Annotated in this window: 116 protein-coding genes, 1 tRNA gene and 1 pseudogene (1 of these 118 only partly in view); 65 read left to right on the top strand and 53 right to left on the bottom strand. The window is 65.3% G+C overall.

Annotation, left to right across the window (positions count from 1 at the left end; translation table 11 throughout):
• A protein-coding gene (locus C489_RS10310; protein ID WP_006431186.1) for an MEDS domain-containing protein crosses the window boundary here: on the bottom strand, positions 1–160 show its 5' portion. Its footprint begins 2,243 nt before the window's first position; only the first 160 of its 2,403 coding nucleotides appear in the window; it begins with the start codon at positions 158–160; the stop codon falls past the left edge of the window.
• A 321-nt stretch (positions 161–481) separates the two neighbouring features.
• Between C489_RS10310 and C489_RS10305 the strand changes: the two genes are divergently transcribed.
• The gene (locus C489_RS10305) at positions 482–688 is read left to right on the top strand and encodes a DUF2196 domain-containing protein (protein WP_006431185.1); all 207 of its coding nucleotides are present in this window, start codon (positions 482–484) and stop codon (positions 686–688) included.
• Positions 689–924: 236 nt separating this feature from the next.
• Positions 925–1,098, top strand: a complete 174-nt coding sequence (locus C489_RS22155; RefSeq protein ID WP_169331185.1) for a DUF7556 family protein — start codon at positions 925–927, stop codon at positions 1,096–1,098.
• A 33-nt stretch (positions 1,099–1,131) separates the two neighbouring features.
• Here C489_RS22155 and C489_RS10300 read toward each other — a convergent pair whose 3' ends face one another.
• A complete protein-coding gene (locus tag C489_RS10300; protein ID WP_006431183.1) occupies positions 1,132–1,788 on the bottom strand; it encodes an ERCC4 domain-containing protein in 657 nt (218 codons plus the stop codon).
• A gap of 147 nt (positions 1,789–1,935) precedes the next feature.
• A complete protein-coding gene (locus tag C489_RS10295; protein ID WP_006431182.1) occupies positions 1,936–2,562 on the bottom strand; it encodes a phosphoribosyltransferase in 627 nt (208 codons plus the stop codon).
• 136 nt (positions 2,563–2,698) lie between these two features.
• On the opposite strand from C489_RS10295, the gene C489_RS10290 reads away from it, so the two are divergent.
• Positions 2,699–3,475, top strand: a complete 777-nt coding sequence (locus C489_RS10290) for an NAD(P)H-hydrate dehydratase (protein ID WP_049890781.1) — start codon at positions 2,699–2,701, stop codon at positions 3,473–3,475.
• A gap of 216 nt (positions 3,476–3,691) precedes the next feature.
• Here C489_RS10290 and C489_RS10285 read toward each other — a convergent pair whose 3' ends face one another.
• A complete protein-coding gene (locus C489_RS10285; protein ID WP_006431180.1) occupies positions 3,692–4,369 on the bottom strand; it encodes a class I SAM-dependent methyltransferase in 678 nt (225 codons plus the stop codon).
• A 117-nt stretch (positions 4,370–4,486) separates the two neighbouring features.
• On the opposite strand from C489_RS10285, the gene C489_RS10280 reads away from it, so the two are divergent.
• From C489_RS10280 to C489_RS10270, 3 genes are all read left to right on the top strand, one after another.
• Positions 4,487–5,554: a pyridoxal-phosphate-dependent aminotransferase family protein gene (locus C489_RS10280; RefSeq protein WP_049890780.1), complete on the top strand. Its 1,068-nt coding sequence runs from the start codon at positions 4,487–4,489 to the stop codon at positions 5,552–5,554.
• A gap of 135 nt (positions 5,555–5,689) precedes the next feature.
• Positions 5,690–5,779 (top strand): GTPase, encoded by a 90-nt coding sequence (locus tag C489_RS23040; RefSeq protein WP_449289382.1) that lies wholly within the window; start codon positions 5,690–5,692, stop codon positions 5,777–5,779.
• Between the two features lie 177 nt (positions 5,780–5,956).
• Positions 5,957–7,156 carry a redox-regulated ATPase YchF gene (locus C489_RS10270; RefSeq protein ID WP_006431178.1) on the top strand — a complete coding sequence of 400 codons (1,200 nt, stop codon included), beginning with the start codon at positions 5,957–5,959 and terminating at the stop codon, positions 7,154–7,156.
• Positions 7,157–7,234: 78 nt separating this feature from the next.
• Here C489_RS10270 and C489_RS10265 read toward each other — a convergent pair whose 3' ends face one another.
• Positions 7,235–7,459: a hypothetical protein gene (locus C489_RS10265; RefSeq protein WP_006431177.1), complete on the bottom strand. Its 225-nt coding sequence runs from the start codon at positions 7,457–7,459 to the stop codon at positions 7,235–7,237.
• A 189-nt stretch (positions 7,460–7,648) separates the two neighbouring features.
• Between C489_RS10265 and C489_RS10260 the strand changes: the two genes are divergently transcribed.
• On the top strand, positions 7,649–8,278 hold the full coding sequence (locus C489_RS10260) for a hypothetical protein (RefSeq protein WP_006431176.1): 630 nt from the start codon (positions 7,649–7,651) through the stop codon (positions 8,276–8,278).
• Here C489_RS10260 and C489_RS10255 read toward each other — a convergent pair.
• The 4 genes from C489_RS10255 to C489_RS10240 all read right to left on the bottom strand — a co-directional run bounded on the left by C489_RS10255 (position 8,275) and on the right by C489_RS10240 (position 13,673).
• Entirely contained in the window at positions 8,275–10,104 is a 1,830-nt protein-coding gene (locus C489_RS10255) for a carbon starvation CstA family protein (protein ID WP_006431175.1), read from the bottom strand. The genes C489_RS10260 and C489_RS10255 overlap by 4 nt on opposite strands.
• A 216-nt stretch (positions 10,105–10,320) precedes the next feature.
• Positions 10,321–11,298: an ArsA family ATPase gene (locus C489_RS10250; RefSeq protein WP_006431174.1), complete on the bottom strand. Its 978-nt coding sequence runs from the start codon at positions 11,296–11,298 to the stop codon at positions 10,321–10,323.
• The gene (locus tag C489_RS10245; protein ID WP_006431173.1) at positions 11,298–11,594 is read right to left on the bottom strand and encodes a hypothetical protein; all 297 of its coding nucleotides are present in this window, start codon (positions 11,592–11,594) and stop codon (positions 11,298–11,300) included. Before C489_RS10245 ends, C489_RS10250 begins: the two co-directional genes overlap by 1 nt.
• 129 nt (positions 11,595–11,723) lie before the next feature.
• Positions 11,724–13,673, bottom strand: coding sequence for a hypothetical protein (locus tag C489_RS10240; protein ID WP_006431172.1), 1,950 nt, complete (start codon positions 13,671–13,673; stop codon positions 11,724–11,726).
• 156 nt (positions 13,674–13,829) lie between these two features.
• Between C489_RS10240 and C489_RS10235 the strand changes: the two genes are divergently transcribed.
• Entirely contained in the window at positions 13,830–15,071 is a 1,242-nt protein-coding gene (locus C489_RS10235; RefSeq protein WP_006431171.1) for a CobW family GTP-binding protein, read from the top strand.
• Between the two features lie 67 nt (positions 15,072–15,138).
• On the opposite strand, the gene C489_RS10230 is transcribed toward C489_RS10235, so the two are convergent.
• Positions 15,139–15,549 carry a hypothetical protein gene (locus C489_RS10230; protein WP_006431170.1) on the bottom strand — a complete coding sequence of 137 codons (411 nt, stop codon included), beginning with the start codon at positions 15,547–15,549 and terminating at the stop codon, positions 15,139–15,141.
• 135 nt (positions 15,550–15,684) lie between these two features.
• Here C489_RS10230 and C489_RS10225 point away from each other — a divergent pair, with 135 nt between their 5' ends.
• Together C489_RS10225 and C489_RS10220 are read left to right on the top strand one after the other, a co-directional pair.
• Positions 15,685–15,912 carry a hypothetical protein gene (locus C489_RS10225; protein ID WP_006431169.1) on the top strand — a complete coding sequence of 76 codons (228 nt, stop codon included), beginning with the start codon at positions 15,685–15,687 and terminating at the stop codon, positions 15,910–15,912.
• 86 nt (positions 15,913–15,998) lie between these two features.
• Positions 15,999–17,699 carry a spermidine synthase gene (locus C489_RS10220; RefSeq protein ID WP_049890770.1) on the top strand — a complete coding sequence of 567 codons (1,701 nt, stop codon included), beginning with the start codon at positions 15,999–16,001 and terminating at the stop codon, positions 17,697–17,699.
• 68 nt (positions 17,700–17,767) lie between these two features.
• Here C489_RS10220 and C489_RS10215 read toward each other — a convergent pair whose 3' ends face one another.
• A complete protein-coding gene (locus C489_RS10215) occupies positions 17,768–18,562 on the bottom strand; it encodes a helix-turn-helix transcriptional regulator (RefSeq protein WP_006431167.1) in 795 nt (264 codons plus the stop codon).
• Between the two features lie 238 nt (positions 18,563–18,800).
• Here C489_RS10215 and C489_RS10210 point away from each other — a divergent pair, with 238 nt between their 5' ends.
• On the top strand, positions 18,801–19,781 hold the full coding sequence (locus tag C489_RS10210) for a DMT family transporter (RefSeq protein WP_006431166.1): 981 nt from the start codon (positions 18,801–18,803) through the stop codon (positions 19,779–19,781).
• A gap of 5 nt (positions 19,782–19,786) precedes the next feature.
• Here the strand turns inward: C489_RS10210 and pth2 are convergent, their stop codons facing one another.
• Both pth2 and C489_RS10200 read right to left on the bottom strand, forming a co-directional pair.
• Complete coding sequence (pth2, locus tag C489_RS10205; protein ID WP_006431165.1) at positions 19,787–20,125, bottom strand: peptidyl-tRNA hydrolase Pth2; 339 nt, start codon at positions 20,123–20,125, stop codon at positions 19,787–19,789.
• A gap of 163 nt (positions 20,126–20,288) precedes the next feature.
• Positions 20,289–21,104 (bottom strand): hypothetical protein, encoded by an 816-nt coding sequence (locus C489_RS10200; protein WP_006431164.1) that lies wholly within the window; start codon positions 21,102–21,104, stop codon positions 20,289–20,291.
• A gap of 158 nt (positions 21,105–21,262) precedes the next feature.
• On the opposite strand from C489_RS10200, the gene dcd reads away from it, so the two are divergent.
• The 3 genes from dcd to C489_RS10185 all read left to right on the top strand — a co-directional run bounded on the left by dcd (position 21,263) and on the right by C489_RS10185 (position 23,595).
• Positions 21,263–21,865: a dCTP deaminase gene (gene dcd / locus C489_RS10195; RefSeq protein ID WP_006431163.1), complete on the top strand. Its 603-nt coding sequence runs from the start codon at positions 21,263–21,265 to the stop codon at positions 21,863–21,865.
• Between the two features lie 91 nt (positions 21,866–21,956).
• Positions 21,957–22,700, top strand: coding sequence for a hypothetical protein (locus tag C489_RS20815; RefSeq protein ID WP_006431162.1), 744 nt, complete (start codon positions 21,957–21,959; stop codon positions 22,698–22,700).
• A 97-nt stretch (positions 22,701–22,797) separates the two neighbouring features.
• A complete protein-coding gene (locus tag C489_RS10185; RefSeq protein WP_006431161.1) occupies positions 22,798–23,595 on the top strand; it encodes an alpha/beta fold hydrolase in 798 nt (265 codons plus the stop codon).
• Positions 23,596–23,801: 206 nt separating this feature from the next.
• On the opposite strand, the gene C489_RS10180 is transcribed toward C489_RS10185, so the two are convergent.
• Positions 23,802–25,085, bottom strand: coding sequence for a YihY/virulence factor BrkB family protein (locus C489_RS10180; RefSeq protein WP_006431160.1), 1,284 nt, complete (start codon positions 25,083–25,085; stop codon positions 23,802–23,804).
• A 250-nt stretch (positions 25,086–25,335) separates the two neighbouring features.
• Here C489_RS10180 and C489_RS10175 point away from each other — a divergent pair, with 250 nt between their 5' ends.
• Positions 25,336–25,536 (top strand): hypothetical protein, encoded by a 201-nt coding sequence (locus C489_RS10175; protein WP_006431159.1) that lies wholly within the window; start codon positions 25,336–25,338, stop codon positions 25,534–25,536.
• A gap of 37 nt (positions 25,537–25,573) precedes the next feature.
• Here the strand turns inward: C489_RS10175 and C489_RS10170 are convergent, their stop codons facing one another.
• Positions 25,574–26,692, bottom strand: a complete 1,119-nt coding sequence (locus C489_RS10170) for a tRNA (guanine(26)-N(2))-dimethyltransferase (RefSeq protein ID WP_049890779.1) — start codon at positions 26,690–26,692, stop codon at positions 25,574–25,576.
• A 383-nt stretch (positions 26,693–27,075) separates the two neighbouring features.
• On the opposite strand from C489_RS10170, the gene C489_RS10165 reads away from it, so the two are divergent.
• Positions 27,076–27,432 carry a hypothetical protein gene (locus C489_RS10165; RefSeq protein WP_006431157.1) on the top strand — a complete coding sequence of 119 codons (357 nt, stop codon included), beginning with the start codon at positions 27,076–27,078 and terminating at the stop codon, positions 27,430–27,432.
• Positions 27,433–27,548: 116 nt separating this feature from the next.
• The gene (locus C489_RS10160) at positions 27,549–28,205 is read left to right on the top strand and encodes a hypothetical protein (protein WP_049890768.1); all 657 of its coding nucleotides are present in this window, start codon (positions 27,549–27,551) and stop codon (positions 28,203–28,205) included.
• A 183-nt stretch (positions 28,206–28,388) separates the two neighbouring features.
• Here C489_RS10160 and hisH read toward each other — a convergent pair whose 3' ends face one another.
• The 4 genes from hisH to C489_RS10140 all read right to left on the bottom strand — a co-directional run bounded on the left by hisH (position 28,389) and on the right by C489_RS10140 (position 30,598).
• On the bottom strand, positions 28,389–29,051 hold the full coding sequence (gene hisH / locus C489_RS10155; protein WP_006431155.1) for an imidazole glycerol phosphate synthase subunit HisH: 663 nt from the start codon (positions 29,049–29,051) through the stop codon (positions 28,389–28,391).
• Between the two features lie 85 nt (positions 29,052–29,136).
• Positions 29,137–29,733, bottom strand: a complete 597-nt coding sequence (locus C489_RS10150) for a uracil-DNA glycosylase (RefSeq protein ID WP_006431154.1) — start codon at positions 29,731–29,733, stop codon at positions 29,137–29,139.
• A gap of 106 nt (positions 29,734–29,839) precedes the next feature.
• Positions 29,840–30,418: an endonuclease dU gene (locus tag C489_RS10145; RefSeq protein ID WP_006431153.1), complete on the bottom strand. Its 579-nt coding sequence runs from the start codon at positions 30,416–30,418 to the stop codon at positions 29,840–29,842.
• Positions 30,419–30,421: 3 nt separating this feature from the next.
• On the bottom strand, positions 30,422–30,598 hold the full coding sequence (locus C489_RS10140) for a DUF5786 family protein (RefSeq protein WP_006431152.1): 177 nt from the start codon (positions 30,596–30,598) through the stop codon (positions 30,422–30,424).
• Positions 30,599–30,815: 217 nt separating this feature from the next.
• On the opposite strand from C489_RS10140, the gene C489_RS10135 reads away from it, so the two are divergent.
• Positions 30,816–31,433: an MBL fold metallo-hydrolase gene (locus tag C489_RS10135; RefSeq protein ID WP_006431151.1), complete on the top strand. Its 618-nt coding sequence runs from the start codon at positions 30,816–30,818 to the stop codon at positions 31,431–31,433.
• A 499-nt stretch (positions 31,434–31,932) separates the two neighbouring features.
• Here the strand turns inward: C489_RS10135 and C489_RS10125 are convergent, their stop codons facing one another.
• Together C489_RS10125 and C489_RS10120 are read right to left on the bottom strand one after the other, a co-directional pair.
• Positions 31,933–32,082: a 50S ribosomal protein L40e gene (locus C489_RS10125; protein WP_006185565.1), complete on the bottom strand. Its 150-nt coding sequence runs from the start codon at positions 32,080–32,082 to the stop codon at positions 31,933–31,935.
• Positions 32,083–32,196: 114 nt separating this feature from the next.
• Complete coding sequence (locus C489_RS10120) at positions 32,197–32,700, bottom strand: DUF367 family protein (RefSeq protein ID WP_006431149.1); 504 nt, start codon at positions 32,698–32,700, stop codon at positions 32,197–32,199.
• A gap of 398 nt (positions 32,701–33,098) precedes the next feature.
• Between C489_RS10120 and C489_RS10115 the strand changes: the two genes are divergently transcribed.
• The 3 genes from C489_RS10115 (at position 33,099) to C489_RS22150 (ending at position 33,898) form a co-directional block, all read left to right on the top strand.
• Complete coding sequence (locus C489_RS10115) at positions 33,099–33,422, top strand: nuclear transport factor 2 family protein (RefSeq protein WP_006431148.1); 324 nt, start codon at positions 33,099–33,101, stop codon at positions 33,420–33,422.
• Positions 33,423–33,495: 73 nt separating this feature from the next.
• Positions 33,496–33,690, top strand: coding sequence for a hypothetical protein (locus tag C489_RS10110; protein WP_006431147.1), 195 nt, complete (start codon positions 33,496–33,498; stop codon positions 33,688–33,690).
• 37 nt (positions 33,691–33,727) lie between these two features.
• A complete protein-coding gene (locus C489_RS22150; RefSeq protein ID WP_006431146.1) occupies positions 33,728–33,898 on the top strand; it encodes a hypothetical protein in 171 nt (56 codons plus the stop codon).
• Between the two features lie 44 nt (positions 33,899–33,942).
• Here C489_RS22150 and C489_RS10105 read toward each other — a convergent pair whose 3' ends face one another.
• The gene (locus C489_RS10105; protein WP_006431145.1) at positions 33,943–35,085 is read right to left on the bottom strand and encodes an MBL fold metallo-hydrolase; all 1,143 of its coding nucleotides are present in this window, start codon (positions 35,083–35,085) and stop codon (positions 33,943–33,945) included.
• Positions 35,086–35,214: 129 nt separating this feature from the next.
• Here C489_RS10105 and C489_RS10100 point away from each other — a divergent pair, with 129 nt between their 5' ends.
• The gene (locus tag C489_RS10100; RefSeq protein WP_006431144.1) at positions 35,215–36,747 is read left to right on the top strand and encodes a stage II sporulation protein M; all 1,533 of its coding nucleotides are present in this window, start codon (positions 35,215–35,217) and stop codon (positions 36,745–36,747) included.
• A 27-nt stretch (positions 36,748–36,774) separates the two neighbouring features.
• Here the strand turns inward: C489_RS10100 and C489_RS10095 are convergent, their stop codons facing one another.
• Positions 36,775–38,151 carry an MFS transporter gene (locus tag C489_RS10095; protein WP_006431143.1) on the bottom strand — a complete coding sequence of 459 codons (1,377 nt, stop codon included), beginning with the start codon at positions 38,149–38,151 and terminating at the stop codon, positions 36,775–36,777.
• Positions 38,152–38,295: 144 nt separating this feature from the next.
• Between C489_RS10095 and C489_RS10090 the strand changes: the two genes are divergently transcribed.
• The gene (locus C489_RS10090) at positions 38,296–38,985 is read left to right on the top strand and encodes a DUF502 domain-containing protein (RefSeq protein ID WP_006431142.1); all 690 of its coding nucleotides are present in this window, start codon (positions 38,296–38,298) and stop codon (positions 38,983–38,985) included.
• A gap of 403 nt (positions 38,986–39,388) precedes the next feature.
• Here the strand turns inward: C489_RS10090 and C489_RS10085 are convergent, their stop codons facing one another.
• The 3 genes from C489_RS10085 to C489_RS10075 all read right to left on the bottom strand — a co-directional run bounded on the left by C489_RS10085 (position 39,389) and on the right by C489_RS10075 (position 41,842).
• Positions 39,389–40,324 carry a branched-chain amino acid transaminase gene (locus tag C489_RS10085; RefSeq protein WP_006431141.1) on the bottom strand — a complete coding sequence of 312 codons (936 nt, stop codon included), beginning with the start codon at positions 40,322–40,324 and terminating at the stop codon, positions 39,389–39,391.
• 103 nt (positions 40,325–40,427) lie between these two features.
• The gene (gene ribB, locus C489_RS10080; protein WP_006431140.1) at positions 40,428–41,138 is read right to left on the bottom strand and encodes a 3,4-dihydroxy-2-butanone-4-phosphate synthase; all 711 of its coding nucleotides are present in this window, start codon (positions 41,136–41,138) and stop codon (positions 40,428–40,430) included.
• A complete protein-coding gene (locus C489_RS10075) occupies positions 41,135–41,842 on the bottom strand; it encodes a DUF120 domain-containing protein (RefSeq protein ID WP_006431139.1) in 708 nt (235 codons plus the stop codon). Before C489_RS10075 ends, ribB begins: the two co-directional genes overlap by 4 nt.
• A 297-nt stretch (positions 41,843–42,139) precedes the next feature.
• Here C489_RS10075 and C489_RS10070 point away from each other — a divergent pair, with 297 nt between their 5' ends.
• Genes C489_RS10070 through C489_RS10045 form a run of 6 tightly spaced genes read left to right on the top strand, consistent with a single transcriptional unit; the run spans position 42,140 to position 49,124 of the window.
• On the top strand, positions 42,140–43,303 hold the full coding sequence (locus C489_RS10070) for a glycosyltransferase (RefSeq protein ID WP_006431138.1): 1,164 nt from the start codon (positions 42,140–42,142) through the stop codon (positions 43,301–43,303).
• The gene (locus C489_RS10065; protein ID WP_006431137.1) at positions 43,300–44,517 is read left to right on the top strand and encodes a glycosyltransferase; all 1,218 of its coding nucleotides are present in this window, start codon (positions 43,300–43,302) and stop codon (positions 44,515–44,517) included. The genes C489_RS10070 and C489_RS10065 overlap by 4 nt, the downstream gene beginning before the upstream one ends.
• A complete protein-coding gene (locus C489_RS10060) occupies positions 44,514–45,608 on the top strand; it encodes a glycosyltransferase (protein ID WP_006431136.1) in 1,095 nt (364 codons plus the stop codon). The genes C489_RS10065 and C489_RS10060 overlap by 4 nt, the downstream gene beginning before the upstream one ends.
• Positions 45,605–47,095 carry a sulfatase-like hydrolase/transferase gene (locus tag C489_RS10055; protein ID WP_006431135.1) on the top strand — a complete coding sequence of 497 codons (1,491 nt, stop codon included), beginning with the start codon at positions 45,605–45,607 and terminating at the stop codon, positions 47,093–47,095. The genes C489_RS10060 and C489_RS10055 overlap by 4 nt, the downstream gene beginning before the upstream one ends.
• Positions 47,092–48,213: a sulfatase-like hydrolase/transferase gene (locus C489_RS10050; protein WP_006431134.1), complete on the top strand. Its 1,122-nt coding sequence runs from the start codon at positions 47,092–47,094 to the stop codon at positions 48,211–48,213. The genes C489_RS10055 and C489_RS10050 overlap by 4 nt, the downstream gene beginning before the upstream one ends.
• On the top strand, positions 48,210–49,124 hold the full coding sequence (locus tag C489_RS10045; protein ID WP_006431133.1) for an alkaline phosphatase family protein: 915 nt from the start codon (positions 48,210–48,212) through the stop codon (positions 49,122–49,124). Before C489_RS10050 ends, C489_RS10045 begins: the two co-directional genes overlap by 4 nt.
• Positions 49,125–49,690: 566 nt before the next feature.
• On the opposite strand, the gene C489_RS10040 is transcribed toward C489_RS10045, so the two are convergent.
• Positions 49,691–49,765 (bottom strand) — tRNA-Met (locus tag C489_RS10040).
• 269 nt (positions 49,766–50,034) lie between these two features.
• Between C489_RS10040 and C489_RS10035 the strand changes: the two genes are divergently transcribed.
• From C489_RS10035 to C489_RS10025, 3 genes are all read left to right on the top strand, one after another.
• Positions 50,035–51,048 (top strand): polysaccharide pyruvyl transferase family protein, encoded by a 1,014-nt coding sequence (locus C489_RS10035; protein ID WP_006431132.1) that lies wholly within the window; start codon positions 50,035–50,037, stop codon positions 51,046–51,048.
• Between the two features lie 82 nt (positions 51,049–51,130).
• Positions 51,131–52,525, top strand: coding sequence for a sulfatase-like hydrolase/transferase (locus C489_RS10030; RefSeq protein ID WP_006431131.1), 1,395 nt, complete (start codon positions 51,131–51,133; stop codon positions 52,523–52,525).
• Positions 52,526–52,546: 21 nt separating this feature from the next.
• A complete protein-coding gene (locus C489_RS10025; RefSeq protein ID WP_006431130.1) occupies positions 52,547–53,989 on the top strand; it encodes an oligosaccharide flippase family protein in 1,443 nt (480 codons plus the stop codon).
• Here C489_RS10025 and C489_RS10020 read toward each other — a convergent pair.
• From C489_RS10020 to C489_RS10010, 3 genes are all read right to left on the bottom strand, one after another.
• Entirely contained in the window at positions 53,986–54,807 is an 822-nt protein-coding gene (locus C489_RS10020) for a hypothetical protein (RefSeq protein ID WP_006431129.1), read from the bottom strand. The two genes, C489_RS10025 and C489_RS10020, sit on opposite strands and share 4 nt — an antisense overlap.
• A gap of 103 nt (positions 54,808–54,910) precedes the next feature.
• Entirely contained in the window at positions 54,911–55,948 is a 1,038-nt protein-coding gene (gene twy1 / locus C489_RS10015) for a 4-demethylwyosine synthase TYW1 (protein WP_006431128.1), read from the bottom strand.
• Between the two features lie 94 nt (positions 55,949–56,042).
• A complete protein-coding gene (locus C489_RS10010; RefSeq protein WP_006431127.1) occupies positions 56,043–56,378 on the bottom strand; it encodes a hypothetical protein in 336 nt (111 codons plus the stop codon).
• A 187-nt stretch (positions 56,379–56,565) separates the two neighbouring features.
• Between C489_RS10010 and C489_RS10005 the strand changes: the two genes are divergently transcribed.
• Positions 56,566–56,928, top strand: coding sequence for a hypothetical protein (locus tag C489_RS10005; RefSeq protein WP_006431126.1), 363 nt, complete (start codon positions 56,566–56,568; stop codon positions 56,926–56,928).
• 31 nt (positions 56,929–56,959) lie between these two features.
• Positions 56,960–57,937 carry a hypothetical protein gene (locus tag C489_RS10000; RefSeq protein ID WP_006431125.1) on the top strand — a complete coding sequence of 326 codons (978 nt, stop codon included), beginning with the start codon at positions 56,960–56,962 and terminating at the stop codon, positions 57,935–57,937.
• Positions 57,938–57,987: 50 nt separating this feature from the next.
• On the opposite strand, the gene C489_RS09995 is transcribed toward C489_RS10000, so the two are convergent.
• From C489_RS09995 to glpK, 4 genes are all read right to left on the bottom strand, one after another.
• Complete coding sequence (locus C489_RS09995; RefSeq protein WP_006431124.1) at positions 57,988–58,668, bottom strand: HAD-IIB family hydrolase; 681 nt, start codon at positions 58,666–58,668, stop codon at positions 57,988–57,990.
• 171 nt (positions 58,669–58,839) lie between these two features.
• Positions 58,840–59,433 (bottom strand): class I SAM-dependent methyltransferase, encoded by a 594-nt coding sequence (locus C489_RS09990; protein ID WP_006431123.1) that lies wholly within the window; start codon positions 59,431–59,433, stop codon positions 58,840–58,842.
• 170 nt (positions 59,434–59,603) lie between these two features.
• Positions 59,604–60,644, bottom strand: coding sequence for a hypothetical protein (locus C489_RS09985; RefSeq protein ID WP_006431122.1), 1,041 nt, complete (start codon positions 60,642–60,644; stop codon positions 59,604–59,606).
• Between the two features lie 3 nt (positions 60,645–60,647).
• On the bottom strand, positions 60,648–62,189 hold the full coding sequence (gene glpK / locus C489_RS09980; protein WP_006431121.1) for a glycerol kinase GlpK: 1,542 nt from the start codon (positions 62,187–62,189) through the stop codon (positions 60,648–60,650).
• A gap of 296 nt (positions 62,190–62,485) precedes the next feature.
• On the opposite strand from glpK, the gene glpA reads away from it, so the two are divergent.
• From glpA to C489_RS09955, 5 genes are all read left to right on the top strand, one after another.
• Positions 62,486–64,195 (top strand): anaerobic glycerol-3-phosphate dehydrogenase subunit GlpA, encoded by a 1,710-nt coding sequence (gene glpA / locus C489_RS09975; protein WP_006431120.1) that lies wholly within the window; start codon positions 62,486–62,488, stop codon positions 64,193–64,195.
• Positions 64,196–65,500: a glycerol-3-phosphate dehydrogenase subunit GlpB gene (glpB, locus tag C489_RS09970; RefSeq protein ID WP_006431119.1), complete on the top strand. Its 1,305-nt coding sequence runs from the start codon at positions 64,196–64,198 to the stop codon at positions 65,498–65,500.
• Positions 65,501–65,621: 121 nt separating this feature from the next.
• Positions 65,622–66,968, top strand: coding sequence for an anaerobic glycerol-3-phosphate dehydrogenase subunit C (locus tag C489_RS09965; RefSeq protein WP_006431118.1), 1,347 nt, complete (start codon positions 65,622–65,624; stop codon positions 66,966–66,968).
• Positions 66,968–68,134 carry a Cdc6/Cdc18 family protein gene (locus tag C489_RS09960; protein ID WP_006431117.1) on the top strand — a complete coding sequence of 389 codons (1,167 nt, stop codon included), beginning with the start codon at positions 66,968–66,970 and terminating at the stop codon, positions 68,132–68,134. The genes C489_RS09965 and C489_RS09960 overlap by 1 nt, the downstream gene beginning before the upstream one ends.
• Before the next feature lie 70 nt (positions 68,135–68,204).
• On the top strand, positions 68,205–70,286 hold the full coding sequence (locus C489_RS09955) for a hypothetical protein (protein ID WP_006431116.1): 2,082 nt from the start codon (positions 68,205–68,207) through the stop codon (positions 70,284–70,286).
• Between the two features lie 77 nt (positions 70,287–70,363).
• Here C489_RS09955 and C489_RS22875 read toward each other — a convergent pair whose 3' ends face one another.
• The 3 genes from C489_RS22875 to C489_RS09945 all read right to left on the bottom strand — a co-directional run bounded on the left by C489_RS22875 (position 70,364) and on the right by C489_RS09945 (position 74,596).
• The gene (locus C489_RS22875; RefSeq protein ID WP_006431115.1) at positions 70,364–70,498 is read right to left on the bottom strand and encodes a DUF7503 family protein; all 135 of its coding nucleotides are present in this window, start codon (positions 70,496–70,498) and stop codon (positions 70,364–70,366) included.
• Positions 70,499–70,635: 137 nt separating this feature from the next.
• Positions 70,636–71,562, bottom strand: coding sequence for a DUF368 domain-containing protein (locus C489_RS09950; RefSeq protein WP_006431114.1), 927 nt, complete (start codon positions 71,560–71,562; stop codon positions 70,636–70,638).
• Positions 71,563–71,668: 106 nt separating this feature from the next.
• Positions 71,669–74,596, bottom strand: coding sequence for an oligosaccharyl transferase, archaeosortase A system-associated (locus C489_RS09945; RefSeq protein ID WP_006431113.1), 2,928 nt, complete (start codon positions 74,594–74,596; stop codon positions 71,669–71,671).
• 172 nt (positions 74,597–74,768) lie between these two features.
• Here C489_RS09945 and aglG point away from each other — a divergent pair, with 172 nt between their 5' ends.
• Positions 74,769–75,728, top strand: coding sequence for a glucosyl-dolichyl phosphate glucuronosyltransferase (gene aglG / locus C489_RS09940; RefSeq protein ID WP_006431112.1), 960 nt, complete (start codon positions 74,769–74,771; stop codon positions 75,726–75,728).
• 15 nt (positions 75,729–75,743) lie between these two features.
• Here the strand turns inward: aglG and C489_RS09935 are convergent, their stop codons facing one another.
• Positions 75,744–76,910 carry a glycosyltransferase gene (locus C489_RS09935; RefSeq protein ID WP_006431111.1) on the bottom strand — a complete coding sequence of 389 codons (1,167 nt, stop codon included), beginning with the start codon at positions 76,908–76,910 and terminating at the stop codon, positions 75,744–75,746.
• Positions 76,911–76,985: 75 nt separating this feature from the next.
• Positions 76,986–78,101 carry a glycosyltransferase family 4 protein gene (locus C489_RS09930; RefSeq protein ID WP_006431110.1) on the bottom strand — a complete coding sequence of 372 codons (1,116 nt, stop codon included), beginning with the start codon at positions 78,099–78,101 and terminating at the stop codon, positions 76,986–76,988.
• Positions 78,102–78,592: 491 nt separating this feature from the next.
• Between C489_RS09930 and C489_RS20810 the strand changes: the two are divergent.
• Positions 78,593–79,142 (top strand): annotated as a pseudogene (locus tag C489_RS20810) (IS6 family transposase).
• Positions 79,143–79,188: 46 nt separating this feature from the next.
• On the opposite strand, the gene C489_RS20805 reads toward C489_RS20810, so the two are convergent.
• Complete coding sequence (locus tag C489_RS20805; protein WP_160163641.1) at positions 79,189–80,397, bottom strand: glycosyltransferase family 61 protein; 1,209 nt, start codon at positions 80,395–80,397, stop codon at positions 79,189–79,191.
• A gap of 528 nt (positions 80,398–80,925) precedes the next feature.
• On the opposite strand from C489_RS20805, the gene C489_RS09925 reads away from it, so the two are divergent.
• Both C489_RS09925 and aglF read left to right on the top strand, forming a co-directional pair.
• Positions 80,926–82,374 carry an oligosaccharide flippase family protein gene (locus C489_RS09925; RefSeq protein ID WP_049890767.1) on the top strand — a complete coding sequence of 483 codons (1,449 nt, stop codon included), beginning with the start codon at positions 80,926–80,928 and terminating at the stop codon, positions 82,372–82,374.
• Between the two features lie 86 nt (positions 82,375–82,460).
• Positions 82,461–83,195 carry a UTP--glucose-1-phosphate uridylyltransferase AglF gene (gene aglF / locus C489_RS09920; RefSeq protein ID WP_006431108.1) on the top strand — a complete coding sequence of 245 codons (735 nt, stop codon included), beginning with the start codon at positions 82,461–82,463 and terminating at the stop codon, positions 83,193–83,195.
• A gap of 68 nt (positions 83,196–83,263) precedes the next feature.
• Here aglF and C489_RS09915 read toward each other — a convergent pair whose 3' ends face one another.
• Positions 83,264–83,791, bottom strand: coding sequence for a metal-dependent hydrolase (locus tag C489_RS09915; protein WP_006431107.1), 528 nt, complete (start codon positions 83,789–83,791; stop codon positions 83,264–83,266).
• The gene (locus C489_RS09910; protein WP_006431106.1) at positions 83,775–84,338 is read right to left on the bottom strand and encodes a hypothetical protein; all 564 of its coding nucleotides are present in this window, start codon (positions 84,336–84,338) and stop codon (positions 83,775–83,777) included. Before C489_RS09910 ends, C489_RS09915 begins: the two co-directional genes overlap by 17 nt.
• Positions 84,339–84,524: 186 nt before the next feature.
• Here C489_RS09910 and aglM point away from each other — a divergent pair, with 186 nt between their 5' ends.
• Both aglM and aglJ read left to right on the top strand, forming a co-directional pair.
• Positions 84,525–85,814 (top strand): UDP-glucose 6-dehydrogenase AglM, encoded by a 1,290-nt coding sequence (gene aglM / locus C489_RS09905; protein WP_006431105.1) that lies wholly within the window; start codon positions 84,525–84,527, stop codon positions 85,812–85,814.
• Positions 85,815–85,947: 133 nt separating this feature from the next.
• The gene (gene aglJ / locus C489_RS09900; protein WP_006431104.1) at positions 85,948–86,955 is read left to right on the top strand and encodes an S-layer glycoprotein N-glycosyltransferase AglJ; all 1,008 of its coding nucleotides are present in this window, start codon (positions 85,948–85,950) and stop codon (positions 86,953–86,955) included.
• Between the two features lie 72 nt (positions 86,956–87,027).
• Here aglJ and C489_RS09895 read toward each other — a convergent pair whose 3' ends face one another.
• Complete coding sequence (locus C489_RS09895; RefSeq protein WP_006431103.1) at positions 87,028–87,357, bottom strand: DUF5789 family protein; 330 nt, start codon at positions 87,355–87,357, stop codon at positions 87,028–87,030.
• 122 nt (positions 87,358–87,479) lie between these two features.
• Here C489_RS09895 and C489_RS09890 point away from each other — a divergent pair, with 122 nt between their 5' ends.
• Positions 87,480–87,689: a ribbon-helix-helix domain-containing protein gene (locus C489_RS09890; protein ID WP_006179895.1), complete on the top strand. Its 210-nt coding sequence runs from the start codon at positions 87,480–87,482 to the stop codon at positions 87,687–87,689.
• Between the two features lie 53 nt (positions 87,690–87,742).
• Here the strand turns inward: C489_RS09890 and C489_RS09885 are convergent, their stop codons facing one another.
• Entirely contained in the window at positions 87,743–88,165 is a 423-nt protein-coding gene (locus C489_RS09885; RefSeq protein WP_006431102.1) for an MPN domain-containing protein, read from the bottom strand.
• Between the two features lie 71 nt (positions 88,166–88,236).
• The gene (locus C489_RS09880; protein WP_006431101.1) at positions 88,237–88,920 is read right to left on the bottom strand and encodes a hypothetical protein; all 684 of its coding nucleotides are present in this window, start codon (positions 88,918–88,920) and stop codon (positions 88,237–88,239) included.
• Between the two features lie 160 nt (positions 88,921–89,080).
• On the opposite strand from C489_RS09880, the gene C489_RS09875 reads away from it, so the two are divergent.
• Together C489_RS09875 and C489_RS09870 are read left to right on the top strand one after the other, a co-directional pair.
• Positions 89,081–89,410, top strand: coding sequence for a hypothetical protein (locus C489_RS09875; protein WP_006431100.1), 330 nt, complete (start codon positions 89,081–89,083; stop codon positions 89,408–89,410).
• A 2-nt stretch (positions 89,411–89,412) separates the two neighbouring features.
• Positions 89,413–89,952: a winged helix-turn-helix transcriptional regulator gene (locus tag C489_RS09870; protein WP_006431099.1), complete on the top strand. Its 540-nt coding sequence runs from the start codon at positions 89,413–89,415 to the stop codon at positions 89,950–89,952.
• Here C489_RS09870 and C489_RS09865 read toward each other — a convergent pair.
• The 4 genes from C489_RS09865 to C489_RS09850 are packed head-to-tail and all read right to left on the bottom strand — an operon-like array spanning position 89,946 to position 91,936.
• Positions 89,946–90,491, bottom strand: coding sequence for a hypothetical protein (locus C489_RS09865; protein WP_006431098.1), 546 nt, complete (start codon positions 90,489–90,491; stop codon positions 89,946–89,948). The two genes, C489_RS09870 and C489_RS09865, sit on opposite strands and share 7 nt — an antisense overlap.
• Positions 90,491–90,778, bottom strand: coding sequence for a hypothetical protein (locus C489_RS09860; RefSeq protein WP_006431097.1), 288 nt, complete (start codon positions 90,776–90,778; stop codon positions 90,491–90,493). The genes C489_RS09865 and C489_RS09860 overlap by 1 nt, the downstream gene beginning before the upstream one ends.
• Positions 90,762–91,631 (bottom strand): FAD:protein FMN transferase, encoded by an 870-nt coding sequence (locus C489_RS09855; RefSeq protein WP_006431096.1) that lies wholly within the window; start codon positions 91,629–91,631, stop codon positions 90,762–90,764. Before C489_RS09855 ends, C489_RS09860 begins: the two co-directional genes overlap by 17 nt.
• 2 nt (positions 91,632–91,633) lie before the next feature.
• A complete protein-coding gene (locus tag C489_RS09850; RefSeq protein WP_006431095.1) occupies positions 91,634–91,936 on the bottom strand; it encodes a hypothetical protein in 303 nt (100 codons plus the stop codon).
• Positions 91,937–92,062: 126 nt separating this feature from the next.
• Between C489_RS09850 and C489_RS09845 the strand changes: the two genes are divergently transcribed.
• Positions 92,063–92,749: a VOC family protein gene (locus C489_RS09845; protein WP_006431094.1), complete on the top strand. Its 687-nt coding sequence runs from the start codon at positions 92,063–92,065 to the stop codon at positions 92,747–92,749.
• A 61-nt stretch (positions 92,750–92,810) separates the two neighbouring features.
• Here C489_RS09845 and C489_RS09840 read toward each other — a convergent pair whose 3' ends face one another.
• Both C489_RS09840 and C489_RS09835 read right to left on the bottom strand, forming a co-directional pair.
• A complete protein-coding gene (locus tag C489_RS09840) occupies positions 92,811–93,101 on the bottom strand; it encodes a DUF5779 family protein (protein WP_006431093.1) in 291 nt (96 codons plus the stop codon).
• 237 nt (positions 93,102–93,338) lie between these two features.
• Positions 93,339–93,794: a ferritin-like domain-containing protein gene (locus tag C489_RS09835; protein WP_006431092.1), complete on the bottom strand. Its 456-nt coding sequence runs from the start codon at positions 93,792–93,794 to the stop codon at positions 93,339–93,341.
• Between the two features lie 490 nt (positions 93,795–94,284).
• Here C489_RS09835 and C489_RS09830 point away from each other — a divergent pair, with 490 nt between their 5' ends.
• From C489_RS09830 to C489_RS09755, 16 genes are all read left to right on the top strand, one after another.
• Positions 94,285–95,532: a LeuA family protein gene (locus tag C489_RS09830; protein ID WP_449289381.1), complete on the top strand. Its 1,248-nt coding sequence runs from the start codon at positions 94,285–94,287 to the stop codon at positions 95,530–95,532.
• Positions 95,533–95,858: 326 nt separating this feature from the next.
• Entirely contained in the window at positions 95,859–97,670 is a 1,812-nt protein-coding gene (ilvB, locus tag C489_RS09825; RefSeq protein WP_006431090.1) for a biosynthetic-type acetolactate synthase large subunit, read from the top strand.
• Positions 97,667–98,329 carry an acetolactate synthase small subunit gene (ilvN, locus tag C489_RS09820; RefSeq protein WP_006431089.1) on the top strand — a complete coding sequence of 221 codons (663 nt, stop codon included), beginning with the start codon at positions 97,667–97,669 and terminating at the stop codon, positions 98,327–98,329. The genes ilvB and ilvN overlap by 4 nt, the downstream gene beginning before the upstream one ends.
• Positions 98,322–99,377, top strand: coding sequence for a ketol-acid reductoisomerase (gene ilvC / locus C489_RS09815; RefSeq protein WP_006431088.1), 1,056 nt, complete (start codon positions 98,322–98,324; stop codon positions 99,375–99,377). Before ilvN ends, ilvC begins: the two co-directional genes overlap by 8 nt.
• A gap of 9 nt (positions 99,378–99,386) precedes the next feature.
• Complete coding sequence (locus tag C489_RS09810) at positions 99,387–99,674, top strand: hypothetical protein (protein WP_006431087.1); 288 nt, start codon at positions 99,387–99,389, stop codon at positions 99,672–99,674.
• The gene (gene leuC, locus C489_RS09805) at positions 99,671–101,092 is read left to right on the top strand and encodes a 3-isopropylmalate dehydratase large subunit (RefSeq protein ID WP_006431086.1); all 1,422 of its coding nucleotides are present in this window, start codon (positions 99,671–99,673) and stop codon (positions 101,090–101,092) included. Before C489_RS09810 ends, leuC begins: the two co-directional genes overlap by 4 nt.
• A complete protein-coding gene (leuD, locus tag C489_RS09800; protein WP_006431085.1) occupies positions 101,089–101,817 on the top strand; it encodes a 3-isopropylmalate dehydratase small subunit in 729 nt (242 codons plus the stop codon). Before leuC ends, leuD begins: the two co-directional genes overlap by 4 nt.
• A 150-nt stretch (positions 101,818–101,967) precedes the next feature.
• The gene (locus C489_RS09795; protein ID WP_049890766.1) at positions 101,968–102,882 is read left to right on the top strand and encodes a DMT family transporter; all 915 of its coding nucleotides are present in this window, start codon (positions 101,968–101,970) and stop codon (positions 102,880–102,882) included.
• A gap of 61 nt (positions 102,883–102,943) precedes the next feature.
• The gene (gene leuB, locus C489_RS09790; RefSeq protein ID WP_006431083.1) at positions 102,944–103,924 is read left to right on the top strand and encodes a 3-isopropylmalate dehydrogenase; all 981 of its coding nucleotides are present in this window, start codon (positions 102,944–102,946) and stop codon (positions 103,922–103,924) included.
• A gap of 246 nt (positions 103,925–104,170) precedes the next feature.
• On the top strand, positions 104,171–104,935 hold the full coding sequence (gene glpR, locus C489_RS09785) for an HTH-type transcriptional regulator GlpR (protein ID WP_006431082.1): 765 nt from the start codon (positions 104,171–104,173) through the stop codon (positions 104,933–104,935).
• A complete protein-coding gene (pfkB, locus tag C489_RS09780) occupies positions 104,932–105,840 on the top strand; it encodes a 1-phosphofructokinase (protein WP_006431081.1) in 909 nt (302 codons plus the stop codon). The genes glpR and pfkB overlap by 4 nt, the downstream gene beginning before the upstream one ends.
• 203 nt (positions 105,841–106,043) lie before the next feature.
• Positions 106,044–107,249, top strand: coding sequence for a PTS fructose transporter subunit IIC (locus C489_RS09775; RefSeq protein WP_049890765.1), 1,206 nt, complete (start codon positions 106,044–106,046; stop codon positions 107,247–107,249).
• Between the two features lie 36 nt (positions 107,250–107,285).
• The gene (locus C489_RS09770) at positions 107,286–107,756 is read left to right on the top strand and encodes a PTS sugar transporter subunit IIA (RefSeq protein WP_006431079.1); all 471 of its coding nucleotides are present in this window, start codon (positions 107,286–107,288) and stop codon (positions 107,754–107,756) included.
• The gene (gene ptsH1 / locus C489_RS09765) at positions 107,756–108,049 is read left to right on the top strand and encodes a phosphocarrier protein HPr (protein WP_006431078.1); all 294 of its coding nucleotides are present in this window, start codon (positions 107,756–107,758) and stop codon (positions 108,047–108,049) included. The genes C489_RS09770 and ptsH1 overlap by 1 nt, the downstream gene beginning before the upstream one ends.
• Before the next feature lie 4 nt (positions 108,050–108,053).
• A complete protein-coding gene (gene ptsP, locus C489_RS09760; RefSeq protein ID WP_006431077.1) occupies positions 108,054–109,808 on the top strand; it encodes a phosphoenolpyruvate--protein phosphotransferase in 1,755 nt (584 codons plus the stop codon).
• Positions 109,805–110,266: a PTS fructose transporter subunit IIB gene (locus C489_RS09755; RefSeq protein ID WP_006431076.1), complete on the top strand. Its 462-nt coding sequence runs from the start codon at positions 109,805–109,807 to the stop codon at positions 110,264–110,266. The genes ptsP and C489_RS09755 overlap by 4 nt, the downstream gene beginning before the upstream one ends.
• A 118-nt stretch (positions 110,267–110,384) precedes the next feature.
• Here C489_RS09755 and C489_RS09750 read toward each other — a convergent pair whose 3' ends face one another.
• Positions 110,385–111,359 (bottom strand): class 1 fructose-bisphosphatase, encoded by a 975-nt coding sequence (locus tag C489_RS09750; RefSeq protein ID WP_006431075.1) that lies wholly within the window; start codon positions 111,357–111,359, stop codon positions 110,385–110,387.
• The coding region (locus C489_RS09745) for a class I fructose-bisphosphate aldolase (RefSeq protein ID WP_006431074.1) at positions 111,356–111,873 on the bottom strand (518 nt) is incomplete at its 5' end. The genes C489_RS09745 and C489_RS09750, both read right to left, overlap by 4 nt.

Raw genomic sequence — 111,873 nt, 5'->3', positions numbered from 1 at the left:
GCTCGGCTTGCGTCTCGTAGAGCAGGGCGAGATGATCGTACGAGTCGTGTTCGTCGACCGGTTCGACGGGACCGCGAAACTCCGGACTCGCTTGCAGCGCCTCGAGGCCGGTCTCGAGTCCGAGAACGTCGTCCTCGGCGGGTTGTATCGGTTTACTCATGTGAGATTGTTGGGTCGCAGTCGATCGTTCGGCACCGCTGTCACCCAGTTGTCGCGCGACCGTCAGATGGCGGGTCGGACGGCAGGGAGAGCGTGAGATTGTCGCTCAGCCCACGTCGGTTGCTACCAACAGAGACTGGACACAGTCGGATAAGCCATCCGGTGGGATACGATTCAGACGCTCGGACAATGGCGATACGGCGACCGGTTCGACGGCCGAGAACTGCTCGCAAGCGACGGATCGCGGCCTCGAGAGGGGCCCCGAACTGAACGGTCGAATGCAGGCACTACGTTTTTCGAGATACCCGGCCCACCACCATCTATGTCGAACGACCGACCGACCGCCGAGGAACTCCGACAGGGCATCACCGTCGAAATCGTCCAGGACGACGCGGACCCTAAATCCGAGGACACGGAGCCGATCATCGGCGAGATCGGAACGATCCACGGCGACGACCCCGAGGGACCGCACGTCAAACTCAAGAGCGGTGCCGTCGGGCACGTCCGGTCGGTCGTTGCTGACGAGTAACGCTCCTTCGGAGCGCTCGAGCCGAGAACGAGTGGCTTCCGCTCCGAAACGTGTGGTCGAAGGTCGCCTGACGACCCGACGATTCGGACGGGCAGTTCGCTCCTGCCGCACCCCCGTCTAACTTCTCTCCGATTTGATTTGGGATATACAGAAGTATATCGAATTTTCTCGAGTATTCAACCACCTATCCGGCACGTATCGATACATTCATGATCGGTGGCGTGTTATTTCCGACTATGATGCCCGAAGTAGGGTCGATCGGGAGCCGATCGGACGAGGCAGGAGATGTCGTCGCAGCCGTCGACGAGATCGACGGAAACCCGCATCTCGTCGTCGCGAACATCGCTCGGGACGACAGCTGGATCGCCATGAGCGAGGCCGACGCCGTCTCGCTCGAGGACTGCCGGTAGACGCTTCGGGAGGTACCAACGCCCACTTTTCTCTCACGGGCCGTCGTCTCGGAACGCGGCGTGAATCGTCTCCGCCCGGGTCGGCCCGATCCCGTCGATTCCCGTGAGTTCGTCGATCCTCGCCTCGAGCAGCGCTTCGACGGTCGGATACCGGTCGTACAGCGTCGCCGCGAGTTCGGGGCCGATCCCCTCGATACAGCCGTACATCCGCTTGGTCGTCGGTTCGCGCCGGCTGGGAACGGAGCCAACCGGAAGCTGCTGATTCGTCGGGTTCTCCGCGTGCTTTCGCCCGAGGCGGATCGCGAAGTCGATCAGGTGCGTGCGGTCCGTACAGGGGATGACCGGCACTCCCTGCCGGGCGGTGATCGATGCCATCGACCCCCGGATCGACGCCGGTGACACGTTCGTTCGGAGCGACTCGAGGTCGGCGAAATCCCCCTCGAGCAAGACGTACGAGTGGTCGTAGGCGGCGGCCATCCGCTCGACCTGATCCGCGAGGTCCGAGCCGCCCCGACCCATGGCGCTGGTGACGTAGTCGCGGGGCGTTTTCCGTTCGATACCGACCGAGTCGATCGCGAGGTCGCCGGTCGCCAGCCGTTCGACGGTGACCTCGATCACGTCGGGGTGGGACCGAACCGCCTCGACGAGCCCGGCCGGCTCCCGGTCGTCGACGGTGACGGCAACGCGCATAGGTCCCGTAGGAACTCGAGCGGTGAACGGGTGTCGGTCGCAGCGGGCGCGACCGGAGCGGTCTTTCTACGCCCCTACCGGGAACGACTGGATTCGCCAGCAGCATTCGACGGCGCGCGGCACCCCGTCGGCACTCGAGGCGGCCCCCTACTCCCGATCGAGGTACTCGAGGGCCTCCTCGTCGGTCACCTGCCCGAAATCGCGGTAGTACCGGCCGACGGCGCGGAAGTCGGCGGGCGTCTCCAGCGCGATCACATCGTCGGCCTCCCGCTCGAGGGCGTCCATCGACCGCGGGGAGCCGACGGGGACGGCCAGCCCGACCCAGTCGGCCCCGCTCTCCTGGACCTGTCGGAGACAGGCAGTTGCGGTCGCGCCGGTCGCGACGCCGTCGTCAACGATCAAGACTCGCTGTCCCTCCAGATCGGGCAGACCGTCCGTGTCGCGGTACCGATCCACTTTCTCGCGTGCGTTTTTGGCCTCCTCAGCCCGGATCTCAGCGAGGTCCTCCTCGGAGGGGCTCACCCGCTCGAGCAGGTCGTCGTTGTACCAGACGCTGCCGTCGCTGGCGACCGCGCCCAGCGCCACCTCCGGGTTGTGGGGCGCGCCCAGCTTGCGCGCCACGACCACGTCGAGGTCGGCTCCGAGCGCGTCGGCGACCGGCCGCGCGACGGGCAGGGCACCGCGGGGAATCCCGAGGACGACGTCGGCCTCGAGCCCGCGGGCCTCGAGGGCCGCTGCGAGGCGGTCGCCGGCGTCGGTTCTGTCGTCGAACATGGTCCGTCGGAACTACGACGGCAACGCACTATGGGCTTGCGTCGCACACGCCGGGGTCGCAAGCCGGATCGAGCAGCGATGGCGGACCGGAATTCGCCTGCCGAACGCCTACACGGCGTCGTTCGGGACGGTGCGTATGGCACGGCTCCAGCAAACGCTCTCGAACGTCTCGGAGGAGTCCGGACACGACAACGGCCGGGTCGGGATCGTCGCCGGGAGCGTCGCGTATCCGAACCAGCCCGCACTCGTGGGGCGGGCGGCGCTCCGGACGGGCTCGGATCACGTCCGGGCGTTCGTCGCCGAACCGATCTACGAGATCGTCGCGGGTCACTCGCCGAACCTACTCGTCGACCACTACGGGGACGAGGCGTTTTCCGACGGTGCCGTCGAACGGACCGTCGAGGTCAGCGAGTGGGCCGACGCCGTCGTGATCGGTCCCGGCCTCGTCGACGCCGAACCAGAGGCGGTTCGCGAGGCGGTCGAGCGCATCGAGGTGCCGACCATCATCGACGCGCTGGCGATCGAACCCGCCCTCGAGGCCGACCTCTCGAACGCGATTCTGACGCCCAGTGGCTCCGAGGACGATCCGATCTACGAGGCCTACGGCTCGCTCGAGGCGTTCTCCGAGGAGACGGGAGCGGTCATCGCGCTCACGGGAGACGTCGACGAGATCGTCGCCGAGGGCGAACGGATCGAAAACGAGACCGGAACGTCGGCGATGACCGTCGCCGGGACCGGGGATACGCTGGCCGGGATCGTGGCGTCGCTGCTCGGTCAGGGGATGGTCCGCCGCGAGGCCGCCGAACTCGGCGCGTGGATCCTCGGCAAGAGCGGCGAACTCGCGACGGCCGAGTACGGCTCGGGTGTCGTCGCGACGGACGTCATCGAGCGGATTCCGGATACGGTTCGGTAACGGGGCGGATCACCCTCTTCTTCGACGACCACGGCGGAACTCGTCGGCCGCTCGAGCCCGAAGACGGACCCAGCGTCGCGATTGGCAACTGGCAGCCGCGAGCGGGTCGCAGGAAAATCGTCGATCGGCACTAGATCTCCTCGAGTATGTCCGACAGTCCCACTGGCAGCGGCTCATCGGCTCCCACGGGTCCGTGGCGGTCCGATCGGAGAACCGCTACCGGATCGAGAACTCCCCGTCCCGCCGTCGGAGCCGCCCGCGGACGACCGGCGTCACCGGGAAGATTCCGACGCCGGTCCGCTCGATCTCGAGCACGCCGAACGCGTCGTGGCCGACAAAGCGTGCGACCGTCTCGCGGTTCAACTGACAGCCGCCGGCGGCCCGTTCCCACAGCGGCGTCAGCCGGTCTTGGGCCCGCGCGCGCCAGCCGTCGTTGCGGACGTGCTCGAGGAAGCGCAGTTCCCCACCCGGCCGCAGGACGCGGGCGACTTCCTCGAGCGCGGCGTCGGGGTCGCCGATGGTACAGAAGACCAGCCCGGAGAGCACGACATCGAAGCTGTCGTCGGCGTAGGGCAGCGACTCGCCGCGAGCGTCGCGGAGGGTGACCGACAAGTCCGTGCGCTTTGCCTTGCGGGCGGCCCGGCGTCGCCTGTTCGGGTCCGGTTCGACCGCGTGGTATGCGAGGTCGTCTCCGCCCGCGTCGGCGGCGTAGGGAAACATCGGGCCGCTGCCCGCGCCCAGATCGAGGACGCGCCCGGAGAGGTCGGCCGCGAGGTACTCGCGGTGCGGGCCGATCAGGAATCGATCCGGCAGCAACCGATCGTACAGCGCGGCGAATGCGGGATGGGAGATCGTCCGGTCGCCCGCAGCGCACCGTGGGTCAGGGTCAGCCATGGCGGACTCGGTGTACCCGACGACGGCCGGGTTGATACCCGTTTTCCCGGGCCCGCTCGAACGGGACCGGCCGTCGTCTCGAGTGGTTTTATGGCCGAACGCGCCGGTGTCCCGCGTATGAGCGACGATCGACTGCGCATGACCCCCGGGCCGACGGAAGTGCCCGCAGCCGTCCGCGAACGGATGAGCGAGCCGACGCCCAATCCCGATGTCGAACCCGCGTTCTTCGAGTTCTACCGCGACCTGACGGCCAAACTCGAGGCGATCTACGGCGACGACGACATCGCGATCCTCGGCGGCGAGGGCATCCTCGGTCTCGAGGCCGCCGTCGCCTCGCTGGTCGAACCGGGCGATCGAGTGCTGTGCATCGCGAACGGCCTCTACGGCGAGGGGTTTGCGGACTTCGTCGACATGGCCGGCGGCGAGGCCGTGGTCTGTGACGCCCCGTGGCGGGACCCGCTCGATCGCGAGCGAGTCGAGGCCCTGCTCGCCGACGAGTCGTTCGACGTGGCAACGCTGGTCCACTGCGAGACGCCGACGGGCACGGTGAACGATATCGAGCCCATTCTCGACGCGCTCGAGGAACACGGCGTCATTAGCGTCGTCGACGCCGTCTCCTCGCTCGGCGGGACGCCGGTGCCGACCGACCGGATCGACGTCTGCCTCGGCGCGTCCCAGAAGTGTTTCAGCGCGCCGCCGGGACTGACGGTCTGTTCGATCAGCGACCGCGCGTGGGAGAAGATCGAGTCCTTCGAGACCGACAGTTTGTACACCGACCTCGAGCCGTGGCGCGACGCCGCCGCCGACGAGTGGTTCCCCTACACGCACCTCGCGTCGAACCTGTACGGGCTCGACGCGGCGACCGACCTGCTGTGCGAGGAGGGCCTCGAGTCGGTCTTCGAGCGCCACGAGGACGCCGCCGCGCGCTGTCGCGAGCGGGCCGCGGATCTCGGCCTGTCGCTGTACCCCGACGAGGCGACGCCGTCGCCGACCGTGACCGCGCTCGAGGTCGGCGAGAGCGCGACGGCCCTGCAGCGAACGCTCGCCGAGAATCACGATATCGTCCTCGCGACCGGACTCGGCGACCTCGAGGACGATATCCTCCGCATCGGTCACATGGGTCACAACGCGCGCGTCGACCGCGTCGATCGGACGATGGACGCGTTAGCTACTGTTCTCGAATAGGCTCGAGTCGCGGGCGACTGCGGGTCTGACCTGTTCGTCGGATCAGCGAGAGCGGCGACGACGCTGTGGCAGGGATGGATATACCACGCGGCTACCGGACAGAAACCCGTTTAGGCCCCCCGTCCAGAAGGGATACTGAGTACGAGTTACCGGATCGGACTCGTCGGCAACCCCTCCGTCGGCAAGTCCTCCTTCTTCAATGCCGCCGTCAGCGCTCCGCACTGACGGATCGCAGAATCGCACAACGATTCTGCGACGGCGACGATGAACGACGTGCCCGAGAGTTCGGGATGACGGGGTGTCGAACGATCGAACGGTTCGAACAACTGTGTGGCAGGAGTACCCGTAGCACCCTGGAATCGGAACAAAACCCGTTTAGTCTGGCCGCTCGAGGGACGGATAATGAGTACGAGTTACCGGATCGGACTCGTCGGCAAACCCTCCGTCGGCAAGTCCTCCTTCTTCAATGCGGCGACGATGAACGACGTTCCCGAAGGGGCCTACCCGTTCACGACCATCGACCCCAGCGTGGGCGAGGCCTATGTCCGCGTCGACTGTGCGGCACCCGAATTCGACGAGGAGTGTACCCCGAACGTGGGGTACTGCGACCACGGGACCCGCTTCGTCCCGACGAAACTCGTCGACGTGGCCGGGCTGATCCCCGGCGCACACGAGGGCAACGGGCTGGGCAACCAGTTCCTCTCCGATCTGAACGAGACCGACGTGCTCGTCCACGTCGTCGACTTCTCCGGGCAGACGGACGCCGAGGGCGAACCCACCGAGGGCCACGACCCGCGGGACGACATCGCGTTCCTGGAAGAGGAACTCGACCAGTGGTACCTCGGCGTCTTGGAGAAGGGGATCAATCGATACGAGACGGGCTACACCACCGAGGACGACGCCATCGAGGAGGAACTCGCCGAACAGATGAGCGCGTTCAAGACGACCGAAGACGAGATCAAACGCCTCATTCGGCGCGTCGACGTCGGCTTCGATCCCGACGAGTGGGACGAGGACGACCAACTCGAGTTGGCCCGCGAGATCCGCAAGGAGACCAAGCCGATGGTCATCGCGGCGAACAAGATGGACACCCCCGAGGCGCAGGCAAACTACGAGGAGATCACGAACGACCCCGACTACGATCACCTGACGATCGTTCCCTGCAGCGCCCACGCGGAGAAGGCCCTCAAATCCGCCGACGGAGCCGGCGTCGTCGACTACCGACCCGGCGACGACGACTTCGAGATCACGGGCGACATCTCCGGCGATCAGGAACAGGGACTCGAGCAGATCCGGGACTTCCTCTCCGAGTTCGGCGCGACGGGCGTCCAGGCGGCGCTGGAAACCGCGCTCTTCGACGTCCTCGGGGTCACCCCCGTCTTCCCCGGCGGCGCGAACGGACTGGGGAACGAACGCGGCGAGGTGCTGCCCGACTGCTACCTGATCCCGCCGAACTCGACCGCGGAGGACTTCGCCTACAGCCTCCACTCCGACATCGGCGACGGCTTCCTGCACGCGATCGACTGCCGGACGAACCGCCAACTGGGCAGCGATTACGAGGTCGAATCTCGAGACGTGATCGAGGTCATCACGACCAACTGAGGCGACGGCACCGACGCACTGATCGCGAGAATTTGCGAGCGAACCGGGATATTCGATCCGACCGCCCCGAAGGTACTGCTACTGTCCCCAGACGAACCGCTGAGCGGCGTCGTCGAGTCGTCCCGCGAGCCCGGAGAGCCACGCGCCGGGCGAGACGGTCCGCAGTTCGTCCTCCTCGACCTCGATCCGCGCCTCGCCGTAGGGCTCGCGGTCGTTCTGTCCCTCCTCGTCGGTGCCGGCGTTCGCGACGTCGACGGCGACCGACATCGAACAGCGCCCGCAGGCTTCGCGGTCTTTCCCCATGTGAATTTAGGGCATGATATGCCCCAGTCGCACTTAAATCTGCTCGCAACGGGCCGGCCCCGTGCCGACGGACTTTTGCCCGCGACGTGGCATCTACCCACATGGAGACGGTCACTACTGCGACTCGCTGTCCCCGACGAGCGGCCCCACGAACGGCACCCGCTCGAGACCACGGAGGACTCGCCACCTATGTCTGACCGGGAGCCCGCATCCGAAGAGTCCCGTGGGACGGACTCGAGTACGGGAACCGAAACAACGGCCGTTCCCGACTGGGACGACGAGTACGTCGATCGGGTGAGCGACCGGCTGCTGCACAACTACGACCTAGAGAAGGATCGGGCGGTCGACGGCGAGCGGTTCACGCTGTACGGGCAGATGGACCTCGCGAGTCAGAAGCACTTCCTCCATCCGTCGATCTCGATCGCCGAGCACGAGTCGACCGAACACCTATTCGTCGATCGGGTCGACAGCGTCGACGACCGGCTGCTCGATCGGTACGTCGATCTCGGCCATCGGCTGGCCGACGACTGGATCGAGCCCGACGAGGAACACTACAGTACCGAGTTCACGTTCGTCGCGGTCGCACCGTCGATCCCCGACGACGTCCGCAGTCACGTCGCGGGCTTTTCCGACCGGACGCTGTTGAAGTACGGCTACAACGGCCACTACGAGATCAATCTGGCCGTCGTCGCGCCCGAGCCGGAGGACCTGGTCGCCAGCGAGAACGCCGATATCGCGACGGCCTTCCGGCTCTGGGAGGAGATCGAGCGGAAAGAAGTCGGTCTGCTCGGGCTGATCGCCCGACGGCTACAGCTTTAGTCGTCTTCTGTCGGCTCGCCGCCGTCCGCGGCGACCGCGTCGCCGCCGAGGCCGCGACTGGACTTGATGTTTCCGTAGCCCATGCGCAGCAGCGACAGCGCCAATCCGATCAGTGTCAGGTTGATCAGGATTTGGCCGCCGCCGGCGATCCACGTCCAGATGGTCGGATCACCCATGAGGAGCCGGCTGTACAGGACCTGATAGAAGGCGACCCACAACAGCCCGATGATCGTCACGACCGACATCAGTGCCAGCGGGACGCCCGTGCTGATCAGTTGCTTGCTCCGGTCCCAGTTGGCGAGCCAGACCGTGCCCGTCAGCAGCGCCAGCCCGGCGAGCAACTGGTTTGCACCGCCGAACAGCAGCCAGAGGTCCTCCCAGCTGCCCGTTCCGAGGAGCAGGAAGGCGGCGATGACGACGACACTCGTGTTGACGTACCGATTCGCACCGTATTCCTCGATCGATGTCTGTGGCGTCCCGACGAGTTCCTCGACCATGTACCGACTGAGACGGACCGCGGTGTCCATGCTCGTCAGGAGGAAACTGGCGAGTACCAGCGCCATGAACGGCGCACCGTAGCTTTCCGGAAGACCGAACGCGGTGAGGATCACGCCGCCGCCGGTCGCGAAGTTCGGCAGCGCCGTGCCGATGCCGCCGGCACCGGCGATCCCCGCGACGCCGATCGTACAGAGCGCGACGGTGGCGAGGAGTCCTTCACCGAGCATCCCGCCGTAACCGATCAGCCGCGCGTCGGTCTCCTTATCGAGCTGTTTCGCCGTGGTACCCGAGGAGACCAGCGAGTGGAACCCGCTGATCGTCCCGCAGGCGATCGTAATGAACAGCAGCGGGAACAGCGGCATCAGTTCGTACGACGCGTTGTCGCTGCCGAGTATGCCGTACCACGCGTCGATCTGGAAGGTCAGCGGCTCGCTGGTGGACGTGATGAACGTCCCCACGATGACGGCGAGTAACGCCCCGCCGACACCGGTGTACAGCAGGAACGACGAGAGGTAGTCACGGGGTTGCAGCAGCATCCAGACCGGCAGGACGCTGGCGAGGCCCCCGTAGACGAGCATCACGAGGACCCACGCACCCACGTTCGCGTTGAATCCCAGTTCGGGCACGAACCCGGGTGCGGTCTCGCCGAAGAGAACGATCGTGTCCGGTGCATTCGGGAACTCCGAGCCGAACAGCGCGATCGGATACTGGATCCCGACCCAGACCGTCGCGAAGATTCCGGCGACGAAGATGACCGTCCCGACCGAAAACGGGAGGTTCAGTTGGTACAGCCAGAATCCGAAGACGAACGCGAGCCCGACGTACAGCAGGCTCGCGGTGGCGGCCTGCGGGTAGCCGTTGAAGACGATCCCGATGACCAGTGCGAACACGGCCACGACAAGGATCGTCAGCAGGAACGCGAACCACAGCAGCATGTTCTTGCCCCGTTCACCGACGTACTCCCCGATGATGTAACCGATGGACTTCCCCTCGTGTCGCAGGCTGCTCGACAGCGAGACGAAGTCGTGGACCGCGCCCAACAGCGGGTTGCCGATGGCGACCCACAGTACGGCCGGGACCCAACCCCAGACCAGTGCGGCCGTAATCGGGCCGACGATCGGCGCGCCGCCCGCGATACTCGAGTAGTGATGCCCCAATAGCACCGGCTTCTTCGCCGGGACGTATTCCTGACCGTCTTGATACTTGTGTGCTGGCGTCTCTCGGCTGTCGTCGAGATTGACGAACTGTTGGAGGTACCGGCCGTACCCCACGTACGCGACCGAGAACAACACGAGCACCAGTGCGACGATCCAAATTACACCTGCCATGTTACTAACTCCCTAGCAGGTGGTTGCACGGGAGGAATATAAATATAATTCATTGTATTTCGGACTAGCGCCAAGCGATTTTTTGGTTTACCCTTATTTATTTGAGAATATAAGAGACACAGCACGAACACCCGAAATCTACCGTCGGTTCCCAGCGACACCGGGTCGTGGCGAGACACCACGTTTCTCCGTAGCCGACCGCGACGACTGGCTCCGTTACGTCGTCGGTGCCCGATCGCCGTCTCCGACCTCGATCGCGAGGTCCGCGGCGACGTCCTCGAGAATGCTGCCGCGGACTTCCTCGACGCGGGTCTCAATCGTCGCGGCGATCGGCACGTCGAACTCGCGTTCGATCCGCTCGAGGCGGTCGCGTTCGGTTGCGACTCGTTGGCGGAGATAGCGCGCGCCCCGGCCGTTTTCGTCGGGATCGGGCTCGGGCGAGAGGCGGTTGACCACGAGCCCCCGGACCGGTAGGTCGGCCTCGGCGAGCGTTTCGACCGAGCGGCGCGTCTCGCGGATCGAGAGCTCGTCGGGGTTCAAGACGAGGTAGAACGCGGCGTCCTCGCGGAGCACCTCGCCGGCGAACTCGAATCGCTCCTTGCGCTCCTGTAAGCGCGCGAGGATCGGATCGCCCTCCATCACGCGGCGCGGTTCGTTGTTGCCGATCGCGGCCTTCTCGAAGAGGTCGATGCTGCGCTCGCGTTTGTCCATCAGCCGGTCGATCCAGCGCTCGAGCAGCTCCGGGAGCGCGAGCAATCGCAGTGTCGACCCGGTCGGCGAGGTGTCGAATATGACCCGATCGTAGTCGTCCGCGGTGCGCATCACTTCGACGAATCGGTCGAACAGGGCGGCCTCGTAGGCACCCGGCGTCTGATGGGCCATCTCGAGTTGGATGTCGACCTCGTTGACCATCGTCGCCGAGAGCTGCGAGCCGAACTGTTGTTTGAGCTCCGAGAGGTGGTCCTGTACCTCCCGGTCGGGGTCGATCTCCATCGCCGAGAGCCCGTCATAGCCCTCGACCGGCCGCGGCTCGTCGCCGAACTCCTGATCGAACACGTCGGCGGTGCTGTGGGCCGGGTCCGTCGAGACCACCAGCGTCTCGAGGCCCGCATCGACGCACTCGAGGGCGTAGGCGCTCGAGACGGTCGTCTTGCCGACGCCGCCCTTGCCGCCGAAGAAGGTAAATTCCGTCATCAGAAGTGGTACTGGTGGCCTTTGCGTTCGATAATCGACTGCCGGTCCCACATCCGGCGCTCCCACGCTTGATACTCGTCTTCGAGGAACGGGAGGAGTTCGGCCGTGTAGTACGAAACCGGCGACGGGATGCCGAAGGCGTCGGGGAAACACGCCAGCATGAACGCGTCCTCGAGGTCCTCCGCTTCGGCCTCGATCTTCTCGTAGGCTGGGTGGGCGATCATCCCGTGATAGAGCCCGCGGAGCCACTCCTCGAGTGTGGCCCGGAACGTCGCGATCCGATCGGCCAATGTCATCGTCAATCATGCTCAGGGCCGGAGACAAAAATATGTCGCGTCCCGGCGGTGGCCGACTCACCGTCGCTCGGAATATCGAACCCTAAGAGCCAAAAACCGCACTTCCGGTGACCGCTGTTTTCGACTCGGTTACCGCGGCGGATGCGCGTAGCCGACCGAATGCTCGCCGTCGTATCGGAGCATAATGCTGCGGGCTTCCTCAGTGTCGACGGTGAACGAATCGCCTTCCTCGAAGTCGCCGTCGACCTCGTCGGCGATATCGATCTTGGTGCGGCCGTCGGTCGTCCAGACGCGAGCCTCGAGTTTCGACGCGGGGAGGGCATCGCCGCCCTCGTGCGTGACCGTCTCCTCGTCGAACGCCAGCTGGATCGACGGCTGCGCTCGCGTGCCGCCGATGCGAATGTCCTCGTCGCCCCAAACGGCGGTGGCGTCGGTGCCGACCGCCACGTCCTCGAGTTCGATCGTCGTCCCCGAACTGACGGTGTCGTACTCGTCGGCCCACTGCGTGGCCGCCGGCTCGTCGTCGATCAGTAGTTCGTACTCCGCGGCCGACCGCTCGGTCTCGTCTTCGAACTCGATAGTCGCCGAGAGCGTCTCGTTCTCGTAGTCGTACTCGAAGCGTACGTGGCCCGGCGGTCGGATACGGCTGCGAGCGATGCTGTCCTGCTGTCCGGTTCCCTCCCAACAGACGAGGACGGTATCGCCGGGCTGGACGTCCTCGAGCGTCGCCTCGTCGCCCGTGCTCATCGTCCCGCTCCACGGCTGAGTCGTCGCTTTCGGCTCGATGGTGTCCTCCGATTCGCGGGGTCGGTACCGCGGCCGTTCGTCGTAGGCGACGAGCGAAACCTTATCGCCATCGAGCGGGAACTCGTCTTCGTACTCGACTGCGAGGGTCTCGGTGTCGATATCGTAGTCGAACGCGAACTCGAACCGGCTGAGAATCGTCGTTCCGCTCGAGCTCCCGCCGAGTTGGTGATCGTGCTTGAGCGTGACAGAGAGGTTCGGTTCGACGTCGTCCGTGTCGATGACGATCGTATCGCCCTCCTCGAGGGTGCCGTGGCCGTCGGCCCAGATGTCGCGGTCGTACTCCTCGCCGCCGACCTCGAGCGTGAGGTCCTCGATCGGGGTCGGGTCGCCGCGCCCGACTTCGATTTCGAGGTAGTCGTCCTCGAGATCGAAATCGCGTTCGGCCTGAAGGAACCCGGGGCTGTCGTGTTCCCTGACCGCCCGTTCGGCCGCGAGGTCGCGCTCGACGGAGATGGTGACGAGAGCGCCGTCGGTTTCGACCGTCGGCTCGCCCGTCGTCGCGGTGTAGGCCAGGTCGCCTTTGAGCGTCTCGATCAGTTCGTCGGTGACCGCAGAGGCGTCCTCGAGTTCGACCCCGATATTCATCTCGAGGGTGTCCGGACCGAGCACGGTCATCGCTCGGGCGATGTATTCGACCGTCACGTCGCCCATGGAATCGGGGAGTTGCGAGTTATCGGCCGTCTGGACGGTGTAGCCGGCGCGACCGCCGTCGAAGAGTTCGAACCCGTCCTCGAGGACGGGTTCGGCGGCCAGCAGGCGCTCGGTCTCGCCCGCCTTCGCCGCGAACGCGTCGTCGACCGTGTCGTCGGCGTCGGCGATGACGGCGAGGGTCTCGGTCGCGGCGGCGACCGTGTCCTCGTTTTCGTGATAGTCGTACTCGACGCCGCCGTCGGTCTCGCGAGACTCGGCCTCGCCCTCGAGGTCGAACTCACCGGCGAGGACGGTGATCGGCATCGAAAACCCGTCGTCTCCCGTGTCGTAGACGAGGGCCTGTTTCGAGACGGATTCGGGATCGATCTGGAAGCGGCCGGTGGCCGGGGTGGGCTCGTAGGGTTCGTTGGCTTCCCGACGGCGCTCGTAGTCGGTTGCCGTGACCATCATCGAGTCCGACGCGACCGACGCCGGAAGGTAGTCGAGGAGATTATCGACTGCCGGCGAATCGGCGTCGCTACCCGACTGTACAGTCGTCGCGCCGACGGCGCTGCCTGCCATCGCGGCGGTGATCGTCGTGCCGATGCCACCGAGGAGGGTGCGGCGGGGACACTGCTTCATGCGAGCCGTTTTTCTTCCCATCGACACAAGTAGGTTTTCATTACTTTCTCGTTCAGTAACTTCTCCGGCGAGAATGTGGCGACGATTTCCGTCCTGCAAGTCGACGGCCCCACCTCGAGGCGACGCTTCTTGCCCCTCGAGTCACAACGCATTCCTATGCAATCGCCGATTCCGGTGACCGTCCTCTCGGGGAGTCTCGGGGCGGGAAAGACGACGCTGCTCAATCATCTCTTGCGAACGGCCGACCGCGACCTCGCGGTACTGGTAAACGACATGGGCTCGGTCAACGTCGATGCCGAACTCGTCGCCGAGGGTTCCGATCTCGATGTCGAGGGCGGGGTCGCCGAACTCTCGAACGGCTGTATCTGCTGTGAACTGCAGGACGACCTCGAGACGGCGGTCGTCCGGTTGGCCCGCGAGCGGGAGTTCGATCACTTGCTCGTCGAGTCCTCCGGCATCTCGGAGCCCGCACCGGTCGCCCGGCTTTTTACCACGTCCTCGCGCGTGGCCGCCAGCTACGACCTCGACGCGCTGGTGACCGTCCTCGACACGCGGCTGTTTCTGGACGCCTTCGACGGCGACGAGGTCCCCGAGCGCCGCGGGGAGGACGGGGATACCGATCGCCCGCTCTCGGATCTGGTGATCGAGCAACTCGAGGTGGCGAATCTGGTCCTGCTCAACAAGACGGATCTCTGTACCGACGCGGAACTCGAGCGGGCGGAGGACCTCGTCCGCGCGCTCCAGCCGACGGCCGAGACGATCCGCACGACGTTCAGCGAGGTCGACCCGGACCCCATACTGGGCGTCGACCTGTTCGACCCCGGGCGGATGGGCGAGTTAGCGGGCTGGCAACGGGCGCTGGCCGACGACGGCGACGCTGCACACGGAGACGAACCGAACGACCACGACGACCATCACGACCACGGACACGACGACCATCGCCATCCGGACGAGGTCTATGGCGTCGACTCGTTCGTCGTCCGGGAGCGCCGCCCGTTCCATCCCGAGCGCTTCGCGTCGTTCCTCCGGGACCTCCCCGACGATATCGTCCGCTCGAAGGGGACGGCGTGGATCGCCGGCCGCGACGTGAAGATCGACATCGCTCAGGCCGGCCCCTCGGTTTGCGCGACCGTCCGCGGGCCGTGGATCGCCGCCCTCCCCGAGGTCCAGCGGGAGCTGTACCGCTCCAATCGACCCGACCTCGAGTGGCACGACGACCACGGCGACCGCCGGACGGAACTGGTCTTCATCGGCACCGATCTCGCCGCCCACGAACCGACGCTTCGCTCGCGGCTCGCGGACTGTCTGGTCACCGACGACGAGTGGGAACGAGCCGCCGAACTGTCGAACCCATTCCCGAGCGAGGCCGACGAGGACGTCGTGCTTCGCGAGCCCTGATCGCTGCCGCTGCCCGCGCTCACCGCTACTTGGTCTCACTCCTCCTTTCGCCCGCTCCACCACACCCTCAGCCAAGTTCGGTTTCGATCGTCTCGAGCGCTCCCTCGAGTTCGCCGTTTCGCTTCCACGCGGCGATCCGATCGCCGAACGGCAGCGGCGCGGCGAGTTCGACCGCCGACCGGATCGTCACTCGAGTCCGCCCGTCGTCGACGGGCTCGTACTCGAGCCACGTCTCCATGTGGGAGAAGGGGCCGTGTTCGCCCTCCTGCGTGTAGTAAATCACGCCGTTACGGTCCTCGAACCGCAGCGGGAGTCGGATTCCGGGGCCGCTGGCGACGACGATCGTCGCGTCGGCTTCCGCCTCGACGCTCTCGACCGTAAAGCTCCCTTCAGCTTCGACGATCGCCGCCGGCTCGAGCCACGCCGAGAGGTCGGCCGCGGTCACGTCGAGCACTCGCGACGCCGTCACCTCGCGCATAGTGACCCCGTGCCGCCGAACCACTATAAAAACCGCTGGGACGGCGGTCTCTCGTCGCCGAGACGTGATCCGCGCCACCGGTCGCCGGTATCGCGCACGGAAACCACTAAGTGACCCACGTTCCCCTCTCTTGGCATGGCCGAACCCGACGGCGAACCGGACGACGGACTACAGGAGGGCCTCGAGTCCTCGCAGGGTAATCCGCGCGTCTTGCTCCTCCTGAACGCCGTCCTCTCGACGCTGTTCGCGCTGTTGTTCGTCTGGGGGGCGAGCCGCATCGACATTCTCGTGTTCACGCCCACGAGCGTCGCGACGGTCGCGCTCGTCGTCTTTTTGCTCACGCACGTCGTTTCCCGCCCCTGAGGAGCTGACCGGGACGCGATTCGGAGTACCGGCGACTGTCGGGGTGAGGCGACAAGTTCTCATCGCGGGCCCGCCACTGTCCGATAATGAGCATGCGGCAGCTGTCCGCCTACCGGCCGACCAAACCCGACGTCGCAGTGTTCGTCTCCGGCGTGACCAGCATGGGGCTGGAGATTCTCGCGGGCCGGATCATCGCCCCCCAGTTCGGCAGCAGCATCTACACGTGGGGAAGCATCATTACCGTCTTCCTCACCGCGTTGAGTCTAGGCTACTGGCAGGGCGGCAAGCGGGCCGAGACGGCGTCGAACCGTCGCATGAGTTGGATCCTGCTAGGAACGGCGGGCTACGTCGCGATCGTCGTCTACGCGAGCGATCAACTCCTGCTCTCGGCCTCGGCGCTGCCGCTGCCGGCCCGGTACGCGTCGCTGCCCGCGGTCCTCATCCTCTTCGGTCCCCCGACCTATCTGCTCGGGTTCATCAGCCCCTACTCGGCCGAACTCTCGATGAAGGAGGGCACCGGCGAGGCGTCGGGTCACGTCTACGCCCTCGGGACGATCGGGAGCATCGTCGGCGCGGGCGCGACGACCTACCTCCTCATCCCGGTGCTCGGCATCGACATGATCGGCCTCCTGTTCGGAATCATCCTCGTCGGGACTGCGTTCGCGCTTACGCTTCCCGCCCTCACGCCGAAACCGGCGGCGGCCAGCGTCGCCGTCGCCGTGTTGCTCGTCGTTGCGGCCGGCCTCGGCCCGGTCGCCTTTGACCACCGCGGCGACGTCGTCTACCAGACCCAGACGGCCTATCAGGAACTCGAGGTCATCGACGACGGCGATACCCGGACGCTGTATCTCGACGGGGCCCGCCACAGCGCGATGGATCTCGAGGAGCCCGACCGACACGTCTTCGAGTACACGCGGTTCTTCCACCTGCCGATGCTGATGGTCGACGACCCCGACGAGGTCGAAGACGTGTTGTTCATCGGCGGGGGCGGGTACACCGGCCCGAAGGACTTCGAGCGCAAATACGACGTCGACGTCGACGTCGCCGAACTCGACCCCGAAGTCTCGCAGGCGGCCAAGGACTACTTCGATCTCGAGGAAGGCGAGAACATGACCGTCCACACGGAAGACGGGCGGCAGTTCCTCCGAGACACCAACGAGAAATACGACGTGATCGTCCTCGACGCCTACCAGAAGGATCAGGTTCCGATTCACCTGACCCAACTCGGGTTCATGGAACTGGCCGAGGATCGACTGACCGAGGACGGGGTCTTCCTCGCGAACGTCATCGCCGCACCCAGCGGTGCCGGCTCGGAGTTCTACCGCGCGCAGTACAAGACCATCGACGAGGCGTTCGCGTCGACCTACAGCTACCGAACGTCGAACTGGGACTCGGTCCAGAACATCGAGGTCGTCGCGACGAAAGCCGAGACCGACTTCACCGAGGCCGAACTCGCCCAGCGAAACGAGAACCGCGACCTCGGGATCGACCTGAGCGGCGAGGTCAACGCCTCTCTCTCCGAGCCCGAGACCGACGACGTGCCGGTACTGACCGAAGACCACGCACCCGTCGACAGCCTGCAGGCGTCGACCGTCGGACAGGAGTACGTCATCGAGCAGACGGGCGACGAGGAGACGAGCCCAGAACCCGCGTCGATCGCGGCCGGCTCCGCACCCGCACTCGCACGACCCGCGCCGGAGCCGGGCGGACCGGGAACGGGACTCGAGTCAGTCGCACCCGATCCGGCGGCCGTCGGCCCGGCGGCAGCGGAGCCGGCGTCGACGTAGCCAGCCACAGGGGCGCAGCGACGGAGCAACGGAGCCGCGCGACGCGGACTCGGCGCGTCGCTCGATTCTCAGTCGGATAGCGTCTCAGACTCGAGCGGCGTCGCGGTCCGCCAGTAGTGGTCAAGCGAGTCCTCGGCCCACGAGCGCACGGCATCGTCGTCAGTGTCGACGGAGGCGCGGAGAATGCCGTTCTCGTCGCGCAAAAGGAGGTAGACGACCTCGTCGACGATCATGATTGCGATCGGCACTCCCTCCTCACGGACCCGGATTTCGGCGTCCTCGGCTGCGAGCAGGGCCTCGAGTTGTCCGCGGAGCGCCGAGTCGTCGGCGAGGGCGTCGATCGCGCTGCGGCCGAAGACGCCCCGAAAGCGCTGCTCGCCCGCGGTCACGCGCTCTCGAACGACGCGCAGCGTCTGTTCGTTGAACGTGTGCGAAAACGTCCGGACCTCGTCGCCTTCCCGAAGGAACTCGAGCAACCGCGCCAGCGGCGCGTTCGGCCGCGTCCCGCTGGGGACGGTGATCGTCGCGTCCGCGAGCCGACGGAGGTCGAAGTCCATCGCGTGCGTGGGCAGGTAGTCCACGATATCCCGGAGCTTGCCCTCGGTCTCGAGGATCTCCTGTAAGTCGGTAAACCCCTCCGCGACGAGCCGTCCGGTCGCGGTCGCGACGTACTCGCCGCCGTCGCGTCTGATCCACGAGCGGTCCTCGAAATCGCCGAGAATCCGCCCCAGCGTCGCCTGCGAGGCACCGGTCTCGTTCGCGAGGTCGGTCCGCGTCCGTCGCCCCTCGGCGAGCAACCTGAGCACCTCGACCCGGTTCGACGAGAGTGCGAGGAACTCGATCTCCTCGAGCGCCGATTCCATACGGACAGTCGTCGCCGCTGTGGTAAATCGCTTTCGCAGTGTGAAATTATTTCACGGTCTGCAGCGGTATCGCGGCTCCCAGTAGTTTCCCGGCCCGCCGACCTTTCTTATCGTGAAATATTTTCTGAACGAAACTATAACCCCGTAGCTCATACGGTGTAGTACGATGATTTTCGCTATCCACGCGTCGGCCGGTTTCGGTCCGGCGCAGACGGTTCGAACGGGGGTGACGGCGTAGATGGTATCCCGCCGTATCGCCGTTTTCTTCGCCCTCTCGAGTCTGTTCTTCGGCGGCACCTTCGTCGCCGCGAAGGCCGGCCTGGCGTACTTTCCGCCGCTGCTGTTCGTCGCCTTCCGATTCGACATCGCCGCGGTCGTCATGCTCGCCTACGTCGGGCTGACGTCGTCGCGGTCGGAACTGGTCCCGCGGACTCGCGGCGATATCGGCGCGATCCTCGCGACCGGCGTCCTCGCCATCGGCCTGACGAACGCCCTGCTGTTCGTCGGCCAGCAGTACGTTACGAGCGCCGTCGCCTCGATCATGTACAGTCTCAACCCGATCATGACGCCGGTGTTCGCCGCGTTCCTGCTCTCCGACGAGCGCCTCTCCGCCCGCGGCGCGGCCGGCATGGGACTGGGCCTGCTCGGCGTCGCCCTCGTGGTCAACCCCGATCCCGCGAACCTACTCGGCGGTGCCGTCGGCAAGGGCATCCTCTTCGCCGGAGCGATCGCCGCCGCGCTCGGGGCCGTCCTCATCCGCCGGGCCGACAGCGACCTCTCGAGTACGGTCCGCGTCGCGTGGGGCCTGCCCTTCGCCGCCGCGCTGTGTCACCTGCTGGCCTGGTCCGGTGGCGAGTCGATGGCTGCGATCACGTGGAACACCGAAGCGATTCTGGCGCTCGGCTACGTCAGCATCTTCGCCGGCGTCCTCGCCTACATCGCCTACTTCGGCCTCATCGACACGGCCGGCGCGATCCGCGCGAACCTGATCTTCTACGTCGTGCCCGTCGTCTCGACGCTCGGCGGCTGGGCGCTGCTCGACGAGACCATCGACGCGACGGCCGTCGTCGGCTTCCTGACGATCTTCGCCGGCTTCGCGGTGCTCGGCAGCAAGTCGATCGACGTCCGCTCGCTGCTCCCGAACGTTCCCGCCGACCCGCCGCTTCCGGACGACGACTCGGCGGTCAGGGAGGAACCGCGGGGCTACCGCTCGGACTGACGGGGTTAGAACAGCGACAGTTCGCCGGTCACGCTATCGACCCGGTCGTCCGCCGCCGGGCCGACCGCCAGCGCGGTGACGGTTCCGGGCTCGAGTTGGGTGTGGCCGGCGTCCCGAATCACGGCGCTGGGGATTCCCTCGCGCTTGGCGATTTCGGAGAGTTCGTGGAGTTGCCGTTCGCTCTGCCCTTTCAGGACGACTTTCTTCTGTCCGCCCTGTTTCCACTGATCCTGTAACCCCTTGTCCGCCTTCTCGTAGGCCGACAGCGACGCGTGAGCGACCTGTACGGCGAGCTTTCCCTGCCCCATCCCGATGTCCGTGCGGGCGACGATGGCCTGTTTCATGGCCGACTCGAGGACGGGGATACCTTTAGCCGTGACTATCTCCGCGGCGCAAGCGGCGACGACCCGGTGAGCACCCGCGTGTAGTGACGGGTCGGCTGCCGGGCAGCCGTTCTCCCTGTGCGACGAGCGCTTTCGCCGCACTCACGCGTGACCGAGCCGCGAGTCAGTGGACGACCTCGCAGTCCCGAAGGAATTCCCGTTCCGTCCGCCTCGCCTCCGGACCAGCCTCGACGAGGGTCGGCTCGTCGATCGATTCCGAAAACCGATCGGGGTCGGGCTCGACGCGCTCGAGCAGCGTCGAGAAGACCGACCCGCGGCGGCCGCCCGCCGAGACGACGCCGCCGTACTTGCGCTCTGCGAAGGGCGTCTCGTCGGGGTCGGGAAACTCCTCGCGGATGATCTCGGCGGTCTCGCTGAGGTAGTCGGCGGCCTGCTTCTGGGAGTACAGGCTCTCCTCGTAGTAGGTCTCGGTGTACTCGTCGCCGAAGTCCTCCGAGCAGTGGGCCGGTGATTCGTAGCGGATCGATTTCGCCGTCGTATACCCGCTGGCAAAGCGCATATTGAGGGTGAAACTGTCGGGATAACGGAGTATCAGCGGGGAATACAGCATGTCCGTAATCGTAGCCTGCTGTTGTGCCCGCCATGCCCCCTCGAAGTAGTACGCGGCCAGTGCGCCGATCCGATCGTCGCGCTCGCCGCGGTGATACGCCATCGCGACCTCCTCGTAGTTCTCCCCGACGATCCGCCGAAGCCGTCGCTCGAAGCACCCCTCGATGCGATCGCGTTCCGCTTCGTAGGCGTCTAACACCGACACGTCCGAGTTGGCGAACAGCGCTGCTTTCTGCTCTCGAGCGGCTGCCACGTTCATCATGTTCTCGTGGAATACGCGCTCGGCCTCCCGATCCGGAAGCGGTATTCTGACAGCTCGCTGATGCAGAACCTTCGTGTCGCCGTTGAATCGGTCCTGCTCCCCATCCATGCGACGGGGTTCGTGACACAGCGTTATAATCGGTTAGGCTGCCGAGCGAGAACTTCAGTCCGGTAACACGAGATGGGATCTCCGCGGTCGGTCGATCCAGCCGACGACCGTCGCGTCGGACCGAGGAATTTAGGGCCCCGTGCTCGCTCCTACTCGGTATGATCCTCTCCGACGCGGACATCCTCGAGCGCCTCGAGGCCGGCGATCTCGTCGTCGAGCCGTTAGACGATCCGGAACTGCAGATCCAGCCCGCGAGTGTCGATCTCCGGCTGGGTCGGGAGTTCCTCGAGTTCCAGCGGACGAACATCCCCTGTATCCACCCCAACGCCGAAGGGGAGGTCGACGAGTACGTCACCGAGACGATCGTCGACGAGGACGACGATTTCATCCTCCATCCCGGTGATTTCGTGCTCGGGACGACCCACGAGCGCGTCGAAATTCCGGCAGACCTAATCGCCCACGTCGAAGGGCGCTCATCGCTCGGCCGACTGGCCGTCGTCGTCCACGCCACCGCGGGCCTCTGCGATCCCGGCTATCGGGGCCAGATCACGCTCGAACTCTCGAACCTGGGCTCTGCACCGGTCGCGCTCACGCCCGGCATGCGAATCTCGCAGCTCACCTTCACCGAACTCAAGTCGCCCGCGGAGCGACCCTACGGCAGCGAGCGCGGCTCGAAGTACCAGGACCAGGACGGCCCGCAGGCCTCCCGCATCCAGAGCGACGACGAGTTCGGCGGCGACCAACTCGAGCGCGAGGACTGACCGACGGCCGGTCCGGACCGGCTGCGATCCCCGCTTTTGACTGGCCGTTGCAGGCACCACCGGCTTGCCTCGAGCCGCGGTAGCCGACGGTATGTGCGCCACGTTTTCGGACGACGACATCGACAAGCCCGTCGAGAACGCTGCCGGCGAGGCGGTCGGGGTCGTCGCGGCCGCCGAGGGGGACGTTGCCCGCGTCAGGCCGGACCCGTCGGCCGTCGAGTCGATCAAATCCTCGCTCGGCTGGGAGGGAGCCGAGACAACAATCATGCTCGACCGGGAATCGGTTCGGGAGATCACCGACGACGCGGTCCGACTCGAGGGCGAACTGCCGATTCAGGACGACTCGCCGACCGATTCCGGTCTCGAGCACGACGGCTCGGCGTCCGACGGACCGGAGACGGAACCCGCGGGCAGTATGAGCGGGATCGACGAGACCGACATCGCGGAGGACATGGCCGACGATGACGGTCACCCTCCCACCGAGGAGTTAGATGCGATCGAGAAGCGGAGCCGCGGGATGGAGGCCGACCCGACCGAACTGGCCGACCGCGATCCGCAGTTCTCGTCGGGGTCCGCCGACGACGGGCAAGCCAGTACAGCGGCGGAGATCGACGAGAACCCGCGACGGACCGACGCGAGCGTCGACCCCGAGGACAAGTCGGATCGTACTGACGCCGCAGTCGATCCAGACACGCTCCGCGAGACGGAGGCGACCGATCGAGGCCCGACGACCGAGGACGGCGCGCGGGGACTCGAGGACGAGCCCGAAACGGAGTCGCTGACGGACCCCGAATCCGGGTCCGCATCCGGTTCTGACGAGAGCGGGGACGAGTAGCGTTCAAAACTCGCGTCGACACCGGATTCGGTTCCGCGCTTCGCCGTGATTCGCCGGGCGGCCTACTAAGCCGCTCCTCGTGATACGCACACCAGCTATGAACTGGAGAGGCGAGGGCGACGGCGTCGAGGGCGTCGACGTCGCCGGTCCGTCGAACGCACAGTCGATCGTGTTCGTCCACGGCGCGATGTTCACGCGGAAAATGTGGCTGCCCCAGCAACGGGAACTCTCCGAGGAGTACCACATCGTCGCGCCCGATTTGCCGGGTCACGGGACCCGCGCGGGCAAGCCGTTCCGAATGGCCCCGGCGATCGACGTTCTCGAGGACGTGTTCGAGGCCCACGTCGACGGCTCGGCGGTGCTCGTCGGGCTCTCGCTGGGCGGGTACGCGGCGACCGAGTACGCCTACCGCAACCCCGGGGATGTCGACGCGCTGGTGCTGTCGGGTAGCAGCGTCAACCCGGTGAACACGATGGCGCTCGGCACGCGACTGACCGGCGGCGTGACGCGACTCCTGACCAAACCCGACCTCGGGAAACGCGCCGGCGAGAAACTCGCGGCACGCTGGGTCCGAAACCGGAATCTCCCGCCGGACATCGAGCGGGAGATCATCGACTCGGGCTTCTATCCGAAGCAGTTCGGCGACGCGGGCCCGGACATCGCGGGCGTCGATTTCCGGGCGAAGCTCTCGAGCTATCCCGGCTCGACGCTGATTCTTAACGGGGAAAACGACAAGCTCATGCGCCGCGGCGAGCAGGCCCACGCCGGCGCGGCCCGAGACGGCCGCGTCGAAGTGCTGGCCGGTGCCGGTCACATCTGTAACCTCCACCGTCCGGCGACCTACACGGACCGAGTGCGACGGTTCGTCCGGCAGGCCGTCCCCACGCGGCAGTGATCGGCGCTGGTAACGGTACTCGGCGACGCTACGCAGCGAGCGACTCGATGACGACCCCGCTCGAGCGGCAAGACTGTCGATTCGAGTCGCGATGAAGCAGTGGTCGAGTCGCTATGGGGCGGTCGAACTGTGCGGACTCGAGGACGAAATCGAAGATCCGCGCGTGGGACGGGAGCCGGCAGGATGCGAAGGCTACGTGCGCGCGATCAGGAGCGGCGGTCGCCGATCATATTCCGAACGCGGCCGGGAATCCCGAGCAGGGAGATACCGAAGCCGAACAGGACCATCAGGACGTAGACGCCGAGCGTCGAGGTCCAGACGACGATCATCGCGAGGATCGCCCAGAGCCCCGCGAGGAAGTAGAACGCGGCGATCGACATCGCCGTCCCGTACAGCAAGACGAGGTAGGGTCCCCAGTCGTGGGCGTGGCCGCGTCGTACCCGTCGTCGAACGTAGCGCTTGAGTTCGCCCTCGAGGGACTCCTTTCGGACGGTCCTGTTCTCGACATCGTCTTCGAAGGCGTCCACGCGGTCGCGCAGCCGCTCGATCTCCTCGCGGAGCACCTCGGGGTCGTCCGAACGATCGCGCGTTCGGGCGCTGGCGCTCCTCGCGGTCGCACGGTCGCTCGCGCGGTCCTCCGTGGCTCCCTCGTCGGCACCCGTAGCGTCGTCGGTCATCGCTTCTGTCGAAATCTGTCGATGTCCGGGACTTTGTAGCTGCCGATCCACTTCACGGTCGGCGAGGGCCGCGTTGAGGACCGCGCCGAAGACGAGGATGATCGCGCCGACGTACAGCCAGACGAGGACGAGGAACACGGCCCCGAGCGCGCCGTAGACCGCGTACTCCGACAGCAGGCCGGCATACAGCGAGAACGTCCGGCTCAGGACGAACCAGCCGACCGCGGCGATGACCGTCCCCGGGGCGGCCTCGCGGATCCTGACGTTTGCATCCGGGAAGATCACGTACAGCGGGAGAAAGGTGACGAACAGCCCCAAGACGACGAACAGCTGTCCCACGACCGCGATCGTCACCTCGAGCCCCGGGAGGACCCGAACGACCAACTCGAGTGCTCCCAGTAGCGCGAGACCGACCGCGATGACGATTGAGACGATCATCGCGTCCCAGATCGAATCCAGCAGCGACTTCTCGCCGACCGTCCCGTAGACCTGCGAGAAGGCCCGATCGAGCCCCCAGAGGACGCGGCTCGAGCCCCACAGCAGGCCGAGGATGCCGACGACGGTCGCCCCGCGCCGCCCGGTCTCGTCGGTGACGGCGTCGGCCAGCAGCGTCTGTGCTTGGACGGTGAGGATGTCAGTCGCGGCGGCGGAGAGGCGGTCCGCGAGGGCCTCGCCGCCGATCGACGCCGCGAGACCGAGCGCAAGCAACATGAGCGGTACCAACGAGAGGAAGCCGTAGAAGGCAACCCCGGCCGCCAGCAGCGTCAGCTGCTGGTCCTTCGCGAGCCGAAGGACTCGTCTTGTCAGGTCCACCCCTCGTCCCCGATCGATCACGACCCGCCGTTCGAGGTACCGCCCAATATGTAATCACAGCGCACAGGCCCCTAACGGGACGTTACGTCGGAATGGACCGTCCGTACTCTCGATCCAGTGTGGCCCGGCGACCTGTAGCGGTCGGTTTCGAGCGGTCCGGAGACGGCGTCTCGCTATCGGTCGTCTCCGTGATTTCGTGACGATCACGCAAACGATGAGCTTCATTATGTCGACCGTCTAATAACACCGCATGGAGCAACGACGCTGTCCCGACTGCGGCGTGACGATGGAGGAAACGAAGGTCCGCGACACCGAGTCGAGTCGACTATTGATTACCACCGGGAAACGCGACGGGCTGCTGGGAACGATCGGGCTGGAGAACAGGGCGGAACTCCAGGGCGTCTGCTGTCCCGAGTGCGGACTCGTTCGCCTCTACGCTGACCTCGAGTAGCGGACGCGAGGCGACACCGGGATTCGGCCCCGGCCGTTCAGTCGAGGTTCCCTTCGGTGGCCGCGCGGATCTCGCCGACGCTCGCGTCCGTCTTGAACGTCGTCCCGCCGTAGTGGGCTCGAGAGGCCGCATAGCCCGCCTCGCGCAGATCGGCCAAGAAGTCGTCCATCGCGTTCGCGGGCAGCCCCCAGTTCCGACAGAGTTTGTGCTGGTCGTAGTGGGTCGGCTCGTCGAGTTCCGCCGCGAGCGTGTCACAGAGTTCCCGCGCCGCCGGTGCGGTATCGAACGTGTACGGGATCTCGTCGCGAACCGCGGCGATGAACTCGGAATCCTGGACGGCCCCGAGCCAGACCGGCCCGGCGGTGAGCATCCGATTGCCGCCGCAGTGGGGACACGTCTCGAGCGGGTCCGCGATCAGTCCGGGGTCGGCCTCGCGGTAGAGGCAGTCTTCACAGTGATAGAGCTGGCCTAACTCGTCGATCGCGGCGTCGGCCGCCGTGGGCTTGTGGGTCAGCTCGAGGTAGGTCCGGACGTAGTGGCTGGTCGCGTGGGTCAGGATCGGCTCGACGCCGACGTCGAAGCGCGCGCCGCTGCGCGCGAGCGCCGAGATGAGGATTCGAACGCCCATTTCGGCGTGATAGTCCGTGTTTCGGGGTACCGCGGAGTACGAGCGGACGCCGCTGTTGAAGTGTGCGCCACACAGCGGTGCGGTGTCGGTCGCAGTCACGCAGAGCAGGTCGCGGCAGTTCGCGAACGCGGCGTCGGCGAAGGGCATCGGCGTCCCGAAGGGATCGAGATCGATCACGTCGAACGTCGAGTCGTGCATGAGAGCGTTGACGTTCCAGTGTTCGACGGTCGCCGCCTCGCAGTCGTTCCGCTCGAGGTTCTCGCGCGCGAGGTCGACCGCTTCCTCGTCGACATCACAGCAGGTCACGTCCCAGCCGTCCGCAGCGGCTCGCACCCCGCGGACGCCGCTCGCGGTCATCGCGTCCAGATAGGAGGTGGCGCGGTCCTCGCGCTCGCGGTAGGCCCGCAGCGTCGCGATCGTCAGATCCCGGTTCAACTCCTGTCGCGGGTTGTAGAAGACCGCCTCCTCGATGCCCTCCGTCTGCTCGCCGGGGACCTCGAGTTCGACCCCGCCCTCGGTGACGCGCATACCACGTCTCGTCGGTACCGGGCGAAAAACGGTGTGGTCTCGGACGGATACGAGACCCGGGACGCCGATGAAACCCGAGACGAGCGCAACGTAGAGCGCGTCGAGGGCCGTGATCGATCCGAGTCCGCTGACTCGAGACGGTATTCGTCGCTGCGCGACCAGTATTCCCATTTCCCAGCGAGCCGGTTTTTGGATTCTGCCGGACAGTTCGCCCGACAGTCCACCGCTCTGCCACGTCGCCGTCTCGAGCGAGCGGAGAGCGGGCGATCGATCCAAGCGCGACTCCCGCATCGGCGGCCGATTGCATACAGGGCGCGTCGGTCGTCCCGCCGCCGCGGCGACACAACCAAACCGATTTTACAGTTCGGTGCACAGTCACGGACGTGCCGAAGGCCAACCCCGTCGAGCGATGGCAGGCTGCTCTCGAGGAAGCCGGCGAGCTGACGCCGGAGATCGTCGGCGAGATCTCGGAGATCCACGGCGATCGCGGGGTTCGCGCCATCGAAGCCGTCGGCGAAAACCGCGTGAAAGCCTACCGCGACTTCACGATCGTCGTCGGCTACGACGACGAGTACATCGTCGAGGATGGCGGCTGTACCTGCAAGGACAGCGAGTACAACCTCGATGCCGACGACCCGACCGAGCGCTGCTGGCACTCCTTGGCGGTCGCGATCGCGCGCCGGGTCGGCCACGTCGACTACCACGACATGTGGTACTCGGAAGTCCGCGACCTCATATAACGTCTCTGCGGCCGGCTGCGGAAATCGGTCGGTGAACGGTCTTACATCCCAACACGAACGACTCTCACTAACGATATGAGTAGCATTTGAAGACGTTGCATGTGGGTTGTTATCGCATGAAAAGACGACGCTACCTCACCGCTAGTCTCGGATTGACCGTTCCGATCGTTGGTTCGTCCGGAACAGCCGCAACCACGAGACGAACGGCCAACACCCAGTCGGAAGACGAACCAGATCCGCTCACAGTCGGCGGAACGGGTGCGACCGTCACCGACGAGTTCGAACTCGAGGGCGGTGTGACCATCGCCGAGGCCGTTCACGACGGCGAGGTGAACTTCATCGTCGAATTGATTCCGACGGATAACGGCTACGAGGAATTGCTGATCAACGCGATCGGGGAGTACGACGGCGCGTCGGGCGTGCTCGCGGAACAGGGGACGTATCTACTGGATATCGACGCTGACGGGGAATGGGAAATCGAGATCCGACAACCGCGGTCGACTGCGGACGAAGCCGATTCGTTACCGGTCGAACTCGAGGGGGAGGGGTCGACATGGGACGGCCCGTTTCTGTTCGACGGACTCGGCCAAGCGAACGGAAGCCACGAGGGCCAAGGGAACTTCATCGTCGAAATCCTTCCCCAAGAGGACCTCTTTTCGGAACTCGTGTTCAACGAACTCGATCAGTTCGAGGGCGAGACGACGTTCGATATCGACGGCGTCGGTTTCGTGACGGTCGAAGCCGCCGGGACGTGGTCGCTCTCGATGGAGTGACGGCCGGAGAATCCCCTCGATTCGCCGCTCTATGAACATCCGTTACGCTCTGACGACCTCTACAGGACCCACAGTCCGTCAGCACTCTGCTTTTTCTTCGGATGAATCGCCGGTTTTCACTCGCACACAATCGGGACAAAAGGCCGGACGTTCCGATAGTCGTTTGCAGTCGGCTCCGCTCGACTACTCCTCGGCGCAGATTTCGACGAAATTCCGCAGGATCTGCAGCCCCGTCTCGCCGCTCTTCTCGGGGTGGAACTGGGTGCCGAAGACGTTGCCTGCCTCGTTGGCCACGATCGAGGGGAACTCGAGTTCGTAGTCCGTCATCGCGACCGTCGCGTTCTGATCGTCGGGAACCGCGTAGTAGGAGTGAACGAAATAGGCGTAGTTCCCATCGACGCCCTCGACCAGGGGGTGCTCGCGCTCGACGTGGAGTTCGTTCCAGCCCATGTGGGGGACCTTCTGCCCCTCCGCGAACCGGACGTTGGTTCCCGGGATCAGGTCGAGTCCCTGCACGGCCGACTCGCCGTCGTTGTCACCCTCTTCGCTCGTCGTGAGCAGCATCTGCATTCCGAGACAGATGCCGAAGAGTGGGGTGCCGTTTTCGGCGACCTCGAGGAGGTCCTCGCGGAGCGGGTCGGCGTTTTCGACGCCCTCGCGGAACGCGCCGACGCCTGGCAGGACGACGCCGTCGGCCGCGGCGAACGCCGCGGGGTCGTCCGTGATTTCGACGTCGGCACCCGCGCGCTCTAAGCCGCGCGTGACGCTGCGGAGGTTCCCCAGCCCGTAGTCGACGATGACGACGGACGCGAGGGATTCCTCCTGCGGAGACGAAACAGTGCTCATACGCGTACTCGGTGGGGCGTGGTAAAGTGAATTACCCTTCGCGCAACCCGTCGTGACTCCGCGTCGGCTCCGGCTATGTCCAGGTTCAAAACCCGTCGAGGCGGGACTGTCCGCCCTCGCTGTCTGCGACGCCCGCGAGATCGGCCGCTCGCTGTAAGGCGTTCTCGAACGTCTCCTCCTGACTGCGATCGTACAGCGTCGCCGCCGGGTGGACACAGATCAGCAGCCGCCGCGGCGCGCCGTCGATCCGGATCTCGGCGAGATCGCCCGCCTCCTTCGTGACAGCGACCGACCGCTCGAGCAGGTGTTCGCTCGGCACCTTCCCCAGCGTGACGATCACCTCGGGATTGAGCGCGGCGATCTCTCGCTCGAGGTAGCCCCGACAGTTCGCGAGTTCGTCCTTCTTCGGATCGCGGTTTTCGGGGGGACGACAGCGCACGCAGTTAGTGATGCGGATATCACCGCGCTCGAGGCCAACGTTCCGGAGGCCGTCGTCTAAGACGGTGCCGCTGCGGCCGACGAACGGCTCGCCCTGCTCGTCTTCGTTGGCTCCGGGCCCCTCGCCGACGAAGAGGAGGTCGGCGTCGTCGGGACCGGCACCGTTGACGATCCGGCTCCGCGAGTCGACGAGCGCCGGACAGCGCGTACACTCCGTGACACAGAGGTCCTCCATCTCTCCCATACGTGGGAGTCAGCGGGTCGCCTCCTACGTCTTTCGGGACGGGGCCGTCGAGTTTCGAGACGGGCTGCTATCGGTGTGCTGGTTCGGTGGACCTGCCGCAGATCCATTACTCGAGCGACCGTGCGTACGAATCCGCCGCCCGAGCCGCCTGTCGGGCGACCCGAATCGGCTCCGGACGGCCGCCCTCGGGGATGAATTCCCGGACGATGGCCGCCGCCTCGTCGGCCTCGAGGCCGACCTGTCTCACGTAGACGGTCTCGTCGTTAACCGACAGTTCGCGTCGCTCCGGCAGCGCTCGGTAGGTCGCGAGGCGGGCCTCGAGATCGGGGCCGGAAAACGCGTCTCGGAGGCCGGTCTCGAGGCCGTCGCTGGCCTCGAAGGTGACGGCGATCACTGGCCGGCCGACTGCCTCACGAATTCGCGAGAGGTCAAGAATGTTGTACCACGCGGGGGCGATAGCGCCGAGGAGGACGTACCGAATATCCGGCCGGTCGAGGTCCTCGAGCAGCCCGATAACGGCGTCGGTCCCGTCGGTGCCGCCGACGCGACAGGCGGCGTACGCGAGGCCGTCACAGACGCGATCGGCCCGGACGACGGCACCGGCGAGCGTGCTCTCTGTCTGGCCCCGATCGCGATCGCCGCGGTACGATTCGGCGACACCCAGCGCCCGCACCCCGGGCTTCATCCGTCAGTCGCTCTCGTCTTTGATTTCCTTGAGTCGATCGAGCAATTCGTCGCTAGACGCGCCGTTCTCGAACTCGATGGTTCCCTCGTGACTGTTCTCTCCCGACTTGACCGCGTCGTCGTCATCAAAATCAGCGTCGACTTCCTGTTGCTCGGATTCGTCGTAGCTCCCGAATCCCATACAGTATCGTCTACGGGATACCGATTGAAAAATTCCGTGGTCACCGAGCTATGAGGGGTTCCCAAGTGACCAACACGTTCGGGAGCGCCGCTCTACGGACTGTCCGGCAATCCTACATAAAATATCCGCCAGGTGTCAGACGGTGACAGCAGGGACGTGATCAGCGTCGAGTTCCGCGATAGCACCGTTTTTGCCGCCGGCCGTCGACTGTCGTGGTATGGAAGTCCACCACGTCACCGAGGACGCGGAAACGTTCACGTGTAACGCATTCCTCGCCGTCGGCGAGGACGGCACGGCGACGCTGGTCGACGCCGGCGCGTGGGACGGCGTCGTCGACGAGATCCGCGACCACGTCGACGACCTCGAGGCCGTCGTGATGACCCACCAACACGGCGATCACGTCGCCCAACTCGAGGCCGTCCGCGACGCCTTCGATCCCGAGGTGTACGCCTACGCCGAGCATCCAGCCCGGACGCAGGCGATCGACGACGGCGACACGGTCCGGATCGGCGACGAGGAGTTCGACATCGTCTACACACCGGGCCACGCCGACGACCACGTCTCATTCGTCTCGAAGTCATCGCTATTCTCCGGCGACGTGGTCGTCCACGACGACGGGGCCTTCGACTACGGCAGCTTCGGCCGCACCGATATGGCCGGCCAGTCCCGCGAGCGACTCATCGAGAGCATCGAGGACCTGCTCGAGCGCATGCCCGAGGGGGTCGAACACATGTACGCGGGCCACGGTGGGGCCTTCCACGGCGACGTACTCGATGTCGTGGAAACGGCACTCGAGCGGGCGGAGAAGCGGGAGCCGAAATATCCCGACGAGTAGGACCGGACCGTTGGATCGCCGGTCCCAGTAGCTAGCAGCACCGTTTCGTTGTTCGGAACGGAGTCTGAAACACGTGCTAAGAAAGAGGGAAAAACTCATCAACTGAGACGGGGAACGAATCCTCATGGAGGGGGACACATACCGAACTGTCGCAGTTTGGGCCGTTTTCGTTCTCCCGTTCTGTGTCCTCGTCGGCTTCCTGTCCACTCACGATCGACTGACAATCGAAATCGTCGCGCTCTACTGGTTTCCTGCTGTTGCCCTCACCAGTATCGGAATAATCCCGCCACCCTGGGACCTGCTCGTTAGCGAAGCGCGTTCTGCGTAGCGACTCTGACCCATTTTCGGTCGTCCTTCTGAAAACGAAACCGTGTCACCGACTACTGGTATGCGTCGTCTCTCGAGACGACGGCGTCGCCAGCGGGAGTAGAAACTACCAACGTCGTCACTATGGTGGCAGAAACGACAGAAACCGGATCGAGCGATCCGTCGCGGTCGATTATGCGGCGCGGGCTTCCTTCGCCTTGGGGCGAAGCTTCTTGTAACCGCACTTGCGACAGCGGGTGGCTCGCTTGGAGTTGCGAGCGTTACAGCGCATGCAGATCATCTTCTCGAGCATCCGTTTCTCAGCGGCGTCGAAACTGGCCATACCCGGCTTTCGCTCGTGGGGCATTTAATCGCTGTGATCCGACGGCCACGAACGAATCGCATCCGAACCAGCCGGAAGCGGGCGTCAATAGACCGCGTCGCCGCTGGCTCGCGGCTATTCTTCGTCGGCCAGATAGTCTTCTTGAACCGCGACGATCTCGCTCGAGTCAGTACACTCGCTGTACCGCCGGAGCGGTTCCTCATTAAGTGTGAGGAAGGTCTCGCCCCAGCGGAACGGCTCGAGCAGGTCCTCGGCCAGTTCTTCCTCGTCGAAGATACAGGCCGCGGCGGCGAGTGCCTCGACGGTGGTCAGCCGGAACGGGCGACCGTAGTTGATCGGATTCGCGGCGACGAGAAACGGAAGCGCGCGGTGGACCCCGCGCATCTGAAATGACGCTTCCTCGGCGGACTCCCAGGAGCAATCGAGGGCGACCAGCGTCCCCAGCCCCTCCTCGAGATCGGCCGGCGAGAGCGCCTGCTCGGCGTGGGGGTTCAACACGACCCCGTAGGGCACCTGCCCCATCGATCGATGGAGGATCGCTTTATCGAACTTCTCGAGGCGACGCGCGGTACACTTCTCGGGGTCGTCGTCGCCCTCGTAGTAGACGTGACACTCCACGCGAGGCGATACGGCCGGCCGAGAGAAAAGAACCCCGGAACGCGAGTCAGTACCGCCGACTGTCCGGGTAGCGTTTTCCGCGCCCTATCAGGCTGGCCCCCGTCGGAACACCAGCCGTCTGTCAGGAGGTGCCACGCGAGACCGCCGACGAAACAGAGCAAAGCGGGACCCAGCAAAACGAGCCCATCGGGCCGGAGCGCGGCATCGGCTGCGAGTAACACACGGTCGATCAGCGAGACGAGACTGGACCGCACCCGTCGTTCGAGTCGCGCTTTTACTCATTGTCACGAATGTCCCGAGCGACAGCGATCGGGGTCCGGTGGTCACGTCACACGTTCGCCTCGGCTCAGCCGCCCATAGAGTCGCACACTTTTGTCGGTCGCACCGAAACGTCAGGTATGGATTCGGCCGCTCTTGTCCGGCGATACTACGACGCGCTCGACGATCACGATTACGAGACGCTCGAGGCGCTCCTCTCGCCCGAGTTCGTCCAGCATCGACCCGACCGGACGTTCGAGGACCGCGCGGCGTTCATCGATTTCATGCGAACGGAACGGCCGAACCCGGACACGGACCACGACCTCGAGTCGGTGATCGCCGAGGCCGACCGGGTCGCGGTTCGCGGCCGCGTGATCGATGACGGAGCGGCGTTATTCGAGTTTGCTGACTTCTTCGACCTGTCGGCGGGGGAGATCCGCCGTCTCGAGACGTACTCGCGGTGATCGATTCCGAGGCAGTCGGTTCGGATGTGGAACGTGGACAACAAATTTCAGGCAGGCACCACATTCGATCGCTATGGTCCACTGCCCTGACTGCGGAACGACCCTCACCGAGGCCGCCGACATCGACTTCACAGAAACCGACGCGGAGATGGGGTTCATCGCGGCGTCCAAACGCTTCTATACGGCGTCGTGTGCCGCGTGTGGCACGACGATCGGCAGCGGCGTCGCCGGCGCGAAAGCCGGTGGGGCCGGAGGCGGCGCAGTGTGAGGACAAGAAATATAGTACCGCTATCATAACTGCGCGTATGGTCCACTGCCCCGAATGCGACGCGACCCTCTCGGAGAAGACCGACGTCGAGTTCGTCGAAATGGACGCCACGACCGGCTTCTTTGCGGCGTCGAAGCGGTTCTATCTCGTCGCGTGCAACGACTGCGGCGCGGCGATCGGCAGCGGCGTCGCCGGCGCGAAGCGGTAGGCTGACGCGAGTCCTGCCAGTGGGCTGCTCTGAACCCGGTTACCTCACGCCGAACAGTTGTTCGGGCCCAACTCGAGTTCGACGCGTTCCTCGGGCGGCAGTTGGCGGACGCCGCGGTTGTAGTCGATGATCGCCTCGTAGTTCGAGGGCGTCTCGCCGGCGTCGGCCATGCGGTCGACGAACTCGTCTTCCGCGAGCCCGAGCAGATCGATCCCGGTCCGGGCCTCGCGGATCGTCGTTCGAATCGGCTCGCCGGGCGCGCCGTGTTCAAACTCGCCGTCGGCGGTGACCGTCACGTGACCCGGCAACACCGCGACGCTCTCGGGCTCGGTAAGAATCGTTCGGTGGAGCGTCTCGTAGAGTAGTCTGGCTCCTTCTTCGCCCTCGTCGTGGCTAAACTCGAGTTCCGTTCGCCCCGTCGAATCGACGTGCAGCGTGTCGGCGGTTAGTACCGCCCGATCGTCTACCAAGAGGGCGAGCATCTCGGTCGTGTGACCCGGCGCGAACAGCGCCTTGAGTTCGCGCTCGCCGACCGCCAGCACCTCGTTGCGCTCGAGGGGCGTGTACTCGTACTCGACACCGCGCTCGCTCGCGCGTTCGCCGAGGTAGTACGGCACCTCGAGGTCGTCGGCCAACTGGCGACCGCCGGAGACGTGGTCGGCGTGGACGTGCGTGTCGATGATGCCCGTGACAGTGAGGCCAGCCGCCTCGGCCGCAATCGCGTATTCATCGGTGTCCGCGGTGGGATCGACGACGACGGCTTCGCCCGTGGATTCACAGCCGACGACGTACCCCAGACAGCCCTTCGCGCGGCGCTGGATCTGGATGATCGTCAGCCCGTCCCCGAGGTTGATCTCGACGCAGTCGTAGACCCCGCTCCAGCCTTTCATCCCGCCGTCGACGGTCCCGACGTCGTACTCGTCGGTCGCCGACTCAAGGCGCGTCGCGAGGTTGCCCGAGGAGAGACCCTTCGCACAGACGGTGATCACGCGGTCGGCGTCGCCGACGGTCTCCCGAAGGTCCGCGAGGCGACCGTCGAGTTCCTCCTCGGGGCCGAAGGGGAAATGGACCGCCCCGGAGATGTGCCACGACTCGTAGCTGTCCGCGGGGCGGGTGTCGACGAGGACGAAGTCCGCGTCGTCGTCTTGCAATTCCGCGAGCCGGTCAGCGTCGATCGTAGTGACCATACGCGGCCCTACGCCGCCGATCGACGTAAGTCTCGAGCCGTCAATTAGACGCGGACCGCCGGATGCTCTCGGTCGATGTTACGTGTGCGAAGAGCGTTCATTTAACTTACAGGCGATCCAACGGTCGGTATGGCTCTCTCCGATTTCGTCGCCGCCGTGGTCGCCGTCCTTCGCCGCCGACCCGGCGACCTCCTGCCCGTGTACGCCCTCGGCGTCGCGATCACCGCGATCGTTCGCGTCGTCCCGTTCGCCGGGATCGCCGTCGCCTACCTCTTTCTGGCGGCGACCGGCCGTCTGGACACGATCCGGACGGCGCTGGCCGACCTCGAGTCGCCCCCGACCGATCCGAACGCCGACCCCGAAGCGGTCGAATCGTGGGCCAGCGGCCTCGAACCGGTCTTCGATCAACTCCTGACGCTCCCGCTCGGTATCCTCGCTGTGGTCACGATTGGCGCGAGCGTGGTGCTGTTCGCGTTGCTTTCGGCCGCCGTCGCCGCGGGACAGCTCTCGGCCTGTTACAGCCGGCTGCGTGACAATCGCGGACTCCTCGCCGCGTTCGATGGGGCGCGACGCTACTGGCTGCGGTTTCTCGGTCTCTTCGTCCTCGAGTTGCTGTGTTGGACCGTCGTCCTCGTCACCGTCGGTATCGGGGCGGCGCTGCTCGCCGGCGCGATCTCGCTGGGAACCGGCTCGGCGCTCCTCTCCGTTCCGGTCGTCCTGTTTGCGGGCCTTCTCACGATCGTTCTCCTTCTCGGTATCCGAGCGGTGTTCGCGTTCGCACCGGTCGCGATCGTCGTCGACGACGCGGGCGTCTTCGGCTCCCTGCGCAGCGCCGCCGGCTTCGTTCGCGCACAGCCGGTCGAGGCCGTCTTTTACTACGCCATGGCGATCCTCGCGATGATCGCCCTGTCGACGGTCACCGGGTTGCTCTCGCTCGTCGACGTCGTCACGCTCGGGTCACTGCTCTCGGCCCTACTCGTCTTCCCGGCGCTGGACCTGCTGAAGACGGCCGTCTACTGCGGCTACCGGGATCGATTGACACCGCCGGAGCCGCCGGCCCGCTCCCTTCGCGCTCAGTTCCGGGCCGGACTCCGGCGCGGCTGGGCCGAACTTGGCTCGTATGTCCGGGCCACCCCGGCGACCCACGCGCTCGTCCTCGCCATCGGGCTCTTCGGCTTCTGGATGGGCTGGGCGGCCGCCGACCCCTTTGCCGGCACGTTCAGCGCGTCGATCACAACCCGGCTCGAGGGAATATTTCCTCCGACATTCGCACTCGAGTTGTTCGGCAACAACTGGCTGGTCGCGATCACGACGGCCTACGGCGGCGTCGCGTTCGTGCTCCCGGCGATCGTTTCCGTGCTGTTCAACGGCATCGCGCTGGGAATCACCGCCCGCCTCGAGGTCGATCCGGCCGAACTCGCCGCCTTCGTCGTCCCCCACGGCATCATCGAGATTCCGGCGATCCTCATCGCCAGCGCGCTCGGGATCTCCGTCGGCGTCACCGCGTGGCGGACGTGGCGCGGTCGCGCGGGACGAACGGACTTCGCGGACGCGCTCGAGCGGGCGTTCTGGGTGCTCGTCGGCATCGGGATTCTGCTGGCGATCGCGGCCCTGATCGAGGGGTTCGTGAGTCCGTACTACTACCGGCTGTTCCTCCCGTAATCACGCCGATCGAGACGAATTCGGCGGTTACTGATACGCCGCGAACTCCTTGCCGAACAGCAGGAAGTAGGCCGTGCCGAGCAGTCCGATCCCGGTCGCGAGACTGAACGCGACGATCGGATCGCCGGCGAACACCTCGGTGCCGGTCAGCGGGTTCGACACGCCGTCCCAGAGGAGACCGCCGAGGGCGGCACTCGGGATGACGATCAGGTTTCGCAGGAGGTAGTACGCGCCGGTCACGCGACCGCCGGCACCCTGCTCGGCCGGACCGACGATCAACGCCTTGTGGGCGGGCAACCCCGCGAACCGGAGCCCGGAGAAGGCAAAGAGGGCCGCGAGGACGGCCGCATTGTCCGGCGCGTTGATCAGGAGGATCGGAAAGATCGCGTAGACCGCAAAGCCGAGCGCGACGACCGGTTTGAGCCCGACCCGCTCGGCGGCCTTGGCGACCGGGATCATCGTCAGCAGGGCGACGAGCATCTCGATCCCCAGCAACACGCCGAAGTACGACTGCGGCGAGAGATCGACGGTCCCGATCGCCGGCACGGACAGCGTGAGTCCCACCTCGAGAAACCGGGTGACGACGATGACGAAGAAGACGTAGACCATCCCGTTGGCAAAGCGGACGAGGGTATCGCCCACGAGCAGCGGGCGGAGTTCCGCGGGCATCGCCCGGAGATCGGCGACCAACTGCGAGACGCCCTCGAACTCCTTGCCGACGCCGTCCTCGTCCGGCCTGTAGAGAACGTGCTGGACGAGCGTGCCGAGAACGCCGAAGACGACGGCGACGAGCAGAATTAGCTGAAAGGCGGTGAGAATATCCCCGTCGCTCGAGCCGAACGGATAGAAGAGCGCGGCGGCCAACAGCGGACCGATGAGAAAGGCGGTCCGGCGGAACGTCTCGGTGCTCGCAAAGCCGGCCGCCAGTTGCGAGGGGGCCACTGCCTGCTTGACGATCGCGAAGGTCGCCCCGAGGCCGAAGGATTTCCACGCCTGCGCGAGGAGCAGGCCGACGAAGAGCAAGACGACCGCGAGCGACGTCGACCCGATCGAGACATCCGCGAACGCGGGGGCGACCAGCCAGATCCCGAAGCCGACCGTCGAGCAGAGACCGAAGGCGGTCAGCGCGTACCGCGACCCGATTCGATCCGAAATCGCCCCGCCGGGATAGGGGTAGACGGCGCTGATGATGTTCCCAAAGGAACCGAACAGGCCGATGACGACCGCCGACGCGCCCAGCGCCGACATGTACTCGGCCATGTACCGATTGGTCATCTGAAAGCCGAGACTGAACGCGAACATCGCCGCCGAGAGGACGAGCACGTCGCGCTCGAGCGCGACGAACTGCCGGAACGGGTCCAGCGGATCGGCCGACTCGCCCGATCGGTCCTGCTCGAGGCTCATACACCGCTGTCCACACCGAATCGACTTGAAATTTGGTCTGTCGGAGCGTCGCAGCCGGACCGCCGCGCCTCGAGTCCGCGGGCGACTCCCGGACGGATACGACAAAGGGAAGCGCTCATTAGCCAGTAGTGTGAGGTCCAGGACATGGCTTCGTGGAAGCGGGATTTCGCGAGTGGGCTCATCGTTCTGGTCCCGATCCTCATCACGCTCTACGCGATCTACTGGCTCTACGGCCTCGTCGCCGGTCTCACGCCCGGCCTCATTCTCAAGCCGGAAGCGCTGACGGCGTTTATCGGCGGCCAAAGCGAGCAAGCCGTCCAGACGCGCGAGCAAGTCGCCCAGTTTCTGCGGGTGATCGTCGCCCTGACCGTCTTCATCATTCTCACGTTCTCGGTCGGCTACCTCATGCGGACGACCGTCGGCGGGCTCGTCGAACGCCTCGTCGACAACGTCGCGAACCGCGTTCCCGTCATCCGCGTCGTCTACAACGCCTCGAAAATGGCCGCCGAGACCGCCTTCGGCGAGCAGGAATCGCTCCAGAAGCCGGTCAAACTCGAGACGTGGCAAGGCCTCCGGATGACGGCGTTCAAAACGGGCAAAGTGACCAGCGACGGCCGCGAGGTGCTCTTCCTGCCCACGTCGCCGAACATCACCACCGGCTACGTCATCGAGGTCGAGTCCGACCGGATCACGGAACTCGACGAAGACGTCGAAGACGCGCTGACCCGCGTCCTCAGTGCCGGCTTCGGCGACGCCAACCGCCGGGGCATGGACGCCGGCGTTTCGATCGACGTGATCGACGAGGCGAAGACGACGGGGTCGGACGACGACTAAGGACGAAATTTTACGCTGCGGTCTGGCGCGCTCGCGACAGGATTCCTGTCGCGAGCGCGCTGTCCCTCGGTAAAATCTTCAAAAGAGCGCGAAGCGCTCTTTTGGACCTCGCGGGATCTTTGATCCCGCTCAGTTTCGATCAAAAGCACTCTTCCTTCCGTTCCGAGCGCTTCGCGCTCTCCACATCAGTCATCGGCCCGCTCACTCAGCCTGCGGCTTCGCTCGCGGAACAGCAAACGTGGGTAACCGCCTGCCCTCCCCCGAGTCGCGCGGTTCGCCGCTTAGGCGAACCGCGCTCCCGGCCAAACGGCAGTTTCTCGAGAAACGAAAGAACAGAGCAACGCGGCTCGCGTGGCCGTTCAGAGAGCGAGTCCGAAATCGAGTCGCTGTCGGGACCGCGGGGTTAGATATCGACGTACTCGAACCAGTCGTCGTATTCGTCGGGGGCCTCCTCGACAATTTCGAAGAATTTCTGCTGGATCTCTTCCGTGATGGGGCCGCGAGAGCCGTTCCCGATGACGACGTTGTCGACTTTGCGGATGGGCGTGACTTCGGCCGCGGAGCCGGTAAAGAACAGTTCGTCGGCCGTGTTGAGTTCGCCCCGCGAGATGGAGACATTGTCGTGGACGGTGTAGCCGAGATCCTCCGCGATCTGGATCACGGAATCACGGGTGATGCCGTCGAGAATCGACTCCGAGAGCCCGGGCGTGAAGAGTTCGCCGTCGCGCACGAGGAAGATGTTCTCGCCGGGGCCTTCCGCGACGTTACCCTCCTTGTTGAGGACGATCGCTTCCGCGTAGCCGTTCCGGCGGGCCTCCTCGCCCGCGAGCATGCTGTTGACGTAGAGCCCGGAGGTCTTCGCGTTCGTGGGGATCTGGCTCGAGGCGTGTTTCCGCCACGAGGAGATCATCACGTCGATGCCGTTTTCCAGTGCATCCTCGCCGAGGTAGGCACCCCACGGCCAGACGGCGATGGCGGTGCGAGTGGGACAGTCTTTGGGACTGACGCCCAGCGAGTTGTAGCCGTAGTAGGCGATCGGGCGGATATAACAGGAGGGAAGCTCTTGGCGCTGAATGAGCGCTTTGGTCGCTGCAGTGAGCTCTTCTTTCGTGAAGTCGATGTCCATCTCGTAGGGCTTGGCGGACTGGAAGAGCCGGTCCAGATGCTCCTCCCAGCGGAACAGCGCCGGCCCGTTGTCGGTGTCGTAACAGCGCGCGCCCTCGAAGACGCCCGATCCGTAGTGGAGTCCGTGGGTCAACACGTGAATCTCCGCGTCGTCCCAGTCGACGAACTCGCCGTCCATCCAGATCGTGTCGACGTCCATCTCGTCGAATCCCATGATCAGGACTGTTGCAAGCCACTGTACTAAGTGTTCGCGGTTCCACTCGAGTCGATCGATGAGCGCAGGTGGTCTGGCCAAAACCCAACGGCAGCAGAAATCGTTAGCCGAGCCGCTCGAGGACCTCGCTGCCCTCGAGGTAGGCGAAGCCATGGCGGTCGGCGTAGGCGCGGGCGTCGGCCGGCGAGAGCGCCGCGCCGGTGGCGTCGTCGAGCATTTCGCAGACGACGACGGCGGGGGCGAGTTCGGCGGCGTCGGCCAGCGCGAGGCCGAGTTCGGTGTGGCCCTCGCGCTGGGCCAGCAGGTCTGGCGCGCCCTTGAGCAGGTGGACGTGGCCGGGGACCCGAAACGCCGAGGCGAACTCGGTCGTCTCGGGCGTGGCGGCGGCTTCGCCGAGCGCTCGGATGGTGGTCGACCGATCGTCGTCGGTGATCCCGGTGTAGGTGTCGCGGTGGTTGACCGTCAGCGAGAACGACGAGCGGTCGTCATAGCCGAGTTCGTGATCGGCCGTCGCGGGGTGGTCGACGGCCTCCGAATAGAACGGGAGCTCGAACGCGTCCGCGATGTCGTGGCCGAGCGCGACACAGACCAGTCCGCCGGCGTCGTTGCGAAGTCGGGCAACGGCCTCGGGCGTGACGGCGTCGGCGTGGTAGATCAGGTCCGTCTCCCCCTCGCGGTCGGCCGCGTCGTGGACGAGGATCGGTTCGCCCGCGCGAAGCGACTCGAGGGCGTGCTCGAACGCCCCCGCGGCGTTCGTCGATCCCGCGGCGCTCCCCTCGGCGTTCGACTGGGGGCCGGCGTGGTGACCAGTCATTCCCGATCACCGACCGAGACGGTGATGTGATCGCCGTCCTCGAGGCCGAGTTCCTCGCGGAGCTTGTCGGGGGCGATGACCTCGAGCTGGTCGTCGTCGTGGTGGGTTCGTTCGGGGGCGATGGTGTAGGCGTTGTCGTAGGTGTCGCCCTCGGCCGTCTCGATCGTCGCCGGGTAGCAGACGGCGGGGCCGTAGGTCCGATCGTCGGACTCCCAGCCGTCGATGGGGACGGGCTCGAGCGAGGCCATGGCGCTGCGCCGGCGGACGCTGTCCTCGCGCAGGTCGACGTTCAGCGTGCCGGGGAACGGCTCGTAGCCCAGCCGCTCCTCGAACTGGCGCTGATAGCCCGGCAGGGAGATGTAGTGGCGACCCTCGCCCATGCCGCTGGTGACGGTCCCCTCGAGGGAGATCCGGGAGTCCGTCTCGAAGATGCGGCGGTAGTCCTCGTACTCGGCGTGGAGCGTCTGCTCGCCGGTCTCGGTGATCGCGACCCACTGGCCGTCGCTGACCGTGTCGCGTTCGAGCAGGTCGGCGCTCTCGAGCCGTTGCAGTCGGCGCGAGGCGGTCTGGTTCGACGCGTCGAGGCGTTCCGCGAGGCGAGAACAGGAAATCTTGACGTCGCCCTCGAGTCCGCCCTCGAGTGCGAGGAGTTTGAGCACGGCGAGTTCGTCGTGCCCGACGGCGGACTCGGTTAGTACTGACATACACGAAGCTATACCGTAGCCCCGTAAAAGCATATCGGATGTGGTATGCGTCACGGAACTGTGACGCAGTTCACGAACGTTTATCGCGTACTCGACGGTTGGCGAGCGGGTGGAAAAAGCCACCGGTCCAGGCGGATGCCGCGTTCTCCCCGCCGTCGATCGACAGCAGTCCGGCCGAATCGATCCGCGAGGCGATCACGGACCTCTCAAGCTCGACGACAGTAACGGCCGTCGCCCCTTGCACAATGCAAGGAGACCGGCTTTCAGCCGGTCCGTTGAGCGTTTAGCCGTACCTGCATGAAGCGCTTCCTCGAGGCCCTGTTCGGGTTAGTCGCACTGACCGGCCTCCCCTATCTGATCTACCTCGGCGTGTACTACCTCCGACGGCCGTCGGGGACGCCCGCCGACACGTGGCCCCGAGAGCCGTCGGTGAGTATCGTCTTACCCACGTACAACGAGGCGGCGATCGTCGAATCGAAACTCGAGGAACTCGTCGAACTCGACTACCCGACGGAGAAGGTCGAGATCGTCGTCGTCGACTCGAGCGACGACGGGACGGCGGAGTTGGTCGAGACGTTCTTCGCCGGACGATCGGCACCGGACCTGACGCTCATCCGTGAGGACGAGCGCCAGGGGCTCGCGGTCGCGCTGAACGAGGCCTACGCCGCCGCGACGAACGAGGTCGTCGTCAAGACCGACTGCGACTCGCGGCTCGCGCCCGACGCGGTCCGGAAGGCGGCCGCGAACCTCGCCGATCCCGCCGTCGCGGCGGTGACCGGCCGTAACGCGGACGTCCTCGGTGACAGCGGCGTCGAGCGGGGCTACCGGGACATCCAGACGATGATCCAGATCCTCGAGTCCCACATCGACTCGACGCTGATCTTCCACGGGCCGTTCTCGGCGTTCGAACGCGACGCGATCGTCCCGATCGACGAGGACTCGATCGCCGACGACACCGAACTCGCGCTGAAGATCCGGCGCAACGGGGATCGCGTCGTCTTCGATCCCGACATCCACTACAAGGAGGCCGCCCACTCGGCCTTCGGCAAGCGCCGCGAGCAGAAAGACCGGCGCGCGATGGGGCTGCTCCGACTCCTCTGGCGACAGCGCGACGCGCTCGGCAGCCACGGGGCCTACGGCCGCGTCGTCCTCCCCTTCAACTGGTGGTTCATGGTGGTCTCACCGTGGCTCGTTGGGGCGGGAATTGCGGTGGCCACGGTCGGTTCACTGGCCGCGCTCGGCCCCGCGGGACTGCTCACGCCGGCCGGCGTCTTCGCGTTCACGGCGCTTGGCTCCCGCGACGCGCTCGGCCCGCTCCAGCCGTTCTACTCGCTGTTCGATACCCAGATCTCGCTGCTCCGCGCGAGCGTCTCGCTGCTCCGGGCTCGAGCCGACGGGGACGACGAGACCCACGACGGCACGTGGTCGACCGACGACGAACTCCGGGAGGTGTTACAGTGACCGACGCCGATACCGACGCGAACGTCGCCGTCCTCCACGACCGCTTTCCCGGCATCGGCGGCGGCGAGGAGTTCGCGCTCGAGGCCGCGCGGGTGCTCGACGCACCGATCTACACCGCCTACGTCGCCGACGGGACCGAACTCCCCGACGACGTCGAGGTGATTCCGTTCCGGCAGGCGAAGTACACCTCGCTGCCGTGGCGGCCGTTCCTCGAGTGGAAAAACGAGGGGATGAACCCGCTCGAGACGCTGAACGTGGCGCTCGATATGACCGACGCCCACCCCGACCTCGTCGACTACGACGTTGTCCTCGAGAGCGCGCCGCTGTCGAAGTACTACGTGCCCGCGGTCGATCAGCGGATCGTCCACTACCCCCACAGCCCGCCGCGGTGGCTGTACGACCTCTACCGCGATCGGCTCTCGTCGTTCGACCTACCGCTCGTCGAGACCGGGCTCAAGGCCTACGCGAAGGGATGGCGGGCGCTGGACAAGGAGGCCAACGACTACGTCGATCGGTTCGTCGCGAACAGCGAGTTAGTGCGCGATCGCATTCGGCGGTTCTACGACCGCGACGCCACGGTCGTCTATCCGCCGGTGACCGGCGACTGGCGCACCGAGGGCGACGACGGCTACTTCGTGACGTGGTCCCGGCTGGCCCCCGAAAAGCGGATCGACCTGATCGCGAAGGCCTTCGCGGGGCTCGACGAGCGCCTCGTCATCGCGGGCGACGGCCAGCAGCGCGAGCGACTCGAGGAATTCGCCGCGAACTACGACAACATCGAGGTCCGAGGTTACGTCGAGGACATCGAATCGCTGGTCGCACGGTCCACCGCGGTCGTCTACGCGCCGAAACAGGAGGACTTCGGCCTCGTCGGGGCCGAGGCCATGATGGCCGGCAAACCCCTGCTCGGGGTGAACGAGGGATTCACGCGGTATCAGGTGCAGGGCGGGCGGACGGGCCTGTGCTTCGAGCCCACCGTTGCCTCGATCCGGGAGACGGTCCGCCGGTTCGATCCCGACGACTTCGACGCCGCCGAGATCCGCGAGGAGGCCCGGCGCTACGAGTACGATCGCTTCGCCGCGGGCCTGCGCGAGGTCGTCGAGCAGACGGCGGCCGCCGACGTGGGTCCGCGACGGGGAGAGCGTCCGAGCCACGGAACGAACGACGATCGGGAACCCGGACGACGGCGCGCCGAGGGGGTGCTCGATCAGTGACGGCGAGGACGACTCAACGCGATCGAGACGGCGACTCGAGGACGCCGACAGCGACCGAGATCTCGCGAACGCGGCGGGCGGCGACGAGCGATCGGTGTCTGCTCTATCAGAACAGCGACGCACACCCCGCTCACCGGGTCTTCGCCGACGCCGTGAGCGCCGACCGCCGTCACTTCGAAACCGGTAGTCGGCCGCCCGAACCGGACGGCAACACCGAGCGGACCGTCGATCGGCTCCGGACCGCCGGGACGCTGCCCGCGTACGATACCGTCATCGCGGAGGGAAGCGCGCCGCTCCAGACCGGTCTCGCCTACAAGCTTCGCCATCCGGGAACGACCCTCGTCTACCTCGCCGCCGACGAGACCTTCTACACCCTGTCCGAGCGCCCGACGCGATTCTTCTGGCGCGGACTGAAGCCGCTCTCGAGCCGGCTGCTCGACGGCGTGATCGCGGTCGGCAGGGACGCCTACCGCTGGGGGCGGCCGTACCTCGGCGACGTTCCGGTCGCGTACGTCCGGCCGCCGATCGGCGACGAGAAGTACGAGCGCCTCGCCGCGCTCTCCCCGAACTCGCCCGCTGATCCGTTCACGATCCTCACGGCGGGCGAGGCCAAACCCGCGAACGGCTACGATCGACTGGCTCGAGCCGTCGACCGGTTCGCCGGGACCGTCGACGCCGACGTTCGATTGGTCATCCTCGGGGAAGGCCACGAGGCCGAAGCGTACGCGGAGGAATCCCGCGTCGTCACGCCCGGCTTCGTCGACCTCGATACCTTCGCCGACTGGTTCGGCCGCGCGAGCGTCTACGTCCAGTCCTCGCGGGGCGACGCGTTTCCCGTCGCCGCGCTCGAGGGGATCCTCTCGGGAACGCCGACGATCGTCACCGCGGCGACCGGCGTCCGGGGGCTACTGCCCGCCCGACAGGTCGTTCCGCCGACCGAGGCGGGCCTGTTCGACGGACTGGCGACGTTCGCCGACCTGTCGCCCGCGGAGCGGCGGTCCGTCGCGAGCGACCAGCGGGACCTCGTCACCAACCTGACCGAATCGAACCAACGAGACCGCTTCAGCGCCGCACTCGAGCGATTCACATGACCGGAGACGCCCGCCCGAACGTCGTCGTCCTCTGTCTAGATACCGTCAGGAAAGACATCTACGACCAGTACGCCACTCGCCTCCGAGAGATGGCGACCGTCCGCTTCGAGGGAATGCGGGCGCTCGGCGGCTGGAGCGTCCCGAGCCACGCCGGGATGCTGACGGGAGCCGTTCCGTCGGAAACGGGCGTCCACACCCACCAGCGCCGGTTCGACCCGATCGACGTCGCGGACACCTGGATCGCGCCCCTCTCGCGGTCGGGCTACGAGTCCGTCTGCGTCTCGTCGAACATCTACGCCAGCCCCGTCTTCGGGTTCGATCGCTTTTTCGATCGCACGGTCCCCATCTCGCCGAGCCGCAGGCTGCCCGCGGGCATGGATGTCCAGCGCCACATCTCCGATCGCTCGACCGACGGCGTGGAAGCCTACGCCGATTTCGTCCGGCAAGCGCTCGCACACGACCATCCGCTGCGGTCGCTGGCCAACGGCGTCCTCCTCAAACTGGACGACGTGAGTCGGAAGCTGCCGGTCGAGAAACCGACCGACTTCGGCGGCCGCGCGATCGCGCGGACCCTCGAGCGGGAGGTCACCGAGCCCGACGGCCCGGTGCTCGCCTTCGCCAACCTCATGGACGCCCACGGCCCGCACACGCCGTTTCGCGGGTTAGACGACTCGATCCACGGCGTCTCCGCCGACTTCCACTCGAGTCGGTTCCGCGATTCGGACGTAAACGCCGCGGACGGCCTCGGCGAGTTCGGCGCGGATATCGAGCGCGTCCGCCGGCTGTACGCGGCGACGGTCGACTATCTCGACCGGATTGTCGCCGACCTCGTGACCGAACTGGCGGCCGGTGACGACCGCGACACCGTCGTGATCGTGACGGCGGACCACGGCGAGAACCTCGGCTACGAGTCGGACGGCCACCTCATGAATCACATGAGCAGCCTCTCGGAGGCGCTGTTGCACGTCCCATTCGACATCATTACGACCGGCGATGGGGACCTCGATCTCGCGGTCGACGAGACTCGAGCCGACGAACAGGGCGCGGTCCCTGGCGACACTTCCAGTCCGGTCGCCGTCGACGGGCTCAGTTCTCACACCGATCTCGTCGACGTGATTCGATCCCTCGCGGGCGAGGATCCCTTCGATCCGTTCGCCTTCGAGCGCGAGCGCGCTCGCGCCGAGATCGTCGGCTCCGGCTCCGGGATCCCCGAGGGCGGCGACGAATCCTACTGGGACCGGGGACAGCGAGTCGTCTACGAAGACGATCGGAAATACTACCGCGACCAGCTCGGCACCGAGGCGGTGTACGACGTGTCCGGCCCGCCGTCAAAGCAGGTCGAACGCCCGGACGAGACGGTCCCGAACGGTCTCTTCGAGTCCGCCTTCGGCGACTGGGTCACTGACGACGACCACGACGAGCGGGCGTTCGGCGAGGAAGTAGACGCGGCGAGCCGCGCGCGACTGGAGGACCTGGGATACCTATGACAGACCACACGACGGAGACGACCCTGTTAGTCACGGTCGACTCGCTCAGAACCGACCACGTCCAGTACATGCCTCGAACCTTGGAATTCCTGGAGGAGACCCACGACGCTGCCTTCGCCACGAGCACCGCGACGCCCGGCAGCTTCCCGGCGATTATCGGCGGGGAGTATCCGGCCGGCAACGGCCTCGAGTCCGAGGCCAGCGTCGCCCACAAGTTCGAGTCCCACTGCGTCGGGATCACGACGAACCACCTGCTGTCTGTGGAATACGGCTACGCGGCCGGCTTCGACTCGTTCACGTCACCGAAGGGCGGCGGCGAGTCGCTGAAAGACAAGGGCGCGATCCTGCTCGAGCGGGGCTCGCTTCCCTACAAGATCGCCAGCTGGGGCTACAACCGCTACCAACAGCTCCGGAGCTACGTCGAGGAGACCGAGAAGTCGTTCCGCCCCGCGGGCGACGTCATCGACCAGTTCCTGACTGAGACCGGCGACCGCGAGGAGTGGTTCGGCTGGCTACACTTCATGGAACCCCACCATCCCTACGACCCCGACGGTGCGCCCATCGATCGAGCGACGGCCCAGCGGGTCACCCGCCGCGTCCTCTCGGACCGCGGCTCCGAGGAAGACGAGGCCCTCGTTCGGGACCTCTACCGGCAGGAAGTGAGCGAACTCGACGCGGCCCTCGAGACTCTCTGGAACGCGATCCCGGACGAGACGCGCGTCGTCTTCTGTGGCGACCACGGCGAACTGCTCGGCGAGGACGGCTTATGGGGCCATCCCGGCGAGATGCGCCCGGAACTCCTGAACGTCCCGTTCGGCACGCGGAACGGCTCCGACCTCGGCGAGGTCGTCTCGCTGGTCGACGTTCCGACGATCCTGACGGGGACCGAACACGGCGTCGGCACGCTCGAGCGCGAAACCGCCTTCGCCGCCTACGGGGACCAGAAAGCCGCCATGACGGCCGCCCACATCGCGACCGGCGACGGCACGTATCGACTCGACGACGGCGAACCGGTCGACGACCCTGCTCTCGAGCGAGAACGCGACCGATTCGATCCCGCCTACGTCGTCAAGGAAGCGGCGCTGCAGGAAGACCTGGAGGACTTGGGATACGCATGACCGTCGTCGTACTCGCCCTCGACGCGCTCGACGCCGGACTGATCGATCACTTCGACCTCGACTCGTTCCGCCTCGAGTCGGGCGGCGAGATCGAGACGTTCGCGAACACGCAGGCGGTTCCGTACACGCCGGAGGTCTGGGCGACCGTCGCGACCGGGCTCGAGCCCGCCGAACACGGGATCACCGGCGGCGGCACGAGCGAGTGGCAAAATCCCGCGCTTGACCTCGCCTCGACGGTCACCGGCCACCTCGACGAGTCGACGCGGGGGACGCTCGGCAAACTGGTTCGCTCTCGGACCGGCGAGCGCGAGCGCATCGGCGAGACGGACCGCGAGTCGATGTTCGACGCCGACGACGCGGTCGTCCACAACTGGCCGGGCGTCCACGACGGGCAGCCCCTCCAGCGGGCGTGGGATCTGATGAACGCCGTCGCCGAGGGGATGCCCCGCAGCGAGTTCGAGCGCGAACTCTTCGGGCTCTGCGCCCAGCAGTTCAGCTGGGCCCGTGAGATGCTCGCCCACCCGGTCTCGATCGCCGGCGTCCACGTCCACACGCTGGACGCGGCGGGCCACGCCTACGCCGACGACGAGGCCGCACTGGGCCGCGCCTACGAGCGCGTCGGCGAGTTCGTCCAAGAAATCGTCGCCGCCCTCGGCGAAGACGACGACCTCCTCGTCGTCAGCGACCACGGGATGCGCACCGAGTTCTACCCGCCCGACGCCGGCGAGAAACCGGCGAGTCACTCCTGGCGCGCGTACGCGAGTTCCACGGCGGATACCTACCCGAAATCGGTCTTCGACGTGCGCCGATGGGTCGAAGAACGCGCGGCGGAGTCCGGCACCGGATCTGGCAGCGACGAGGGCATCGACATGCCGACCGAGCGCCTGCGCGAACTCGGCTATCTCGACTGACCGCGACACTAAACCGTCGACACCGGCAGCCAGTTCGTATCGTGGATCCTCCGGATCATTCTCTTCGAACTACATGTTTCGTATCAGTAGTCGACGTGTCGCTCCGACTGACCGACCGATACGCGGCGGCGCGCGCTGTCGACCGACCGAGTGCTATCGAGGGCGGTCGACACCACTGCGCGAGGGATGAGTGAGCGACTCCCGGGAGCGAGCGAATCGGTTGGGGAGGGTGTGGCGATTGCCTGCAGCCACGATAGCAGGCTGCTCCTCGTCGCCCTTTCTACGGTACCGCTTCACCGTTTCAGGTCCGTGTCTGTGTCGTAACTGCCGCCCGTTTGCGGACAGGATAATCACATCCAGATCTTCGCTATCCGATTTCAGACAGTTACTGCCTCGAGTCCGGAATTTCCGACCAGGCACGGGAGTCCGTGGCTGCCCTGAGAAGAAAGTAGACGCAATTTGACGATTTGAACCACGCCGTCACCCTCACTCCGTTCGGGTGCCGTCTGGTTCAAACGACCACCGTGCTATATTTGCCGCTCGCGAATTTGCTCGCGGCAGAAGTATAGCGGGAGGTAGATTTGAACTACCGGTCTGCGGGTTATGAGCCCGCCGGAATCTCCTGGCTATCCCATCCCGCTGTCTGTCTCTTTCTGCTGGCCGTGATTAAGGGTTGGTATTTAGTTCCGTCACAGAAAGACCGGGATTCGCTGTCGTGTGGGCCGGGACAGAATTGTCAGCAATGGATTATTGTGTGAAGATTACCCACGAGTTGGTCCGTTCAATGGCCCGCTCGAGGCAGTTCGGCTCGAGAGAGCCAGCCACGACACGCCGTTCCAGCACCGAAGCAGGGCGTTGTCGGCCTGTAGCCCCCGCATAATTATGGCCCGTTCCGGTGGAGACGAGCGCAATGCGAATCCTGCTTTTGCGGACGTGGACGACGAACATCGGGAACGGCTTCATCGACTACGGGGCAAAGGCGATGCTCGAGCGGGCGTTTCCCGACGCGGAGATCGTCGAGACGGGTGGCTATCCGAACCACGCGTCGGATACCGCGGCGCTGTGGCGAGGCACCCGCAAGTTCGAACGGATGGCGGGCCGCGGGGCGGACTACGAGTCGCCGACCCATTCGATTCGGCGGAACACGGTGAACGTCAGCGAGCTGATCGACGCCGATCTGGCCGTTCTCCCGGGCTGTGTGCTCTCCCGGCCGACGTTCCGGAAGTACTACGATACGCTCCGGCAGCTCAGGGAGCGCGGGACGCCGATCGTCGTCGTCGGCGGCGGCGGTGAAACGTACGACGCGGACGAGCGGAAATACGTCGAGGCCGTCTTCGACGCGCTCGATATCGAGGTCCTACTCACGCGGGACCGGACCGCCTACGAGGAGTACGGCGACCTCGTCGAGTACCTGTACGACGGCATCGACTGTTCGCTGTTCCTGGGCGACGCTCACCAGCCACCCGAGGCGAACCGGGAGTTCGATGTCCACACGTTCGACAAGGGGGAAGAGCCCGACATCGACGGCGCGTCGGCGTCGACGATCATTCGACCCGATCACGCGCCCTTCGACGAACCGTACCACTTCCCGGTCGGCGAGCGAGCGCGGGAACTGCTCGGCCTCGAGCGGCCGCTGTTCGAGGACGAGAACGTCTTTGTCTCCGATCTCGTGACCGACTACCTCTTCCTCTACGCCAACGCGGACGTGGTGCGTTCGGACCGGATCCACGCCTGTCTGCCCGCCCTGACCTACGGCAATCGGGCGCAGTTCTCCTTCGACACGCCGCGGGCGAACCTCTTCGATCGGGTCCCGATCGACGGCGACGTCACGAGCGAACCAGTCCGGTTCGATATGGACGAACTCGAGCGCGAGAAAGACGCGCAGGTCGAGGCCCTCGAGGAAGGGGTCACGACGGTCCTGTGAGCGTGACCGTGACCATGTTTGCTTCTACTGCCGGGGGCAGCTTCTTTATCAGCGGGGTGGTAGGGTGAGCGGAACCGCGACCATGGGAGACGAGCCATCTATCGCCCTCGTGGTGCTCGATACCCTGCGGGCGGATTCCTTCGACGAGCACTTCGACTGGCTGCCGGGCGTGCAGTTCGCGAACGCGTGGAGCACGAGCCACTGGACGGCCCCGGCCCACGCCTCGCTGTTCACCGGCCGGTACGCGAGTGAAGCCGGCGTGACGATCAAGTCCCAGGATTTCGACCGGGAGACGACCCGCCTTCCCGAGCGCCTTCAGGACCGCGGCTACCGGACGCGGGCGTTCAGCTGTAACGTCAACATCTCGGAGCAGTTGGGCTGGCATCACGGGTTCGACGACTTCGACGGCGGCTGGCGACTCAGCGGTCTCGGCGAGGACGTCTTCGACTGGGACGAGTTCATCGCCGAACACCGAGCCGACGGTCCCGAACGGTACCTCCGGGCGCTCTGGCAGTGTATCGACGACGACTGCGATACGACACAGTCGCTAAAGCAGGGGGCCCTGATGAAGCTCCGGGACATGGGTGTTGAGAGACGCCACCCCGACGACGGCGCGGCGGAGTTTCTCGAGTACGTTCGAGACCAGTCGTGGACCGACAACAGCGAGTTTCTCTTCGCGAACCTGATGGAGGCACACCTGCCGTACGACCCGCCCGACGAGTATCGAACCCATCCGGACGAGGACTCGCCGCACTTCGACAGCGTGAAAGCCACGCTCGGAGAGCCCTCGGCCGATCCGGAGCGCATCAGGACCGCCTACGACGACGCCGTGCGGTACCTGTCGGACATCTACCGCGACATCTACGAGGAACTCGCCGCCTCGTTCGACTACGTCGTAACCCTCGCCGACCACGGCGAGGCGCTCGGCGAGTACGGCGCGTGGCAACACGGCGGCGGCCTCCACCCGCCGGTGACGAAGGTTCCGCTCGTCGTCTCCGCGCCCGGATCGAACGCCGACGACCAAACCCCCAACGCGGACGGCGCGGAGCGCCCGACGCGGGACGCCCTCGTGAACCTGCTGGACGTCTACGCGACGGTGCTCGACCTCGCGGGCATCGAGTCGGGCCACCGCCGCGGCGAGTCGGTCCGCCCGCTGTGCTCGAGCGAGCCCACTGACGCCGAGCCGCGCTCGAGCGCGCTGCTCGAGTTCCACGGGATCTCGAAGCGGCGCGCGCTCGCACTCGAGGAGGACGGCTACGATATCGGCCCCGTCGACCGCGAACGCCACGGCGTCGCGACGGGCGACTGTTACTACTTCGAGGGGCTGTCCGGGACCGAGCTGATCGGCGACTGCGACCCGGCCGCCCTCGAGTCGGAACTCGATCGACTGGTCGACGACCTCGAGCGCCGCGACGGGCTCTCCGAGGCGGACATGGACGGGCTGGAATCCCAGCTCGAGGAGCTGGGGTATCTGTGACGGAGATCTCGAGACGAACGCATGAGTGACGCAACGTCCGTCAGCCTCGGCGGCGAGACGGTCAAGGCGACGGCCGCGAAGTTCACGATGGCCGCGATCGGCTTCCTCGGCACGATCGTCTTCGCGCGGGTGCTCGGGCCGACCGGGTTCGGCGGCTACTACCTCCTCTTTTCGCTGGTGAAGATCGCCGACCGGGCGGTCAACGGGTGGGGAACGGCGGTGAAAAAGCGGTATTCGGAGGCCGACGCTCCCTCGGGGGAGCTGATCGGCAGTCAGGGGCTGTTCACGCTCGTCTGGATGGCGCTGGCCGTTGCAGTCGCCGCCGTCATCTCGAGTTGGCTCGTCTCCTATACGGGGCTCCCCGAGGCACCGATCCTGTTCGTCCTCTTGCTGTTCGCGGTCACGCTCTTCGAGCCGCTGGACCTGATCGTCCAAGCGCGCGGCCGTGTCGGAGCCTCGATGTGGACCGATACGCTCCGGTCGCTGCTCACCTTCCCGCTCCAGTTGGGCCTGATTCTGGTCGGGTTCGGCGCTGCGGGCATGGCCTACGGACTCGCCGTCGCGACGTTCCTGACGGTCCCGGTCCTCTGGTATTTCGTCCGGACGCGACCGGTCGCGCCGACCCGGGAGACCGTCGCGAACCTCTGGTCGTACGCCAAGTACAGCATTCCGAACTCGTTTCTCGGACAGGCCTACGATCGGTTCGATATCATCCTGCTCGGCTATCTGCTCGCACCCGCGGCCGCCGGCCACTACGAGGTCGCGCTCAAGCTCACGGTGCCCGCGACGTTCGTGACGATGGCCGCCTCGAGCGGGCTGATGGCCCGGGTGAGCCACCGCCACAGCGAGGGCGAATCGCTCGGGACCGACATCTCGAACACCCTCTCGTTTACGAGCATCATCGCTATTCCGATGTTCTTCGGTGCCGTCGCGATGCCGGAACTGCTCGTCGTGACGCTGTTCGGGGACGAGTACGCCGCGGCCGCGGCGCTGCTCGTCGGGCTCGCGGTCTATCAGGTCGCGAAGACCCAAGCCGGCGTCCTCACGAGCGTGCTCTACGGGATCGATCGCCCGGACATCAACACCCGAATCTCGGCCGTGACGCTCACGCTCAACGTCGTCCTCGGCGTCGCACTGACACTCGCCTACGGTGCGATCGGCGTCGTCGTCGCGACGGCCGTCGCGGAAACGCTGCGCTACGCCCTCTCCGCGATCGTTATCAAACGCGAGCTCTCGTCGGTCGTCCTGTTCCCGCGGACGCTCGGGGAACAAGTCGCGGCCGGGCTGGTGATGTTCGCCGTGATCGTCCCCGTCGAGCACGCCGCCCCCGTCGATCACTGGTACCAGCTCCTCGCGGTCGTCGCACTGGGCGCGGCGATCTACGGCGTCACGCTGGCAGCCATCAGCAGAAAGCTCCGCGTCACGATCAAAGGCGTCGTCAGCAGTTCGCGACTCGAGTTCTAGAGTTCTCGTCCGACGTACGCACCGATCGCAGCGACGCGGTCGGGATCGTACGTCCAGAAGCCGTCCCAGAGCCCCGGTTCGATCTCGAGACAGACCAGCGCGACGGAGTCGGGCGCGCGGTCGGTCTCGAGCGCCGCGGCCTCGTCGGGTTCGTAGACGACGAACCAGCCGTCCCGGTACTCGGCCCCCGTTCCGGTGTGTCTCGTTACGTCGAGGTCGACCGCCACCGCCGCGTCGCTCTCGAGTCCGTAGACGTGGACATCGACGTCGGTCGCCGCGAGTTCGGCGTAGACGTCTCGCGTGCCGATTTCGTCGTCGATGCGCTCGAGTTGCTGGAAGCCGGAGCGGAGCGTTCCGCTGCCGGCCACCCAGGCGTGTTGTTCGATATATCGGGAGATGAGGATCAAGAGCAGCTTCTCCTTGTGCGAGCGGGGATACCCCTGGAGCCGCAACCGCGTCTCGTCGAGGGCCGCGAGCACGGCCGGCAGGTCGATGTCGCCGACGCCGCGCGCGCCGGTGACGAACAGATCGGAGTTGATCGCGAGAAGGGAATCGTACAGTTCGCTCATCGGGGAGGCCGCGACCGGGGCCCCTTCCTCGAGCAGAACCGCCGTATCGCCGTCCCGCTCGAGCGCGTCGGCGATCTCCGGATCGATATCGGAATCGAACGGGTGCTCCGCGCTCGATTCGATGGCGACGGACTGGTTTGCGAACGTCTCGGCGAGTAGCTCCTCGAGCGGGCTCGTCGCGTCGTCGCCGACGACGGCGATCGTCCGGGAAACCGAACCGACGTCGTCGATGAACGATCGAAGCGTCACTGGCAGACGTTCTTCGGTACAGCATGTAAGTGTTCTCGCCGTCCAGGGGTCGATCGCCCGTCGACTCGAGGAGTCCCGCGCCGTGCCGGCCGGGTCCGTGCGATTAGTCGCCGGTGACGGGGTCCCGTTCCCAGAACTCGCTGCCTTTCTGCAGTTTCGGGACCCACGTGTCTTTCGTCTTCGAGAGGAGTGCGACGCGAGAGGCAGGGACGCCCATGACTTCGTCGAACCCGGGCATGTACTCGCCGACGTCCTCGGCGAACTCGACGACTTCCTCGTGGTCCGGCATCGCCGAGCGGTCGAGACGACCCTGCGAGTGGCCGACGTGCATGTACGCCTTCAGCTCGATGTAGTCGGGATCGGCCTGCTGGTAGAAGCCGGCGTACCAGTCGGGATTCCGCATGTTCTCGCCTTTGACGAGCGTCGTCCGGAGGACGGTTCGGGTCTCGTCCTTTTCCGCGAGGACGTCCATCGTCTCGAGGAGCTTCTCCCAGGCGTCGTCTTCCATCGCGCCGACGACCTGATCGAAGGTGTGGCGCTCGGGGGCGTCGACGCTGACGTAGAGCTGGGTCGGGTCACAGTCCCGGAGCATCTCCGGCCGGGTGCCGTTCGAGACGAGGAAGGTGGTAATGTCCCGATCGTGGAAGGCCTCGATGAGTTCGGGCAGATAGGGATACAGCGTCGGCTCGCCGTCCAGCGAGATGGCGACGTGGCGGGGCTCCATCGCCTGCTCGAAGACCTCGCGGGGGACCTCCTCGTTGCCGCCGAAGCCCGAGAGCAGCTTCTTCTGTAGTTTGATCGAGGCGTCGACCACCGCTTCGGGATCGTCCCACTGGACGTCGTCCATCTCGTAGGAGTGGCCCTGATGGTCGCGCCAGCAGAAGACACAGCGCTCGTTACACCGGACGACCGGCGTCATCTGGATGCAGCGGTGGGACTCGATGCCGTAGAAGATGTTCTTGTAGCACTTCCCCTCGCCGCGCATGGCGTTTGCCGTCCAGCCGCAGGTCTGGGCGGCCGTGTGGTTCTCGCTGTGGTAGTCCGGGCTCGAGACCTGTGCCGGCCCGCCGCCGTCGCTTTCGGCGTCGTCGCCCGCGTCGGCGCTCGCGCCGTCGGCCCCGGGATTTGCGGAATCGCTCATTTGCCCGTCGTTGGACCGGCCCGGTCAAAAGGCGTGTGGTGTGTGGACCGGCCGGCGCGTTTCCGGCCCGCCGCCGGTCTCTTCACCCGGTCGACTACTCGTCGTCGCGGCGCTCGCTCGAGGAATCGCCGGCCGACTGGTCCGGCAGCACGCGCGGGTCGGCGGGTTCGTCGCCGTGTTTCGCGTCGTCGCGCTCGAACAGGTACAGCGCCGGACCCGCGATGACGATCACGAGCAGGCCGGGAATCGGAACGCTCGGTGGTCCGAGATACATCACCAGCCCGGTCCCGCAGGTAGCGAACACGAACCCCGCCCACAGCGCCGGCCGCGAGAACTCGAGGCGGGTCGCGTCCCGGTAGACGGCGACGGCGGAGCCGAGGACGATCGCGAATCCGATGACGGCGACGGCGACCGTCTGCAGCGAAACCATACCGCATCTTACCACAACGAGGGGAAAAGCGTTCTGAGACCCGCTGCGGCGAGCCGCTCTCGGTATGGGACAAGCCGAGACGAAATCGCCTCTCAAGGCCGTTCGCCGTCGTTGCGCTCACCATGGCTCGATCCCGCTTCCGTACGAAAGCCTCGCCCTCTTCCCCGTTCCGACCCAAGTCTCGGGCATGATTGGCACGTACACGATCGGCAAGAAAGCGGTCATGTTCGGCTACAAACGCTACGGGATTCCGGGTGCCGTCGCCTCCGGCGGCGCTGCGCTGGCGGGCTACCTGATCATTCGCCGAGCCCTGAAGTCGTCGACAAACGACGGGAACGTCGACTCGGCCATCGACGCGGGCGAAATCCAATCCGCGGTCGAAGAGAAAGGGCTCGGTGCAGTGACGAGCACGGAGACGCTCGACCGAGCGATCAACGAGGACGAAGTCAGTTCACCCCTCGACATGGACGACGTCCAGTCGTCGGCCGAGGAGGAATCCGACGAGTTCGGCGACAGCACTGGCGGTGACGGCTCGAGCGCCGAGAGTTGAGCCACGCGACGCGACGTCGACCACGACGAGTATGAGCCAGCGAGATACCACCACCGAGACCGGCGACAGTTCCGCGGCCGAGCGACGCATCCCGAAGATCGACGACGGACCCCTCGCCGGGGCGCTGGGGGCCGTTCGGCGCGGCGTCGGCTCTGGCGTTCCGGCGGGTGTCGCTGGGCTCGCGAGCCTCCTCGGCGGCGTCCGCGCGCTGCGACACGGCGACCGCGATACCGGCTACCTGCGGCTGGGTGCAGGCGGACTCCTCGTCGCGATCGCGCTCGACCAACGGCGGGCCGCCGGCGACCGCGACATCGACGCGACCGACGTGGTCGACACGACGCCCGATATCGGGGACCTCGAGACGGAAGACGCCGGTGGCGAGCACTACGGCGGCGATGCAGCCAGCGAGGTCGTCGACACCGGCACAGGGATCGACATCGAGGACGCGGAGCCCGCGGACTCGAGCCCCGATCGCGACGGCGGCGTCGACGCGGCGAACGTCGACCAGACTGACATCGCGGAACCCGGAATCGACGGGGAGCGACTTGCCGACGCCTTGAGCGAGTCGCCCGCCGCGGACGAACCCGACGCGTCCGAGCCCGCCGCCCGCGAGCCCTACGAACGGCTCGGCGCGGCGGCGTTCGACGAGCACAGCAGCGAGGTGCCGATCCCGCAGGCGGCGTTCGATCGGACCATCCTGTCGCTGCGGTCCGAGGTCTTCTGGGGGATCCGCGAGGCCGACGACGCCGTCATCGTCTCGGGGCAGTTCGATCCGATTCAGGACGGCGACGGGATCAGATACGTCGCCAGTTCCGAGGTCGACGGCAACCGGCTGCTGACAATTCCCGATCCCGTCTTGAACCACTGGGACACGGTCGCCGGCGGCGGGCTGGCCGTCGCCTCCGGAACCGACCTCTCCGTCCTCACGACCGACGCCCTGCAGGCGGACGACCAGCTCCGAATCGTCCCGGAGCAGTGGCTTGAGGACACCCTCGAGAGCGGCGAATAACGATCGCGGTCGTATTTTCGCGGCCGAGTACCCGTCTCTGGCCGCTTCGATTACGTCCCGCGAACCCGCTCGAGCACGGCGAGCGTGCCGTCCGCGTGGACCTCCTCGAGCACCTCGTCGGCGGCCGCCGTCGCCCGCTCGTCGGCGTTCGCGACGGCGAAACTCCGTCCGACGGCCTCGAACGTCGACACGTCGTTGATCGAGTCGCCGACGGCGACGCAGTCCGCGAGGTCGATCCCGACGTGATCGGCGATCGTCTCGAGTCCCTCGCCCTTGGTCGGGTCGGTGTCCTTGACGTGGTAGGCGTAGCCGGTGTCGATCACCTCGAGGCCGTGGTCGGCGGCGATTTCGCGCAGCGGCTCGAGGGGTTGCTCCAAGTTGACCGCGATTTCGGTTTCCCGCCAGCGGTTGACGGTGTCCTCCCGGCCCCAGCCGAGGTCGTAGCCGGCGGCCTCGTACGCTTCGGCGACGGCGCGGGCGGCCTCGCGGTCGGCGGTGAAGAAGACGTCGTCACCGGTGTAGACGACGCCGCCGTTCTCGGCGACGACGAGTTCGGGGATGCCGACGAAGTGACAGAGAGCGACGGGGTAGGGGAACGCCTTCCCGGTCGCGATCACGACTGGGGCGTCCCACTCGCGCAGCGGGTCGAAGACGCGGGGATCGATGCCCCAGCCTTCGGGCCGGGTCAGCGTGCCGTCGATGTCGAGGACGAGCGGCGGATCGGCGGTCATAGCCGTCACTCGAGGGCTGTGTGCCCTAAAATAGTCGGTTCGGAGACGCTCGAGACTGACAGCGCAGCCGGTGATACCCTTTCTCACTCCGTCGAAAGTCGACGCCGTCGCCCCCTCGAACGTCGCTTTCTCGAACCGCCTCCCCGCGGAACGTGCGTTCACTGCGGACGCTTATCGTTCGAACACGAGCGCGTAGTGATACGGCGGGAGCTCGATCGTGTCTTCGAGCGTGAACCCCGCCGCGTCGAGAACCGTCCGTTCGGTCGCTTCGGGAGCCGTTCTCAACTCAGTTGGCGGGCCCCGCGGCTCACCGGCGATTCGGGTCGACTCCCGCGGGCGGTCCTTCCAGTTGATGACGATGAATCGTCCCCCGGGGCGAAGCGAGTCGAACGTCTGTTGCACGACCGTTGCGGGCTCATCGATGCCGTGGAAGGTGTTCGCTATCAGAACGACATCGACGGGTTCCGGAAGGTGCCGCGCTAGCTCTCGAGCATCGCCCGTGACCGTAGTGAGATTCTCGATGGCTTGCTGGTCGGCGAGATGCGATAATGCCTCCAATAGCGACTCGTCAATGTCCAACGCGTAGACCGACGCAGGCGCGGTGATTCGAGCGGCCGGGAGCGCGAAATAGCCGTTCCCGCTCCCGATTTCGGCGACCGTATCTCCGGATTCGAGGCCGAGTTCGCGGAGCGTTTCTCCCGGTGCGGGCCACAGTTTCCCCCACCAGTCCCAATCGGGCTGTCTGGTGTTCTCAAACCGTTCCATGAACGCAACTTGAGATCGCATACTGATAAATTCACACCGGCACCGACCGTCGTGTGGGTCCCCCGTCCCCACTCGAGGCGACGATCGTCACGCACACCACGCTCGAGACTGTCGGAAACCGAATCGCCAACGGGAGAGCGAAGAGACGACCGCAGTCGGCGTCGAACCGTTCAGAGTCCGAGGTAGCCCGGGTTGGGCAAGAGCCCAGCCAGATACAGGACCCCGATGACGAGCATGAACGCCGCGATGGCCATCGCGGGCGGGTCGACGTGAGTCCCGGAGTGCGAGTAGAACACCCGCTGGGACAGTTCGCCGATGAGGGCGCTGATCGCGCCGAACGCGCCGGCGACGAGCAGTACGATCGGGTCGCTGCTGACGGCCGACGCCGCGATCACCGCGCCGGTCGATCCAAGCAGCGTGATGTGGTGAGTGACCGGGATCTTCTCGACGCCGAGGTTGAGAAAGAGGAGGCTCATCGCGGAGATCGCGTAGCCCATGAAGATACTCCCCGTCTCGAGCCAGATGAAGCCGCCGAGGAGGCCCCCCACGATGCCGATAGCGGTCACGCCGCTCCACTCGTACTGGTGTGGCAGCCACGGCTCGGTCGCCAGTCGCCCGGTCTCGGTGCCGCCGTCGGCGGCTATGCGTTTCTCGCCGCGCTCGAACGGCGACATGTCGAGCACGCTCGAGCCGCCGACCTTGCCGACGAGCGGGTAGCCGAACGCGATCCGCGCGAGGAAGGCTGTTGCGACGACCGACAGCGCGATGTTATCCGTCGGGAAACCGAGCCCGGTCATCACCTGAGTAATGAGCATTCCCAGCGCCCCGAAAACCGCGCCGACCGCGAGGATGTCGGGTTTCGTCCCGAACGCGTACGCGATCTCCTTCCCGAAGTGGTAGGTCGAGCCGTCGGGAGCCATCTCCGGGTACTTTCGCCCGGCATAGGCCGTCGCGGCGACGCCGCCGGCGAAGGCGATGTGTGGGCCGGTGACCGCGCCGAAGCCGATCACGCCGGTGATGTCGGTCGCGAGATCCCCCTCGAGGACGCCCAGACCTTCACCGAGGAAGACGACGAAGCCGGTGAAGACGAACGACGGGAGCGCACCGAGCGCTGCGCCGAACGCGCCGCCGGCGAGGGCGGCGATCAACAGCACGGCGAACGCTTCGAACTCCATCCCGATGACGGGAACCTGTAGGAGCGTTCCGTACATGGGTCACTCCTCACCGTCCCGCGCCCAGTCGCGCGATCGTTCGACCGCCTCGCTCCAGCGGTCGTAGCGCTTGTCCGCCGTCTCGGGGGCCATCTTCGGCTCGAACTCCGCGTCGACCTGCCAGTTGCTCCGCAACTCGTCGGGGTCGCTCCAGTACCCGACGGCGAGGCCGGCTGCGTAGGCCGACCCCAGCGCCGTCGTCTCGTCGACGACCGGGCGGACGATCTCCGAGCCGATGATGTCCGACTGGAGCTGACAGAGGAAGTTGTTCTTGACCGCGCCGCCGTCGACTTTCAGCGAGCGCATCTCGATGCCGGAATCGGCCTCCATCGCCTCCGCCACGTCCCGAGTCTGGTAGGCGATCGACTCGAGGGTCGCGCGGACGACGTGTTCCTTCCGCGTGCCGCGGGTCATCCCGACGATGGTGCCGCGGGCGCGCTGGTCCCAGTGGGGCGCGCCGAGCCCGGTAAAGGCCGGGACGACGTAGACGCCGTCAGTCGAGTCGACGCTGCGGGCCAGTTCCGCCGTCTGGGCGGGGTTGTCGATCAGCGACATGTCCTCGAGCCACTCGATCGCCGCGCCGGTGATGAAGATCGAGCCCTCCAGCGCGTACTGAACCTCCTCGCCCGAGCGCTGGAAGCCGATGGTCGTCAGGAGGCCGTGATCGGACTCGACGGCCTCGCTGCCGGTGTTCATCAGGAAAAAGGAGCCGGTCCCGTAGGTGTTCTTCGCGTCGCCGGCGTCGAAGCAGGTCTGGCCGAACAGGGCGGCTTGCTGGTCGCCCAGCGCGCCTGCAACGGGCACCTCGGCCTCGAGGAAGCCGTCCGGATCGGTCGTCCCGTAGGTCTCGTCGTCGCTCGAGGGACGGACCTCGGGGAGCATCGCTTCGGGGATGTCGAACTCCGCGAGGAGGTCGTCGTCCCATGCGAGGTCGTGGATGTTGTAGAGCATCGTCCGCGAGGCGTTCGTGACCTCGGTGATGTGCTCGCCCGTGAGGTTGTAGATCAGCCATGAGTCGATGGTGCCGAACAGCACCTCGCCTTTTGCCGCGCGGTCGTGGATGTCCTCGGGCCGGGAGCGCTCGAGTTTGATCGGATCGGCGTTGTCGAGCAGCCACTCGGCTTTCGTCGCCGAGAAGTAGGCATCGGCCTCGAGCCCGGTCTTGTCGCGAATCGTCTCGACGAGATTGTCTTCCTCGAGTTGTTCGACACGGTCGGTGGTCCGCCGGTCCTGCCAGACGATGGCGTTGTGGACCGGCCGGCCGGAGTCGGCGTCCCACAGGAGCGTCGTCTCCCGCTGGTTGGTCACGCCGATGGCCTCGAGTTGGTCGGGGCTGATCCCCGCCTGCCCGAGCGCCTGTCGGATGACGTCTTTCGTGTTCTCCCAGATCTCCATCGGGTCGTGCTCGACCCACCCGGGTTCCGGGTAGATCTGTTCGTGCTTCTCGTAAGCGTTCGCGACGACCTGCCCCTCGTGATCGAACACGATGAAGCGGGTGCCGGTCGTTCCCTGGTCTACCGCACCGACGTAGGTATTGGCTGTCATTGGTGGTCACCCAGACGTCCACGCGCCATCTTTACCGATGACACCGTGATACTGGTAAACAACTTTGACGATCATTATAAATGTTATCGAATCCATAAGACGTGTTTCATAAACTCGAGAACGATAACAGGCGTTCCAAGCGCGCTACGTACGAGTATCCCGAGAGAAACGATCGGTAACCAGTCCCCTCGAGTCGCGATACCTGAGGGAGATTCCCGACTGCGACCGATTGTTATGGGCGCTTTCTTCCCGTCGATAAAATAAAGGTGCGGGTGGCCGTAGAGGTCAGTGACAGAATGGCACGCGATACTGCGGTCCTCGTCCTCGGCGGTGGGTCGACCGGGTGTGGCATCGCCCGTGATCTGGCGATGCGCGGCCTCGACGTCACGCTCGTCGAGCGGGGCAACCTCACCGACGGGACGACCGGGCGGATGCACGGCCTGCTCCACAGCGGCGGCCGCTACGCCGTCTCCGACCAGGCCAGCGCGACGGAGTGTATCGAGGAAAACGAGATCCTCCGGGAGATCGCCGGCCACTGCGTCGAGGAGACCGGCGGCCTGTTCGTCCAGCGCCCCGAGGACTCGGACGACTACTTCCGTGAGAAACTCGAGGGCTGTCGCGAGTGCGGGATTCCCGCTCGCGTGCTCTCGGGGTCGGAAGCCCGCGAGGTCGAACCGTACCTCGCGGACGACGTCAAACGAGCGATCGAGGTCCCCGACGGCGCGGTCGATCCGTTCCGGCTCTGCGTAGCGAACGCGATCGACGCCGAGACCCACGGGGCGCGCGTCGAGACCCACGCCGAAGTGATCGATCTGCTGCGCGATGGCGACGACATCTACGGGGTCGAAGTGCGCCACGACTCGGGGCCGGGCAAGCGCACGCACGCCACCCCCGGTACCACGGAGGAGATCACCGCCGACTACGTCGTCAACGCGACCGGCGCGTGGGCGGGTCAGATCGGCGCGATGGCCGACCTCGAGATCGAGGTTCGACCATCGAAGGGCGTGATGACGATCATGAACGTCCGGCAGGTCGATACCGTGATCAACCGCTGCCGGCCGAAGGGCGACGCCGATATCGTCGTCCCCCACGAGACGACGGCCATCCTCGGGACGACCGACGAGGAGGTCTCGGACCCGGACGACTACCCCGAGGCGGGGTGGGAAGTCGACCAGATGATCGACACGCTCTCGGAACTGGTGCCGATCCTCTCGGAAGCGCGGACGATCCGCTCGTTCTGGGGCGTCCGCCCGCTGTACGAGCCGCCGGGAACCGGCACGCAGGACCCGACCGACATCACGCGGGACTTCTTCCTGCTCGATCACGCCGACCGCGACGGCGTCTCGGGGATGTCGAGCATCGTCGGCGGCAAATTCACCACCTACCGGGCGATGGCCGAGGAGATATCGGATCACGTCTGCGAGCAGTTGGGCGTGAACGCCTCCTGTGCTACTGCGGAGGAACCCCTTCCCGGCAGCGAAAACATCGAACGGCTCGAGGCCGGGATGGACGACTTCGGCCTGCGCTCGCCGGTGGCCCGCCGGAGCAAGCAGCGACTCGGCAGTCGAGCGTGCGATGTGCTCGAGACCGACGAGCCGAACCCGGTGATCTGCCAGTGCGAAGGGGTGACTCGGGCGGAGATCCAAGACGCCGTCTCGCAGTCCGGGTCGGACCTGAACGCGGTCCGCATCCGCACGCGGGCCTCGATGGGGAACTGTCAGGGCGGCTTTTGCTGTGGGAACATGGCGAGCGAACTCCATCCGACACACGACGAAGAGACCGTCCGCGAGGCGCTGGACGAACTCTTTCAGGAGCGCTGGAAGGGCGAGCGCCACGCCCTGTGGGGCGAACAGCTCTCCCAGGCGATGCTCAACTACGCGCTGCACGCGGCGACGATGAACCGTGATCGCGACCCGGCGAGCGCGGGTGAGGATGTCGACTTCGCGGCCTTCGACGGCGGCCGACCCGAGGGGGACCGGGTCGACGGCCCCCGGGGGGCTCGCTGAATGGCCATCGAGGACGATGTCCTCGTCATCGGCGGCGGCCTCGCCGGCGCGACCGCCGCGCTGGCCGCCGCGGACCGGGGCGCGCAGGTGCGACTCGTCTCGGCCAAACAGAGCACGCTCCGCCACGCCAGCGGACTGATCGACGTGCTGGGATACGCGCCGGCGGGCGACGGCCCGCTCGCGGACCCGTTCGCGGCGCTCGAGGACCTGCCGGCCGGCCACCCCTACGAGAGGGTGGGCGGCGAGGCGGTCCGCGAGGCGCTTTCCTTTTTCGACGAGATCGCCGGTGACGCCTACGAGGGGGGCCACACGGACGCGAACGCGCTCGTGCCGACCCACGGCGGCACGGTCAAGCCGACCGCGAGATACCCGGCCTCGACCGCCGACGGCCTCGCGAGCGACGACCGCGACGCGCTGCTCGTCGGCTTCGAAACGCTGCCGGACTTCGACGCGCCGCTTGCAGCGTCCCACCTCAAGGCCGCCGGCGCGCCCTTCGAGGCCCGCGGCGTCACGGTGCGGTTCCCCGGCATCGTCCGGGACGACGCGAAGATCACGCGGTACGCCCACCTGCTCGACCAACCCGAAACGGTCCGAACTGACCGCGGCGAGACCACCGCTCGCGAGGCCCTCGCCGCGGTCGTCGAACCGCACCTCGAGGGCGAACCCCGCGTCGGCTTCCCCGCCGTCCTCGGCGACGACCACGCCGACGCGGTCAGGGCCGACCTCGGGGACCGACTCGGCGTCGACGTCTTCGAGGTCCCGATGGGGCCGCCGAGCCTGCCCGGGATGCGACTCGAGGACCTGCTCTACGACGCGCTCGCAGAGCGGGGCGTCCGCGTCACGACGGGCGTTCCGGTGGTCGACTACGAGACCGCTGCGGACGGGCCGGACGGAAACGCGCCCCCGCCGATCGATCACGTCATCGTCGACCGCAACGGGACCGAGATTCCCCACCGGGCCGACCAGTACGTGCTCGCGACCGGCGGACTGGTCGGCAAAGGGGTCGAATCGGAGCGCGGACGGGTGTTCGAACCGATCTTCGACTGCCACGTTCCCCACGCCGCGGACCGCTACGACTGGTTCGTCGACGACGTCTTCGGCGACCAGCCCTACGCACAGTTCGGCCTGCCGGTCGACCGCGATCTCCGCCCGCTCGACGCCGACGACGGCCTCGAGTTCCCGAACCTGCGCGGGGCGGGCGCGGTACTCGGCGGCTACGACTTCGCGGCCGAGAAATCCGGTGCCGGGGTCTCACTCGCGACGGGCTACGTTGCCGGGCAACGCGCCGCGGAGGAGCGACAATGACTAGCAGAGACAGTACACGCGACTCGAGTCTCGGACTCGAACGACGACGGGCGGGTGAACGGATCCGCTCGAGCGATGCGATCGACGGCGGACACGGCGGACAATCAATTCAGGTGATACGATGAGTGACGCAGAACGGCCGACCGACGGCGGGGTATCGGGAGACGACGACTTCGAGCCGATTCAGGTCTTTCCGGAGGCCGAGGAGATGGACCTCCGGCCGGGCGCGGACGACTGCTACAAGTGCTCGACGTGTGACACCAACTGTCCCGTCGCCGAGGTCGACGACGAGTTCCCCGGGCCGAAGTTCCAGGGGCCAGAGCAGTGGCGGCTCAAGCGACAGGAGGATCAGGACGTCGACGACTCGGTGATGAAGTGTTCGAACTGCATGCGCTGTGATAGCGCCTGTCCCTCCGACGTGCCGCTCTCACAGATGCACAACACCGCACGCGGCGAGTACGTCGAGGAGCAGATGGACAAATTCTCGCGGGAGTACGTCCGCAACCGAATCCTCGCGAACTACCGGCGGCTCGCCCCGCTGGGGTCGATGTTCCCCCGGACGACGAACTTCGTGATGGGGCTCTCGGCGACCCAGTGGCTCGGCGAGAAGGTCCTCGGGATCACGAGCGAGCGGGAACTCCCCGAGTTCGCGACGGAGACGTTCCGCGAGTGGTGGACGAAGCGAGGCGGGGCGCAGGTGACGAACCCGGACAAGCGCATCGCCTACTTCCACGGCTGCTATGCCAACTACAACACCCCCGAAGTCGCGAAGGCGCTCGTGCGTGTCTACGAGCACCTCGGCTACGAGATTATGGTCCCCGACCAGCACTGCTCGGGGACCCCGATGTTCGCAAACGGGATGCTCGAGGACGCGCGCCGCTCGGCCGAGACGAACGTGCGCGAACTCGCCGCCGCGCTCGAGGACGGCGCGGACATCGTCGCCTCCTGTAGTTCCTGTTCGATGTCGCTCCGGCAGGAATACCCCGAACTGTTCGACTTCGATGGGACCGACGACGTCGCCGAGAACACGTGGGACGCCGTCGAATACCTCCGGGTTCACGAGGACCTCGAAGCCGAGCTCGAGGGGACCTCGGTCGGCGACGAGTTCGACGACTTCGCCTACCACGCGCCGTGTCACGCCCGGAATCAGGGTTTGGACGGGCAGACGCTGGAGGTCTTAGCACCCATCGACGGCGTCGAGGCCCACGACGTCGGCGACTCCTGTTCCGGGATTTCCGGCACGTACGGCTGGAAGGCGGAGAATTACGAAACCTCCATGAAAATCGGGGAAGAAATGGTCGACCACATGGAAGACGCGGACGCCGAGACGGGGCTCACGGAGTGTCCGACCTGCTCGATGCAGATGGAACACGGCACTGGCTACGAGATCACACACACTCTCGAGGTGCTCGAGGCGGCGCTGGTCGGGACGGCGGAGTCGACCGCGACGGGGGCGAACGCACAGTAATGGACCTCCAGGAGCGCATCGCTCGCCGCCGATCGGCACGACAGGGCCAGCGCGTCGTCGTCGACCGCGACCAACTCAGCCCGGCCGTCCACCGACCGGAACCGGTCGGTCGCGGCCCCGTGTTAGAGCAGTTACTCGACGCGCTCGAGCCGGTCTTCGAGGGCGAGTTGCCGCCGCCGGTCGCGGTGGTCGGTCCGTCGGGGTCGGGCACGTCGGCCGTCGTCACCGCGCTATTCGACGCCTTGAACGACCAGTTCGGCGGCTCGAACCGGGCGATCGTCACGACGACGCGGGGCGGACACACCGATCCGGCCACGTGGTTCGTCACCGTCGACGGCCGGCAGGTCGAGAGCGCGTTTGCGTTCTACCGAGCCGTGCTCTCGGGGGTCTCGAGCGAACGGGTTCCCGAGAGCGGCGTCGGTACTGACGACCTACGCGAGCGCATCCGCGAGCGGCTCGCCCGGCCCGACCGGCGCGCGATCGTCGCGATCGACCACCACGACGAACCCGAGACGCTGGGCGTCGAGCGGGTCCGGGAACTGCTCGCGCCGGTCGCGGATAGCACCGCCACCGTCGCGGTCGGCCACCGGGAGCCCGAGAGCCACGAGGGGCCCGCGATCACCGTCCCGCCCTACCGCGATCACGAACTCGTCGACGTGGTGACCGACCGCGCCTCGACGGGCCTCGCGGCGGGCGCGCTCGATCACGATGCCATCCGCGACCTCGCGGTCTGGGCGGCCGGGAGCGCCCACGACGCGCTCGCGGCCCTGTTCGGTGCCGCCGTGCTCGCGAGCGAGGACGACGCCGAGCGGATCGAACCCCGTCACCTCGAGACGGCTCGAGCGGCCGTTCCGGACGACGGCGTCCACGTCGCTCGGCCGCTCGCCCTCTCGGAGACCCGCCAACAGGTGCTACTGGAACTCATCGAGATCGAATCAGCCGACCGACCGATCCGCGAGATCGCGACCGCGATCGCCGATCGGTCGTCGCTGACCGACGGCACGGTCAAGCGGTTCCTCTACGAACTCGCGGACCGCGGCGTCATCGACCGCGTGCCGTTGCCGACCGCCGAGAACGGCAGCGGTCGGCGGCCGAGTACGGTCGAGCCGCGGTTTCCGACGATCGCATTTCGGTCGCTAACTCCGACCAGGGGGCAGTCGCTATGAGCGGGCGAGGGCCGGCCCCCGGATGGACAATCTATTTTGTCGGTCCCCGCTAACGGGAGTGTAACCGGGCATGACGATCGAGTTCATTGAGACGGCAGACGGGACGGGCCTCGAGGTATACGACTCGATCGAACAACGCCGCCTTCACATCGGGACGCCGTCGCCGGTTTCGCCGGCCGTCCTCGAACCCGATCGATTCTGTTTTCCGATCGATACGAAGTGTGCGATCGAGACGGATGCGCTCGTCTTCGACCAGTTGTATTCGGTCACCGTCCACGACAGCGACGGGCAAACGGAAGCCAGCCTCGACGCCGGGGAGACGGTCCGGCTCGAGGAGCGACCCCAGTTCGTCGGGCTGAGCGGACCGATCAGACTGTACTGTCGGATCGACGCCGCCGGCACCATCGACATCGGGCTCACGTCGATCCGGATCGCGTTCGAGGAGGCCACCGACATCGAACTCGGCGCACGGTCGCCCCACGACCGACCCGCGGCGACGATCACGACGCCCACCGACATCGAATCGATGATGGAAGCCGTGTCGGCGCTTCCCTCGGCGCTGAAGACGAAATCGCCCGAGCGGACGTGGCCGACACTGCGCGGCCATCCACCGCTGATCGAACTGGGCGACCGGCTCCGGATTCCCGACGCCGTCGACCGACCGGACGACGATGACGAGGTCGTCCTCACCGTTCCGCCGGACCGCAGCGCCCTCTATCAGGCCGCGCCGCTCGGGTTCTTCCTCGGAGCGACGATTCGACCGGGATCGGATCCGACCCTCGAGACACCCCGGTTCGAACACTCGCTGGCGACCGAGCGTCCGTTCGAAGACGCGGTCGCCAGGCTGCTCAAGCGGTTTTTCTTCCTCGACTGTCTGACGCGGACGGAGGGAATCTACCGCTACGAACTCCACGAACGGCGGCTGCTCGAGGACGAACTGCCCTACGATCTCGCGGAGATCTACGAGGCCGACCTTCCGGAACGGCTCGATCGGTATCTCGACGTTCCCTACGAGCAACTCGCGTCACACATGCCCCGGTGGCCGCTGACGGCACACGTGCCAGCGGACCCCGATACCGTCGAGTTGTTGCCCTTTATCGTCAACGAACTCGGCGTCGTCCGCGACGTGCGCGGCGAACCGCCCGAAACGATCCCCGACTCCGGCGGCGCGGCGGGGCTGGTTCGCTCTGCGAGTCGGACCCGCGACTCGTCGCCGACGCCGCGGCCCGACCGGTCGTTCGTCGTCCCCGACATCACGGACGAATCCGTCGAGCACGCCTGGTTCGGCGACGACATCCCCCAGCAGGCCTCGAAAGCGACCCTCGAGGCGTACCGAAACCAACTCGAGCGCGATACCAGAAACGAATCGATCGAGATCCTGCTCGTCTGTAACGACGCGCGGATGATACGCGAACACGACGCGCTCGATAACGTCTACGGCAACCGAGAGGTCCTGCCGTTCGAAATCCACTCGGAGTTCGGTGTCACCACGGACCGCCTCGCCGACCTGCTGACCGAGGGCAGCTACGACTTCTTCCACTACATCGGTCACGCGACCGAGGACGGTATCCGCTGTCCCGACGGCGACCTCGACGTGCGCTCGCTCTCGTCGGTCGACCTGGGCGTCTTTTTCCTGAATGCCTGTCGCTCGTACGAACAGGGGGTGGCGCTCACCCGACGCGGCGCGTTCGGCGGCGTCAGCACGTATACCGACGTCGTCAACGACCGCGCCGTCGAGGCCGGCGAGACCATGGCGCGGTTGCTCAACAGGGGGTTTCCGCTTCGGGCCGCACTCGAAATCGCTCGGACGAACTCGTCGCTCAGGGACCAATATCTGATCGTCGGCGACGGCTCGGCGGATATCGCACAGTCCGACGGCGGTGCTCCCATGGTCGTGGACCTCGAGCATGGCGGCGACGGTCCGTTCGATTTCGCCGTCCAATCGTATTCGACCAAGGAATTCAAACTGGGAACGGCGACGGAATCGACGCTTCCGACGGTCGCGGACCGTCACTTGAGTCCCGGGCGAACGGCGTTCTCGAGGGTCGATAGAGACGCCGTTCAAGAGTATCTTACGTGGAACGAGGTTCCGATTCGAGTCGACAGCGAACTACAGTGGAACGATGGCATCGGCTCACCGATCTTCGATTGAGCGAGCGCGACAGATGAAGAACAAACCGTTAGCCTAGTTCGCTCCGTGGACGCCTTCTTGCGGAACTACCAACCTGATTACGGGCCGATTTGGGACGAACTGCCTGCCACAACCGATCCGGCCTGGCTGAGCAGGACGAACAGGGTGAACAGAGCGCCGATCATTCGTGGGTGCTGTGCGAGGTAGTCCTTCATGCGGTCTGATGCGGACATTACACACCATTGGTTGTCGCCACCGGAAATAAATTTATCTAATAGTTACATATAGGATGTCTTATAATCGAACGACGATGCGGACTGGCGCGACACTCTCGAGCGGCACCACGTTCTCGCCGTAATCGATCGAGTGGTTAGTATTCGATATCCGCTGTGTATCGATCGACGACCACCACGACGGCGGCACCGAGAGCGCCCGCGACGATGGCAGCCACAGGGCCTTTGACAGGCACCGCGCCGAGATTCGTCGTCACTTCGACGATCGGCAGCCGAAGCGCGCCGACCATCAAACTCACGAGAAACGCCAGCGTCGTCGCTCGATAGCGCTCGAGGGCGCGTCGCACGGCGTGTGCCATCGTAAACAGTCCAACGACCGCCCCGAGCGCGAAGAGCGCGACCACCGTCCCGGACTCGAGGACCGGAGCGAGTCCCTCGCCCCTGAACAGGCCGACCAGTCCGTCGACGAACGTGCTTACCGTTCCCGTAATGTACGCGTACTGGCCGAGTATTAGCAAGAAAAGCGACCCGGAGACGCCGGGGAGGATCATCGCACAGACGGCCACGGCACCCGCCAGCACGATCATTACCGGTCCGTGTGACACGCCAGCTTGTGTCAGACCCGTCACCGCAGCTGCGAGGGCGACCCCCGCAACCGAGACCGCGACCCGGCGGCCGGTCCAGCGGTCGATCTCGCCATAGAGCACGAGTGCCGATGCGGCGATCAGCCCGAAAAAGAAGCCGTAAGTCGGGACCGGATACTCGGTCACCGCGGTGTAGAGCACCTCCGACAGGACGACGACCGCCGTCCCGATCCCCAATCCGAGTGCCAGCAGAAACGTCGCGTCGATGCGCTCGAGTTCCGCGCGGAACGCCGCTCGTTCGGCCGGCTGGGAGATCCGTACCGCCGACCGGAACGCCCATGGATCGATCGCCGTGATCGCTCGGATCAACCGATCGTAGATGCCGAGGATCAGTGCGATCGTCGCTCCCGAGACGCCGGGGACCACGTCTGCCGACCCCATCGAGAACCCCTTGAGATAGACGACGAGAAACTCCCGCATTCCTCGAGACGTATTCCGGATCCCGTCAAAAGGGTTCCCACTTCGTCCGTCCGCAAACCGGTCGCGTGACTCGAGTGGCGACGAGTCAGTTCCGTGCGGTCGGCACTTAGTGTGTCGGCTCGGCCGCGGCCGGCGTAAGCGACGCGGTCGTTTCGTTGCCTGACGTACTGTCGTCGGTCGATCCGGAGTCGCCGGATGCGGTTTCACTTTCGTTGCCGGTCGACTCGTTGCCGCCGGTCTCGTTGCCCGCCGGTTCCTCGGACTCGACTTCCTCGAGGGAGACATCGTCGACCGTCTCACCGTTCACGACCGCCGTTTCGGGAACGTCCGTCTGTCCCCTGTACTGGACGGCCGGGAAGCCCTGTTCGCCGGGCGCGATGACGCTGACGTTGTAGTCGCCGGTTGCCTCGACGCTGCTATTCGTGTAGCCGTCCTCGACGCTGAGTTCGTCGTTCGTCGCGTACGGCACCGTCAGCTCGTAGCTCCCGTCGTCGGCCACGTCAGTTCGCTGGGTGTAGTTGAACGTTCGACTGGTACCGGTCTCGAGTTCGACCGAGGCCGCGACCGTCGCGTTGTCGATATCGTTCACGCTTCCCTCATCGACCGAGCCCGTGATCGTCGCGCCGTCGACGCGCTCGTAGGTCTTGACCCCGGCGGCCTGCTTCTGGTCGAAGATTTCGACGTCGTACTGCGAAGACTGCTGGACCCGCTGAAGTTGGGCCTGCGTCTGCTGATTCCAGGCTCGGTTGATCCCCACTTGGGGCTGTCCGTTCTCGTCGAGCAGGACTTGATCAGTCTGGGGATTGACGATCGCGTAACTGACGTACGCTGACGTTCGGATGTCGTTCTCGTGAACGAGGCGATAGTGATCCATCCCTGTGGCGTCATCGAAGTACAGCGACGACAGCATCGTGTCGTCGTACGGGACGTCGCTGAACGTGCTGGCGAGTTCGTCGCGCGAGATCTGTTGGCCCGCCTCGTAGTCTTCGGGGGTGACGTAATGGTTGTAGCTCGGCCCCGTCCACCGCGTGATCGCGCCGAACTTCCCGCCGGCCATCTGGTCGTCGATCATCACGTACCGCATCTCCTCGCCGGTCTCGTTGCCGTCGGCGAGCGTCCGGAGTTCATCGTTGGACTGCTCCGAGACGGATTCGCCCGCAGCGATCGCATCGAGGATCAGTTCTCCCCGTTGCTCGGACTCGGCGGTCAGGAACGCCGAGGACGACCGCGCGTTCTGCTGGAACGGATTCGAGTGTGGGATCCGCTCGCCTTGGGTCGTTATCAGGTGGCCGTAGTCCCACCACGACATGACGCCGTATGCGCCGTCTGGATACTCGTAATCACCGTCCCCGGGAGTGTACGTCCCGTAATAGTCGAGTTCGCCGGCGTTGTTCGCATCGCCGTAGTTCCCCGGCGCGGGCGTGTTGTCCTGTAGCCATTCGTTCGATCCCTCCCAAATGATCGCGCTGCCGCTCGGTTGAGCGCCTTCGGTACTCCCCCAAGCGGTCGCCGACGCCAGCGGCGGCAGTAGCGGTGCGAACAGCAGGAGGACGACCAGCACGACGACGATGACCTGATAGGTCTCGACCGATCGGAGCGACTCGAGGCTCCCCGTGAGATCGAGGTCGAAAAGCCCGACGAGTTCCGCGACGAACGCGGCGTTGACGACCGCGACCGCGAGCATGAGATAGTACGAGAAGCGGACCTGCGTCGCCGACATGCTGATCAGGAACAGCGACCAGACGATGACGAGCGTGTGCTCGGCGCGGAGCTTCCGGCCGAGTAGCGGCCGGATCGTGAGGAAGGCGAGTCCGGCGAGCATCGTGTAGAACGCGCTCCCGAACTCTCGGAAGACGCTATCGAAGTAGTTCTCCGGTGGCTGGGCCTCCTGAATGGTGAGGTCGGTGGTTGCCCCGCCAAATGGTAACATACGCCGCGTCGCGTTACCGATGATCGTATCGAACAGACTGGGGAGGGCGAGCCACATCACTACCAACACCGCGCCGATGAGGCCGCCGATCGCAAGGGGATAATACCGCCGCTCGAGGCCGCGGTTGTTCCACTGGCGAGCGAGCCACGCCATGAAGACACAGCCGACGGCCACGAGGAGGGCGGTAAGCGGCTGGAGGAGTCCGAAGCTCGTCGAACCTGTATTGCCGGGTTGCTCCATCAGTAGCACCGTCAGAATCGCGGTCACACCGAGGCTGACCGCTCCCACGAAAGCGACGTGGTCCGGCGAGACACCTCGCAGGTAGTCGAGACAGAGTTGAACGGTGAAGAAGACGCCGAGGATACCGATCAGCAGGACGGCCGACGGCCAGACCCAGATGTAAAGCGTGAGTGCAAGCCCGGCGAGTCCGCTGTAGAGGGCCGGCGATCGGAGCGTCTCCCAGTCCCTGTCGACGACTAGTTCGTAGATCGGCTTCTCGCGTTCGGCCACGGTGAGCGCGACCATCATCGAGAGGACCGCAATGGCCATGAACAGGACCTCACCGACGTGGTGGTCGAGTTGGCCGACCGTCGACCGCGAGAGGAACTGTCCCTTCGCGAGCGCGAGGACGAGCACGGAGACGATCCCGCCGAGCGTGCCGCCGAGTCGGCGACCGGCGTAGAAGACCGGAATCGCCACGAGTGCGGCCATGACCGGAATCGCGAGCAGCGAAACCGCGTACAGGGTCTCGGTCGACGGATCGCCGAGTCCGACGATCATCGCCGCGGTGACGATGAGCTGGTCGAACAGCGTGCCGAACTGGCCGACGTAATTTCCGGACGGGAACCCGGTCCAGACCTCGTAGGGCATCGTCTGCGGGTAGTTCTCGGCCGTCCAGCTGATCGTCCGCCACTGATACCACGAGTCGATACCCGCCAGCGCGGGCGTTCCGTCCTCGGTCACGAACTGGTCGTAGGCCTGGGTCCGCAACCAGACCATAAACAGCATCACGAGCCCGATAACGGGGAGGTGATACCAGTCTCGGACCGACTCGAGGAGGGAGGTTTCGGTCCCGTCCTCGACGTGTTCTGTGTCGGTACTCATTAGCTTGCACCAGACCCAAGCCAAGAATAAGTCTTGTTATATACTCGTCAGTGTTTGATATCCCGTCGTCGAACGGGGCCGATTCGGTGACTCTCAGCGTTCCGTGACCGTCGCGCCAGCGAACTCGTGTGAACGAAAAAGCTTATTCAGGCCTCACCGAAACCCGTTTCCGATGAAGGTCTCCGTCGTCATCTGTACCTACGCGATGGATCGCTACGACGTCTTTTCGGAGTGCGTCGAGAGCGTTCTCGCCCAGACGTACGACCCGCTCGAGGTCGTGATCGTCGTCGACGGCAACGAACCGGTCTTCGAACGCGTTCAAGAGGACTACGGTGGCCTCGACGATGTCGTCCTCCACTGTAATGACGAGAATCACGGGATTTCGTACAGTCGAACCCGCGGTGCCGAAATCGCGACCGGAGACGTCGTCGCGTTTATCGATGACGACGCCGTCGCCGAGGACGAGTGGGTGGCCGAACTGGCTCGCGTCTACGACGAAACGGATGCAATCGCGGTCGGAGGTCACGCAAAACCGGATTGGGTAACTGAGAAGCCCGATTTCTTCCCGGCGGAGTTCTACTGGCTCGTCGGCTGTGACGAGCGCGGCATGGGCGAGCACATGGAAGAACTACGGAACACGTACGGCTCGAACATCTCCTTCCGACGCGACGTGTTCCTGAGCGTCGGCGGCTACGACGAGAACACCGGTCGCAAAGGCGATCGCCATATCCAGGCCCACGAGGCCCCGGTCTGTATCCGGATGGCCAACAAGTACGGGAAAGGCGTTATCTACAACACTGACGCAGTGGTTAACCACAAACTGTTCGACTATCGCGGTGACTTCCAGTGGCTCGTCTTCCGGTCCTTTTGGCAGGGCTACTCGAAACGGATTATGGACCTGTTGCTGCCTGAAGCATCGGGGGACAAAAACGAGTACCTGGGGCAGCTCATGCTTAATTTCGTCCCGATGCGTCTGAAGGACATCGTTCGTGAGCCATCGGCTGCACAAGTCAAACAACTCGTGACGATATTCATCTTCACCGCAGCAGTCGGTTTCGGATATCTGCACGGACTGCTTGAGGTGGACCAAGCGGAACTGACCACCGAGCGCGATGCCCCGAGCGCCACGTAAGCTCCTGCGGCTAACTCATTCTCGGGACTCGTACTCTTCGTACCACGAGGGCGTGATATCGGCGCTCGAAACAGCTGTGGCAACCGCCTCTTGCATGCCTTCGCGGAACGCGTCCACGGAGAATCGGTCGGCGAAGGAAGCGATCTCCGACGCCGTCCAATCGACTCCGTCCGTCTCGAATCGCCGGACCGTCTCAGGTAGCGACAGTCCGGTCTCGCCCGCTCGAGTGTGACGATAACCGTTCTTCTCATCAACTATCTGAAACTGTGTCATGCCCTCCTCGACACCAAGCAGTGGCGTCCCCGCGGCCAGCGCCTCGACAGGCGCGATCCCGAAGTCCTCGTCGCGGCCGTTGAACACGAACGCCTTCGCGCCCGATAACAATCGTCGTTTCTCGGCTTCGTCGACGTACCCAAGGAACTCGACGTTGTCGTCAGCCAGCCGCTCGAGGCGCTCGCGCTCAGGACCGTCACCGGCGACGAGCAGTCGCTGCTCGAGTTCGTTAAACGCCCTGACGATCCCATCGACATCTTTGTGCCAGTCCAGCCGCGAGAGGGTCGCGTAGTACTCGTCCGTCTCTTCATCGGACGGATCGTACTCGTGGGTGTCGACGGGCGGATAGACGACGCTGATCTTCTCGCTCGGCACGCCCCAGTACCGCTCGAGACGGCGTTTGACGAGTTCGGAGTTGACGACGTAGCGATCCGGTCTGTGGGTGTTGTGATCGAACAGGACCCGGATGGCGTAGTATAGGAGCAGCCGGAGTCGAGGAAAGCCGCCGGATTCGACCTCGGTGATCTGGTCGGACTGTCTGCGGTTCGTGTGATGAACGTACGCGACCCAGGTCTGCTCGGTCGGCGCAACGTAAAACAACGGTTCGTTCCCGCTCGTGACGAGGACATCGTACTCCCGGAGCGGTTCGGCGATCTGCCAGCCCACGAGATGCGCGAACTGTCGCGCTAGACCGCCCCGCTCGAGGGCGCGGTTCAGCAGCCGCCCTTGGATGAGCTGTTCGGCCTCGATATCGGCCGGCTCGATCGACTCGTCACGCCAACCGACGTAGAACGGCGCATCCTCGAAGACACGGGCGAGTTCCCAGGCGAGACGGTCACCGCCGCCGTTGGCGTGTTCGCCCCAGTGGGCGACCGCCAGCCGTTGATCGACCGCTCCGAAATCAGTCATTACGTCTGCGTTATAAATCAGCGACCATATCCTTCACGGGTCTGTCGTCGGTGGCCGAGGAGCGTTCGCCTGGGGTCAGTCGTCGAGGACATTTTTGTAGGCCTCGTGAAATTTCGGCACAACGACATCAGGATGGTACTGCTCTTCGACGAGTTGCTGGTTCTCTCGACCAATTCGGTCGCGATTCGCGGCAGCATACTCAATACTCTCGCTCAGGCTCGCCGGATTACCGGGGGTGGCCAGCAATTCCGACTGCGGGACGGTTTCTGCGGGGCCACCGATATTCGTCGCGACGACTGGGAGTCCGGCCTGCATCGCCTCGAGGATCGTCCGACCGAACGGTTCCGGCCAGACGCCGGGGTGGACGAACACGTCCGCGTCCGTATATGCTTGGGTGACCTCCTCGTAGGGGACCGAACCGGTGAAGTCGATCCTATCGGCCGCGGCGCGATCCGCGAGATCGGGCCGTTTCGGGCCGTCACCGACGACCGTCAGTTCGAACCGTTCCGGGAGGTGCTCCATCGCGTCGACCAGATACCGAACGCCCTTTGAGTCCCGGAGGTAACCGACATACAGCAACTCCACTTCGTCCGTTCGTTCGTTCTCACTGTCGGGGGTCTCGAAGGACGGATCAAGCATGTTCGGAATTACCTCGTAGTCGGCGCTCTCGAGCCCGTGGCTCTGGTAGACGCGCTTGACGCTACTGCTGAGCGGCAGGAAGGTGTCGATATTTGCCATCTGGCTCAGAAGACGGGGGCGTTCGAGGCGTAACAGGGTCCGTTCGTATAATCGCCGCTTAGTCGAGGGGTTCACGTTTACCTCTCCCCAGTTGATGAGTGGATACGCGTTTAGCGTCGCGACTGCGGGGATTTCGAGGGTCGCAGAGAGTCGCCCGACGGCGGGATGTAGGTGCATGTTGTATGCGTGAAACACATCGCAGTCCGGTTCCACTGCCTTGAGTTTCCTATAGGCGATCTCGTTCGGAACGGTGTAGGGATACTGGGGAACATCATTAAGACGCCTGACGGGCACACCGTTGATACTCTCTGTCTGGTCACCGTCGAACGAGAACACATCGACCTGATCTACCCCTTCCCATTCGTGTAACTGCTCAGCGAGTAACTTGACGCTGATCTCACCGCCGCCCGCGTTCGTCGGCGGATATCGGGGCGTGATGATACTGATCTTCACTATGTCTGGCCTTTCACGGGACGTTCTTAGATGTTCCTGAAAAGTTCTCACACCACTCAGCGTACACTGACGGACCAGAACCACGTCTATGTCCGATTGACACAACCCAATTCAGCGATGATGCCAGCATCCGAACTAATTCCAATTCGGTGAACCGAAGCTCAAGATACTCAATGTCGAATCGACACGCCGACTACAGGACCTATTATGTCCTATTTATAACTAATTCACGAAGGCGTTCCTGTATCTCTTTATCGCTTCCGCAATTTATCCCAGTTGGATCCTCAAGTGTGATTTCCCATGGGTCGCCAGAGTGAACCTCTAGCCATGGAACAACGAATGGTTCACTATTCTTGAAATACTGGATTGAATACCTGAATTTCGGTCTGGTGAGTCTCGTGTTTCATTCTCCGACCACCTCGCCATCATCAGCACATAGTGAGGAAAATGGTTTGACTATACCAGCGATGCTGTTTCGTTAAGCGTGAAATATGAGGCGGCACGATTTTGTGGTGAGAGAGCGAACACCACATCAGCTGATGGAACTCGGTATCCGATTCTATCTTGCTGGCCTCTCACTTTCAAATATTGTTTGAGGACTCGAGAAGTTTGGTGTCGGATGCAGTCACAAGGCAGTCCGCAATAGAGTTTACAAGTGTGATCTACAGTCAGAAGATACGAGAAGTCGAATTACGTTACGCTTGACGAGACAGTCTTGCAACTCGATGAACACCGCTATTGGCTGTACAGTGTAGTTGATCCAGAAACAAGAAAAGTTCCCTATACATTTATTATCCAATTTAAATATCTTATAATCACTTCTGTACGAACTCACTAAAACATGAGCATGACAATACTGTGTTTCTCGTCAATGGAGAGAAACGTCTCCGGATTACCCTCCGTCGGTCAAGACTCCAATTTCACTACGGAAAATGTGGAAATCAGAATATTTCTCAACGTGTCCTCAGTGAGACAAAACATCGTGCTCCTTCGTTCTCAAATTGTTCCAATCATGCAAAATCGCCAACAGCAGAATTCTAGCTCCAAGCCTTCCGATCTAGTACAGGGCTACAAACTAAACACTACCCTATGAAACGACCTGATCAAGGACCTCATTAAGTTGTTTACAATTTACGCGGAGATCGAGTCCTACCTGGTCGCAGTTTACCGAGATATATTCGTGTTCTAGAATTTGTGAAAGTCTGAAAAATGCTCCGCGTTTCTGTTCACCGAGTAGTTCGACGATTGTTACGTCTTCAGCGTAAATACAGTTAGTCAACCCAGCGCCATGTGGACCAACGATAACGTCTGCAGTAGCGAAAAGTCCTACTTGTTCTTCCACTGATAATTCGGACAGAATATAGGTGTCAAACCCGTATCGATCCAGCGTCATCTGTAATCGATCTTTATTCCTTACGTCCCGAACTGTGGCGTCTTCACGGGAGATATAAATTCGGTCACTGCCGTTTGCGATATCTGGACTCCCGATGTTCGATCGCATTCGATCACGGAGCCAAAAACATTCCGACGGGATGGGATCCGGATACGTCGGCATGATCAATGTCTCGACTCCAATAATTGAACCATCCCATTTAATGACTGGTCCCGCATAGTCCATCAATTCCAGCGATTCAACCATCCAAGGCGTCATCGTCTCTGGAACTAAAATCGGTGGCGCCTCGCCAGTGGCAGCTGCGTATCTTTCAAGTAACCGGATTCTAATCAGACATTCAACAGTCCAGTGATAATAATTGTTCCAGGGGGATGCGATGACAGCACCACGTTCGATGATCTTCTGTGGAGTGACATTGTTCTTGGGTCGAACGGCAGCTATTGTACTTCGAACACCATTAGTTGCCATTGACTTTGCAAGTGCGTCACCCACTCGTCTTGGCTGCGACTGACGAGTGTCAAATGCCGGTGATGCGACAGTCTCAGCTAAGATTTTATTTTCATTTGTGACACCCAGTCCGACCGGACCGAGAAGAGTCACGTCGGGTACTTCACAGACGAATCGGTCTCCAGGAGCGACCATCTTCATCGAATTCGGAGCTGCCGGCGAGACTTCTTTAATCGGTATCTTGCCATCGAACGTTTCGAAGGTATAGAGCTGATCACAATCAAACAACGCTTCGCGGCCAATAACTCTCGTTCGTGGTCGGAGATACCGTTTGTAAACAATCTGGTTGAACAATAAATCTTCGAGGAAGAGCGCAGTTCCCTCACTCAAGAGTGCTCGAGTACCGTCTTTCTGGTACTTTCGAACCGCTCTTCTGGGAACGTTGGTGTAATCCATTATCCGAGAGTCAGTTTGAGTGACTGCATATTGTTTCCTTGGGTTTGACTGTGATTTCCACGATAATACGGATATCGGCGTTGCTTCGTTCCGGACGAAGACCATACCATTACGAGTTTGTACCGACTCGAGGAGGCAGCAACAGAGTACTGTTGCCAGAGGGCGAGCGGGAACCGTACTTTGGGTCATAGCATGCAGTCTGTCATAAACAGGGTAGTAGAACAGTTGTGGACACCATTCGTCGTGAAGATCAGGTTCGGTTCGAATCGCCAATACACGATCAGCGAGCAGCGAGAGCACCGCGAACCGCGAGTTCGTCGAATCATCTGTTGAAACCTTAGAACGAGTCGAACGTGGCGGAAGCCGACGGAGATATCGATCCCGAGGTAGAGCAGCGATTACACGAACTCAGATACAAAACGTAAGCAACAATCGAAACCGAGAGAGACGCGTGAATTGTGTCTCGAGTCTCTTCGCTGTTAGTATCGAAAAAAAGCCCTTATTGCCTTCCCGCTCACCGGTAGGCGTATGCGACTGGGCCAGACATCGATCGTTCACTTTACTTCCCGATTCTTGGCGTCTATGCTAGGGTTCGTCGCGACGATATTTATCGCTCGGTTTCTCGGTTCCGAGACGCTCGGCATCTACTATCTCGTTCTCTCGACAGTCGCCTGGCTCGGGATCGCAGTGAAGATGGGTGTTCCGAGTGCGATCAATAAACGCGTCAGCGAGGGTGACGACGGGGCAGCTTACACGATCGCTGGCGGGACCATCGTCCTCGGCCTCTTCCTGATCGTCGCCGTTCTCTCCCTGCTCTTCCACCAACAGATAAATGACTACATCGGCTATCCTGCTGCGGCAATCGTGGTACTATTCCTATTCGTTACTGCCGTCCAGTCGACTGTGAACTCGATACTGACCGGACAACATCTCGTCCATATCTCCGGTATCTTCAACCCGATTCGGACCGGAACGCGAAGCATCGTGCAAATCGGAGCTATTCTCGCTGGTTTCCAGATCACTGGTCTCTTTATTGGATATACCGCTGGGTATGGACTCGTCTCCGTACTCGGGCTTTGGATAGCGATCCGTCATTTTGACACGATCTCACTCCCGACTGAAGAGCACTACCGTCGGATCGTCTCCTACGCAGAGTACTCGTGGCTCGGCGAAATCCGTTCTCGAGCGTTCAACTGGGTCGATGTCGCTGTCCTCGGGTTCTTCGTGTCGTCGTCGCTCGTCGGGATCTACACGGCGGCCTGGAATATCGCGGTGTTTCTGATACTGTTCGGCGGCTCACTGAGTGAAACACTGTTCCCCGAGATGAGTTCGCTCTCGGCAGACGATGACTCAGAATCGGTCGCGGAACTATTCGAGGCTGCGCTTACGTACGGCGGATTGATCCTCATTCCGGGTCTCGTCGGTGGAACGCTGCTCGGCGAGCGCTTACTCCGAATATACGGCGAAGAATTCACCCGAGGAGCGACTGTCCTCTCAGTTCTCATCGTCGCAACGTTAATTCAGGGATACCAGCGACAGTTCACGATGACACTCGACGCGATCGACAGACCTGACGTCTCCTTCAAAGTCAACGCCGTGTTCATCGGCGCGAACGTCCTTCTAAACGTCAGTCTGATCCCGATTTTCGGCGTCGTAGGTGCGGCAGCGGCGACTGCTTCGTCAGTCGGCATCAGTCTCGTGGTCGCCTACATCGCGCTCTCGTCGCTGGTCGAATTCTCCGTTCCCGTTGGAGAGATCGGACGACAATGGGCCGCTGCGGGTATCATGGGCACGGTCATTTACATTTGTCTCCAGTTCGAAACGGTATCCGCTATCGCCAGTAACATTGCCGTTGTGTTGATACTCGTTGGCCTCGGCGCGGCGGTATACTTCATCACCCTCGTCGCCATCTCCGCACGTTTCCGGACGACGGTCGATCAGAATCTCCCCGTTGATCTCCCACTAGTTCGAAGCTAATACGTTCGATACCGACGATAAGTCACCGTTGAGGACAGACGAATCGTCCCGAAGACATATAACACTCAAGTATAATCGGTGAGCATATGCAAGCAGTCGTACTGGCCGCGGGAAAGGGAACTCGCCTCCGGCCGCTCACCGAAGACAAGCCGAAGGTCCTCGTCGAGGTCGACGGACAACCCCTCATCGAGGACGTTATGGACAACCTCATCGAGGTCGGTGCGACCGAGTTCGTCCTCGTCGTCGGCTACATGAAAGAGAAGATTATCGAGCGCTACGGCGACGAGTACGAGGGCGTCCCGATCACCTACGCCCACCAGCGCGAGCAGCTCGGACTCGCCCACGCGATTTTGCAGGCGGAACCGCACATCGACGACGACTTCATGCTCATGCTCGGGGACAACGTCTTCCGGGCGAACCTCGGCGACGTGATCAACCGCCAGCAGGAGGAACGGGCCGACGCCGCGTTCCTCGTCGAGGAGGTCCCCCACGAGGAGGCCTCGAGGTACGGCGTCCTCGACACCAACGAGTACGGGGAGATCGTCGAAGTGACGGAGAAACCCGACGATCCGCCGTCAAATCTCGTCATGACCGGCTTTTACACGTTCACGCCGGAGATCTTCCACGCGTGCCACCTCGTCCAGCCGTCGGCTCGAGGCGAGTACGAACTGCCGGACGCGATCGATCTCCTCATCCAGTCCGGGCGGACTATCGACGCGATCCGGATGGACGGGTGGCGCATTGATGTCGGCTACCCGGACGATAAGGATCGCGCCGAGGAGCGGCTGACGGACGCCGAAGCCGCGATGCCGACCGAGTGACGCCAGTCTTTCGCTGCTGAACCGGCGCTCGAGCGCGTTCCGCACTCTTCTTTGGGGACCGCATAACCTCACTCGAGGGACGCCGAACTCCCCTCCGGTCGCGCATCGAGCCGTCGCTTGAATCCCCAGACGAGAACCGCACAGAGTCCGGCGACGAGCGCCGGCCAGTAGTCGGTGCTCATGTAGAGTCCGCCCGCGGGTGGCCGGTACTCGGTCAGCGGCCAGAATGCGGCGTAGGAGTAGCCCGTCGGGGTCATGAGTCCCAGATCGAGGAGGTGGTGTGACGCCGCACCGATCGCGACTAAGAGGACCGCGTCGCGGCGGTACTCGGGGGCGAACAGGAGTGATCCGAGGAGAGCGACGACGATCGTTCCGCCGAGGGTGTGCAACGGCCCCCACGCGAACGGAACGCCAAGCTGGTAGCTGACGAACTCGTCGGGCATCGCGAGGTCGATCTTCACGAAGTCGGGCGAGAGCGCGCCGACCATCGCGAGCGTAACGTGCCCTCGCCGCAGCCGGCGGTAGCGAATCGACAGGACCGTTCCGATGACGTAGCCCACGAGCACGTGCGTGAAGACGTCAGGCACCGCGATCACCGCCGCTTCCGATCCCGCGAGGGCGCGCAATTACGTCCCAGAGCGAGAGCGGGTCGTCCCGCCGGACGAACGCGAGCCGATCGCGGTCGAACCGCCAGTCGCGGGCGAATCGCCCGGCGACCCAGAGGCCGGCAACGAAGGAGATGAGAAGCATGTACGCCGTCCCGGCCGTATCGCCGACCGTCGTGCGCTCGACGGCGAGGGTCGACTCGTCCTCGAGCGTGCCGAAGGCAGTCACGCTGTCGCCCCGCTCGAGCAGCTCGTCCCCGTTCTGGAGCGTGTCGTTCTCGTTCACGAGGGTGAACCTGCCGGAGCCGCTGGCGCGGGTGGCGATAACGACGGGATCCGTCTCGACGACCCGTCCGCCGAGGGCGACGCGCTCGCCGACGTAGGCCTCCCGGTTCTGGGTTACGTCGACCTCGGTCGGATGGTCGCTGTCAGTGAGGTCGCCGGGAATCGTGCCGGCCCAGCATACGAGTCCGGCCAGCACGGCGAGGAGGGCGACCCCCGCGACGAGGCGACCGCGTCGGCCGAAGGGTTCCTGCATGCCTCTCTAGAGGCGTCCGAACGGCAAGAATAGCTTTCGTGTTCGCGACGGGTCCCGCTCGCGGCCAAGCCGCCCGCTCGAGAGCGGGTCGGAGCCTCCTTCCGGTGCGGTCGGTCGAAGAGCACGGGCCCGCGAGCCGACGGCGAACCCAAAAGGAACTAACGAGACGGGTACGTCTCGTCCCCTATGAACGTCTCCATCGTCGGCAGCGGCTACGTCGGCACCACCGTCGCCGCCTGCCTCGCCGACCTCGGCCACGACGTACTCAACATCGAGATCGACGAGGACATCGTCGAGGCGATAAACGCCGGCGAGGCCCCGATCCACGAGTCGGGCCTCGCCGAGCGAATCGCCGAACACGCCGGCACGAGCCTCCGCGCGACGACCGAGTACGGCGACGCCCGCGACACGGACGTGACCTTCCTCTGTCTGCCCACGCCCCAATCCGAGGACGGGAGCCTCGACCTCGCGATCATGCGGGCCGGCGCGGAGTCGCTCGGCCGCGCGCTCGCGGACAAGGACGACGACCACCTCGTGGTCGTCAAGAGCACAGTCCTGCCGGGCACCACCGAAGACGTCGTCGGCCCGATCCTCGAGTCCGAATCGGGAACCCAGCTCGGCGACGGCCTCGAGATCGCGATGAACCCCGAGTTCCTTCGGATGGGGACCGCGGTCGGTGACTTCCTCGAGCCGGACAAGGTGGTCTTCGGAACGGCGAGCGACGGGGCCGACGCGACGCTGCGCGAATTGTACGCGCCGATCATAGAGCGCGAGGAGACTGACCTCGTGGAGACGGACATCCGCGAGGCCGAACTCATCAAGTACGCGAACAACGCCTTCCTCGCGTCGAAAGTCTCGCTGGTCAACGAACTGGGCAACATCGCCAGGGAGTACGACGCGGACGCCTACGAGGTGCTCGAGGCGGTCGGGCTCGACGATCGGATCTCGGAACGGTTCATGCGCTCGGGGCTCGGCTGGGGTGGTTCCTGTTTCCCCAAAGATGTCAACGCCCTGCGAGCCGGCGCTCGCGAGCAGGGGTACGACCCCGACCTGCTCGACGCCGCGGTCGCGGTCAACGACGAGCAGCCGCGGCGGCTCGTCGGCCTGCTCGCGGACCACGTCGACCTCGAGGGGGCCCGGATCGCGGTCCTTGGACTGTCGTTCAAACCCGGCACCGACGACATTCGGAAGTCTCGCGCGTTAGACGTGATCGAGTACCTCGCGGACCGCGGCGCGGACATCGTCGCGTACGATCCGGTCGCGATCGAGAACGTCCGACCCGAGTATCCCGAGATCGAGTACGCCGACTCGGCGGAGGGCGCACTCGAGGGGGCCGACGGTGCCGTCGTCGCGACCGACTGGCCCGAGTTCGACGACCTTTCGTTCGAGGGCATGGCCCGATCGGTCGTGGTCGACGGTCGGCGGATCGAGGTCGACGAAGACGCCCTCGAGGTCTACGAGGGGCTGACGTGGTAACGTCGGCAGTGGCGATCTCGTGACGAGGTGGTGACTGCGAATACGCGAGGCAGAGCGTCGACAGCGTCCGACGTAAAAGCCCGACACTGGTCAATCAGTAACCTTTTGCAGTTCGGTGGGGGAGTAGTGCCCGATGGAAGATGACGCGGTTCGTGCGGGCTCGAGTATCCTCTCGGACGGCGCGGGGACGGTCGCCGTGACCGAGGACGCCCACGACATCTCGTCCGACGACGTGTGCATACTCATCCCGACGCTCGACGAGGCGGCCACGATCGCCGACGTGATCGAGGGCTTCTACGAGCAGGGCTACACGAACGTCGTCATCGTCGACGGCGACTCGAGCGACGACACGCGCGAGATCGCCCGCGAGCACGGTGCCGAAGTCTTGGTCCAGTCCGGCGACGGGAAGGGCCAAGCCGTCCGCGAAGCCCTCGAGTACATCACCGTCCCGTACGTGTTGATGCTCGACGGCGACGGGACCTACGACCCGGCCGACGCCGACAAGATGCTCGAGCCGCTCTCACGGGGGTACGAGCACGTGATCGGCAACCGCTTTGCCGACATGGACGACGACGCGATGCGGGCCCTGAACGGCTTCGGCAACCGGATGATAAACCGCGCGTTCGGGTTCGTCCACGGGGCCAACTACGAGGACATCCTGTCGGGCTACCGGGCGTTTACCGTCGACTCGTTCGAACGGCTTTCGCTCGACTCGGACGGCTTTACGATCGAGACCGAACTCGCTGTCGAGTGTGTCAAACACGGCGTCGAGACGACGGTCGTCCCGGTCAGTTACAGCGCCCGGCCCGATGAGTCGGAAACCAACCTCCACCCGGTCAAAGACGGCGGTACGATCCTGTTGGCGCTGTACTCGCTGGCCAAAACCAACAACCCGCTGTTTTACTTCGGGAGCCTCGGCGTGACCGGCATCCTCTCGGGCGGTCTCATCGCGACCTACGTCCTCTGGGAGTGGATCCAGTACCAGCAGGGCCACGAGATCATGGCGCTGGCCTCCGCGGCCGCCGTTCTCCTCGGCGTGCAACTGCTCATGTTCGGCGTCCTCTCGGACATGCTCGTGACCCTCCACCGCGAGCAGCGACGCCGCCTCGAGCGGATCGCTCGAGACTCGCGCGACGAGTAACGAGCACCGCAAAATCCCTCGGCTCCTCTCCTACCGGAACGACGAGCGGTGGGCGACGACGCCGACCCGATTTCAGAACGGTAACAGCGAGCGAAACTGTGCGACGACGCCGTTCGAGTTGTTCCGGCGGTACGCCTCGAACGGTTTGTGGAGCGCGTTCAACAGCTCCTGTCGGGAATCGAACGTCTCCGCCGGGACTTCGGCGAGCATCTCGCCGAGGGGCACGTCGTTCCCGTGGACGTCGTAGGGAATGCGCTCGTGGCCGATCTCGGCCTTGACATCGTCTTTCGTCGCCGGGAACGACAGCTCCGAATCTCTGAGATGAGCGTCGACGGCGGCGATGCCGAACTCGATACTGTCGGGTTCCTCGTCGTCTCCGCTCGATGGTGGCCGGACTCCCATATCTATCTCCCGCTACGGAGCCAGATATAAAAATGGCTGTGGAGACGGGCGGCAGCCGGTCGGCCGACCCCGCGGGTCGCCGCCGTCGACACTCCTTTGGGCCCCGCGACGGAGTATGGGATATGACCGAGTACACCACGGTGTCGATCCCGAAGGACCTCGCGGACCGGGTCGAAGACACCATCGAGGGAACGAGTTTCCAGAGCACGAGCGACCTCGTTCGATTCCTGCTTCGCAGCATCGTCATCCAACACCAGAAGGAAGGCGAACTCACCGAAGCCGAATTCGAGGAGATCACCGAACAGCTCCGCGGACTCGGCTACCTCGAGTAGCTCGAACCCGTCTCTTCGTCCGGCTATCGCCTCCCATCTGTTTCGCGCGCGACTCAGTCCGTCAGCGATTGCCCCGGCGGCGAGGCGTTGACGATCTCGAGGGGCTGGCGGGTCCCGCTGCGGTCGAACGCGCCGAACGACTGCTCGTCGACCCCCCACGGCGGGACGGCGACGAAGATCACCTGCGCCAGATCGTCCCGCCGGGTCACCTCGAGCTCGCCGACGGGGTGGGAGACGAATCGGCCCTGCGTCTGGCGGGCGGGCGTCGAGAGATCGACGCCGAAAACGGCGTTGACGGGATTACCGGGGTCGGGGAGAAAGAAGTCGGTGAAGACCGGTGTCTCGGGCGGGAGTCCGTCCGCGCCCTCGAGGTCGCTCGCCGGGGTGACCGAGACGCCGGTCGTCACGTCGTCGGGGTCGGCGTCGCTGGCGAGATCCAGCAAGACGTCGACGAGCCCGCGGGTTACGTAGACCACAGGGCTGCTTCGCGTGCGGGGTAGTTAGATGTATGCCCCGCGGGGATTGCGTCGGTCCCCATCGTCGTTCGTTACACGGGAAGCATGTCCCACGCCGTCGACGCGTACAGCCGCGGGGCTCGCTTTCGGGACCCGGCGAGGGCCGTCTCGAGGACGCGCGAACCATTGTCCATCACGCCGGGTCCGTGCCCGACGAGAACACGCTCGGGAGCGACGCCGCGAAGCGCCGCCCGCGGCGGTTTCAGCCGCAGCGCCGGGTGGACGCCGAGTTCCTCGTCGCCGGCCAGGAAGTAATCGACGGTCCCGACCGATTCGGGGACGACGAGCGTCCCGTCGGCCGGGTTGTAGAGGGCGACCTCCTGCCAGAAGCGGTTATCGATGAGCGTGATGGCCCGGAGCCCAGTATCGGAGAGTTCGTCGTCGAACCGGGCGACCGCGGCGTCGATATCGCCGGTGACGCCCTCGAAGAACTCGGGGAGGTAGACGGGGACATCGTGGCGGTCCGCGATCGCCGCAGCGTCGCGCTTGTGCCGGTCGAGGCCGACGACGACGCCGGCCACGTTGCCGAACTCGGCCAGGAGATCGTCGATCCCCTCGGCATCGACCGGGTCGATCACCCAGACCTCACCGTCGATCTCGAGGGCGTGGCTGGCGCGTTGCATCTGCTCGTCGGGGTGGGCGATCCAGCCGACGCCGCCGTCGAAGCGGTCGATCTCGCGGACATCCGTCGCTCGTTCGTCGGCGCGAAAAGCCATGCCGCAGTGTACGAACGCAGTACCCATAAACTCCCGTCGCATACCGGAGCCGGTCGACGGGACGATCGACACCTGCTGCGATACTGAACGCCGGGCACGGGATTCGACGGTTGGACGATAATCCTTTTTCTTGCCCGACACCTCGGTCGAGTCGTATCGAATGGCAGCACTCGTTGCAGAACTCGTCCCGGCGGCCGTGACGCTGACGCTCGCCCAGCAACTCGAGCAGACGATCAGTTTCGGTATCTTCGTTCTCGGCGCGGCGCTGGCGACGCTCAGCGGGCTGGCGTGGCGACGCGAACGCGACCGGCGCATGGCCGTCGTCGCCGTCGGCTACCTCATGTTCGCGATCTACGGGTTCGTCGTCTTCCTCGAGTACTACCTCCTGCCGTATCTCTCCGTTCGGACCGTCGAGTTGGTCGAACACGGCGCGGCGGCGCTCATTCTCGTCGGACTGCTCGCGTTCTTCATCGCGTTGACCCGAGACTGACCATGGTGGATGCTGGTCCCGACTCGGAGCCGGAACTGGAACTCCGATCGCGGCGAACGATCTACCAGCACGTCCGCGACAATCCCGGGATCCACTTTCGGGCCCTCCTCGAGGCCCTCGAGTACGCCCAGGGGACGCTGCAGTACCACCTTCGCTGGCTGGACGACCACGGCTTACTCGAGGAGTCGGACGACGGAACGTACACTCGGTACTACCCCGCGGAGGAGTTCGACGAGGTCGATCGTGCCGTCATGAACGCGCTGCGACGCGAATACGCCCGTCGGATCGTCGCCCACCTCGCCGTCGACGGGGCGCTGTCGACCGCGGACCTGAGCGAGCGCCTCGATCGATCGCCGTCGACGGTGTCATGGCACCTCTCGAAACTGGCCGACGCGGATCTCGTGACCAAGGAGCGACGGGGCCGGAGCGTCGAATACGAGTTGCGTGATCCGGAGCGCGTCCAGTATCTCTACACCGTCCACCGACGGACCTTCACGGACCGCGTCGTCGACCGGCTGTTCGACCTCTGGGATAGCTACTGATCCGTCGGTGCGGGCGTCGACGACCGTCCGCCGGCACCCAGCAGGCGCACCAGCAGGACGACGGCGAGGAACGCGATCGCCGGGCCGAAGACCGGGCAGATCAGCCCCGCGACGTCGGTTCCGATGGCGGCGGCGTGGACCGTCGCGAACGCGAAGCCGCCGTAGGCGAACGCGTGGACGGCTCGAGGGCCCCACTCTCGGTCGAACCGCTGTGCGTCGAGAAAGCCGAGTACCGCGACGATGAGCAACTGAAGCGCGCCGACTCCGACCACGACGCCGGCGAGCAGATGGGTCGTCGAGTACGCGGGCTGGGGCACCGATCCGGAGACGATGAACCACGTGTCGAGAACCCCGAGGACGCCGTGAACGAGCGTCACGACCATCGCGAACACCGACACCTCGATGTGGATTTTGCGGGCAAGTCGGTAGAGCGGGCCGAACGACCGGGCAGTGTGGAGGATCCCCGTCAGGACCGCGAGATACAGCGCGGGATAGGCGACGAGCGCCGCACCACGGTCGAGATACCAGACGGCCTCCATCACGAGGCCCCCGTCGTTTCGACGACGTCTGGACACCCGTCGCCGTCCCGAAAGCCGTTCGTGGTCTCCGGCCGCGTCGGGCACTGATCCGGGGTGTCCCGAATCCCGTCGCCGTCGTAATCGTTCGGTGCCTGTCTCGTCGGGACCGTCGAATCGGCGAGCTCCGACTGCTTGCGGTCGACCGCCTGCGCCTCGCGAACGTCGGCGATCCCCCATAGCACCGGAGCCGTAGCCACGAGTACCACGACCGCGACGACGGTGATCGTCCCGCTACGCGACGTGGGCATCGAACCCCTCCGTCGTCCGGAAAACGCCGTCGTGAACCACGAACGCCTCGAGGGCCGGCCACGCCGTCGCGCGCTCGAGCGCGTCCGCCAGCGGCAGTGCGGCGAGCGCCGTTGCGAGCGCGTCGGCCTCCGTGCAGTCGCGTTTCGCGACGACGGTAACCGATTCGTGGCGCGCGCCCAGTCGCTCGCTCGTCGGATCGTAGACGTGGTCGATGCCGTCGCGCTCCCGACGGTAACCCCCGGAGGTGGCGACGTTCCAGTCGGTCTCGAGGACCGTGAGCGGACGCGAATCCCCGTAGGGGCTCTCGACGGCGATCGGGCCGGTCGGCGGCGACATGTCGCCACCGCCGCTGACGAAACCGCGCCGGCCCGGTCCCGACACCGCGGCGGTCGCGCGGTCGACGATGTAGCCCTTCGCGAGCCCGTTCAAGTCGAGGGCCGTCTCGGTGACGACCCGATCGCCGTCGACGCGCACCGATCCCGTCTCGAAGGTCGCCGAGACCGCCTCCCGGTCGCCGCGGAGGTACGCCTTCAGCTCGTGTTCGACCGCTCCCTGCCGAACGTCGAAGACGCCGTCGGTGCGCTCGCCGTACTCGAGGCCCCGTCGAACCAGCCGGGCGACGTGCTCGTTCTCGACACGCCCGGTCCGGTTGAGACGCGCGACCACACTCTCCGGATCGAACGCGTCGAGGTCGGCCGCGAGCGACAGCGCGGTTTCCCGGGCGCGCTCGGCCGCGATGTCGGCCCGGAACCCCGTCACCCGAACCGTAAACTCGGTGTCACAGCACGCGAACTCGAGTCGGGCGTCCCCGAGCCGCGTGCGGGCGGCAGCGAGGGTGTCTCCTAAGCTCATCGCTAGTCTCCCTCCTCTTCGTGTTCTTCGTACTCCTCATCCTCGTGTTCCTCGTATTCCTCATATTCTTCGTGTTCGTCGTCCTCATCATCCTCGTGTTCACCGCCTTGCGTCCCGACCGCCGGGGTGAAGTCCTCGTTCGGCGTCGGTGCATCGCTCGCGACCGTCGGGCTCTCGTCGTCGGCTGGCGAATCGAGGCCGAATCCGAGCCCGGGGGCGGCCAGCGCGAGCGCGACGACGCCGGTCAGCACCGCGCCGGCGAGCGTGAACGCGACGAGTCTGTTCGTCGGAAGTGGGAGTCTCATGGCGCGGCTGCAGGTAGTCCACGGCCGTAACTATCGTTTCGCGTCCATCAGTCGAATGTTCGTCCACCCGTCGAATCGTCCGGTAGCGCCGACGGTACTTTATCCCAGTCGCGAGTACCACGACCCATGTTCACGGGGCTGTCCTGGCTGGCGCTCGAGGCCAAGTACCTCGAGCCGGCGGCAGCGTTCTACGAGGGAGAACTGGGACTGTCCGTCTGCGAGCGCGGCCCGCGCGAGGTCGTCTTCGCGGCCGGCGAGACCGATTTCGTTCTCCGCCGGCCTGACGACCTCCCGCGGGGCGGCCTGCACACCCACTTCGCGTTCTCGATTCCCGAGACCGAGTACGACGATTCGTGGGACCGTCTGGACGACGAGTACGATCTCGAGGAGGCACAGTTCGGCCCCGCGCGGTCGCTGTATCTGTACGATCCCGACGGCAACTGCGTCGAACTCGGCCAGCAGGACGTGGCCGGCCCCGGAATCGACGGGATCTTCGAGGTCGTCCTCGAGGTCGAGAGCCTCGAGCGCGCACGGGAGTTCTACGAGGACTTAGGTTTCGAGACCGTCGATACGGGCGAGAACCGCAAGCGCGTGCGACTGCACGGGCCGATGGCGTTGGAGCTCTGGGAACCCCACCTCGGCATCGCCGACGCCCGCGGCGGCGTCCACGTCGATCTCGGGTTCGAGACGGACGATCCGAGCGCGGCGCTCGCGGCGGTCCGAGACCGGATCGGCTCGCTCGAGCGGGAGACCGAGGAGCAAATCGTCGTCCGCGATCCGGACGACCACGTTCTGACGTTCACATCGCAGTGACCACCTTCTCCGACGCCAGCAGAAATGAATCAGGCCGGTTCGTCGCCGGCCTCCAAGACGCTCAGAGCCGCTCGGTGCTCACGTCCACGCCCGGCGGCGTCACGAGCAGAAAGCCCCGGAAGTGGACGAGGTTCCCGCCCGCCTCCTTGACATCTCGTGCGAATCCGGCGGCCAGATCGTTGACGTCGCCGTCGACGTTCAAAACCAGGACGTTCCCCTTCGAGATCGCCTCGAGCCACTCGTCGGCCGCTGTCTCCCCGTCGAGAACGCCGAGGACGATACTGCCCTCGATCTCGAGTTCGTCGTCGATGTGCTCCTCGACGGTTCGAAGGTCGAGGTCGAAATCGCTCATACCGGGTGGGTCGAACCGGGATGAGAAAAACGTTCGCCTCCGAACTTTTGCGCTGCGGGCGCGCCGGAGGCGCGCCCTCGGCAAAACTTCGATGAAAAGCCCGCGTCACCCCCTCAGCCGCGCCCCGGCGCGGCTTCGAGGGTTCCTCGGCCCGCTCGCTCACGACGTTCGCTCGCGGTTCTCGACCCTTCGCGGCGACGGTATCCCTGTCTCGCCAACGCCGGCGAGTCGGACGGATCAGTCCATCGGGAACTCCTTCTGGAACCCGCGGAACTCCGTTCGGTGGGCCTCCTCGTCGGCGAGGATCGTCACCGCCACGTCCTCCGTGACCGGATCGTTCGCCTCCGTCGCGGCCTCGATCAGGGACCGGTAGGTCTCGATAGCGTCTTCCTCGGCCTCGAGGACCCCCTCGATGACCGCCTGAACGTCGGTCGTGTCTTCGGGAGGCTGGAGGCTGTGCTGGTTGGCCTCGAATGACTCCGATCCCGGCGGGGACTCGTCGAGTTGCTTCAGCCGCTCGCCGAGCATCCGGGCGTGGTCGAGTTCCTCCTGAATGTCCTCCTCCAAGCTCGTCTTGACCTCCTCGGCGTGGATGCCATCGAGGACGATCGCGTTGGTCTGGTAGTTCATCACGGTCTCGAGTTCGTCGATATACGCGCCGGTCAGTAGATCGGTGATCTCGTCGGTCGTCATGCCGCTGGTTCCTACCACGAGGGAACATAAAATGGTCATACGCGCGCTTGCGTCGTCGTTCATGTCACAGACTCGGGGCTCGGTCGACGGCTTCCGATTCGACCACAGTCTCAGTGTCGATACTGCAGCCTCGAGCACGACTCTCGAGTCGCGACGACGATAACTGGCCGCTCGTTTCCGGATCCCATCGCAATTGGACGATTTGTATTTCGGGGCGGAGTTTGGCAAGAGAGAGCGACCGAACGTCCATGACTGACCGCGCGCCAGCACTCGAACGAGCAGATCGGCGGCAAACGAGGCAGAATTCGCGTTCACTGCTCGGAATCCGTGCGCTCGGCCGAATGGGACTAAACAGTACTAGGATGTACGAGTCAATAATAGGCCCTCGCCGTCTTGCGGTTTTCTAATACACCTGGTCGATCATGAATGTTACAGGGTACCGTACACCGTCGTCGACAGCGGTAGCTTTATATATATCGTCGCACCTCGGATTCAGATACAATGTCTTCACAAGACAGCCCATCCTCTGATACCAATCAGGGGGGTCGAGTTCTTCCAGGGCACGTTAGATTCCACTGACGAAATAGAGTCAGCACGTGTCTTCGATACGACCCTCCGGGACGGCGAGCAGTCACCCGGCACATCGTTTTCCTACGACGACAAACGGCAGATCGCGTCCATCTTGGACGAGATGGGAACCCACGTCATCGAGGCCGGGTTCCCCGTCAACTCCGACGCAGAGTTCGAGGCCGTTCGTGATATCGCTTCGGCGACCAGTTCGACGACCTGCGGGTTAGCCCGCGTCGTCGACAAGGATATCGAAGCGGCGCTCGATTCCGGCGTCGAGATGGTGCACACGTTCGTGTCCACCAGCGACGTCCAGATCGAGGATTCGATGCACGCCACCCGGGAGGAAGTCGTACAGCAAGCAGTCGAGTCGGTCGAACGCATCAAAGAGGCGGGCGCGACCTGCATGTTCTCGCCGATGGATGCGACCCGAACCGACGAGGAGTACCTGATCGAGGTCATCGAAGCGGTCTCCGATGCGGGTACCGACTGGATCAACATTCCCGACACCTGCGGCGTCGCCACGCCGACCCGGTTCCGGGCCATGATCGAGAAGGTCTGTGCCCACACCGACGCGCGGATCGACGTCCACACCCACGACGACTTCGGGCTGGCCACCGCCAACGCGCTGGCCGGCATCGAAGCGGGTGCGGCACAGGCGCAGGTATCGGTCAACTCGATCGGCGAGCGAGCCGGCAACGCCGCCTACGAGGAGTACGTGATGGCCGTCGAGTCGCTCTACCAGTGCGACACCGGGATCGACACGACGCGCATCACCGAACTCTCGAACGTCGTCGAGGAGAAAAGCGGGATGGACACGCCGGGCAACAAGCCCGTCGTGGGCTCGAACGCCTTCTCCCACGAGAGCGGCATCCACGCCGCCGGCGTCATCGAGAACTCCGATACCTTCGAACCCGGCGTCATGACCCCCGAGATGGTCGGTGCCGAGCGCCGACTGGTCATGGGGAAACACACCGGGACCCACTCGGTCCGCGAACGGCTCGTCGAATCCGGGTTCGATCCCACCGACGAGCAGGTTCGGGCGGTCACCCGCCGGGTCAAAGACTACGGGGCTGAAAAGCGCCGCGTCACGGTCGACGACCTCGAGCGCTTCGCCGAAGAGGCCGATATCGAGCGTCGACACGAGGAGGAGGAGGAGGTGCGCGCCTGAGCGATGTCCTCCCCGTTTGCCACCGTCCGCGAGCCTCGGCTATCGCGTTCGAGCGATCGGGCTCGAGTGACCCGTAACGATTATGTCCCTCGAGAGAGCTACGTAGACAGTAATGACGGTCCGCGCTCCACTGTCGGCTCGCGTTCGCACGGTCGGCAACGGCGCGCTCGCTCCGATTCGTATTGTAGGGGCGTTCTAGCCCCATTTTCAGTATCTCGTAGCGTGAGACCCGAATTCGCGGTATCGTTCTCCGAGCGATCACGACCCCAGCAGATGACACACTACCGTACACCACCCGATCGCCTGCAAACGGCGGGAGACAACCGATGAGCGAACGCGCAGCAGAGATTTCGCCAGCCGAGGACGAACAGGACGACGACCAAATCACCGACAGCGCCGCGCCCGACGCGGCCACCGACACAACGAGCGAGTCCGAGACCACGCTCGACCCCGTCACGACGGGTGCCGAATCCGTCGTTCGGGCGCTCGAGAACGCGGGCGTCGAGTACGCCTTCGGCGTGCAAGGCGGGGCGATCATGCCCGTCTACGACGCGCTCTATGACTCGGACATCTACCACGTGACGATGGCCCACGAGCAGGGCGCGGCCCACGCGGCCGACGCCTACGGCATCGTCTCGGGCGAACCGGGCGTCTGTCTGGCCACGTCGGGGCCGGGCGCGACCAATCTGGTCACCGGCATCGCCGATGCCGACATGGACTCGGATCCGCTGCTTGCTCTGACCGGGCAGGTCCCGACGGAGTTCGTCGGCAACGACGCGTTCCAGGAGACCGACACCACCGGCGTCACGACCCCGGTCACGAAGGAAAATACCTTCTCGAGCGACTCGGATCGCGTCGGCAGTGACGTCAGCGAGGCGTTCGCACTCGCCCGCGAGGGTCGACCTGGGCCGACGCTGGTCGACCTGCCGAAAGACATCACGAACGGCGAGACCGACCGCGAGCCGGACGCGCCGAACGTGCCCGACACCTATGAGGTCCAAGAGCGGGCCGACGAGGAGATCGTCGCAGCCGCGGCCGAGCGCATCGAGAACTCCGACCGACCCGCCTTGCTGCTCGGCGGCGGCGTCATCAAGGGTGAGGCCAGCGAAGCCTGCCGAGAGTTCGCCATCGAACACGAGATTCCGGTCATCACTACGATGCCCGGTATCGGCGCGTTCCCCGAGGATCACGAGCTGTCCCTCGAGATGGCGGGGATGCACGGCACCGGCTACGCAAACATGGCGATCACCCACTGCGACACGCTGATCGGCATCGGCACCCGGTTCGACGACCGGCTGACCGGTGGGATCGAGACCTTCGCGCCCGACGCGGAACTCGTCCACGTCGACATCGACCCCGCGGAGATCTCGAAGAACATCTACGCGGACTACCCGCTGGTCGGCGACGCCGAAACGGTCGTCGAGCAGCTGTCCGAGGCCGTCGACGAGTCGCCGGAAGCCAAGAAGTGGCGCGCCCAGTGCCAGCAGTGGAAATCCGACTACTCGATGGCCTACGACGCCCCCGAGGACGAGCCGGTCCAACCGGAGTTCGTCATCGAGGCCTTAGACGAGGCCACGAGCGACCGCGCGATCGTCACCACCGGCGTCGGCCAACACCAGATGTGGGCCTGCCAGTACTGGACCTACACCGAGCCCCGGACGTGGGTCTCGAGTCACGGGCTCGGCGCGATGGGCTATGGCCTGCCCTCGGCGATCGGCGCGCGGATCGCGGCCGACGACGATCAGGAGGTCGTCTGTGTCGACGGCGACGGCTCGTTCCTGATGACCCTACAGGGGCTGTCGGTCGCCGTCCGCGAGGAACTCGACATCACCGTCGCCGTGCTCAACAACGAGTACATCGGTATGGTCCGTCAGTGGCAGGACGCCTTCTTCGACGGCCGTCACTCCGCGTCGGACTACGGCTGGATGCCCGAGTTCGACAAGCTCGCCGAAGCCTTTGGCGCGTGCGGCTTCCGGATCGACGACTACGACGACGTCGCCGAGACCATCGACGCCGCGATCGCCTACGACGGCCCGTCGGTGATCGACGTCCACATCGACCCCGACGCCAACGTCTATCCGATGGTGCCAAGCGGCGGCGACAACGGCCAGTTCGCACTCACGGAGGACCAGCTATGAAGCGCGGACTCGAGGGCCCCTCGCCCGACGAGCGACCGTCCCCCGCGGGACGGCGCAACAAGCAGGGCATTCGCATCGACCCCGAGGTCGAAGCGACTCACAAACCCCGCCGGACCGTCATCTCGGCGCTGGTCACACACGAACCCGGCGTGCTCTCGGACGTCTCGGGACTGTTCTCGAGGCGGCAGTTCAACATCGAGAGCCTGACCGTCGGCCCGACCGAAGACGAGGATCGCGCGCGGATCACGATCGTCGTCGAGGAACCCGACCCGGGAATCGACCAGATCGAGAAACAACTGCGCAAGCTCGTGCCGGTCATCTCGGTCCGGGAACTCGAGCCCGACGCGATGCGCCGGGAGCTGGCGCTGATCAAAGTCGACGCCAAGCGCCCCGATCGGGTCGCCGCCGTCGCGGACATGTACGACGGAAAGACCGTCGACTCGAGTCCGGAGACGGCGACGATCGAAGTGACCGGCGCGCGCCGGAAGATCGAGGCTGCGATCGACACCTTCAGCCAGTTCGGGATTCGGGAGATCTCCCGGACGGGGACGACGGCGCTGGCCCGCGGCACGGACCGAACGGCCGCGCCCGAATCGACAGCACAGCCCGCCGACGAGGCGAACCACGACGACCAATACACACCAGCAGACGATGACTGACGACTTCACCACCGACATTTACTACGACGACGACGCAGACGTATCGACCCTCGACGACGAGACCGTGGCCGTGCTGGGCTACGGGAGCCAGGGCCACGCCCACGCGCTGAACCTCCACGAGAGCGGGGTCGACGTGGTCGTCGGCCTGCGCGAGAGTTCGTCCTCGCGATCGGCCGCCGAAGCCGACGGACTGACCGTCGAGACGCCCGCCGACGCGGTCGCACAGGCCTCCTACGTCTCCGTGCTCGTGCCCGACACCGTGCAGGCGGACGTCTACGAGAACGCCATCGAGCCGAACCTCGAGGAGGGTGACACGCTGCAGTTCGCCCACGGGCTGAACATCCACTACAACCAGATCGAGCCCCCGGAGGGCGTCGACGTGACGATGGTCGCGCCGAAGAGCCCGGGCCACCTCGTCCGCCGCAACTACGAGAACGACGAGGGGACCCCCGGCCTGCTGGCGGTCTATCAGGACACGACCGGCGACGCCGAAGAGCGCGCCCTCGCGTACGCGAAGGGGATCGGCTGTACCCGCGCCGGCGTCATCGAGACGACGTTCCAGGAAGAGGTCGAATCCGACCTCTTCGGCGAGCAGGCAGTGCTGTGTGGCGGCGTCACCTCGCTGGTCAAACACGGCTACGAGACGCTGGTCGACGCGGGCTACTCGCCGGAAATCGCCTACTTCGAGTGTCTCAACGAACTCAAACTGATCGTCGACCTGATGTACGAAGGCGGGAACATGGAGATGTGGAACTCCGTCTCCGACACCGCCGAGTACGGCGGTCTCACCCGCGGCGACCGGATCGTCGACGAGTCGGTTCGAGAGAACATGGAAGAGGTCCTCGAGGAGGTCCAGAACGGCGAGTTCACGCGCGAGTGGATCGTCGAGAACCAGGCCGGCCGGCCGAGCTACAGTCAGCTTCGGAACGCCGAGCAGAACCACGACATCGAGGAGGTCGGCGAGCGCCTGCGCGATCTGTTCGCATGGGCTGAGGACGAAGGCACAGAGAGCGAAGACGAGTCCGTCCAGGTGCAGGCGGACGACTAACGAGAACACATGAGCGACAACGACACAACGGACACGATGGCCGACGTCAGCCACACCAACCCCCGGACGGGGGAGACAGCCGGCCAGCTGTTCAGCCGCGGACCGACCGTCGTCGCCGACGGCGGGGAGTCGGCTGCGGCCGAAGCCAGCGAAAACGGGCGCACAGAGACGGATAGAACGATGCGTAGCGTCGACCACACGCCGCCGAAACAGGCCGACGACGCCAACCGCGTCTTCGAACGCGGCACCGAACACGGTCGACGCGCCGAGCGCGACACCGTCGGAGACGAGCAATGAGTCAGGGCACGCTATACGACAAGGTTTGGGATCGACACAAAGTAACCCAGCTGCCGACCGGACAGGATCAGCTGTTCGTCGGGCTCCACCTCATCCACGAGGTGACCAGCCCGCAGGCGTTCGGGATGCTCCGCGAACGCGACCTCGAGGTCGCGTATCCTGAACTGACCCACGCGACGGTCGACCACATCGTCCCGACGGCCGACCAGTCCCGCCCCTACAAGGAGGACGCGGCCGAGGAAATGATGGCCGAACTCGAAGAGAACGTCCGCGACGCGGGCATCGAGTTCTCGGACCCGACGACGGGCGATCAGGGGATCGTCCACGTCATCGGTCCGGAACAGGGCATCACCCAGCCCGGCAAGACGATCGTCTGTGGCGACTCCCACACCTCGACTCACGGAGCCTTCGGCGCGCTCGCGTTCGGGATCGGGACCTCCCAGATTCGGGACGTGCTCGCGACGGGCACCATCGCCATGGAGAAACAGAAGGTCCGCAAGATCCAGGTCGACGGCGAACTCGGCGATGGCGTCGAGGCCAAAGACATCATCCTCGAGATCATCCGCCGACTCGGCACCGAGGGCGGCGTCGGTTACGTCTACGAGTACGCCGGCGAGGCCATCGAGTCGCTGGGGATGGAGGGTCGGATGTCGATCTGTAACATGTCCATCGAGGGCGGCGCTCGCGCGGGCTATGTCAACCCCGACGAGACCACCTACGAGTGGCTCGAGCAGACGGACTACTTCCAGGAGAATCCCGAGAAGTTCGAGGAACTCAAGCCGTACTGGGAATCCATCCGTTCCGACGCAGACGCCGAGTACGACGACGTGGTCCACATCGACGCGAACGAACTTGAGCCGGTCGTCACGTGGGGGACCACGCCCGGACAGGGGATCGGCATCTCCGATCCGATTCCGGAGCCGGAGTCGCTGCCCGCGGAGAAACAGGATACTGCTCGACGCGCACAGGAGCACATGCGCGTCGAGCCCGGCGACACGATGGAGGGCTACAACATCGACGTGGCTTTCCTCGGTTCCTGTACGAATGCCCGCCTGCCGGACCTGCGACGCGCCGCCCGGATTGTCGAGGGCCGCGAGGTCGCCGACGACGTCCGCGCGATGGTCGTTCCCGGCAGCCAGCGCGTGCAGAAAGCCGCCGAGGAGGAAGGGCTCAAAGACACCTTCGAGGAAGCCGGCTTCGAGTGGCGCAACGCCGGCTGTTCGATGTGTCTCGGCATGAACGAGGACCAACTCGAGGGCGACGAGGCCTGTGCCTCCTCCTCGAACCGGAACTTCGTCGGCCGACAGGGATCGAAGGACGGCCGTACAGTGCTGATGAACCCGCGAATGGTCGCCGCCGCGGCGATCACCGGGGAAGTCTCTGACGTGCGCGATCTGAAGGAGGTGAATCTGGCGTGACCCGCGAGGACGAGCGAAGCGAGTCCTCGGAACGAGCGAGCGGGCGGATGCCCGCGAGCGACGCCGAGGTTCGGGAGATCCGAACCGACGGCGGCGACGAAGTCGAAATTCCCGAGGTCAATTACGTCTCCGGTTCGGGCGTCCCGATCCGGGGCAACGACATCGACACCGACCAGATCATTCCCGCGCGGTTCATGAAGGTCGTCACCTTCGACGGACTGGGCGAGTTCGCGTTCTTCGATCTGCGGTTCGACGATGACGACAACCAAAAGGATCACCCGTTCAACGAGGACCGCTATCAGGACTCTTCGGTGATGGTCGTCAACAGCAACTTCGGCTGTGGCTCCTCCCGCGAGCACGCGCCCCAGGCCCTGATGCGCTGGGGGATCGACGCGATCATCGGCGAGAGCTTCGCCGAGATTTTCGCGGGCAACTGTCTCGCCCTCGGTATTCCGACTGTGACCGCCGACAGCGAGACGATCGAGGCCCTCCAGGACTGGGTCGACGCGAACCCCAACGGCGAGATCGACATCGACGTCGAGGCCGAGGAGGTCACCTACGGCGGGAAGACCATCGACGTCACCGTCGACGACGCCCAACGCAAGGCGCTCGTCGACGGCGTCTGGGACACGACGGCGCTGATGAAGTCCAACGCCGGCGCTGTCCGCGAGAAGGCTCGAGAGCTGCCGTACGTCGACGACGCGGCGATTCCCGAAGCCGAGTAAGCAACCGAGCCGGCTCTTCGGCTAATCCAGCCGATTGCAGTTCGAGGCTCGAGCGACCTGCGGCGACGGATTTCTACAGCCTCGAGCGGAGAGCACTGAACGACTGCTGGTATCGCGAGATATTTCGGCACCTGTCCGCTACCAGTTCCTATGTCTCGGTCCCTCGATGTGTCGCTTTTCGTGTTGCTCGCTGTTCTCTGGGGGTTTTCCTTTCCGGCGATTTCGATCGGACTGGAGACCCTGCCGCCGCTGCTGTTTGCGGCCGCTCGGTACGACATCGCGGCGCTGCTGTTGCTCGCCGCCGCGGCCGTTCGCGTCGAGGAGTGGCGGCCGACCGCGCGGAACGATCTCGCGGCAGTCGCGGGCGGCGGCGTCTTCCTCATTGCCGGCAACGGCCTGCTTTTCCTCGGCCAGCAGACGGTGCCAAGCGGCGTCGCGGCGATCTTGCAAGGACTGGTACCGGTCATCACCGCGCTGTGGGCGATTCCCCTACTGGGCGAGCGCCTCTCGGGGCTCGGTGCCGCCGGTGCCGCGATCGGTTTCCTCGGCGTCGGCCTGATCGTCCAGCCCGATCCCGGCAACCTGCTCGCGGGTGACACCGCCGCGCGACTGCTCATCGTCGGGCAGGTCTGCAGCGTCGCGCTCGGCGGCGTCCTGATTCAACGCGCGGGCCCGACGCTCGAGCAGCTACCGCTGGTCGGGTGGTCGATGCTCGTCGGCGGCCTCGTCTTGCACACCGTCAGCCTCGGCACGGGCGAGGTTCCGACCCTCGAGATCATCAGCCCCGTCTCGGCGGGCGCGTTGCTCTACCTCGGCGTCTTCGCGACCGCGATCGCGTTCATGATCTACTTCGCGATCCTCGAGAAATACGGCGCGTTCGAGGCGGCGCTGATCGGCTACGCGGTGCCGATCGTGGCGACCGCCGCGAGCGTCGTCCTGCTCGGCGAGGAAATCGGCGCGCTGACGCTCGCCGGCTTCGGCCTGGTCGCCGTGGGATTTGTGCTGCTCAAGCGGCGCGCGATCGCCGATGCGGTGGGGTTTTCGACAGGGGTCGGCAGCCCTTGAATCGAACGCGAGCGATGACAGTATCGATACCCTCTTTTCAGCGCCACGTCGATGAGTGTGTATGACTCACGAAATCGCCGTCATTCCGGGCGACGGGATCGGACAGGAAGTAACACCCGCCGCGGTCGCGGTCCTCGAGGCCCTCGAGATCGACTTCGAGTTCGTCGAAGCTGACGCTGGCGACGCCGTGAAAGAAGAGACCGGCGAGGCGCTGCCCCAGGAGACCTACGACCTCGCGGCGTCGGCCGACGCGACGCTGTTCGGCGCGGCCGGCGACACGGCCGCGGACGTCATCCTCCCGCTCCGAGAGGCAGTCGACTCCTTCGTCAACGTCCGCCCGGCGAAGGCGTATCCCGGCGTCGACGCCGTCCGCCCCGAGACGGATCTCGTCTTCCTCCGTGAGAACACCGAGGGCGTCTACTCGGGGCTCGAGGATCGACTGACCCAAGACGTCTCGACGCTGACCCGCGTCGTCACGGAATCCGCGTCGGAACGACTCGCCGAGTTCGCCTGCGAGTACGTTTCCGGTGACGACCACGACGGGTTCTCGATCGTCCACAAGGCGAACGTCATGCGCGAGACGGACGGGCTCTTCCGCGATACGGTCAAAGGCGTCGCGGACGAGAACGGCGTCGAGACCGACCAAGTGCTGATGGACGCCTTCGCGACCCGGGTCTGTCTCGACCCCGAGCAGTTCGACGTGGTCGTCTGTCCGAACCTCGCGGGCGACGTGCTCTCGGATCTTGCGGCCGGGCTCGTGGGCGGCCTCGGTCTCCTGCCCTCGGCCAACATCGGCCCCGACCGCGCCCTGTTCGAGCCCGTCCACGGCACCGCGCCCGACATCGCCGGCGAGGGGGTCGCGAACCCGGCCGCGACGATCATCTCCGCCGCCATGCTCCTCGAGTACCTCGGCTACGACGAGGAGAGCGACCGCGTTCACGCGGCCGTCGAGGCGACGCTCGAGGACGGGCCACGCACGCCGGATCTGGGCGGCGACGCCTCGACCGGGGACGTGACCGACGCGATCATCGACCGGCTGTAACCTCCCCAGTACGAGTTCCGTTCGGTTTCGGTACCGACTCTCGATCCGGTTCCGAGTTCGGCTTTCGATTTCGGCACCGGTCCGGGTTCGCGTTTCGTTTTCATCCACTATCGTTTTGCGCTGCCTGCAGCCGACGAGCGAACGCGATTCGTCCCGTGGCCGTTCTATGCAAACAGAAACAATCGCATAGATCGGCATAAACAAATAAAACCGTGCAGACCTGAGACAGTATCGAAGACGTTCCCCATGTTACCCGAACAGCGGAAGCGAAAGATCGTCGAACTCGTCTCGGATCGGGACGGCTGCTCGGTCGACGCGCTGGCCGACGAGCTCGGTGTGTCGAAGGCGACGATCCGGCGTGACCTCGACGAACTAGAGGACGAGCGACTGATCGAGCGGTCCCACGGCGGGGCGGTACCGATGACCGCAGTCGGCCGCGAACAGACCTACGGGCAAAAGGAGGTCCAGAACCTGGAGGCGAAGGCCGCGATCGGTTCGCGGGCGGTGACGGAGATCCACGACGGTCAGGTCGTGTTCTTCGACTCGGGAACGACCACGATGCAGGTCGCGATGCAGGTGCCGACGGACATCTCCTTCATTCCGGTGACCAATTCCCCGCTGCTCGCGCTCGAACTCGGGAAAGAGGCGACCGACGTGAAGCTCACCGGCGGAACGCTCCGTCACCGGACGCGGGCGCTCGTCGGCCCGAGCGCGGAGGCGTTCATGGAGCGAACGAACTTCGATCTCCTCTTTCTCGGAACGAACGCTCTCTCCGACGACGGGAGCCTGACGACCCCTAACGAGGACGAAGCCCGCATGAAACAGCTCATGGTCGAGAGCGCCGAGCGCGTCGTGCTCGTCGCCGACGAGACCAAGTTCGGAGAGCGAAGTTTCGCCCAGTTCGCCACCCTCGAGGATGTCGATGTGCTGGTGACCGACGCCGAACCGACCGGCGAACTCGCCGAGACGTGTACGGCGGCCGACGTGATCGTGGGGGTGGAGGCCGGATGATCGCGAGCGTCACGCTCAACCCGGCAGTCGACTACACGGTCGAGTTGCCCGACCCACTCGCCGACGGCGCGATCGCGCGTACCGACGAGTACCGCTACGACGCGGGCGGGAAGGGGATCAACGTCTCGAAGTACCTGGCAGCACTCGGCGTCGACACCGTCGCGACCGGTCTGGCTGGCGGCCGGCTCGGGCGATTCCTCCGGGACGAACTGTCGACGGACGGGATCGCGACCGATTTCGTCGAAATCGAGGGCGAGACCCGACTGAACACGACCGTCCTCACGGCCGATGGCGAGTACAAGATCAACCAGAACGGTCCGCGAGTCTCGGGGGTCGCGATCGAGACGATCGGCGAGCGATTGCGCGAGTACGACCCTGAGACGGTGGTTATCGCCGGCAGTCGCCCGAAGGGCGTCGGCCCCGACGCGATCGATCGACTCGCCGACGCCGGGCCCTGGGAGACGGTCGTCGACGTGGACGGCGCGACGCTCTCGGCACTCGAGGGAGAGTACGCGCTCTGCAAACCGAACCTCGAGGAACTCGCGGCAGCGACGGACACCCGGATCGACGGCGTTCGGGACGCGCTCGCGGCCGCCGACGCGCTTCGGGCGGACGGCTTCGAGCGCGTCGTCGCCTCCCTCGGTGACGAGGGTGCCGTGATGGCGACCCCGGAGCGGCACCTCCACGCGCCCGCGAGGGACGTTACCGTGGTCGATACCGTCGGAGCCGGCGACTCCCTGTTGGCCGGTGTCCTCGCCGCCCACGCGCGCGGCGAGTCGGCCGCCCAGGCACTCCGCTCCGGTGTCGCCGTCTCGTCGCACGTCGTCTCCGTCTCGGGGACACAGGTCCCGCCGCTGACCGACGTCAGCAACGAGCGGGACGCGATCGCGGTGTCGACGTATTGACCGAGCGCGGTCGCGTCCGGTCGAACTGATCGATGTGATCGGCGGTGACGCAACCGATCGTACCCACCGGTATGGCCCTTCTCAATGCACCCTGTCCGTCTCCGTCCGAAACTTAATACTATATAATACAATAAGAAACAAACATACTCGAAACTATTTTGCCACAGAGATACGAACGTTTCGCTATAGCGTGTTAGATAATTATGAACGATAGGGTAGCAAACAGACTTCGCACGCACCTCACGTCGGTGAAAGAGGACCTGATGACGGGCGTGTCATTTATGATCCCGTTCGTGACGATCGGCGGGATCTGCCTCGCGCTCGCGTTCATGGTCGCGGAGCTGCCGGAGACGATTCTGGGACTTCCGATGCCCGGCGCGGAAACGACCACCGAGACCGTCTTCGAGGATACGGGAACGATCCCGTGGTACCTAGCCCAGATCGGCGACCTCGGACTAACGCTCATGATCCCCGTTCTAGGTGGGTATATCGCGTACGCGATCGCGGACAAACCCGGACTCGCGCCCGGGTTCACCCTCTCGTGGGTGATCCAGCAGGAGGCGATCATCGAGGCCGCCGGGCTAGTCATCGGCTTCGAGGCCGACGGAGCGGTCGCCGGCTTCCTCGGGGCGATCGTCGTTGGCCTCCTCGCGGGCTACGTCGCCCGCTGGATGAAAGGGTGGTCGGTGCCATCGGTCGTCTCGCAGATGATGCCGATCCTTATCATCCCCGTGTTCACGACGCTGCTGCTCGCCCCGATCGTCATCCTCGGTCTCGGGGTCCCGATCGCCATCCTCGACGACGCGCTGACGTCCGCACTCGAGGGCATGCAGGGATCGAACGCCCTCCTGCTCGGGGCGATCCTCGGGGGAATGATGGCGGTCGACATGGGCGGCCCGATCAACAAGGTCGCGTACGTGTTCGGGACCGTCCTCGTCGCGGACCAGATCTTCGCGCCGATGGCCGCCGTGATGATCGGCGGGATGGTCCCGCCGCTCGGCCTCGCGCTCTCGAATTTCATCGCGCCCCAGAAGTACGCCGCGGAGATGTACGAGAACGCGAAGGCGGCTGTCCCGCTCGGCTTTGCCTTCATCACGGAGGGGGCGATCCCCTACGCCGCCGCCGATCCGCTCCGGGTCATCCCGTCGGCAGTCCTCGGCAGCGCGACGGCCGGCGCGGCAGCGCTCTGGCTCGGCGTGACGATGCCGGCCCCCCACGGCGGCATCTTCGTCGTGATCCTCTCGAACAGCGCGCTGCTGTTCCTCGCCTGTATTGCACTCGGGACAGCGGTCACAGCCACGGTCGCCACGCTGATCAAGCCGGACTACCACGAGCGAGTCGCCGGTGCCAAACCAGCGAAGTCCGTAACCGACTCCGGACAGACGAACGCAGGACAAACGAACGACTAACGCCACGATGGCCGATACTACCACAGCGATCAGACAATGACTCAAACCGAACCCGAAATCGACGCCGTACTGATCCCCGAACTGATCACGCTCGAGGAACCGCCCGAAGAGAAGGCAGCCGCGATCGAATTCCTGCTCGACCGCGCGGTCGACGCCGGCCGCGTCACCGACCGCGAGGCAGCCCTCGAGGCGCTGCTCGCCCGCGAGGAGGAGACGACGACAGGCGTCGGCATGGGGATCGGTATCCCGCATGCGAAGACCGACGCGGTCGCCGAGCCGACCATCGTCTTCGCGCGCTCCTCGGCCGGCATCGACTTCGACGCGATGGACGGCGAGCCGGCAACGCTGCTGTTCATGCTGCTCGTCCCCGCCGAGGGCGGGGAAGACCACCTCGAGCTCCTGAGTTCGCTCTCGCGGGCCCTGATGCACGATGACGTTCGCGAGCGCCTCCACGAGGCCGACTCGAAGGCGGCGATCGAGGAGACGATCACGGAGGCGGTCGCGTGATGGAGCGCACCGTCACCGTAGTCCCCGAGGACGGACTCCACGCGCGGCCGGCCGCGACGTTCGTCGAGACGGCGACCGAATTCGACGCCGACGTACGGGTCGCCCCGGCCGATGGGGACGAGCCGGTCGACGCAGCGAGCATGCTCGCGGTGACCAGCCTCGGTGTCGCCAGCGGCGAGGACGTCCGGCTGATCGCCGAGGGCGACGACGCCGAAGCGGCGCTCGACGACCTCGAGGAACTGCTCACGACGCCTGAGACCGAGTCCGCGGCCGAATCGAGTTCGGGGACCTGAATCCATGACTCCGGAGTCCGCACCGCGAGCGCACGAAGGAACCGGCGTCACGCCGCTATCTGATGTCGGCAGCGTCGTCTGGTACGATCCGAACGCCGACCTCGAACTCGACGAGCCGCCCGCGGCCGAGACGGTCGATCCCGACGCCGAACGCGAGCGGTTCGAGGACGCGCGAGAGCGCGCTCGCGCGGAACTCGAGCGCGAGCGCGACCGAACCGCCGAGCGCGTCGGCGAGGACGAGGCTGCGGTGTTCGACGCGCATAAACAGTTCGTCGACGATCCGCAGATCATCGACGGCGTCGAAGCGGGTGTCGACGACGGCCTGCCAGCCGAGCACGCGGTCGAGGACGCCTTCGAGGACCCCATCGCGCGGTTCGAGGGGATGGACGGGCGGATGGCCGAGCGCGCTGACGACCTCCGCGACGTGCGGGACCGACTGTTGCGGCTGCTCACCGACGCGGATCGCGTCGACCTCGCTTCGCTGTCGACGGGTTCGGTTCTCCTCGCCGAACGCTTGACGCCGAGCGATACCGCACAGCTCGACTCCGAGCGCGTCGCCGGATTCGCGACGATCGAGGGCGGTCGGACCTCCCACGCCGCGATCTTCGCCCGCTCGCTGGGGATCCCCGCCGTCGTCGGCGTCGGCGACGGCCTCGAGTCGATCGACGACGGGACCGACGTACTGGTCGACGGCGAGGACGGCGCGGTGATCGCCGACCCGACGCCCGACCAGCGCGAGCGCGCGGCCGGCGGCCGCGACGTCGAGATTCGCGAGGAATCGGTCGAGACGGCCGACGGACGCGCCGTCGAGGTCGCGGCCAACGTCGGTACCCTCGCGGAACTCGAGGGTGCCGTCGCGCAGGGCGCGGACGGGATCGGTCTCTTCCGGACCGAGTTCCTCTTTCTCGACCGGGAGGCGCCGCCCGACGAGGACGAACAGGTCGAGGTCTACCGCGAGGCGCTCGCGGCGTTTCCCGACGGACGGGTCGTCGTGCGGACGCTCGACGTCGGCGGCGACAAGCCGATCCCGTATCTCGACATGCCGGACCCGGAGAACCCGTTCCTCGGCGAACGCGGGATCCGGCGGTCGCTCGGTCCCGACGCCGACCTCTTCGAGACGCAGTTGCGCGCGCTGCTCCGGGCGAACGCGGCCGAACCGGGCACGCTCTCGGTGATGTTCCCGATGGTCGCAACGGTGTCGGAGCTCGAGGCCGCCCTGGAGACCGCGGCGTCGGTCGCCGACGACCTCGCGTCCGAAGGACTCGACCGCGAGGTGCCGGAGCTGGGCGTGATGATCGAAACGCCGAGCGCGGCGCTGACGGCCGAGGCGCTCGCCGAACGCGTCGACTTCCTGAGTATCGGGACGAACGACCTCACGCAGTACGTGATGGCCGCGGCCCGGGAGAACGACCGCGTCGCCGAGTTGCACGATCCCTGTGAGCCGGCCGTGCTCCGGGCGATCGAGCGCACCGTCGCGGCCGGTCACGCGGGCGACGCGTGGGTCGGCATGTGCGGCGAGATGGCCGGCGATCCCGACCTGACCGAACTACTCGTGGGGCTCGGGCTCGACGAGCTTAGTATGAGTGCCGTAACGATCCCCGACGTAAAGGCGAATATCGCGGCGGTCGATACCGCGGACGCCGAGACGCTCGCCGAGAGCGCGACGGACGCGGCCACGAGCGCCGCCGTCCGGGACCGCGTAGCAAACCGCGACCACGACCACAATCGCGATTCAGATTCCGACTCCGAAACACCATGAAATTCGTCGCAGTCACGTCCTGTCCGACCGGTATCGCACACAGCCAGATGGCGGCAGAGAACTTAGAGCAGACGGCCCAAGCGAACGGCCACGAGATCGACGTCGAGGTCCAGGGTGCCATGGGCCAGGAGAACGAACTCTCGAGCGAGGCCATCGAGGCGGCCGAGGCGATCATCATCGCCGCAGACACGTCCGTAACCCGGGACCGCTTCGCGGACATGCCGGTCGTCGACGCGCCGGTGAAAGAGGCCGTCAACGACGCCGACGGGCTTCTCGAACGCGCAGTCAAGGCGGCCGACGGTGCGACCGCGACGGCGACAACCCCGAGCGAGCCGGGAGTGGAGACCGACGTCGCCGCCGGCACCGACGACGACATCGAGGACTCGAGCGAATCCGTGAAACGCGGCGGCGATCCCTCGAAAGGGCTGTTCGCTCGGCTCAAGCGGCTGCTTTCCTAACGCCGATCGTTTCGATGCGTTCGCTCTGTTCCCCGCTCGCATCGTTCGCTCGATTTCTCCGGACACACGTACGTCGGCCCGGTATCGACACTCGGTTCAGCGATCGAAGCCGCACTCGTCACTCGGTCCCGAGGACGGATTCTATCCGACCGATCGGCTCCGGGGAGCCGACGAAGACCGGCACGCGTTCGTGCAGACCGTTCGGATCTCGCTGTCGGAGCCGGTTCGGTGTCGTCTCCGTGTCGGCGTCATCCTCGGCCGTGGAACCATCGATCGCCCGGCCGCCGGCGGTCTCGACGACGTGTGCGATCGGATTCGCCTCGTACTGCAGGCGCAAGACGCCGTCCGGTCGGCGATCGGTGCCCGGATAGCAGAGCACCCCGCCGTGGTCGAGGAGCGTCACCACGTCGGCGACTGCCGCGCCGCAGTACCGCAACCGTCGTTCGGCGCGGAACGAATCGAAGAGATCCAGCAGGGTCGGCGACAGGTCGTCACGGCGGCCGGAGTATCCACAGACGCCGTCGAGCCCGTCGCCAGCACCGTCCACGGCACGCTCGCTCGCGAGAGAGATCCGATGGGGATCGATCCGCTCACCGTCCTCGTCGACCCGATACCGAACCACGTCGCCGTCGGCCGCGACGGTCATCGTGACAGTCGGCCCGAAGATCACGATTGCGCTCGCGACTAGATCGGTGCCGCGGGCCGGCAGCGGCGCGTCGTAGATCCCCAGGACCGTCCCGATCGGGGCGTTCGCGGCGAGGTTGTCCGAGCCGTCGAGCGGGTCGATGGCGACGCCGTACCCGTCGCCGCAGTCGAGCGCGTCGGCGCGCTCCTCGCTCGCGTAAGCACCGACCACCTCGAGCGACGCGATCGCCTCGCGAAAGCGGTCGTCGAGCCATCGATCGGCTACCGACTGATCGTCGCCGGTCGGGTTGCGGTCGTCGGTCGCCCGGTCGTCGTCACCGCCAGTGGCGGCCGTAGCGCCGTCCAGGTGACCGCGCAGACGCGGGAGTTCGGCGGGCACGTCGGCGGCGACCGCCGCGACCGCGTCCAAGATCGGTTCGTGGTCGGCGTCCGAATCGGCCACGGTCATAGCGCACCGTCGGCCGACGCGCCCTCGAATATCACTCGCTCGAGGGCGTCGAGGATCCGTTCGGGGTTCTCTCGCTGCCAGACGTTGCGACCGACGGCGAGCCCGCCCGCCCCGGCGTCCATGGCGGCTTCGACCGTCGAGAGGAACTCGTAATCGCTCGTCTTCGACCCGCCGCTCAGGACGACCCGGACATCGCCGGCCGCGTCGACCGCGTGCGAGAGCGCTTCCGGACTGCGCGGGTATTTCACCTTCGCGATGTCGGCACCCAACTCGAGCCCGATCCGGGCCGCGTAGGCGATGACCTCGGGGCTGCGGTGTTCCTTGATCGCTTGGCCGCGCGGATACGACCACATGGCGACGGGGAGATCGTAATCGCGCGCTCGTTCCTGGACCGCGCGGAACTCCTCGACCATCTCCGGCTCGCGGTTCGTCCCCGGGTAGACGGTGTAGCCGATCGCGTCGGCACCGGTCTCGACGGCGCTTTCGACCGACCACGTCTGCGGCGAGTACGGCT

Source organism: Natrinema versiforme JCM 10478 (assembly GCF_000337195.1).
GTDB lineage: Archaea > Halobacteriota > Halobacteria > Halobacteriales > Natrialbaceae > Natrinema > Natrinema versiforme.
This window is presented reverse-complemented; position numbering and strand designations above follow the sequence as displayed.

Coding starts and splice junctions, on each gene's coding strand:
- C489_RS10305 (WP_006431185.1), top strand. CDS start 482: ATGTCGAACGACCGACCGACCGCCGAGGAACTCCGACAGGGCATCACC.
- C489_RS22155 (WP_169331185.1), top strand. CDS start 925: ATGATGCCCGAAGTAGGGTCGATCGGGAGCCGATCGGACGAGGCAGGA.
- C489_RS10300 (WP_006431183.1), bottom strand. CDS start 1,788: ATGCGCGTTGCCGTCACCGTCGACGACCGGGAGCCGGCCGGGCTCGTC.
- C489_RS10295 (WP_006431182.1), bottom strand. CDS start 2,562: ATGTTCGACGACAGAACCGACGCCGGCGACCGCCTCGCAGCGGCCCTC.
- C489_RS10290 (WP_049890781.1), top strand. CDS start 2,699: ATGGCACGGCTCCAGCAAACGCTCTCGAACGTCTCGGAGGAGTCCGGA.
- C489_RS10285 (WP_006431180.1), bottom strand. CDS start 4,369: ATGGCTGACCCTGACCCACGGTGCGCTGCGGGCGACCGGACGATCTCC.
- C489_RS10280 (WP_049890780.1), top strand. CDS start 4,487: ATGAGCGACGATCGACTGCGCATGACCCCCGGGCCGACGGAAGTGCCC.
- C489_RS10270 (WP_006431178.1), top strand. CDS start 5,957: ATGAGTACGAGTTACCGGATCGGACTCGTCGGCAAACCCTCCGTCGGC.
- C489_RS10265 (WP_006431177.1), bottom strand. CDS start 7,459: ATGGGGAAAGACCGCGAAGCCTGCGGGCGCTGTTCGATGTCGGTCGCC.
- C489_RS10260 (WP_006431176.1), top strand. CDS start 7,649: ATGTCTGACCGGGAGCCCGCATCCGAAGAGTCCCGTGGGACGGACTCG.
- C489_RS10255 (WP_006431175.1), bottom strand. CDS start 10,104: ATGGCAGGTGTAATTTGGATCGTCGCACTGGTGCTCGTGTTGTTCTCG.
- C489_RS10250 (WP_006431174.1), bottom strand. CDS start 11,298: ATGACGGAATTTACCTTCTTCGGCGGCAAGGGCGGCGTCGGCAAGACG.
- C489_RS10245 (WP_006431173.1), bottom strand. CDS start 11,594: ATGACATTGGCCGATCGGATCGCGACGTTCCGGGCCACACTCGAGGAG.
- C489_RS10240 (WP_006431172.1), bottom strand. CDS start 13,673: ATGAAGCAGTGTCCCCGCCGCACCCTCCTCGGTGGCATCGGCACGACG.
- C489_RS10235 (WP_006431171.1), top strand. CDS start 13,830: ATGCAATCGCCGATTCCGGTGACCGTCCTCTCGGGGAGTCTCGGGGCG.
- C489_RS10230 (WP_006431170.1), bottom strand. CDS start 15,549: ATGCGCGAGGTGACGGCGTCGCGAGTGCTCGACGTGACCGCGGCCGAC.
- C489_RS10225 (WP_006431169.1), top strand. CDS start 15,685: ATGGCCGAACCCGACGGCGAACCGGACGACGGACTACAGGAGGGCCTC.
- C489_RS10220 (WP_049890770.1), top strand. CDS start 15,999: ATGAGCATGCGGCAGCTGTCCGCCTACCGGCCGACCAAACCCGACGTC.
- C489_RS10215 (WP_006431167.1), bottom strand. CDS start 18,562: ATGGAATCGGCGCTCGAGGAGATCGAGTTCCTCGCACTCTCGTCGAAC.
- C489_RS10210 (WP_006431166.1), top strand. CDS start 18,801: ATGGTATCCCGCCGTATCGCCGTTTTCTTCGCCCTCTCGAGTCTGTTC.
- pth2 (WP_006431165.1), bottom strand. CDS start 20,125: ATGAAACAGGCCATCGTCGCCCGCACGGACATCGGGATGGGGCAGGGA.
- C489_RS10200 (WP_006431164.1), bottom strand. CDS start 21,104: ATGGATGGGGAGCAGGACCGATTCAACGGCGACACGAAGGTTCTGCAT.
- dcd (WP_006431163.1), top strand. CDS start 21,263: ATGATCCTCTCCGACGCGGACATCCTCGAGCGCCTCGAGGCCGGCGAT.
- C489_RS20815 (WP_006431162.1), top strand. CDS start 21,957: ATGTGCGCCACGTTTTCGGACGACGACATCGACAAGCCCGTCGAGAAC.
- C489_RS10185 (WP_006431161.1), top strand. CDS start 22,798: ATGAACTGGAGAGGCGAGGGCGACGGCGTCGAGGGCGTCGACGTCGCC.
- C489_RS10175 (WP_006431159.1), top strand. CDS start 25,336: ATGGAGCAACGACGCTGTCCCGACTGCGGCGTGACGATGGAGGAAACG.
- C489_RS10170 (WP_049890779.1), bottom strand. CDS start 26,692: ATGCGCGTCACCGAGGGCGGGGTCGAACTCGAGGTCCCCGGCGAGCAG.
- C489_RS10160 (WP_049890768.1), top strand. CDS start 27,549: ATGAAAAGACGACGCTACCTCACCGCTAGTCTCGGATTGACCGTTCCG.
- hisH (WP_006431155.1), bottom strand. CDS start 29,051: ATGAGCACTGTTTCGTCTCCGCAGGAGGAATCCCTCGCGTCCGTCGTC.
- C489_RS10150 (WP_006431154.1), bottom strand. CDS start 29,733: ATGGGAGAGATGGAGGACCTCTGTGTCACGGAGTGTACGCGCTGTCCG.
- C489_RS10145 (WP_006431153.1), bottom strand. CDS start 30,418: ATGAAGCCCGGGGTGCGGGCGCTGGGTGTCGCCGAATCGTACCGCGGC.
- C489_RS10140 (WP_006431152.1), bottom strand. CDS start 30,598: ATGGGATTCGGGAGCTACGACGAATCCGAGCAACAGGAAGTCGACGCT.
- C489_RS10135 (WP_006431151.1), top strand. CDS start 30,816: ATGGAAGTCCACCACGTCACCGAGGACGCGGAAACGTTCACGTGTAAC.
- C489_RS10125 (WP_006185565.1), bottom strand. CDS start 32,082: ATGGCCAGTTTCGACGCCGCTGAGAAACGGATGCTCGAGAAGATGATC.
- C489_RS10115 (WP_006431148.1), top strand. CDS start 33,099: ATGGATTCGGCCGCTCTTGTCCGGCGATACTACGACGCGCTCGACGAT.
- C489_RS10110 (WP_006431147.1), top strand. CDS start 33,496: ATGGTCCACTGCCCTGACTGCGGAACGACCCTCACCGAGGCCGCCGAC.
- C489_RS22150 (WP_006431146.1), top strand. CDS start 33,728: ATGGTCCACTGCCCCGAATGCGACGCGACCCTCTCGGAGAAGACCGAC.
- C489_RS10105 (WP_006431145.1), bottom strand. CDS start 35,085: ATGGTCACTACGATCGACGCTGACCGGCTCGCGGAATTGCAAGACGAC.
- C489_RS10100 (WP_006431144.1), top strand. CDS start 35,215: ATGGCTCTCTCCGATTTCGTCGCCGCCGTGGTCGCCGTCCTTCGCCGC.
- C489_RS10095 (WP_006431143.1), bottom strand. CDS start 38,151: ATGAGCCTCGAGCAGGACCGATCGGGCGAGTCGGCCGATCCGCTGGAC.
- C489_RS10090 (WP_006431142.1), top strand. CDS start 38,296: ATGGCTTCGTGGAAGCGGGATTTCGCGAGTGGGCTCATCGTTCTGGTC.
- C489_RS10085 (WP_006431141.1), bottom strand. CDS start 40,324: ATGGGATTCGACGAGATGGACGTCGACACGATCTGGATGGACGGCGAG.
- ribB (WP_006431140.1), bottom strand. CDS start 41,138: ATGACTGGTCACCACGCCGGCCCCCAGTCGAACGCCGAGGGGAGCGCC.
- C489_RS10075 (WP_006431139.1), bottom strand. CDS start 41,842: ATGTCAGTACTAACCGAGTCCGCCGTCGGGCACGACGAACTCGCCGTG.
- C489_RS10070 (WP_006431138.1), top strand. CDS start 42,140: ATGAAGCGCTTCCTCGAGGCCCTGTTCGGGTTAGTCGCACTGACCGGC.
- C489_RS10055 (WP_006431135.1), top strand. CDS start 45,605: ATGACCGGAGACGCCCGCCCGAACGTCGTCGTCCTCTGTCTAGATACC.
- C489_RS10050 (WP_006431134.1), top strand. CDS start 47,092: ATGACAGACCACACGACGGAGACGACCCTGTTAGTCACGGTCGACTCG.
- C489_RS10045 (WP_006431133.1), top strand. CDS start 48,210: ATGACCGTCGTCGTACTCGCCCTCGACGCGCTCGACGCCGGACTGATC.
- C489_RS10035 (WP_006431132.1), top strand. CDS start 50,035: ATGCGAATCCTGCTTTTGCGGACGTGGACGACGAACATCGGGAACGGC.
- C489_RS10030 (WP_006431131.1), top strand. CDS start 51,131: ATGGGAGACGAGCCATCTATCGCCCTCGTGGTGCTCGATACCCTGCGG.
- C489_RS10025 (WP_006431130.1), top strand. CDS start 52,547: ATGAGTGACGCAACGTCCGTCAGCCTCGGCGGCGAGACGGTCAAGGCG.
- twy1 (WP_006431128.1), bottom strand. CDS start 55,948: ATGAGCGATTCCGCAAATCCCGGGGCCGACGGCGCGAGCGCCGACGCG.
- C489_RS10010 (WP_006431127.1), bottom strand. CDS start 56,378: ATGGTTTCGCTGCAGACGGTCGCCGTCGCCGTCATCGGATTCGCGATC.
- C489_RS10005 (WP_006431126.1), top strand. CDS start 56,566: ATGATTGGCACGTACACGATCGGCAAGAAAGCGGTCATGTTCGGCTAC.
- C489_RS10000 (WP_006431125.1), top strand. CDS start 56,960: ATGAGCCAGCGAGATACCACCACCGAGACCGGCGACAGTTCCGCGGCC.
- C489_RS09995 (WP_006431124.1), bottom strand. CDS start 58,668: ATGACCGCCGATCCGCCGCTCGTCCTCGACATCGACGGCACGCTGACC.
- C489_RS09990 (WP_006431123.1), bottom strand. CDS start 59,433: ATGGAACGGTTTGAGAACACCAGACAGCCCGATTGGGACTGGTGGGGG.
- C489_RS09985 (WP_006431122.1), bottom strand. CDS start 60,644: ATGTACGGAACGCTCCTACAGGTTCCCGTCATCGGGATGGAGTTCGAA.
- glpK (WP_006431121.1), bottom strand. CDS start 62,189: ATGACAGCCAATACCTACGTCGGTGCGGTAGACCAGGGAACGACCGGC.
- glpA (WP_006431120.1), top strand. CDS start 62,486: ATGGCACGCGATACTGCGGTCCTCGTCCTCGGCGGTGGGTCGACCGGG.
- glpB (WP_006431119.1), top strand. CDS start 64,196: ATGGCCATCGAGGACGATGTCCTCGTCATCGGCGGCGGCCTCGCCGGC.
- C489_RS09965 (WP_006431118.1), top strand. CDS start 65,622: ATGAGTGACGCAGAACGGCCGACCGACGGCGGGGTATCGGGAGACGAC.
- C489_RS09960 (WP_006431117.1), top strand. CDS start 66,968: ATGGACCTCCAGGAGCGCATCGCTCGCCGCCGATCGGCACGACAGGGC.
- C489_RS09955 (WP_006431116.1), top strand. CDS start 68,205: ATGACGATCGAGTTCATTGAGACGGCAGACGGGACGGGCCTCGAGGTA.
- C489_RS22875 (WP_006431115.1), bottom strand. CDS start 70,498: ATGTCCGCATCAGACCGCATGAAGGACTACCTCGCACAGCACCCACGA.
- C489_RS09950 (WP_006431114.1), bottom strand. CDS start 71,562: ATGCGGGAGTTTCTCGTCGTCTATCTCAAGGGGTTCTCGATGGGGTCG.
- C489_RS09945 (WP_006431113.1), bottom strand. CDS start 74,596: ATGAGTACCGACACAGAACACGTCGAGGACGGGACCGAAACCTCCCTC.
- aglG (WP_006431112.1), top strand. CDS start 74,769: ATGAAGGTCTCCGTCGTCATCTGTACCTACGCGATGGATCGCTACGAC.
- C489_RS09935 (WP_006431111.1), bottom strand. CDS start 76,910: ATGACTGATTTCGGAGCGGTCGATCAACGGCTGGCGGTCGCCCACTGG.
- C489_RS20805 (WP_160163641.1), bottom strand. CDS start 80,397: ATGGATTACACCAACGTTCCCAGAAGAGCGGTTCGAAAGTACCAGAAA.
- C489_RS09925 (WP_049890767.1), top strand. CDS start 80,926: ATGCGACTGGGCCAGACATCGATCGTTCACTTTACTTCCCGATTCTTG.
- aglF (WP_006431108.1), top strand. CDS start 82,461: ATGCAAGCAGTCGTACTGGCCGCGGGAAAGGGAACTCGCCTCCGGCCG.
- C489_RS09910 (WP_006431106.1), bottom strand. CDS start 84,338: ATGCAGGAACCCTTCGGCCGACGCGGTCGCCTCGTCGCGGGGGTCGCC.
- aglM (WP_006431105.1), top strand. CDS start 84,525: ATGAACGTCTCCATCGTCGGCAGCGGCTACGTCGGCACCACCGTCGCC.
- aglJ (WP_006431104.1), top strand. CDS start 85,948: ATGGAAGATGACGCGGTTCGTGCGGGCTCGAGTATCCTCTCGGACGGC.
- C489_RS09895 (WP_006431103.1), bottom strand. CDS start 87,357: ATGGGAGTCCGGCCACCATCGAGCGGAGACGACGAGGAACCCGACAGT.
- C489_RS09890 (WP_006179895.1), top strand. CDS start 87,480: ATGACCGAGTACACCACGGTGTCGATCCCGAAGGACCTCGCGGACCGG.
- C489_RS09880 (WP_006431101.1), bottom strand. CDS start 88,920: ATGGCTTTTCGCGCCGACGAACGAGCGACGGATGTCCGCGAGATCGAC.
- C489_RS09875 (WP_006431100.1), top strand. CDS start 89,081: ATGGCAGCACTCGTTGCAGAACTCGTCCCGGCGGCCGTGACGCTGACG.
- C489_RS09870 (WP_006431099.1), top strand. CDS start 89,413: ATGGTGGATGCTGGTCCCGACTCGGAGCCGGAACTGGAACTCCGATCG.
- C489_RS09865 (WP_006431098.1), bottom strand. CDS start 90,491: ATGGAGGCCGTCTGGTATCTCGACCGTGGTGCGGCGCTCGTCGCCTAT.
- C489_RS09860 (WP_006431097.1), bottom strand. CDS start 90,778: ATGCCCACGTCGCGTAGCGGGACGATCACCGTCGTCGCGGTCGTGGTA.
- C489_RS09855 (WP_006431096.1), bottom strand. CDS start 91,631: ATGAGCTTAGGAGACACCCTCGCTGCCGCCCGCACGCGGCTCGGGGAC.
- C489_RS09850 (WP_006431095.1), bottom strand. CDS start 91,936: ATGAGACTCCCACTTCCGACGAACAGACTCGTCGCGTTCACGCTCGCC.
- C489_RS09845 (WP_006431094.1), top strand. CDS start 92,063: ATGTTCACGGGGCTGTCCTGGCTGGCGCTCGAGGCCAAGTACCTCGAG.
- C489_RS09840 (WP_006431093.1), bottom strand. CDS start 93,101: ATGAGCGATTTCGACCTCGACCTTCGAACCGTCGAGGAGCACATCGAC.
- C489_RS09835 (WP_006431092.1), bottom strand. CDS start 93,794: ATGACGACCGACGAGATCACCGATCTACTGACCGGCGCGTATATCGAC.
- ilvB (WP_006431090.1), top strand. CDS start 95,859: ATGAGCGAACGCGCAGCAGAGATTTCGCCAGCCGAGGACGAACAGGAC.
- ilvN (WP_006431089.1), top strand. CDS start 97,667: ATGAAGCGCGGACTCGAGGGCCCCTCGCCCGACGAGCGACCGTCCCCC.
- ilvC (WP_006431088.1), top strand. CDS start 98,322: ATGACTGACGACTTCACCACCGACATTTACTACGACGACGACGCAGAC.
- C489_RS09810 (WP_006431087.1), top strand. CDS start 99,387: ATGAGCGACAACGACACAACGGACACGATGGCCGACGTCAGCCACACC.
- leuC (WP_006431086.1), top strand. CDS start 99,671: ATGAGTCAGGGCACGCTATACGACAAGGTTTGGGATCGACACAAAGTA.
- C489_RS09795 (WP_049890766.1), top strand. CDS start 101,968: ATGTCTCGGTCCCTCGATGTGTCGCTTTTCGTGTTGCTCGCTGTTCTC.
- leuB (WP_006431083.1), top strand. CDS start 102,944: ATGACTCACGAAATCGCCGTCATTCCGGGCGACGGGATCGGACAGGAA.
- glpR (WP_006431082.1), top strand. CDS start 104,171: ATGTTACCCGAACAGCGGAAGCGAAAGATCGTCGAACTCGTCTCGGAT.
- pfkB (WP_006431081.1), top strand. CDS start 104,932: ATGATCGCGAGCGTCACGCTCAACCCGGCAGTCGACTACACGGTCGAG.
- C489_RS09775 (WP_049890765.1), top strand. CDS start 106,044: ATGAACGATAGGGTAGCAAACAGACTTCGCACGCACCTCACGTCGGTG.
- C489_RS09770 (WP_006431079.1), top strand. CDS start 107,286: ATGACTCAAACCGAACCCGAAATCGACGCCGTACTGATCCCCGAACTG.
- ptsH1 (WP_006431078.1), top strand. CDS start 107,756: ATGGAGCGCACCGTCACCGTAGTCCCCGAGGACGGACTCCACGCGCGG.
- ptsP (WP_006431077.1), top strand. CDS start 108,054: ATGACTCCGGAGTCCGCACCGCGAGCGCACGAAGGAACCGGCGTCACG.
- C489_RS09755 (WP_006431076.1), top strand. CDS start 109,805: ATGAAATTCGTCGCAGTCACGTCCTGTCCGACCGGTATCGCACACAGC.
- C489_RS09750 (WP_006431075.1), bottom strand. CDS start 111,359: ATGACCGTGGCCGATTCGGACGCCGACCACGAACCGATCTTGGACGCG.